The organism is Pseudomonas sp. EA_65y_Pfl2_P78 (assembly GCF_963970495.1).
Classification (GTDB): Bacteria; Pseudomonadota; Gammaproteobacteria; order Pseudomonadales; family Pseudomonadaceae; genus Aquipseudomonas; species Aquipseudomonas baetica_A.
The window spans coordinates 1-111,776 of sequence record NZ_CAXAON010000014.1 but is presented as its reverse complement, the minus strand read 5'-3'; the positions used below and the strand labels follow the sequence as shown (position 1 = coordinate 111,776).

Annotated in this window: 113 protein-coding genes and 1 rRNA gene; 61 read left to right on the top strand and 53 right to left on the bottom strand. The window is 59.5% G+C overall.

Going from position 1 to position 111,776, the window contains the following annotated elements; genetic code table 11:
• The first annotated feature begins 318 nt into the window (after positions 1–318).
• From AACY02_RS13770 to AACY02_RS13745, 6 genes are all read left to right on the top strand, one after another.
• Positions 319–534: a DUF1127 domain-containing protein gene (locus tag AACY02_RS13770; RefSeq protein ID WP_339432418.1), complete on the top strand. Its 216-nt coding sequence runs from the start codon at positions 319–321 to the stop codon at positions 532–534.
• Between the two features lie 258 nt (positions 535–792).
• Positions 793–1,002 carry a DUF1127 domain-containing protein gene (locus AACY02_RS13765; protein ID WP_339432417.1) on the top strand — a complete coding sequence of 70 codons (210 nt, stop codon included), beginning with the start codon at positions 793–795 and terminating at the stop codon, positions 1,000–1,002.
• Between the two features lie 134 nt (positions 1,003–1,136).
• Complete coding sequence (locus AACY02_RS13760; protein ID WP_221732322.1) at positions 1,137–1,454, top strand: DUF2388 domain-containing protein; 318 nt, start codon at positions 1,137–1,139, stop codon at positions 1,452–1,454.
• A gap of 108 nt (positions 1,455–1,562) precedes the next feature.
• Entirely contained in the window at positions 1,563–1,871 is a 309-nt protein-coding gene (locus tag AACY02_RS13755) for a DUF2388 domain-containing protein (protein WP_339432416.1), read from the top strand.
• 27 nt (positions 1,872–1,898) lie between these two features.
• Positions 1,899–2,219, top strand: a complete 321-nt coding sequence (locus tag AACY02_RS13750; RefSeq protein ID WP_221732320.1) for a DUF2388 domain-containing protein — start codon at positions 1,899–1,901, stop codon at positions 2,217–2,219.
• Positions 2,216–4,177, top strand: a complete 1,962-nt coding sequence (locus AACY02_RS13745) for a DUF7844 domain-containing protein (RefSeq protein ID WP_339432415.1) — start codon at positions 2,216–2,218, stop codon at positions 4,175–4,177. The genes AACY02_RS13750 and AACY02_RS13745 overlap by 4 nt, the downstream gene beginning before the upstream one ends.
• A 47-nt stretch (positions 4,178–4,224) precedes the next feature.
• Here the strand turns inward: AACY02_RS13745 and AACY02_RS13740 are convergent, their stop codons facing one another.
• The 3 genes from AACY02_RS13740 to trpB form a co-directional block, all read right to left on the bottom strand.
• The gene (locus tag AACY02_RS13740) at positions 4,225–4,680 is read right to left on the bottom strand and encodes an anti-virulence regulator CigR family protein (protein ID WP_339432414.1); all 456 of its coding nucleotides are present in this window, start codon (positions 4,678–4,680) and stop codon (positions 4,225–4,227) included.
• Between the two features lie 121 nt (positions 4,681–4,801).
• Positions 4,802–5,614: a tryptophan synthase subunit alpha gene (trpA, locus tag AACY02_RS13735; protein ID WP_339432413.1), complete on the bottom strand. Its 813-nt coding sequence runs from the start codon at positions 5,612–5,614 to the stop codon at positions 4,802–4,804.
• Positions 5,614–6,846, bottom strand: coding sequence for a tryptophan synthase subunit beta (trpB, locus tag AACY02_RS13730; protein ID WP_339432412.1), 1,233 nt, complete (start codon positions 6,844–6,846; stop codon positions 5,614–5,616). Before trpB ends, trpA begins: the two co-directional genes overlap by 1 nt.
• A 107-nt stretch (positions 6,847–6,953) precedes the next feature.
• Between trpB and AACY02_RS13725 the strand changes: the two genes are divergently transcribed.
• Positions 6,954–7,871, top strand: a complete 918-nt coding sequence (locus AACY02_RS13725) for a LysR family transcriptional regulator (protein WP_339432411.1) — start codon at positions 6,954–6,956, stop codon at positions 7,869–7,871.
• On the opposite strand, the gene AACY02_RS13720 is transcribed toward AACY02_RS13725, so the two are convergent.
• Positions 7,844–8,170 (bottom strand): DUF883 family protein, encoded by a 327-nt coding sequence (locus tag AACY02_RS13720; RefSeq protein WP_339432410.1) that lies wholly within the window; start codon positions 8,168–8,170, stop codon positions 7,844–7,846. The two genes, AACY02_RS13725 and AACY02_RS13720, sit on opposite strands and share 28 nt — an antisense overlap.
• 156 nt (positions 8,171–8,326) lie before the next feature.
• Here AACY02_RS13720 and AACY02_RS13715 point away from each other — a divergent pair, with 156 nt between their 5' ends.
• Together AACY02_RS13715 and AACY02_RS13710 are read left to right on the top strand one after the other, a co-directional pair.
• On the top strand, positions 8,327–8,542 hold the full coding sequence (locus AACY02_RS13715; RefSeq protein ID WP_339432409.1) for a dodecin: 216 nt from the start codon (positions 8,327–8,329) through the stop codon (positions 8,540–8,542).
• A 128-nt stretch (positions 8,543–8,670) separates the two neighbouring features.
• Complete coding sequence (locus tag AACY02_RS13710) at positions 8,671–8,895, top strand: DUF1161 domain-containing protein (RefSeq protein WP_339432408.1); 225 nt, start codon at positions 8,671–8,673, stop codon at positions 8,893–8,895.
• A 165-nt stretch (positions 8,896–9,060) separates the two neighbouring features.
• Here AACY02_RS13710 and AACY02_RS13705 read toward each other — a convergent pair whose 3' ends face one another.
• On the bottom strand, positions 9,061–10,062 hold the full coding sequence (locus AACY02_RS13705; protein ID WP_339432407.1) for an LLM class flavin-dependent oxidoreductase: 1,002 nt from the start codon (positions 10,060–10,062) through the stop codon (positions 9,061–9,063).
• Between the two features lie 238 nt (positions 10,063–10,300).
• Here AACY02_RS13705 and AACY02_RS13700 point away from each other — a divergent pair, with 238 nt between their 5' ends.
• Positions 10,301–10,732 carry an OsmC family protein gene (locus tag AACY02_RS13700; RefSeq protein ID WP_221732310.1) on the top strand — a complete coding sequence of 144 codons (432 nt, stop codon included), beginning with the start codon at positions 10,301–10,303 and terminating at the stop codon, positions 10,730–10,732.
• Between the two features lie 244 nt (positions 10,733–10,976).
• Positions 10,977–11,216: a DUF1161 domain-containing protein gene (locus AACY02_RS13695; RefSeq protein ID WP_339432406.1), complete on the top strand. Its 240-nt coding sequence runs from the start codon at positions 10,977–10,979 to the stop codon at positions 11,214–11,216.
• Positions 11,217–11,222: 6 nt separating this feature from the next.
• Here the strand turns inward: AACY02_RS13695 and AACY02_RS13690 are convergent, their stop codons facing one another.
• Positions 11,223–11,642 carry a PA0061/PA0062 family lipoprotein gene (locus AACY02_RS13690; RefSeq protein WP_339432405.1) on the bottom strand — a complete coding sequence of 140 codons (420 nt, stop codon included), beginning with the start codon at positions 11,640–11,642 and terminating at the stop codon, positions 11,223–11,225.
• Positions 11,643–11,682: 40 nt separating this feature from the next.
• The gene (locus AACY02_RS13685; RefSeq protein WP_339432404.1) at positions 11,683–12,105 is read right to left on the bottom strand and encodes a PA0061/PA0062 family lipoprotein; all 423 of its coding nucleotides are present in this window, start codon (positions 12,103–12,105) and stop codon (positions 11,683–11,685) included.
• A 58-nt stretch (positions 12,106–12,163) separates the two neighbouring features.
• Between AACY02_RS13685 and AACY02_RS13680 the strand changes: the two genes are divergently transcribed.
• Entirely contained in the window at positions 12,164–13,240 is a 1,077-nt protein-coding gene (locus tag AACY02_RS13680; RefSeq protein WP_339432403.1) for an aminopeptidase, read from the top strand.
• Positions 13,241–13,326: 86 nt separating this feature from the next.
• Here the strand turns inward: AACY02_RS13680 and AACY02_RS13675 are convergent, their stop codons facing one another.
• Both AACY02_RS13675 and AACY02_RS13670 read right to left on the bottom strand, forming a co-directional pair.
• Entirely contained in the window at positions 13,327–13,980 is a 654-nt protein-coding gene (locus tag AACY02_RS13675; protein WP_339432402.1) for an HAD family hydrolase, read from the bottom strand.
• A gap of 28 nt (positions 13,981–14,008) precedes the next feature.
• Positions 14,009–14,554 (bottom strand): gamma carbonic anhydrase family protein, encoded by a 546-nt coding sequence (locus AACY02_RS13670; protein ID WP_339432401.1) that lies wholly within the window; start codon positions 14,552–14,554, stop codon positions 14,009–14,011.
• Positions 14,555–14,643: 89 nt separating this feature from the next.
• On the opposite strand from AACY02_RS13670, the gene prlC reads away from it, so the two are divergent.
• The 3 genes from prlC (at position 14,644) to AACY02_RS13655 (ending at position 19,123) form a co-directional block, all read left to right on the top strand.
• A complete protein-coding gene (gene prlC / locus AACY02_RS13665) occupies positions 14,644–16,695 on the top strand; it encodes an oligopeptidase A (RefSeq protein ID WP_339432400.1) in 2,052 nt (683 codons plus the stop codon).
• Entirely contained in the window at positions 16,692–16,982 is a 291-nt protein-coding gene (locus AACY02_RS13660; protein WP_339432399.1) for a YheV family putative zinc ribbon protein, read from the top strand. The genes prlC and AACY02_RS13660 overlap by 4 nt, the downstream gene beginning before the upstream one ends.
• 110 nt (positions 16,983–17,092) lie before the next feature.
• Positions 17,093–19,123 (top strand): M3 family metallopeptidase, encoded by a 2,031-nt coding sequence (locus tag AACY02_RS13655; protein ID WP_339432398.1) that lies wholly within the window; start codon positions 17,093–17,095, stop codon positions 19,121–19,123.
• A 9-nt stretch (positions 19,124–19,132) separates the two neighbouring features.
• Here AACY02_RS13655 and AACY02_RS13650 read toward each other — a convergent pair whose 3' ends face one another.
• The gene (locus AACY02_RS13650; RefSeq protein WP_339432397.1) at positions 19,133–19,777 is read right to left on the bottom strand and encodes a phosphatase domain-containing protein; all 645 of its coding nucleotides are present in this window, start codon (positions 19,775–19,777) and stop codon (positions 19,133–19,135) included.
• A 292-nt stretch (positions 19,778–20,069) separates the two neighbouring features.
• On the opposite strand from AACY02_RS13650, the gene AACY02_RS13645 reads away from it, so the two are divergent.
• Genes AACY02_RS13645 through AACY02_RS13635 form a run of 3 tightly spaced genes read left to right on the top strand, consistent with a single transcriptional unit; the run spans position 20,070 to position 23,905 of the window.
• Positions 20,070–20,807 (top strand): gluconate 2-dehydrogenase subunit 3 family protein, encoded by a 738-nt coding sequence (locus AACY02_RS13645; RefSeq protein ID WP_339432396.1) that lies wholly within the window; start codon positions 20,070–20,072, stop codon positions 20,805–20,807.
• A gap of 2 nt (positions 20,808–20,809) precedes the next feature.
• Positions 20,810–22,594 carry a GMC family oxidoreductase gene (locus tag AACY02_RS13640; RefSeq protein WP_339432395.1) on the top strand — a complete coding sequence of 595 codons (1,785 nt, stop codon included), beginning with the start codon at positions 20,810–20,812 and terminating at the stop codon, positions 22,592–22,594.
• Positions 22,595–22,606: 12 nt separating this feature from the next.
• A complete protein-coding gene (locus AACY02_RS13635) occupies positions 22,607–23,905 on the top strand; it encodes a c-type cytochrome (RefSeq protein WP_339432394.1) in 1,299 nt (432 codons plus the stop codon).
• A 56-nt stretch (positions 23,906–23,961) separates the two neighbouring features.
• Here the strand turns inward: AACY02_RS13635 and AACY02_RS13630 are convergent, their stop codons facing one another.
• Positions 23,962–24,237: a hypothetical protein gene (locus AACY02_RS13630; RefSeq protein ID WP_221732296.1), complete on the bottom strand. Its 276-nt coding sequence runs from the start codon at positions 24,235–24,237 to the stop codon at positions 23,962–23,964.
• 263 nt (positions 24,238–24,500) lie between these two features.
• Here AACY02_RS13630 and AACY02_RS13625 point away from each other — a divergent pair, with 263 nt between their 5' ends.
• Entirely contained in the window at positions 24,501–25,058 is a 558-nt protein-coding gene (locus tag AACY02_RS13625) for a hypothetical protein (protein ID WP_339432392.1), read from the top strand.
• A 105-nt stretch (positions 25,059–25,163) separates the two neighbouring features.
• On the opposite strand, the gene AACY02_RS13620 is transcribed toward AACY02_RS13625, so the two are convergent.
• Complete coding sequence (locus tag AACY02_RS13620; protein WP_221732294.1) at positions 25,164–25,466, bottom strand: hypothetical protein; 303 nt, start codon at positions 25,464–25,466, stop codon at positions 25,164–25,166.
• A 218-nt stretch (positions 25,467–25,684) separates the two neighbouring features.
• Here AACY02_RS13620 and AACY02_RS13615 point away from each other — a divergent pair, with 218 nt between their 5' ends.
• Positions 25,685–26,743 (top strand): PA0069 family radical SAM protein, encoded by a 1,059-nt coding sequence (locus AACY02_RS13615; protein WP_339432391.1) that lies wholly within the window; start codon positions 25,685–25,687, stop codon positions 26,741–26,743.
• Positions 26,744–26,807: 64 nt separating this feature from the next.
• On the opposite strand, the gene AACY02_RS13610 is transcribed toward AACY02_RS13615, so the two are convergent.
• Entirely contained in the window at positions 26,808–27,185 is a 378-nt protein-coding gene (locus AACY02_RS13610) for a hypothetical protein (protein ID WP_339432390.1), read from the bottom strand.
• Positions 27,186–27,629: 444 nt separating this feature from the next.
• Here AACY02_RS13610 and AACY02_RS13605 point away from each other — a divergent pair, with 444 nt between their 5' ends.
• Together AACY02_RS13605 and AACY02_RS13600 are read left to right on the top strand one after the other, a co-directional pair.
• Complete coding sequence (locus AACY02_RS13605) at positions 27,630–28,358, top strand: carbonic anhydrase (RefSeq protein ID WP_221732291.1); 729 nt, start codon at positions 27,630–27,632, stop codon at positions 28,356–28,358.
• A 90-nt stretch (positions 28,359–28,448) separates the two neighbouring features.
• The gene (locus AACY02_RS13600; protein WP_339432389.1) at positions 28,449–29,975 is read left to right on the top strand and encodes a SulP family inorganic anion transporter; all 1,527 of its coding nucleotides are present in this window, start codon (positions 28,449–28,451) and stop codon (positions 29,973–29,975) included.
• 138 nt (positions 29,976–30,113) lie between these two features.
• Here the strand turns inward: AACY02_RS13600 and AACY02_RS13595 are convergent, their stop codons facing one another.
• Positions 30,114–30,764 (bottom strand): hypothetical protein, encoded by a 651-nt coding sequence (locus AACY02_RS13595; protein WP_339432388.1) that lies wholly within the window; start codon positions 30,762–30,764, stop codon positions 30,114–30,116.
• 370 nt (positions 30,765–31,134) lie between these two features.
• Between AACY02_RS13595 and coxB the strand changes: the two genes are divergently transcribed.
• The 4 genes from coxB to AACY02_RS13575 all read left to right on the top strand — a co-directional run bounded on the left by coxB (position 31,135) and on the right by AACY02_RS13575 (position 35,459).
• The gene (coxB, locus tag AACY02_RS13590; RefSeq protein WP_339432387.1) at positions 31,135–32,262 is read left to right on the top strand and encodes a cytochrome c oxidase subunit II; all 1,128 of its coding nucleotides are present in this window, start codon (positions 31,135–31,137) and stop codon (positions 32,260–32,262) included.
• An 82-nt stretch (positions 32,263–32,344) separates the two neighbouring features.
• Entirely contained in the window at positions 32,345–33,931 is a 1,587-nt protein-coding gene (ctaD, locus tag AACY02_RS13585; protein WP_339432386.1) for a cytochrome c oxidase subunit I, read from the top strand.
• 63 nt (positions 33,932–33,994) lie between these two features.
• On the top strand, positions 33,995–34,546 hold the full coding sequence (locus tag AACY02_RS13580) for a cytochrome c oxidase assembly protein (protein WP_339432385.1): 552 nt from the start codon (positions 33,995–33,997) through the stop codon (positions 34,544–34,546).
• 25 nt (positions 34,547–34,571) lie between these two features.
• On the top strand, positions 34,572–35,459 hold the full coding sequence (locus AACY02_RS13575; RefSeq protein WP_339432384.1) for a cytochrome c oxidase subunit 3: 888 nt from the start codon (positions 34,572–34,574) through the stop codon (positions 35,457–35,459).
• A 9-nt stretch (positions 35,460–35,468) separates the two neighbouring features.
• Here AACY02_RS13575 and AACY02_RS13570 read toward each other — a convergent pair whose 3' ends face one another.
• Positions 35,469–35,672 carry a twin transmembrane helix small protein gene (locus AACY02_RS13570; RefSeq protein ID WP_007911731.1) on the bottom strand — a complete coding sequence of 68 codons (204 nt, stop codon included), beginning with the start codon at positions 35,670–35,672 and terminating at the stop codon, positions 35,469–35,471.
• Between the two features lie 70 nt (positions 35,673–35,742).
• Here AACY02_RS13570 and AACY02_RS13565 point away from each other — a divergent pair, with 70 nt between their 5' ends.
• From AACY02_RS13565 to AACY02_RS13545, 5 genes are read left to right on the top strand one after another with little or no spacing between them, the layout of a single operon-like run.
• Positions 35,743–36,483 carry an SURF1 family protein gene (locus AACY02_RS13565; RefSeq protein ID WP_339432383.1) on the top strand — a complete coding sequence of 247 codons (741 nt, stop codon included), beginning with the start codon at positions 35,743–35,745 and terminating at the stop codon, positions 36,481–36,483.
• Entirely contained in the window at positions 36,449–37,042 is a 594-nt protein-coding gene (locus AACY02_RS13560) for a hypothetical protein (protein ID WP_339432382.1), read from the top strand. Before AACY02_RS13565 ends, AACY02_RS13560 begins: the two co-directional genes overlap by 35 nt.
• Positions 37,043–37,052: 10 nt before the next feature.
• Positions 37,053–38,132, top strand: a complete 1,080-nt coding sequence (locus tag AACY02_RS13555; RefSeq protein WP_339432381.1) for a COX15/CtaA family protein — start codon at positions 37,053–37,055, stop codon at positions 38,130–38,132.
• A complete protein-coding gene (cyoE, locus tag AACY02_RS13550; RefSeq protein WP_339432380.1) occupies positions 38,120–39,019 on the top strand; it encodes a heme o synthase in 900 nt (299 codons plus the stop codon). The genes AACY02_RS13555 and cyoE overlap by 13 nt, the downstream gene beginning before the upstream one ends.
• Entirely contained in the window at positions 39,016–39,651 is a 636-nt protein-coding gene (locus AACY02_RS13545) for an SCO family protein (protein WP_339432379.1), read from the top strand. Before cyoE ends, AACY02_RS13545 begins: the two co-directional genes overlap by 4 nt.
• Before the next feature lie 175 nt (positions 39,652–39,826).
• On the opposite strand, the gene AACY02_RS13540 is transcribed toward AACY02_RS13545, so the two are convergent.
• The 3 genes from AACY02_RS13540 to AACY02_RS13530 form a co-directional block, all read right to left on the bottom strand.
• Positions 39,827–40,600: a MetQ/NlpA family ABC transporter substrate-binding protein gene (locus tag AACY02_RS13540; protein WP_339432378.1), complete on the bottom strand. Its 774-nt coding sequence runs from the start codon at positions 40,598–40,600 to the stop codon at positions 39,827–39,829.
• A gap of 78 nt (positions 40,601–40,678) precedes the next feature.
• Complete coding sequence (locus AACY02_RS13535) at positions 40,679–41,353, bottom strand: methionine ABC transporter permease (protein WP_221732278.1); 675 nt, start codon at positions 41,351–41,353, stop codon at positions 40,679–40,681.
• Entirely contained in the window at positions 41,353–42,360 is a 1,008-nt protein-coding gene (locus AACY02_RS13530) for a methionine ABC transporter ATP-binding protein (RefSeq protein ID WP_339432377.1), read from the bottom strand. Before AACY02_RS13530 ends, AACY02_RS13535 begins: the two co-directional genes overlap by 1 nt.
• Before the next feature lie 262 nt (positions 42,361–42,622).
• Here AACY02_RS13530 and katE point away from each other — a divergent pair, with 262 nt between their 5' ends.
• Positions 42,623–44,764 carry a catalase HPII gene (katE, locus tag AACY02_RS13525; RefSeq protein WP_339432376.1) on the top strand — a complete coding sequence of 714 codons (2,142 nt, stop codon included), beginning with the start codon at positions 42,623–42,625 and terminating at the stop codon, positions 44,762–44,764.
• A 124-nt stretch (positions 44,765–44,888) separates the two neighbouring features.
• On the opposite strand, the gene AACY02_RS13520 is transcribed toward katE, so the two are convergent.
• The 4 genes from AACY02_RS13520 to AACY02_RS13505 are packed head-to-tail and all read right to left on the bottom strand — an operon-like array spanning position 44,889 to position 47,688.
• Positions 44,889–45,602 carry a PA5502 family lipoprotein gene (locus AACY02_RS13520; RefSeq protein WP_339432375.1) on the bottom strand — a complete coding sequence of 238 codons (714 nt, stop codon included), beginning with the start codon at positions 45,600–45,602 and terminating at the stop codon, positions 44,889–44,891.
• A 37-nt stretch (positions 45,603–45,639) separates the two neighbouring features.
• Entirely contained in the window at positions 45,640–46,428 is a 789-nt protein-coding gene (gene znuB / locus AACY02_RS13515) for a zinc ABC transporter permease subunit ZnuB (protein WP_339432374.1), read from the bottom strand.
• Positions 46,421–47,206, bottom strand: a complete 786-nt coding sequence (gene znuC, locus AACY02_RS13510; RefSeq protein WP_339432373.1) for a zinc ABC transporter ATP-binding protein ZnuC — start codon at positions 47,204–47,206, stop codon at positions 46,421–46,423. The genes znuB and znuC overlap by 8 nt, the downstream gene beginning before the upstream one ends.
• Positions 47,206–47,688 carry a Fur family transcriptional regulator gene (locus AACY02_RS13505; RefSeq protein WP_339432372.1) on the bottom strand — a complete coding sequence of 161 codons (483 nt, stop codon included), beginning with the start codon at positions 47,686–47,688 and terminating at the stop codon, positions 47,206–47,208. The genes znuC and AACY02_RS13505 overlap by 1 nt, the downstream gene beginning before the upstream one ends.
• A gap of 66 nt (positions 47,689–47,754) precedes the next feature.
• Between AACY02_RS13505 and znuA the strand changes: the two genes are divergently transcribed.
• Positions 47,755–48,675, top strand: coding sequence for a zinc ABC transporter substrate-binding protein ZnuA (gene znuA / locus AACY02_RS13500; protein ID WP_339432371.1), 921 nt, complete (start codon positions 47,755–47,757; stop codon positions 48,673–48,675).
• A gap of 99 nt (positions 48,676–48,774) precedes the next feature.
• Here the strand turns inward: znuA and AACY02_RS13495 are convergent, their stop codons facing one another.
• On the bottom strand, positions 48,775–49,728 hold the full coding sequence (locus tag AACY02_RS13495) for a homoserine kinase (protein ID WP_339432370.1): 954 nt from the start codon (positions 49,726–49,728) through the stop codon (positions 48,775–48,777).
• 61 nt (positions 49,729–49,789) lie between these two features.
• Positions 49,790–50,086, bottom strand: coding sequence for a DUF2782 domain-containing protein (locus tag AACY02_RS13490; RefSeq protein WP_339432369.1), 297 nt, complete (start codon positions 50,084–50,086; stop codon positions 49,790–49,792).
• A 74-nt stretch (positions 50,087–50,160) separates the two neighbouring features.
• On the opposite strand from AACY02_RS13490, the gene polA reads away from it, so the two are divergent.
• Complete coding sequence (polA, locus tag AACY02_RS13485) at positions 50,161–52,965, top strand: DNA polymerase I (protein WP_339432368.1); 2,805 nt, start codon at positions 50,161–50,163, stop codon at positions 52,963–52,965.
• A 333-nt stretch (positions 52,966–53,298) separates the two neighbouring features.
• On the opposite strand, the gene yihA is transcribed toward polA, so the two are convergent.
• The gene (gene yihA / locus AACY02_RS13480) at positions 53,299–53,943 is read right to left on the bottom strand and encodes a ribosome biogenesis GTP-binding protein YihA/YsxC (protein ID WP_123455004.1); all 645 of its coding nucleotides are present in this window, start codon (positions 53,941–53,943) and stop codon (positions 53,299–53,301) included.
• Between the two features lie 179 nt (positions 53,944–54,122).
• On the opposite strand from yihA, the gene AACY02_RS13475 reads away from it, so the two are divergent.
• From AACY02_RS13475 to AACY02_RS13445, 7 genes are all read left to right on the top strand, one after another.
• A complete protein-coding gene (locus tag AACY02_RS13475; RefSeq protein ID WP_339432366.1) occupies positions 54,123–54,428 on the top strand; it encodes a c-type cytochrome in 306 nt (101 codons plus the stop codon).
• A 32-nt stretch (positions 54,429–54,460) separates the two neighbouring features.
• The gene (locus AACY02_RS13470; RefSeq protein ID WP_339432365.1) at positions 54,461–55,066 is read left to right on the top strand and encodes a c-type cytochrome; all 606 of its coding nucleotides are present in this window, start codon (positions 54,461–54,463) and stop codon (positions 55,064–55,066) included.
• Positions 55,067–55,266: 200 nt separating this feature from the next.
• Positions 55,267–55,908 carry a thiol:disulfide interchange protein DsbA/DsbL gene (locus AACY02_RS13465; RefSeq protein ID WP_339432364.1) on the top strand — a complete coding sequence of 214 codons (642 nt, stop codon included), beginning with the start codon at positions 55,267–55,269 and terminating at the stop codon, positions 55,906–55,908.
• A 14-nt stretch (positions 55,909–55,922) separates the two neighbouring features.
• Positions 55,923–56,801, top strand: coding sequence for an endonuclease/exonuclease/phosphatase family protein (locus AACY02_RS13460; RefSeq protein ID WP_339432363.1), 879 nt, complete (start codon positions 55,923–55,925; stop codon positions 56,799–56,801).
• A complete protein-coding gene (locus tag AACY02_RS13455; protein ID WP_339432362.1) occupies positions 56,798–58,867 on the top strand; it encodes a GGDEF domain-containing protein in 2,070 nt (689 codons plus the stop codon). Before AACY02_RS13460 ends, AACY02_RS13455 begins: the two co-directional genes overlap by 4 nt.
• 101 nt (positions 58,868–58,968) lie before the next feature.
• Positions 58,969–59,751, top strand: a complete 783-nt coding sequence (locus AACY02_RS13450; RefSeq protein ID WP_339432361.1) for an N-acetylmuramoyl-L-alanine amidase — start codon at positions 58,969–58,971, stop codon at positions 59,749–59,751.
• A 76-nt stretch (positions 59,752–59,827) separates the two neighbouring features.
• Positions 59,828–61,441: an EAL domain-containing protein gene (locus tag AACY02_RS13445; RefSeq protein ID WP_339432424.1), complete on the top strand. Its 1,614-nt coding sequence runs from the start codon at positions 59,828–59,830 to the stop codon at positions 61,439–61,441.
• On the opposite strand, the gene AACY02_RS13440 is transcribed toward AACY02_RS13445, so the two are convergent.
• Together AACY02_RS13440 and algB are read right to left on the bottom strand one after the other, a co-directional pair.
• On the bottom strand, positions 61,438–63,228 hold the full coding sequence (locus tag AACY02_RS13440; RefSeq protein ID WP_339432360.1) for a KinB sensor domain-containing domain: 1,791 nt from the start codon (positions 63,226–63,228) through the stop codon (positions 61,438–61,440). The two genes, AACY02_RS13445 and AACY02_RS13440, sit on opposite strands and share 4 nt — an antisense overlap.
• A 10-nt stretch (positions 63,229–63,238) precedes the next feature.
• On the bottom strand, positions 63,239–64,585 hold the full coding sequence (algB, locus tag AACY02_RS13435; RefSeq protein ID WP_047597026.1) for a sigma-54-dependent response regulator transcription factor AlgB: 1,347 nt from the start codon (positions 64,583–64,585) through the stop codon (positions 63,239–63,241).
• A 427-nt stretch (positions 64,586–65,012) separates the two neighbouring features.
• Here algB and AACY02_RS13430 point away from each other — a divergent pair, with 427 nt between their 5' ends.
• The 5 genes from AACY02_RS13430 to AACY02_RS13410 all read left to right on the top strand — a co-directional run bounded on the left by AACY02_RS13430 (position 65,013) and on the right by AACY02_RS13410 (position 69,462).
• A complete protein-coding gene (locus AACY02_RS13430) occupies positions 65,013–65,297 on the top strand; it encodes a hypothetical protein (RefSeq protein WP_339432358.1) in 285 nt (94 codons plus the stop codon).
• A gap of 73 nt (positions 65,298–65,370) precedes the next feature.
• On the top strand, positions 65,371–65,535 hold the full coding sequence (locus AACY02_RS13425) for a DUF1328 domain-containing protein (RefSeq protein ID WP_003177151.1): 165 nt from the start codon (positions 65,371–65,373) through the stop codon (positions 65,533–65,535).
• Positions 65,536–65,537: 2 nt separating this feature from the next.
• Positions 65,538–66,008, top strand: coding sequence for an inhibitor of vertebrate lysozyme family protein (locus tag AACY02_RS13420; RefSeq protein WP_339432357.1), 471 nt, complete (start codon positions 65,538–65,540; stop codon positions 66,006–66,008).
• A 708-nt stretch (positions 66,009–66,716) separates the two neighbouring features.
• The gene (gene gltP, locus AACY02_RS13415; protein WP_339432356.1) at positions 66,717–68,048 is read left to right on the top strand and encodes a glutamate/aspartate:proton symporter GltP; all 1,332 of its coding nucleotides are present in this window, start codon (positions 66,717–66,719) and stop codon (positions 68,046–68,048) included.
• A 184-nt stretch (positions 68,049–68,232) separates the two neighbouring features.
• Positions 68,233–69,462, top strand: a complete 1,230-nt coding sequence (locus AACY02_RS13410) for a nucleoside recognition domain-containing protein (protein ID WP_221732258.1) — start codon at positions 68,233–68,235, stop codon at positions 69,460–69,462.
• Positions 69,463–69,571: 109 nt separating this feature from the next.
• Here the strand turns inward: AACY02_RS13410 and AACY02_RS13405 are convergent, their stop codons facing one another.
• The 10 genes from AACY02_RS13405 to AACY02_RS13360 form a co-directional block, all read right to left on the bottom strand.
• Positions 69,572–70,213: an ABC-type transport auxiliary lipoprotein family protein gene (locus tag AACY02_RS13405; RefSeq protein ID WP_339432354.1), complete on the bottom strand. Its 642-nt coding sequence runs from the start codon at positions 70,211–70,213 to the stop codon at positions 69,572–69,574.
• Positions 70,210–71,148 (bottom strand): MlaD family protein, encoded by a 939-nt coding sequence (locus AACY02_RS13400; RefSeq protein WP_339432353.1) that lies wholly within the window; start codon positions 71,146–71,148, stop codon positions 70,210–70,212. Before AACY02_RS13400 ends, AACY02_RS13405 begins: the two co-directional genes overlap by 4 nt.
• Before the next feature lies 1 nt (position 71,149).
• Entirely contained in the window at positions 71,150–71,953 is an 804-nt protein-coding gene (locus tag AACY02_RS13395) for an ABC transporter ATP-binding protein (protein ID WP_339432352.1), read from the bottom strand.
• Positions 71,950–73,098, bottom strand: a complete 1,149-nt coding sequence (locus AACY02_RS13390; RefSeq protein WP_339432351.1) for an ABC transporter permease — start codon at positions 73,096–73,098, stop codon at positions 71,950–71,952. The genes AACY02_RS13395 and AACY02_RS13390 overlap by 4 nt, the downstream gene beginning before the upstream one ends.
• 54 nt (positions 73,099–73,152) lie before the next feature.
• Positions 73,153–74,181, bottom strand: a complete 1,029-nt coding sequence (locus AACY02_RS13385) for a DUF5924 family protein (protein WP_339432350.1) — start codon at positions 74,179–74,181, stop codon at positions 73,153–73,155.
• 192 nt (positions 74,182–74,373) lie between these two features.
• A complete protein-coding gene (locus AACY02_RS13380) occupies positions 74,374–75,762 on the bottom strand; it encodes a M16 family metallopeptidase (RefSeq protein WP_339432349.1) in 1,389 nt (462 codons plus the stop codon).
• Positions 75,763–75,886: 124 nt separating this feature from the next.
• Positions 75,887–77,545 (bottom strand): Na/Pi cotransporter family protein, encoded by a 1,659-nt coding sequence (locus tag AACY02_RS13375; RefSeq protein WP_339432348.1) that lies wholly within the window; start codon positions 77,543–77,545, stop codon positions 75,887–75,889.
• A 327-nt stretch (positions 77,546–77,872) separates the two neighbouring features.
• The gene (locus AACY02_RS13370) at positions 77,873–78,637 is read right to left on the bottom strand and encodes a TerC family protein (RefSeq protein ID WP_221732250.1); all 765 of its coding nucleotides are present in this window, start codon (positions 78,635–78,637) and stop codon (positions 77,873–77,875) included.
• An 85-nt stretch (positions 78,638–78,722) separates the two neighbouring features.
• The gene (locus AACY02_RS13365) at positions 78,723–80,030 is read right to left on the bottom strand and encodes a CitMHS family transporter (protein WP_339432346.1); all 1,308 of its coding nucleotides are present in this window, start codon (positions 80,028–80,030) and stop codon (positions 78,723–78,725) included.
• A gap of 295 nt (positions 80,031–80,325) precedes the next feature.
• Positions 80,326–80,652, bottom strand: coding sequence for a DOPA 4,5-dioxygenase family protein (locus AACY02_RS13360; RefSeq protein WP_339432345.1), 327 nt, complete (start codon positions 80,650–80,652; stop codon positions 80,326–80,328).
• An 83-nt stretch (positions 80,653–80,735) separates the two neighbouring features.
• Between AACY02_RS13360 and AACY02_RS13355 the strand changes: the two genes are divergently transcribed.
• Positions 80,736–81,398 carry an NAD(P)-dependent oxidoreductase gene (locus tag AACY02_RS13355; protein ID WP_339432344.1) on the top strand — a complete coding sequence of 221 codons (663 nt, stop codon included), beginning with the start codon at positions 80,736–80,738 and terminating at the stop codon, positions 81,396–81,398.
• A 3-nt stretch (positions 81,399–81,401) separates the two neighbouring features.
• Here AACY02_RS13355 and AACY02_RS13350 read toward each other — a convergent pair whose 3' ends face one another.
• Positions 81,402–82,352, bottom strand: a complete 951-nt coding sequence (locus AACY02_RS13350; protein ID WP_339432343.1) for a choline sulfate utilization transcriptional regulator — start codon at positions 82,350–82,352, stop codon at positions 81,402–81,404.
• 114 nt (positions 82,353–82,466) lie between these two features.
• On the opposite strand from AACY02_RS13350, the gene betC reads away from it, so the two are divergent.
• The 3 genes from betC (at position 82,467) to AACY02_RS13335 (ending at position 86,636) form a co-directional block, all read left to right on the top strand.
• Positions 82,467–83,981 carry a choline-sulfatase gene (gene betC / locus AACY02_RS13345; RefSeq protein ID WP_339432342.1) on the top strand — a complete coding sequence of 505 codons (1,515 nt, stop codon included), beginning with the start codon at positions 82,467–82,469 and terminating at the stop codon, positions 83,979–83,981.
• Positions 83,982–83,997: 16 nt separating this feature from the next.
• Complete coding sequence (choX, locus tag AACY02_RS13340) at positions 83,998–84,918, top strand: choline ABC transporter substrate-binding protein (RefSeq protein WP_339432341.1); 921 nt, start codon at positions 83,998–84,000, stop codon at positions 84,916–84,918.
• A 149-nt stretch (positions 84,919–85,067) separates the two neighbouring features.
• Entirely contained in the window at positions 85,068–86,636 is a 1,569-nt protein-coding gene (locus tag AACY02_RS13335) for a SulP family inorganic anion transporter (RefSeq protein ID WP_339432340.1), read from the top strand.
• Between the two features lie 91 nt (positions 86,637–86,727).
• On the opposite strand, the gene aroE is transcribed toward AACY02_RS13335, so the two are convergent.
• Both aroE and hemF read right to left on the bottom strand, forming a co-directional pair.
• Positions 86,728–87,549, bottom strand: coding sequence for a shikimate dehydrogenase (gene aroE / locus AACY02_RS13330; protein ID WP_339432339.1), 822 nt, complete (start codon positions 87,547–87,549; stop codon positions 86,728–86,730).
• 9 nt (positions 87,550–87,558) lie between these two features.
• The gene (hemF, locus tag AACY02_RS13325; RefSeq protein WP_339432338.1) at positions 87,559–88,473 is read right to left on the bottom strand and encodes an oxygen-dependent coproporphyrinogen oxidase; all 915 of its coding nucleotides are present in this window, start codon (positions 88,471–88,473) and stop codon (positions 87,559–87,561) included.
• 162 nt (positions 88,474–88,635) lie between these two features.
• On the opposite strand from hemF, the gene AACY02_RS13320 reads away from it, so the two are divergent.
• Positions 88,636–89,613, top strand: coding sequence for an NADPH:quinone reductase (locus tag AACY02_RS13320; protein WP_339432337.1), 978 nt, complete (start codon positions 88,636–88,638; stop codon positions 89,611–89,613).
• A 23-nt stretch (positions 89,614–89,636) separates the two neighbouring features.
• On the opposite strand, the gene AACY02_RS13315 is transcribed toward AACY02_RS13320, so the two are convergent.
• The 8 genes from AACY02_RS13315 to AACY02_RS13280 all read right to left on the bottom strand — a co-directional run bounded on the left by AACY02_RS13315 (position 89,637) and on the right by AACY02_RS13280 (position 97,789).
• Complete coding sequence (locus AACY02_RS13315; protein ID WP_339432336.1) at positions 89,637–90,929, bottom strand: phenylacetate--CoA ligase family protein; 1,293 nt, start codon at positions 90,927–90,929, stop codon at positions 89,637–89,639.
• Positions 90,919–92,187, bottom strand: a complete 1,269-nt coding sequence (locus AACY02_RS13310; protein ID WP_339432335.1) for an aminotransferase class I/II-fold pyridoxal phosphate-dependent enzyme — start codon at positions 92,185–92,187, stop codon at positions 90,919–90,921. Before AACY02_RS13310 ends, AACY02_RS13315 begins: the two co-directional genes overlap by 11 nt.
• The gene (locus AACY02_RS13305) at positions 92,184–93,275 is read right to left on the bottom strand and encodes a DUF3419 family protein (RefSeq protein WP_339432334.1); all 1,092 of its coding nucleotides are present in this window, start codon (positions 93,273–93,275) and stop codon (positions 92,184–92,186) included. The genes AACY02_RS13310 and AACY02_RS13305 overlap by 4 nt, the downstream gene beginning before the upstream one ends.
• Positions 93,276–93,317: 42 nt before the next feature.
• A complete protein-coding gene (locus AACY02_RS13300; RefSeq protein WP_339432333.1) occupies positions 93,318–94,052 on the bottom strand; it encodes an iron-containing redox enzyme family protein in 735 nt (244 codons plus the stop codon).
• Positions 94,030–94,698: a hypothetical protein gene (locus tag AACY02_RS13295; RefSeq protein ID WP_339432332.1), complete on the bottom strand. Its 669-nt coding sequence runs from the start codon at positions 94,696–94,698 to the stop codon at positions 94,030–94,032. The genes AACY02_RS13300 and AACY02_RS13295 overlap by 23 nt, the downstream gene beginning before the upstream one ends.
• A 272-nt stretch (positions 94,699–94,970) precedes the next feature.
• The gene (locus AACY02_RS13290; RefSeq protein ID WP_339432331.1) at positions 94,971–95,528 is read right to left on the bottom strand and encodes an L-threonylcarbamoyladenylate synthase; all 558 of its coding nucleotides are present in this window, start codon (positions 95,526–95,528) and stop codon (positions 94,971–94,973) included.
• A gap of 54 nt (positions 95,529–95,582) precedes the next feature.
• Complete coding sequence (gene dprA, locus AACY02_RS13285) at positions 95,583–96,683, bottom strand: DNA-processing protein DprA (protein WP_339432330.1); 1,101 nt, start codon at positions 96,681–96,683, stop codon at positions 95,583–95,585.
• A gap of 80 nt (positions 96,684–96,763) precedes the next feature.
• On the bottom strand, positions 96,764–97,789 hold the full coding sequence (locus AACY02_RS13280) for a LysM peptidoglycan-binding domain-containing protein (RefSeq protein WP_339432329.1): 1,026 nt from the start codon (positions 97,787–97,789) through the stop codon (positions 96,764–96,766).
• A 159-nt stretch (positions 97,790–97,948) separates the two neighbouring features.
• On the opposite strand from AACY02_RS13280, the gene def reads away from it, so the two are divergent.
• The 5 genes from def to AACY02_RS13255 all read left to right on the top strand — a co-directional run bounded on the left by def (position 97,949) and on the right by AACY02_RS13255 (position 102,633).
• Entirely contained in the window at positions 97,949–98,455 is a 507-nt protein-coding gene (gene def, locus AACY02_RS13275; RefSeq protein WP_339432328.1) for a peptide deformylase, read from the top strand.
• A gap of 57 nt (positions 98,456–98,512) precedes the next feature.
• Complete coding sequence (gene fmt / locus AACY02_RS13270) at positions 98,513–99,472, top strand: methionyl-tRNA formyltransferase (RefSeq protein WP_339432327.1); 960 nt, start codon at positions 98,513–98,515, stop codon at positions 99,470–99,472.
• Entirely contained in the window at positions 99,469–100,779 is a 1,311-nt protein-coding gene (rsmB, locus tag AACY02_RS13265) for a 16S rRNA (cytosine(967)-C(5))-methyltransferase RsmB (RefSeq protein WP_339432326.1), read from the top strand. The genes fmt and rsmB overlap by 4 nt, the downstream gene beginning before the upstream one ends.
• A gap of 22 nt (positions 100,780–100,801) precedes the next feature.
• Positions 100,802–102,178, top strand: a complete 1,377-nt coding sequence (gene trkA / locus AACY02_RS13260; protein ID WP_221732233.1) for a Trk system potassium transporter TrkA — start codon at positions 100,802–100,804, stop codon at positions 102,176–102,178.
• Positions 102,179–102,318: 140 nt separating this feature from the next.
• Entirely contained in the window at positions 102,319–102,633 is a 315-nt protein-coding gene (locus AACY02_RS13255) for a tetratricopeptide repeat protein (protein WP_339432325.1), read from the top strand.
• A 1-nt stretch (position 102,634) separates the two neighbouring features.
• Here AACY02_RS13255 and AACY02_RS13250 read toward each other — a convergent pair whose 3' ends face one another.
• From AACY02_RS13250 to tag, 3 genes are all read right to left on the bottom strand, one after another.
• On the bottom strand, positions 102,635–102,874 hold the full coding sequence (locus AACY02_RS13250; RefSeq protein ID WP_339432323.1) for a PilZ domain-containing protein: 240 nt from the start codon (positions 102,872–102,874) through the stop codon (positions 102,635–102,637).
• An 84-nt stretch (positions 102,875–102,958) separates the two neighbouring features.
• Positions 102,959–103,846, bottom strand: a complete 888-nt coding sequence (locus tag AACY02_RS13245) for a lysophospholipid acyltransferase (RefSeq protein ID WP_339432322.1) — start codon at positions 103,844–103,846, stop codon at positions 102,959–102,961.
• 40 nt (positions 103,847–103,886) lie between these two features.
• Complete coding sequence (tag, locus tag AACY02_RS13240) at positions 103,887–104,444, bottom strand: DNA-3-methyladenine glycosylase I (protein ID WP_339432321.1); 558 nt, start codon at positions 104,442–104,444, stop codon at positions 103,887–103,889.
• An 81-nt stretch (positions 104,445–104,525) separates the two neighbouring features.
• Between tag and glyQ the strand changes: the two genes are divergently transcribed.
• From glyQ to AACY02_RS13220, 4 genes are all read left to right on the top strand, one after another.
• On the top strand, positions 104,526–105,479 hold the full coding sequence (gene glyQ, locus AACY02_RS13235) for a glycine--tRNA ligase subunit alpha (protein WP_034152298.1): 954 nt from the start codon (positions 104,526–104,528) through the stop codon (positions 105,477–105,479).
• Positions 105,476–107,530, top strand: coding sequence for a glycine--tRNA ligase subunit beta (gene glyS, locus AACY02_RS13230; protein ID WP_339432320.1), 2,055 nt, complete (start codon positions 105,476–105,478; stop codon positions 107,528–107,530). The genes glyQ and glyS overlap by 4 nt, the downstream gene beginning before the upstream one ends.
• A gap of 4 nt (positions 107,531–107,534) precedes the next feature.
• Entirely contained in the window at positions 107,535–108,074 is a 540-nt protein-coding gene (gene gmhB / locus AACY02_RS13225) for a D-glycero-beta-D-manno-heptose 1,7-bisphosphate 7-phosphatase (RefSeq protein WP_339432319.1), read from the top strand.
• A gap of 82 nt (positions 108,075–108,156) precedes the next feature.
• The gene (locus AACY02_RS13220; protein WP_339432318.1) at positions 108,157–108,936 is read left to right on the top strand and encodes a lysophospholipid acyltransferase family protein; all 780 of its coding nucleotides are present in this window, start codon (positions 108,157–108,159) and stop codon (positions 108,934–108,936) included.
• Positions 108,937–109,103: 167 nt separating this feature from the next.
• Here AACY02_RS13220 and AACY02_RS13215 read toward each other — a convergent pair whose 3' ends face one another.
• Complete coding sequence (locus AACY02_RS13215) at positions 109,104–110,636, bottom strand: sensor histidine kinase (protein ID WP_339432317.1); 1,533 nt, start codon at positions 110,634–110,636, stop codon at positions 109,104–109,106.
• Positions 110,637–110,803: 167 nt separating this feature from the next.
• On the opposite strand from AACY02_RS13215, the gene AACY02_RS13210 reads away from it, so the two are divergent.
• A complete protein-coding gene (locus AACY02_RS13210) occupies positions 110,804–111,520 on the top strand; it encodes a response regulator transcription factor (protein ID WP_339432316.1) in 717 nt (238 codons plus the stop codon).
• A 175-nt stretch (positions 111,521–111,695) separates the two neighbouring features.
• Here AACY02_RS13210 and rrf read toward each other — a convergent pair.
• Positions 111,696–111,776, bottom strand: a 5S ribosomal RNA gene (gene rrf, locus AACY02_RS26005); the annotation flags it as partial.

Below are 111,776 nucleotides of genomic sequence, written 5' to 3'. Positions count from 1 at the left end.
GCACAGATAATCCATCGACGCAAACACAGTTTGCGTCGATGGATTTTTTAAAATTGCCTTCCTTGCGAAAACTGTACTTCTGTACTGGTCATTTCCTACAGTATTTACCTACAAATACGCCCGCCTCACCCGAAAACGCACCGAGTTAGTGCAGACAGGTACAGTTTGCTCAATTTTGACCCGTACACCGCCTTTAAACAGTTAACTGGTCACTCACAATACAGTTGAACTGTATCTAGAGAGACTAGGCAAACGAGAGGATCATGGGCACCAGTTAAACCACTACCTAATCCCGCCACAAGCGGAAGGATGTCAACCATGGAACGTACACTCAGTTCCGATCTGTTCTTCGAAGACAAAGCTGCAAAAACCCAGGCTTCCCTGCCTTTGCGCGTTATCGCCAACCTGATGTTGTGGCAGCGCCGCATCTCCAGCCGCCACCAACTGGCTCGTCTGGATTCGCGTCTGCTGGCTGACGCCGGTATCAGCGAAGCACAACGCTACGAAGAGCTGAGCAAGCCGTTCTGGCGCTAAGTAGCGTCGCTGGCTCTGGTCGTTAGACCCACCGCCAGCAACCCGAATTGAACAAACAAAACCCGTCGCGGGAAACCGCGACGGGTTTTGTCGTTTCAGGCGAGGAAAACATGCATTACAGGTGGCAGCTACAAACAACAGTACAGTTATAAGAATACCGAACCTGAACCAGTACAATTTAAAACGGATGTATCTGCCCCCTTGCCTGCAACGGGTTCAACATGACTTTCCGACCTTGCCAGTAAAAAGGAATCTGTCATGAATGGCTTACAGGATGTTTCAGCAGCTTCTTTACAACCCGCCCTTCGCTGCAACCTCGTAAAACGCCTGTTGCGCCGCTTCTGCCAAGGCCTTGAACGAGCCAGGACGCGGCGTCTATTGACGCAACTGGATGGGCGGGATCTCGCGGATCTGGGGCTAAGCCACGCCGATCGGCTGAATGAACTGGAGAAAACCTTCTGGCGCTAGCATTCTGCCCACTGTGCGAACTTCGTCTGCAGGCCTAATATCCACGCAGAACGTGGCGAATGCTGTGCCATTGGCGTCTGACTCCTCAGATACCGAGCCACCTCTCAATACGGTTTATCCACAGGAGATACATCATGTCCCGTCTTCGCCTGCTCAGCGCTGCCGCCCTGCTGGCCGTGGCTGCCAATGCCAGCGCCTCCAGCTTCATCGTGACCACCGACGCCGTTGTTGGTGCGCTCAAGTCTTCTTCCGATGCTACCTCCGACGCCACCTCGTCGTTGCGTGACAACAAAACAGTACTCGCCGCCCGTGACGACGCGGCCAGCTTCGTTGCCAGCGAAGGCCAGATCCGTGGCGTGAAGCTGGAAAGCGCGCTGGATCTTATCCGCCATCAAGCACCACAGTTGAGCGCGACCGATGCACAACTGGCCCAAGCGATTCTTGCGATCTGAATCAACGTGGCATGAAGGGACACGCCGGTCGTGTCCCGATGTTTTTGGCGCTGGCTCTGGCCCGGGCATTGCGCTAGCCTTGAGGCTCGCTAACAGTTACCGAGTCTTATGCACTTTTTTCAAAAACTGCTTATCCCTTCCGTAGTGTTAACCGCCTGCTGGGTGACACCGGCCTATGCTTTCGATGTCTCCACGCAGAACACCGTAGTGAGCCTTTGGGCGACCGGCATGGTGTCTTCCGCGCCGTTCGACCGTAAACTGGTGCTCGCCGCTCACGATGACGCGGCAGCGTTTGTAGCCACTGACGGTGAATTGCGAGGCGCTCGACTGGAATCAGCGCTGCATTACCTGCGCAAAACCCGGCCGAAACTTCATGTAAGCGACCGTGAACTGGCACAGGCAATTCTCGTCCAATAGCTACCCTTGTCCTTCCGGAGTCGTTCCATGCGTAGCCCGCTGATTGCTGCCACCCTTGGCCTGTTTTTGTTGGCCGATGTGGCCCAGGCGCACACCCTGGTAGCCACCAGTAACATCATCGTTCGTGCCTCCCAGCGCAGCATCGATTTCACGTCCGATACCACCACCTCGATTCGCGACTCGAAAATCATCCGCGAAGCCCACGACGATGCCGCCAGTTTTGTCGCCAGCAACGGTGATATTCGCGGCGCACACCTGGAAGCCGCTCTCAATACCTTGCGCACTCGCGTACCGGAAGCTCGCGACGCCAGCGATCAGGTCCTCGCCGAAGCCATCCTCGCACTGTGAAATCACTCGGCGCCTGGCTGCTGGCCGGGGCGTTGTTGCTGCTAGGCAACAGCGCCCACGCCGGCCTGCAATTGCGGCTCAAGACCGACGGTCTGAGCGCCGCGCAACAACAGGCCAGTCAAGCGCTGATCGATGAAGCCATGCAGGCCTTGCCGCCCAGCTTCATCGAGCGGCTGGACCGGCACATCGACGTTGGCTGGACCGACGACATGCCCGGCAATGCCTACGGCCAGGCCACGCTGGTTGCCGAGCTCGATCTAAACCGCAAACTGCTCGACAGCCTCACCGACGGCAGCGCGGCCAAAGAAAAAACCAATCGCCCCCACGGTACTGTGCGCCAGGAACTGCTCGCCACGGTGCTGCACGAAGTCACCCATATTTATGATCGCGCGCGCCTGTGGCCGAGTGCCGAGCGCACGCTGATCCAGCGCTGCACTCGACGTTTCAACAGCGCCGGGCTGATCGGTATTCCCGATGAGTGCCGTGGCCAGAACGGCCGCCGCTTCACCCTCAGTGATGACCCACGCCTGCTCGATCTCGCCGGTTGGCAGCAATACGTCGGTCGTCGTGGCGAGCGCGAACAACACAACCGCCAGATTGCCCGCAGCCCGGATCTGTACGAAATCTCCAGTCCGAAAGAGTTCGTCGCGGTCAACATGGAGTATTTCCTCCTCGACCCGAGCTACGCCTGCCGCCGCCCGGCGCTGTACCGCTATTACAAGGAACACTTTGGCTGGGCGCCGCCCGCCAAGGACACTTGCAGCAAGAGTTTCGCGTTTCTCAATGCGGGCAACGACTTCGCCAAGCAGCCGTTGGGACAAGTCGATCCGGAGCGGGTGTACGCCGTCGACTACCTGCTCGCCGAGGCCAACCAGAACTGGGTCAGCCGTTGGGGCCACAGCATGTTGCGCCTGGTGATTTGCGCACCGGGTCGGCCACGTGGCCCGGATTGCCGGCTCGATCTGGACCAGCATCTGGTGCTGTCCTACCGCGCCTTCGTGGGCGATGTACAACTGTCGAGTTGGGACGGCTTGGTCGGCAAATACCCTTCGCGGCTGTTCGTCTTGCCACTGGCGCAGGTCATCGATGAATACACCAAAACCGAGCTGCGCAGCCTTGCATCGGTGCCGCTGAACCTGTCACGCAGCGAGATTGAAGGCGTGGTCGAACACGCCGCCGAGATGCACTGGAGCTACGACGGCAACTACTTCTTCCTGTCCAACAATTGCGCAGTGGAAGGCCTGAAGCTGTTGCGCAGCGGCAGCAACAACGCTCAGCTCGTCGGCCTGGACAGCATCATGCCCAATGGTTTGCTGGAAGTGCTTAAAGGACGCGGCCTCGCCGACACCAGCGTGCTGGACGATCCGAAGGAGGCTCTGCGCCTGGGGTATCGCTTCGACTCGTTCCGCGATCGCTATCAAGCGATGTTCGCTGTACTGAAGAAACAATTACCGATCAAACAGAACAGCGTCGAGGAGTGGCTATCGTTGTCGGCCGAGGAACGCCGTCCGTGGTTTGATCGCGCCGACCTGCGCACCAGCGCCGCACTGCTGCTGTTGGAGCAGGCCAGTTTTCGCCGACAACTGCTGCTGGCTCAGGACGAGGTCAAGCAGCGCTACCTCGGTGAACGCGAACTGGATAACGGCGGGATGGACAAGGCCAACGCGACTTTGCAGCAAATCCTCGCCAACAGCGGTTTCCTCAGTCGTCCGGCAGAGTTGCTCGATTCCAAGGGTTACGGTTTGCCGCAACCGAGCGAGTTCAGCCGACTGCAAGCGGAAAGCAGCCAGCGGCAGAAAAAGCTCCTGGCGCTTTCCGGCGATCTGGACACGGAGGTGCGCAAGCTGCTTGAACCCAAGCGCGCGGCCGAGATTGCCGCGAGTGAAGCCAATGTGAAACACATTGGCGAGCATTTGCGCAAACTGCACAAAGCCTCGGGCGGGCTGGAGTTGCCCTGACGCGAAAGATCGCCGCCTGGGCTGCGATCTTTTTTATTGCCTGTAAATCAGTACAAAACCCCATCCAGAATTTCATACACGATCCCGGTACCCACCGCGATCAGCACGATATCGCGCCCGGCCCGGCGCCATTCGTAACCCGGATAGACCGGCAAACGACCTAACGCACGACCCTCCAGGCGCTCACCGTAATATCCGTGGGGCAGCGGCCGGCCTCGTACCAGATGGATGCCCGGTGGCGGCGGTGCGCCGCGCACGAAGTAGCCGTGGTTGTCGCGAATGGTCTGGCGCACCGGGCCGAAGTCGCGCGGCGGCGGGCCACCTCGGTGGTTGTTCTGTGGGCCATGGTGATCGTTGCCGCGATTGTCCCCGCGGTTATCGTAGTGGCCCTGCTGCGGGCCGCCGCGGTCGTGATCATCGCGCTGATCAGCGCTGGCCAGCAGCGGTGTCGCGCTGATCATCAGCACGCCCAGACTGGCAATCAGACGTTTCGGCATTTTCATGGGGGGTTCCTCATTGCACTAACAGCAAAAAGGGATTCAGAACGTGGTTCTGAATCCCTCGGTCTTGCTTGGTTAGGCTGTGCCGCGAGGTGCTAATTCCTCTGTATCAGGAACTTTACCTTCAACTGACCCGGGCCTTACGCACGCCTTCGGCCAGCGCCGAGCACAGGCTCAGCACGCCGTCGATCGCCTGATCGGGCGTCGTGGCATTAGCAATGTGATCGATCAGCGCCGACCCCACCACAACACCGTCTGCCAGACGCGCAATGGCCGCCGCTTGTTCCGGCGTACGAATGCCAAAACCGATGCTGATCGGCAGATCCGTGTGGCGGCGCAGGCGAGTGACCGCCTCTTCGACGTGTTCCAGCGTCGCTGCACCGGCACCGGTGACACCGGCCACCGAGACGTAGTAAACAAATCCGGAACTGCCGTTAAGCACCTTCGGCAGACGCGCGTCATCCGTGGTCGGAGTCGTCAGACGGATGAAGTCCAGACCGGCAGCCTGGGCCGGGTCGCACAGCTCTTCGTTGTGCTCCGGTGGCATGTCGACCACGATCAGGCCATCGACGCCCGCGTCTTTGGCTTCAGCAATGAAACGCTCAACGCCAAACTTGTGGATCGGGTTGAAGTAGCCCATCAGCACCAACGGCGTGTCGCTGTTGCCTTCACGGAATTCGCGAACCATTTGCAGGGTTTTCGCCAGATTCTGCCTGGCACCCAGCGCACGGATGTTGGCCAGTTGGATGGCCGGGCCGTCCGCCATCGGATCGGTGAACGGCATGCCCAACTCGATCACATCGGCACCGGCTTTCGGCAGGCCTTTGAGGATCGCCAGCGAGGTGTCGTAGTCCGGGTCACCGGCGGTGACGAAGGTCACCAGCGCGGCGCGATTGTGTTCCTTGAGTTCAGCAAAACGGGTTTGCAGGCGGCTCATCAGTGTTTCTCCTGCTGCGACTGTTCCATATGGTGCATCACGGTCTGCATGTCTTTGTCACCACGACCGGACAGGTTGACCACCATCAGGTGATCCTTGGGCAGCTTCGGTGCGCGTTTGAACACTTCAGCCAGGGCATGAGCGCTTTCCAGGGCAGGAATGATCCCTTCCAGGCGGCAGCATTTGTGGAACGCGGCGAGGGCTTCATCGTCGGTCACCGAGGTGTACTGCACGCGGCCGATGTCATGCAACCAGGCATGTTCCGGACCGATGCCCGGATAGTCGAGACCGGCGGAAATCGAGTGCGCGTCAATGATCTGGCCGTCGTCGTCCTGCAGCAGGAAGGTACGGTTGCCGTGCAATACACCCGGTACGCCGCCGTTGAGGCTGGCCGCATGCTTGCCGGTTTCGATGCCGTAACCGGCCGCTTCAACACCGATGATTTCAACGCTTTTGTCGTCGAGGAACGGGTGAAACAGGCCCATGGCATTGGAGCCACCGCCGATGCAGGCCACCAGGCTGTCCGGCAGGCGACCTTCCTGGGCTTGCAGTTGGTCGCGGGTTTCCTTGCCGATCACGGCCTGGAAGTCGCGAACCATCGCGGGATACGGGTGCGGCCCGGCCACGGTGCCGATCAGGTAGAAAGTGCTGTCGACATTGGTCACCCAGTCACGCAGGGCTTCGTTCATCGCGTCCTTCAGGGTGCCGGTGCCGGCGACCACCGGGATCACTTCGGCCCCCAGCAACTTCATGCGGAACACGTTGGCCTGCTGACGCTCGATGTCGGTAGTGCCCATGTAGATCACGCAGTCCAGACCGAAGCGTGCAGCCACGGTGGCAGTTGCCACGCCGTGCATGCCAGCGCCGGTCTCGGCGATGATGCGTTTCTTGCCCATGCGCCGCGCCAGCAGGATCTGGCCGATGCAGTTGTTGATCTTGTGCGCGCCAGTGTGGTTCAGCTCTTCGCGCTTGAGGTAGATCTTGGCGCCACCGCAGAACTCGGTCAGACGTTCGGCGAAATACAACGGACTGGGACGTCCGACGTAGTCGCGCTGGAAGTAGGCCAGTTCTTCTTTGAAGGCAGGATCTTCTTTGGCCGCTTCGTACTCGCGGGCCAGATCGAGGATCAACGGCATCAGGGTTTCCGCCACGTAGCGGCCACCGAACGAGCCGAACAGGCCGTTGGCGTCAGGGCCGTTACGCAGATCGGCGTTGTGCGAAGTCTGGGTCATGGTTTGCTCCAGGGGGTCAAAAGACAATGACGACCACTCTACCCCTGACCTTCTATGCTGAAAACCGATAAGATCGCCGCAACCTGTCAGGAAAACTCACAGATACCATGAGCCATGACCTTCCCCCGCTGAACGCTTTGCGCGCCTTCGAAGCCACCGCACGCCTGAACAGCGTCAGTCAGGCGGCCGAACAACTGCACGTCACCCATGGCGCGGTCAGTCGTCAGCTCAAGGTGCTGGAAGAGCACCTAGGTCTCAGCCTGTTCATCAAGGATGGACGCGGCTTGAAACTCACAGATGCAGGCGTGCGTCTACGCGACGCCAGCGCTGAAGCCTTTGATCGGTTGCGCAGTGTTTGCACCGAATTAACCCAAAGCACTGCCGACGCGCCATTTGTGCTCGGTTGTTCCGGAAGCCTGCTGGCGCGTTGGTTCATTCCACGCTTGGGACGGCTGAATGCCGATCTGCCGGATTTGCGCCTGCATCTGTCGGCCGGTGAGGGCGATCTTGACCCTCGACGTCCCGGGCTCGATGCTTTGCTGTTGTTCGCCGAGCCGCCATGGCCGGCGGACATGCAGGTGTATGAATTAGCTGCCGAGCGCATCGGCCCGGTGATGAGCCCACTATTCAGCGGCTATCAACGCCTGCAAAGGGCATCTGCCGAGGCTTTGCTCGATGAGCCATTGCTGCACACCACATCGCGCCCGCAAGCCTGGCCCAGTTGGGCACAGCAAAACCGCCTCGACGCCAAAACGTTGAAGCTCGGGCAAGGTTTCGAGCATTTGTATTACTTGCTGGAGGCCGCAGTGGCGGGACTGGGGGTGGCAATCGCGCCGGAGCCGCTGGTGACTGAAGACTTGAAGGCTGGTCGCCTGGTTGCGCCGTGGGGCTTCTGTGAAACCCCCGCGCAACTGGCGCTGTGGCTACCCAAACGCGCCGCAGACGGGCGCGCCCGGCAACTGGCGCAATGGCTCAAGAACGAGCTGCGCCAGCCGGATCATTCGCCGCGCTTGAACAGCAAGTAGGCCGCGAGCAGGCCCAGTGCACCGACCGCCACACCGGCCGTTGTCCAAGGATGTTCCTGAGCGTAATCACGGGTGGCGAGCCCGGTCTCGCGGGTTTTCACTTTGACTTCTTCATAGGCATCGCTGAGCAGGTGGCGCGAGTGTTTCAGCGCACTCTCGGCGTTGCTTTTGAGCGCCTTGAGGGTCTTGCGCGACTCGTCCGAAGCGTCGTCTTTGAGGCTTTCCAACGATTTGAGCAGACTCTCGATCTCGGCTTCCATGCTTTGCAACGAGGCTTTACGTAAAGAGGTGTTGGCCATGGTGGCTCTCCTGCATTGGTGATGAGTGGCGTGTGTTGATTGGGACTTCAGCGGTTTGAGAAAGTGCAGAAAATCTGAACTTCGCTTGCGTGTAGCCACCGAAATCAACAGTGCAATTCACTGCTAGTCTCAAATCCACACGCCTAGGAGATCGTCATGAGTGACCATCACACGTACAAGAAAGTCGAGCTGGTCGGTTCTTCCACCAACAGCATCGAGGACGCCATCAACAACGCGCTGGCCGAAGCCAACAAAAGCATCAAGCATCTGGAATGGTTCGAAGTGATCGACACCCGTGGTCACATCAAGGACGGCAAGGCCGCGCACTTTCAAGTGACGCTCAAAGTCGGCTTCCGGATCGCCAGTAGCTGAGTTGGGTCTACACTTCTGAACTTGCGCGCTGGCCGAGTGCCATAGGAATGGCAAAGCGCTACAGGGTGAGCGCATCGGGCCAATGCTCCGATGCCCGCCTCTATTAATCCGACCAGGGAGTGCGACCGATGAAGAAGTTCATATTGGCAGTAGGTTTGTTGAGCCTTGCGGGTGGCGCGTTTGCTGCTGGCAAGCCTTGTGACGAGCTCAAGAGCGAGATTGCGGCGAAGCTGGATGCCAAGGGGGTTGCCGGGTATTCGCTGGAGATCGTCGATAAGGGTGCAGCGACTGACGGCAAGGTGGTCGGCAGTTGTGAAGGCGGCACCAAGGAAATCGTCTACAAGCGCGGTTGATCGCGCCTGAAATGCAAAAGCCGACACTCATGCGTCGGCTTTTTTGTGGGCAACACGTTTCCAATGTGGGGCTTGCTCGCGAAAGGGGGCGTATCAGTCAACATCATGCGCGCCTGGCACTCCGCCTTCGCGAGCAAGCCCGCCCACAGGGGACGGTGCACCGTCTCAGCCCTTCATCACCTGCGCCAGCAACTCATAGGAATGCAGGCGATCAGCATGTTCATACAGATCGCAGGTGAAAATCAGCTCATCGGCCTGGGTCTGTTCAACCAGCATTTCCAGTTTGGCGCGGATTTTCTGCGGGCTGCCGACCATCGCCAGACCGAGGAAATCGCCGACCGCTTCACGCTCGTGAGGCCGCCACAGGCCGTCCATGGTTTTCACGGGAGGGCGTTGCACCAGGCTTTGTCCACGCATCAACGCGAGAATGCGCTGGTACACCGAAGTCGCCAGGTAATCCGCCTGCTCATCGGTATCTGCTGCAACCAGCGGCACACCGAGCATCACATACGGTTTGTCGAGCACTGCCGACGGTTTGAAGTGATTGCGGTAGACGCGGATCGCCTCATGCATCAAGCGCGGTGCGAAATGTGAGGCGAAGGCGTAGGGCAAACCGCGCTCGCCGGCCAGTTGTGCACTGAACAGGCTGGAACCAAGGAGCCAGATCGGCACATGGGTGCCGGTGCCGGGCATCGCGATGACTCGTTGCTCCGGGGTGCGCGGGCCGAGGAAGCGCGCCAGTTCGGCGACGTCTTCCGGGAAATCATCGGCACTGCCGGAACGCTCGCGGCGCAGGGCACGGGCGGTCATTTGATCGGAGCCGGGCGCGCGGCCCAGTCCCAAGTCGATCCGCCCCGGATACAGGCTTTCCAGCGTGCCGAACTGCTCGGCAATCACCAGTGGCGCATGGTTGGGCAGCATGACGCCGCCGGAGCCGACGCGGATGGTTGACGTACCCCCGGCCAGATAACCGAGCAGCACCGAGGTAGCGGAACTGGCGATGCCGTCCATGTTGTGATGTTCAGCCACCCAGAACCGCGTATAGCCGAGTTTCTCGACATGCTGCGCCAGGTTCAGCGAGTTGCGCAGCGATTGCGCCGGGCTGCCGTTCTCGCGCACTGGCACCAGGTCGAGGGTGGAAAATTTTACGTCGGACAGTTGCTTCATAAACCTGCGTCTCCGAGTGAGGAGGCAGGTTTTTCTTGCAAACGAAAACCTGCCGAATCATAAGCGTGTTTTGTGCAATGAGGGCATATACCCGAGTTTCAATAGCAGAACGAAAAATCCTACTAAAAAAGTCAACGATTCAGACGAGCTGAACTTTGTCCCGACGTCTATCCTCAGAACCCTTGCAAGCAAAATTCACAACGGCGCGGCGTTCCGCGTCTGATCTTGAGGAGGCAGCATGGCTATCGTTAAGAAAGCATCCGCACATTGGGCAGGTGATCTGAAAACCGGTATCGGCTCGATTTCTACTGAAACCGGCGTCCTCAGAGAAGCACCCTACGGTTTCAAGGCCCGTTTCGAAGGCGGTAAGGGCACCAACCCGGAAGAACTGATCGGCGCCGCACATGCCGGTTGTTTCTCCATGGCGTTCTCGATGATTCTCGGCGATGCAGGCCTGAAGGCCGACAGCATCGACACCGACGCTGAAGTCACCCTCGACCAGGTCGATGGCGGTTTTGCGATCACGGCGGTGAAGCTGATTCTCAAGGCGAAGATCCCGGGAGCCAGTCAGGCGCAGTTTGAAGAACTGAGCAACAAGGCCAAGGAAGGGTGCCCGGTGTCCAAGGTACTCAATGCGAAGATTACCCTTGAGGCATCGCTGGTCGCTTAAGCAGGCGTTGGCTGGGCCGACGTCTTCGCGAGCAAGCCCGCGCCCACAAAGGATCTTTGGTGTTTCACAAGATCTGTTGTGGGAGCGGGCTTGCTTGCGAAAGCGACCTGAAAATCCCCACGAAGCCTGAAGCGATAAACAAGACCTGTGAGCGAAGTCAGAACTCGCCGAGTAAAAGTATGGTCGAATAAATGACAGCAGCTTCAGCGCACACCCGTGCGCGCTGCCTCAAGGAGCTTCTCTCATGAAACGTATTGGCTTGGCGATTTTTTGCAGTGCACTGGCCACCTCGGTTCTTGCCGCCCCCAAAGACTGTGAAGAATTGAAGAACGAGATCGAAATCAAAATCCAGGCGAATGCCGTGCCCTCCTACACGCTGGAAATCGTCAGCAAGGAAGAGGCTGAAAAGCACGAAATCGCCATGGTCGTAGGGACATGCGAAAACGGCACCAAAGCGATCATCTATCAGAAGAACGACAATTGAGGTCGATCACGGCACGCAGTTGACCTGCCGTTCTTCGGCAACGATCTGACCTTGGCGATTGATCAACCGGGCGCTCGGCGTAAAGGCCAGTGACCTGGCTTCAAGACGATAACGTTGCCCGGCCTCGAAATGATCGTAACGCACGGTCAGGTAACACAGCCGCTCCTGCGGATCGGTGTTCATGCTCATGCCACCGCCGAACACCTCGAAATCAAAGCGAACCGTCAACTCGTGACTGCCCGGCGTGACCTGGAAAAACCGTCCGTCCGGCATTCTCTGTTTGTCCAGCCGTTCCGCCATCAGCACTTTGCCGCCAGGGGTGGGCATGGCGAAGTCGACCCAGGCCTTGCCGGGGTCAGCCGCTGGCATCGGGCTCTGGCAACCGGCAACCACACTTGCAGCAAGCAACAACGTCAACCTGCGCATGATCAATGTCCTTTGGATGGGAGATTGAGCATAGCGCCGATCAGGTCTTCTGACATCCAGCCGGAGTGCCCTGTCCCACGACCTTGCGCTGTTCGTCATAGAGCTTGGCCCAAGGTCGGAAACCGATACTGCCGGCCTGCAATTGATATCGCTGGCCGGCGTTGAAATCATTGAATTTCACGTTCAACTGGCAATCGCGCCAGAGCGGCTCGGCGTCAGGACCGATATTGGTGGCCTCCACCGGAAACTGATAACGCACCGTCAGCTCATGACTGCCGGGCTGCACCTCGAAATAGCGTTTGTCGATGGCAGCCTTGCGGTCGACTTGCAGTGCTTGCAGTGCCGTGTCCTGCTGCCGGGCATTCAGATCGATCCAGGCCTGCGAGGGGTCAGGATCAGGCACTCCAAATCCGGCACATCCGGCCAGCGTCAGCAGGCCTCCTGTCAGCATCAACATACGCATAGCGCAGCTCCAATGGGCGGGATAGTCTTGCGGGCAGACTTTCCAGGGGTTTCTTATTTTGATCAGGCCGCTTCCAAGCCATCGGTTACTTGATCGCGTTTTTCGGATTTTGTTTCCGGGTGTGATGCTTTTGTTGCTCAACGGTTGCGCCAGCGTCAGCTACTACGGCCAGTTGGCCAGCGGTCAATGGCAATTGCTGCGGGCCCGCGAGCCGGTGGCCGAGGTGATTGCCGACCCAAGCCGCGACGTAAAGTTACGCGCACACTTGGCGCAGTCACAAAAGGCCCGCACCTTCGCCAGCCAGCACTTGCACCTTCCGGATAACCAGAGCTATCGCCTGTACGCCGACATTGGAAGGCCGTTTGTGGTGTGGAATGTGTTCGCCACCCAAGAGTTTTCGCTGACCCCGCAAAACCACTGTTTCCCGATTGCCGGATGCGTGGCCTATCGCGGCTACTACAGCCAGAGCACGGCCCGGGGCGAAGCCGCGATCCAACGCCTGCAGGGCATGGACGTGTCGATCGGCGGCGTCGAGGCGTACTCCACGCTGGGCTGGTTCAACGACCCAATACTCAATTCGATGATGGGTTGGGGCGACGAGCGGTTGGCCACACTGATTTTTCATGAGTTGGCCCATCAGCGCTTCTATGTGAAGGACGACACCGAGTTCAACGAGTCCTTCGCCACGTTCGTCGAGCAGGAAGGCACCCGGCAATGGCGGGCGTTTCGTGGATTGCCAGCGGACAACGACTCAAAACTCAAACAACGTGACCAGTTCATTGCACTGGTGCTCGATACCCGTTCACGTCTGGAAAAGCTCTACGCCCAGTCATTGCCGGCCGAGCAGATGCGTGAGCGCAAAGCGGCGCAGTTCGAACAGTTTCGCCGGGATTACCGGGTGATGCGGGATAGTCAGTGGGCCGGGGACAAGCGCTATGACGCGTGGGTCAATGCGCCGCTGAACAATGCGCGGCTGTTGCCGTTTGGACTGTACGACCAGTGGGTGCCGGCGTTTTCTGCGCTGTTCAGGCAGGTGGGAGGTGATTGGGTGAGGTTTTATTCAGCGGTGGAGAGGCTGGGGAATTTGCCGGTGCTCGAGCGTAAGGCAGCGTTGAAAACGCTGGCAGATTCATGATGGCTGACTGAACGGGCCTGTTCGCGAGCAAGCCGGCTCCCACACTGGACTTGCACACGACATACAGGCCCTGTGGGAGCGCAATTTCATCGGTTCTGCAAAAACGCCTGATGCAACTCCTCCAGCGTTTCAAAGTGATAAGCCGGCGCTTCAGCGTTCAACTCTTCAAAACTGCCAAACCCATAGCCCACCGCCGCCGCATCCAGGCCATTGCTGCGTGCACCGATCAGGTCATGTTTACGATCGCCGATCATCAGCGTATCCGCCGGATTCAGCCCTTGCTCGGCAATCAGGTGGGCAATCAACTCGACCTTGTTGGTCCGCGTGCCATCCAGCTCGCTGCCGTAGATCACCTTGAAGTGTCGTGCAAAGTCGAAGTGCCGGGCGATCTCGCGGGCGTACACCCATGGCTTGGACGTCGCGATATACAGCTGCCGCCCTTGGCCACTCAGGGTTTCCAGCAACGGCGTGACACCGTCGAACACGCGGTTCTCGTACAGTCCCGTCACCTTGAAACGCTCGCGGTAGAAATTCACCGCCTCCCAGGCCTTGGCCTCGTCGAAATCGTAGAACTGCATGAACGCCTGCAACAGCGGCGGGCCGATGAAATGCTCAAGCTTTGTCAGGTCCGGCTCGTCGATGCCGAGTTTGCTCAAGGCGAACTGAATGGAACGAGTGATGCCCTCACGCGGGTCGGTCAGGGTGCCATCGAGGTCGAACAGTACGGTCTGGTAATGCATGAGAAATCCTGAGCAGGTGTAAGTCGATTCAGAGCTGGTCGTAGCCTTCAGCCAGGTGCAGATCCTTGAGCTTCACGTAATTCGCCGCGCTGTAGGTGAAGAAGGCGTTTTCCTTATCGGTCAGCGCACGGACCTGTTTCACCGGACTGCCCACATACAGAAAGCCGCTTTCCAGACGTTTGCCCGGCGGCACCAGGCTGCCAGCGCCGATGATCACATCGTCCTCGACCACCGCGCCGTCCATGACAATGCTGCCCATGCCGATCAACACGCGGCTGCCAACCGTGCAGCCGTGGAGCATGACTTTGTGGGCAATGGTCACGTCGTCGCCAATCAGCAGCGCGAAGCCGTCCGGGTTGAACGGGCCGGCGTGGGTAATGTGCAACACGCAACCGTCCTGCACGCTGGTGCGCGCACCGATGCGGATGCGGTGCATGTCGCCACGAATAACCGTCAGCGGCCAGACGGAGCTGTCTTCGCCGATTTCGACGTCGCCGATCACCACCGCCGAGCCGTCGACAAATGCGCCTTTGCTCAACTGCGGGGTGTGATTCTGGTATTTGCGAAGGGACACGATTAGTTCTCTCTCTGTCGCCGATAGCTGCGGTGAGTGTCGATTGTAATTAAGATGGGCGCATGTTTCTTCCAGCCAAGGTGCCAACCGTGAGCGTGAACAACCCTCTTCTGCAGTCCTACGACCTGCCGCCGTTCTCCACGATCCGTGCCGAACACGTCCTGCCGGCCATTGAAACCATCCTGGCCGACAACCGCGCCGCCATCGCCGACATCCTCAAGACCCAAGGCCAGAACCCGACATGGGCCGGCCTGGTACTGGCGATGGACGAACTCAATGACCGCCTCGGTGCGGCATGGAGCCCGGTCAGCCACCTCAACGCCGTGTGCAACAGTGCCGAACTGCGTGATGCCTACGAGTCGTGCCTGCCAGCCCTGAGCGCCTACTCCACCGAGATGGGCCAGAACCGCGAATTGTTCCAGGCCTATGAAGCCCTGGCCAACAGCCCGCAAGCTGCCGGTTTCGACGTGGCGCAAAAAACCATTCTGGAACACGCCCTGCGCGATTTCCGTCTGTCGGGTATCGACCTTCCGGAAGCCGAACAGAAGCGCTACGCCGAAGTGCAGAGCAAACTGTCCGAGCTGGGCAGCCGCTTCTCCAACCAACTGCTCGACGCCACTCAGGCCTGGACCAAGCACGTCACCGACGAAGCCGCCCTCGCCGGCCTGACCGATTCGGCCAAGGCGCAAATGGCTGCCGCCGCACAGGCTAAAGGTCTGGACGGCTGGCTGATCACCCTGGAATTCCCGAGCTACTACGCGGTGATGACCTATGCCCAGGACCGCGCGCTGCGCGAAGAAGTCTACGCCGCCTACTGCACCCGCGCCTCGGATCAAGGCCCCAATGCTGGCCAGAACGACAACGGCCCGGTGATGGAAGAGATTCTGGATCTGCGGCAGGAACTGGCCCAACTGTTGGGCTTCGCCAGTTTCTCCGAGTTGAGTCTGGCGACGAAAATGGCCGAGTCCAGCGATCAGGTGCTGAGCTTCCTGCGCGACCTGGCCAAGCGCAGCAAACCGTTTGCCGCGCAGGATCTGCAACAATTGCGCGCCTACGCCGCCGAACAGGGCTGCGCCGATCTGCAAAGCTGGGACAGCGGTTTCTACGGCGAAAAACTCCGTGAACAACGCTACAGCGTCGCCCAGGAAACCCTGCGCGCGTACTTCCCGATCGACAAGGTGCTGGGCGGCCTGTTCGCCATCGTTCAACGCCTGTACGGCATCGAGATTGCCGAGCTCAAAGGCTTCGACACCTGGCACCCGGACGTGCGCCTGTTCGAAATCAAGGAAAACGGCCAGCACGTCGGCCGCTTCTTCTTCGACCTGTATGCCCGTGCCAACAAGCGCGGCGGTGCCTGGATGGACGGCGCTCGTGATCGTCGTCGCACTGTCGACGGCGTGCTGCAAAGCCCAGTGGCCAATCTGGTGTGCAACTTCACCCCGGCCGACAGCGGCAAACCTGCGCTGTTGACCCACGATGAAGTGACCACCCTGTTCCACGAATTCGGTCATGGCCTGCATCACCTGCTGACCCGCGTCGAACATGCCGGCGTGTCCGGGATCAACGGCGTGGCGTGGGACGCCGTCGAGCTGCCAAGCCAGTTCATGGAAAACTGGTGCTGGGAGCCGGAAGGCCTGGCGCTGATTTCCGGTCACTACGAAACCGGCGAGCCGCTGCCCCAGGATCTGCTGGAAAAAATGCTCGCGGCGAAGAACTTCCAGTCTGGCCTGATGATGGTGCGTCAGTTGGAGTTCTCGCTTTTCGACTTCGAACTGCACGCCACCCACGGTGACGGGCGCAGCGCCGCGCAGGTGCTCGAAGGCGTACGCGACGAGGTGTCGGTGATGCGTCCACCGGCCTACAACCGCTTCCCCAACAGCTTTGCGCACATCTTTGCCGGCGGTTACGCGGCGGGTTACTACAGCTACAAGTGGGCCGAAGTGCTGTCGGCGGATGCTTTCTCCAAATTCGAAGAAGACGGCGTGCTCAACGCTGAAACCGGCCGCGCTTTCCGCGAAGCGATTCTGGCGCGTGGCGGTTCGCAGGCGCCGATGGTGCTGTTCGTCGACTTCCGTGGTCGCGAGCCGTCGATTGACGCACTCTTGCGCCACAGCGGCCTGAGTGAGGACGCGGCAGCATGAGTGAGGGGCCTGTGATTACCAAGAAGCGCTTTATCGCCGGGGCGGTTTGCCCGGCGTGCAGCGAGCCGGACAAGTTGATGATGTGGAACGAGGACAGCGTGCCACACCGCGAATGCGTGGCCTGCGGTTACGCCGACACGCTCAACGAGCAAGGGCTGTCGGTGCCCAAAGAACTGGGCACGCGGGTCAATACCAGCGCGCTCAAACCGCCAGCAGACAAGAACGTCCAGGCGGTGCAGTTCTTCCCGAATCCAAAATTGAAGAAAAAACCCGACGAACAACACTGAGTCAGTGCCACCTTCCACCGATTGCGGTGGAAGGTGGTAACTATGTACCACCCTTCTGCCGCGCTTCCTGCTTAGGCTGGCACTTTCAGCCATCGCTCAAGGAAGACGCCATGCTCCACACCAACCCTCTTTTACAACACTGGACCCTGCCTCCGTGGTCGGCGATACGCGCCGAACATCTGCTGCCAGCCATCAACGCGATCGTGACCGATAACCGCCAGGTCATTGCCAGGGTGATCACCAGCCAGGCTGAGCATCCGGGCTGGGACGATCTGGTCGTGGCCATCGACGAAACCGATGCACGTCTGGTTGAGGCCATGGCCGTTATCGACACGCTTTCGACGGTCAAATCCAACGATATGGACTGGCTCAGGGAAAGCGCGTTGTGCAGCGTCGTTGCCGCTCAGTACAGAGCCGACAAGACCGCTGACCTGGCGCTGTACCGCAGTTATCAACGGCTGGCGAAGAGTTCGGTCGCCACCGGTTTCGACGATCAACGCAAAGCGTCGCTGGCGAAAATTCTGCGCAAATTCCGGTTGTCCGGCATCGAACTGCCGCTCGCACAACAGCGCAAACTTGCCCGCTTGAATGGCGAGATCCGGCTAACGGAGCAACGTTTTCGAAGTCATCTGGAGCTGGCCAACGCCGCGTGGAGCCAACGCATAGACGATGTCACTCAGCTCGAAGGCTTGTCTGCGGCAGTGAAGGCGCGCCTGGCGCTCAACGCCAAAGAGGCAGGACACGAGGGCTGGCGGCTGACGCTGGAGCAAAACACCTACCGGCAAATCATGACCCATGCGCAAAACCGGGCGCTGCGTGAGGCCTATTTCACAGCCTGGATCAACCGGGCGTCGGATCTAGGCCCACAGGCGAAAAAACTCGATAACGATCCGGTACTCAAGGTGCTGATCGCATTGCGTCACGAGAAAGCCCAATTGTTGGGCTTCGAGAATTTCGTCCAGATGCGTCTCGAAAACCGCATGGCCACCTCTGCTGCACAGGTTGAAGCTTTTTTGCGCCAGCAACTGGCGTTGAATACGCCGGCCCTGCTGCGCGATGCCCAAGCCCTGAAAGCGTTTGCGCACACCCAAGGGATTGTGGATATCCAGGCGTGGGATGAAGACTTCCTCGCCGAGCAGTTACGCCTCCAGCAGTTGAACGGTGCGTTGAAAGGCTTGCGTGAGTACTTCCCGCTGGAGGGCACGTTGCGCCGACTTTGTCTGTTCAGCGAGCGCATGTTCGGGATCAGCATCGTCGAACAGACGACCGCCAGCCACTGGCATCAAAGCGTACGGCTACTGGAGGTCAGTGAACATGGGCAGGTGATCGGGCATATCTATGTTGACCCCTATCACCGCGAAGACGCGGCCGACTTCGCCTTCACCTCCGTCTTGCGCACCCGTCGAATCAATGCCGAGGGACGGCCGTCACTGCCGATTGCTTGCCTCTACTGCAATTTCAGCCCTGCCACCGACGAGCACCCGTGCCTGCTCTCCCATGAAAACCTGCGGGTGCTGTTCCACGAATTCGGCCATTGCCTGCAGCATGTGCTGACGCGCTCGCCCCATCGCAACTTGTCGGGGATTTCCCAACTGGCGCGTGATACCGCCGAATTTGCCGGGCAGTTGTTTGAACACTGGTGCCTGTCACCCGAGTTTCTGGTGTGGCTGGCGGCGCATTACCAGAGCGGCGAACGCCTGACAGAAGCGCGGGTCAACACCGCGCTGGCCGCCATTGGCGCCCACACCAGTCGGACCACCGCGATGTTACTGATGACGGCGCTGTTTGATCTGGAGTTGCACCACACTCATGGCGATGGCCGAAGCATCGAACAAGTGTTCGAGGATGTGCAACGCGAAATGCCTCATCTAGGAATGTCGGGTTATCACCGCTTCGCCTATGGCTTTGACTATTTAGTGACCGGTTACGAGGCGTCAGTCTATGCCTACAAATGGTCTGGCGTGCTGGCAACCGAAGTGTTCAAGCGGTTTCAGCGAGACTGGGTGTTCGACGCACAAACGGGTCGGGATTTTCGCGAGGCGTTCTTTTCCCCCGGCGACTCGCGCTCGTTGCTGAGCGCGGCGCAGGCGTTTCTCGGCGAGCCGGTCAACACGCAATTTTTTGCGGCCGCACCTCAATGAATTCTCTGGTCACTTGAGATTGACGGTCTGAAACCAGCTCTTCATCGAGCAGGTGGCGAACGCGCTGGTGCTGCAATCACCATTGGCCAGCGCAGTGCGCAGCTTGTCGACATCGGCCTGCATCATGTAGCGAATGCCATCCTTGAAATGGCCGCTTTCGCCGAAACCACCTTGGGTCATCTCGTTCAAGGCATCCTCTTTGCTCCAGCCTTGCACCACCACGCGGTACATCGCTGCCATCAGGCCGGTGCGGTCAGAACCGTGTTTGCAATGCATCAACACCGGGCCCTTGGCTTCGGCGCTCTGGATAGCGCGCAAAGTCTTGAGCACATCGCTGTCATCAACGTGATTGGTGCGATAGGACAACTGCACTTGATTGATGCCTGGCTCGGACAGCCAGCGACTGTCGGCCTCCGGTAAGAAGTTGATCACCGTTGCCACTTTGAGATTTTTCAACAGCGGCACCGCGCCGCTATCGGGCAATGCACTGCGATAGAGGGTCGGCGACATCTGGAACAGGTTGTATTGCACCTCGACCGGCTGCGCCCACTCCTCGGGACGGGAAGGCACGGTATCAGCCGCCTGGGCCGGGATCAGGTGCAGCATGGCGACAAGCGACAAACACAAAGCGGGGAAAAAACGCACTCGAGACATGCTGGGTAGACCGTGTCGGGTTTTTGAAGAATTGAAGCTTCAAGGTTTGCCGGTCAAAGCCCCGTGAGCCGTCTGTCAAAGAAATGTGAATCGGCATCAATCCGCTGAAAAGCGGGTCAGCCATTTCGGCTTTTTTCGACTGAAACGATTCATCTCAATGCTTAGGCTGCTACCATTTGTCACATCATGTTGCAGCTCTCCGGATCATCCCGGCCACGTCGCGACGAAAAATCCTCAAGCCGTTCGCAGAAACGGCTGACCACCCTTAATGCCTGATGAGGTGCCCCCCCCCATGTCTGATGAAGATCGAGACAACCCGCGGCGTGAGTTTTTGCGCAAATCCCTGACCCTGATTCCCGTTGTCACCCTGGCCGGTACCGGTCTGGGCAGCAGCGTGCTGCAAGCCGCGCCTGAACCTGCGCCCGCAACGCAACCGGTTCGCGCTGACGCCGACGATTATCAGCCAAGCTATTTCACCGCCCAAGAATGGGCCTTCATCCATGCCGCCGTGGCGCAACTGATCCCCAACGACGATCAAGGCCCGGGAGCGCTGGAAGCTGGCGTGCCGCAATACATCGATCGTCAGATGAACACCCCGTATGCCGCTGGCGCCCTTTGGTACATGCAAGGCCCCTTCAACGCCGACGCGGCGCCGGAGATGGGCTGGCAGAGCAAACTCGTGCCAAAAGAGATCTATCGCCTCGGCATCGCCGCCACGGATCAGTGGGCAAAATCCATCAACGGTAAAGTATTTGCTGACCAAGACAGCGCTACCCGAGACGATTTACTCAAACAACTCGAAGCCGGAAAACCGCAATTCGATACCGTCCCCGCGAAGATTTTCTTCAACCTGTTGCTGCAAAACACCAAGGAAGGATTCTTCTGCGACCCGATCCACGGCGGCAATAGAGGCATGGTCGGCTGGACCATGATCGGCTTCCCCGGCGCCCGCGCCGATTTCATGGATTGGGTGGAACGCAACGAGCAATACCCCTTCCCGGCAGTTTCGATTCGCGGCGAGAGGGCGTGAGCATGGCAACGGTAATGAAGAAGGTCGACGCCGTGATCGTCGGTTTCGGCTGGACGGGCGCGATCATGGCCAAAGAGCTGACCGAGGCCGGGCTCAACGTGCTGGCGCTGGAGCGCGGGCCGATGCAGGACACCTACCCCGACGGCAACTATCCACAGGTGATTGACGAACTGACCTACAGCGTGCGGAAAAAACTCTTCCAGGACATTTCCAAAGAGACCGTGACCATTCGTCATAGCGTCAACGACATTGCCTTGCCCAACCGCCAATTGGGCGCGTTCCTCCCGGGCAATGGCGTCGGCGGCGCCGGGCTGCACTGGTCGGGTGTGCACTTTCGTGTCGACCCGATCGAGTTGCGCATGCGCAGCCATTACGAAGAGCGTTACGGCAAAAGCTTCATCCCCAAAGACATGACCATCCAGGACTTCGGCGTCAGCTATGAAGAGCTGGAGCCGTTCTTCGATTTCGCCGAAAAGGTTTTCGGCACGTCGGGCCAGGCCTGGACCGTGAAAGGTCAATTGGTCGGTCAGGGCAAAGGGGGCAACCCTTACGCACCGGATCGCTCCAACCCGTTCCCGCTGCAGGCACAGAAAAACACCGTGTCCGCACAGCTGTTCGGCAAAGCGGCCACGGAGGTCGGTTACAAACCCTACAACCTGCCTTCGGCCAACACCTCGGGCCCGTACACCAATCCCTACGGCGCGCAGATGGGCCCGTGCAATTTCTGCGGGTTCTGCAGCGGTTACGTTTGCTACATGTATTCCAAGGCCTCGCCGAACGTGAACATTCTGCCGGCGCTCAAGCCGCTGCCGAATTTCGAATTGCGACCCAATGCCCATGTGCTGCGGATCAACCTCGACAGCAGCAAAACCAAAGCCACCGGCGTCACTTACGTCGACAGCCAGGGCCGCGAGATCGAGCAACCGGCGGACCTGGTGATCCTCGGCGCTTTCCAGTTGCACAACGTGCGTCTGATGCTGCTTTCCGGGATTGGCAAACCTTACGACCCCATCAGCGGCGAAGGTGTGGTGGGGCGTAACTTCGCCTACCAGAACATGGCGACCATCAAGGCGTTCTTCGACAAGGACACCCACACCAACAACTTCATCGGCGCCGGCGGTAACGGCGTGGCGCTGGATGACTTCAACGCCGACAACTTCGACCACGGCCCGCACGGCTTCGTCGGCGGTTCGCCAATGTGGGTCAACCAGGCGGGCAGCCGACCGATTGCCGGCACCTCCAACCCACCGGGCACTCCGGCCTGGGGCAGTGCCTGGAAACGCGCGACCGCCGATTACTACACCCACCAGGTGTCGATGGACGCTCACGGCGCGCATCAATCCTACAGAGGCAACTACCTCGATCTCGACCCGGTGTACCGCGATGCCTACGGCTTGCCCCTGCTGCGGATGACGTTCGACTGGCAGGAAAACGACATCAAAATGAACCGCTTCATGGTCGAGAAAATGGGCAAAGTCGCCGAGGCGATGGGCCCGAAAGCCATTGCGGTGATTGGCAAGAACGTTGGCGATCACTTCAACACCGCGGCCTACCAGACCACGCACCTCAACGGTGGCGCGATCATGGGCACCGATCCGAAGACCAGCGCGCTGAACCGCTACTTGCAGAGCTGGGACGTGCATAACGTCTTCGTGCCGGGCGCTTCAGCGTTCCCGCAGGGCCTGGGTTACAACCCGACCGGGCTGGTGGCTGCGTTGACCTACTGGTCGGCAAAAGCGATCCGCGAGCAATACCTGAAAAACCCCGGTCCGCTGGTTCAGGCGTAAGGAGCGATGACCATGAAAAATCTTGTTATCGCGACCTTGGCCCTGCTCGGCAGCGCCTCTTTGCAGGCGGCCGAAGTGGATCAATCCTTGATCAAAAAGGGCGAATACCTCGCCCGTGCCGGCGACTGTGTGGCTTGCCACACTGCAAAAAACGGTAAGCCGTTCGCTGGTGGCCTGCCGATGGAAACCCCGATCGGCACGATCTATTCGACCAACATCACTCCGGATAAAACCGGCATCGGTGATTACAGCTTCGAGGACTTTGATCAGGCCGTACGTCATGGTGTCGCTAAAAACGGTAGTACGTTGTACCCGGCGATGCCGTATCCGTCCTACGCCCGTGTCAGCCAAACCGACATGAAAGCGCTATACGCGTATTTCATGCAGGGCGTAGAACCGGTGGCGCAACAGAACAAGGCCAGCGACATTCCATGGCCGTTGAGCATGCGCTGGCCGCTGATGGGCTGGCGCTGGATGTTTGCGCCGAAGGTCGAGGGCTATAAAGCGACATCGGATGATCCGGTGATCAGCCGTGGGGCGTACCTGGTGGAAGGCCTGGGCCATTGCGGCGCCTGCCACACGCCGCGTGCCCTGACCCTGCAGGAAAAATCCCTGAGCGCGGCCGATGGCAGCACGTTCCTGGCCGGCAGCGCGCCACTGGAAGGCTGGATCGCCAAGAGCCTGCGCGGCGATCACAAGGACGGCCTCGGCAGTTGGAGCGAAGAGCAACTGGTGCAGTTCCTCAAGACCGGCCGCAGTGACCGCAGCGCAGTGTTCGGCGGCATGAGCGATGTGGTCACCCACAGCATGCAATACATGACCGACGCCGACCTGACTGCAATTGCTCGCTACCTGAAGTCGTTGCCAGCGACTGATCCGAACGATCAACCGCACTCGTACGATGAAAAAGCCGCCAAGGCCCTATGGAACGGTGACGACAGCCAGCGCGGCGCGTCGGTTTACATCGACAACTGCGCGGCATGCCACCGCACCGACGGCCACGGCTATACGCGGGTATTCCCGGCGCTGGCAGGTAATCCAGTGCTGCAATCGGAAGATCCAACCTCATTGATCCACATCGTGCTCAAGGGCGGGACATTGCCGGCAACGCACACCGCGCCTTCGACCTTCACCATGCCCGGCTTCGCCTGGCGGTTGTCGGATCAGGAAGTGGCGGATGTGGTGAGCTTCATTCGCGGCAGTTGGGGCAACAAGGGCGCGCCGGTGAACGCTGCCGATGTCGCGAGCCTGCGCAAGAACGATACGCAGACCACTTCCGGGGATGACCTGGGGCAAGTTACTGCGCAGTAACGAGGCTTGAATACCGCTGACATGGCATGGGTGTTTTTGCTGTGTCAGCGGGCAATTCAACGCGTGGACTGAAAGCCCTTGAATTGCGCAAAGGCATCGGCTAACTGCAGGTAAAGTTTTTTGTCGTATTTATCGACGTCACCATCGCCATCGGCGTCAACGGCGTCTTCGGAAATCAGGTCATAACGACCATTGCCTTCCGATGAAGAGGCGAAGAGCGAGTAGTCGTAGTCCATCATTTCGGTCGCGTCTTCATCATAGTGATAAAACGCGACCTCAGGATTTCCGTCTCGGTCCATATCCGCAATTTCCAGCAATATCCTGATAGCCATTGATCAAGTCCTTTCAGTTGATTTCGCCCGTACAACCGACAATCGTGCCTAGGCTTCTGGACATTAAAGTTGGGGAGAAATCGGGTCTACTGTCAGACTTGACAGGATGTATACCCATACAGTCGTCTGGCCTGAACAATAACCACTGTAAATACTGACACCTGTCAACTCTGACAGTAGACACTCTTCTTTACGTTACTTAGGGTGCAAAGGGAAGCAGACGCAATTGTCCTTAATATCGCCCTGGTATGGAGCACAAAGACATGAGCTATTCATTGCTATATGAGTTCAAAGACACGGATGGGGACGGAAAGGCAGAAGCGGTAATTTCCCGGTACAACAATGGAGATGCAGTTAATTCAATGCCCGACGTTGTGGTCACGGCGTACGCCAATACCGCCAACGGAAAATTTGACACGGTCACCGGAGTCGACGACGTCGAGGGCGACGGTGACGGTGACGGTGACATTGATGAGGATGACGAATCCTATTATGCCCTGGCAAGCGACCTCGCCTCTGCTTTGGTCGGTTTGAGTACCGTCGGTGCGGGTCGTCTTTACCGATGCATACTTATCTCATTTGGAGACAACGCCTCAGGGAGCAAACTTGGCGACGTCAACATTGGTTTGTTTAATGTCGCGAACTCCGATTTGACTCGCCCGGATTCAGTCGTGACCGTCACAGGTTATGACAAGGGTATGTATAAGAAAGTGTCAGGATCGACGGACGCAGACGGTGATGGCGATATTGATCTGGACGATGAGTTTATTTTCAGAAAAATCGCGGTCTCCTTTGCGTCAATGAGAGATTTTAAAATTTGAAATAAGCGCTGACATGGTTGCTACGGTGTCGACGAAACACTGTCCGACAAAAAACCCTGCATGCGTGAATCATGCAGGGTTTTCTTGCATTTATCGCCGTGCGCCTTACGGATTAACGATACTTGCATAAGCCTTGGCCAGCGCCATCAACTTGGCTTTGTCATCGCCATCAATGTCACCGTCGCCGTCGACATCTTTCTTGTCCGTGCGGATGGTGAAGGACTTGCCGCGATCAGCGGATACCGCCACCACGTAGATGGAATCGACCAACGCCTCGGTCGATAGTTGCTCCTCGGCATTCCAGCCCAGTTCCTTGCGGGCAAGTTGCATGGAAACAATGGTATTGGGTTCCGATGGACCCGGCAGCATCATTTGTAGAAAAACACCACGTTGATTGAGGTACGACATACATAAAGTCCTTTTAGTTTAAAAATCAGGCATCAGTACCTGAAAGTTGAACAAGACTATATTTGATAATTTTCATATACAACGGAACATATGTATCGCCGGCTTTCCATAGTTATGGCTATTTAAGAAACCTATCAGCAAGCTGCATGGCTGAACGGTACTGGATCACGATGGGCATTACCGGATACTGTATGCATATACAGACCCGAGATTCTTCAATGATCAGCCATCTCCCTCCCCGCGGTCGCGGCACCGCCACCAACCCGCACAACCGTTTCGCGCCGAACCGTTCGGTGGTCGAGGACGACGGCTGGTATCAGGAAGTGCCCGAGACGCAGGGCACCGAGGTGATGATCGAAACCGCGAAGACCATCATCACTCGTAACACGTCGCCGGATTTGCCCTTTGATCGTTCGATCAATCCCTATCGTGGCTGCGAGCACGGCTGCATCTATTGCTACGCGCGACCCAGCCACGCCTATTGGGATATGTCGCCGGGTCTGGATTTTGAAACGAAGCTGATCGCCAAGACCAATGCCGCACAGGTACTGGAAGAACAACTCGGGAAAAAAGGCTATCAATGCGCGCCGATCAATCTCGGTTCCAACACCGATCCGTATCAGCCAATCGAACGCGAATACAAGATCACTCGTCAGATCCTCGAAGTGCTTTTGCGCTATCGACACCCGGTGACCATCGTCACCAAAGGCTCGCTGATCCTGCGTGATCTCGATCTACTGACCGAACTGGCGCAGCAACGGCTGGTGGCGGTGATGATCAGCCTCACGACGCTGGACGATGAGCTCAAGCGCATCCTCGAACCCCGCGCCGCAGCGCCCAAGGCACGGCTGAGGGCAATCCGGGTGATGCGCGAAGCAGGAATTCCGGTGGGCGTGCTGTGTTCGCCAATGATTGCGATGATCAACGACAGCGAGATCGAGAGCCTGCTCACCGAGGCTCACGCCGCCGGCGCGCAAAGTGCTGCGTACATGATGCTGCGCCTGCCGCTGGAAGTGGCGCCGCTGTTCGAAGAATGGCTGAACGCGCATTACCCGCAAAGGGCGGCGCATGTGCTGAGCCTGATTCGCCAGAGCCGTGGCGGCGAGCTCTACGACAGCCGTTTCGGCGCACGGATGCGGGGCGAAGGGCCGTTTGCCGATCTGCTCGCGCAACGTTTCGCCAAAGCCATCAAGCGTCTTGGACTCAATCACCGCGAGGGCTACAACCTCGATTGCACAGCCTTCTGTCCGCCAGGACGGCAGATGTCATTGATTTAGCAAACGGGCCAATGCATGGATATAACGAGGCCTGTATGAGAACTCATACAGGCCTTGTCTTTATTTACGCAATGACGATGCCACTGTAAGCCTTCGCCAACGCGATCAACTTCGCCCGGTCATGACGGTCAATATCACCGTCACCGTCCATATCGCCGTATGGCCCGACCTCAAAATTTTTGCCGTTATCGCGCGATATTGCAGCAATCTGTTTAATGTCAACCAACTTTTCGGTTATAAGTTTTGTTTCTGGATCCTGTTGTTTTTGTTTAGTTGCAAAGTTCATGATCACCATGATCTCTTTGCGAGGCAGCGAAATTTCCATCTTTTCTAGAAAAATACCTTTGATACTATTTGGACGCAAAACAGATGTCATAAAAAATCCCTTTTTTAATTTATTTGCCTTATTGAACGTCTCGGCACTTCGGATCATACGGGCCATCATCTTCAACGCCATTCAACATCTGTTTCATCAGGTTTCGTATGGTTAACCCAGGGACTGGCTCGGGCCACTGCTCTGCCCTCAATTGCTGAGCGCCAGCGACGCCGCCACGACTTGTCACGGCAAGGGAGGACTCACCCACCTCAAGGCCCGATAAAAATTGCACAGCCCTCTGTCCGCCGGGTCGCCAGATTTCCTAGATTTAGCGACAATTGACCTATGGTTGAGCGGTTGGAACCCTTCCGTCGAACTGCCTCAGTCACGTTTTTTGTGACCTGGAACACACGTTCTAGAGCGTTTGATTCAGTTTGAATTAAGTTTCGACGGCTACCTTGTTCATCGAGTGACTGACGGGTCGGGATAACCCGGATGTTTTAAACAGCCACTGGCTTCACACCGGAATACACGGGAATGACTCCCAGAATCCGCCAAAGAGGATGAATCATGAGTGACAAGGATAAACAGCCGTTGGCTGCGTCGGCGCAAGCCCCTGAGGCGCAATCCGCCGATGCAGCGCTGCGACAGATCGTTGACGGCTTTTTGCATTTTCATCATGAGGTCTTCCCGCAGCAGGAAGAACTCTTCAAGAAACTCGCCACGGCCCAATCGCCACGGGCGATGTTCATTACCTGCGCCGATTCGCGCATCGTCCCCGAGCTGATCACTCAGAGTTCACCCGGCGATCTGTTCGTGACGCGTAACGTCGGCAACGTTGTTCCACCTTATGGCCAGATGAACGGCGGCGTTTCCACCGCCATCGAATACGCGGTGCTGGCGCTGGGCGTGCAGCACATCATCATCTGCGGGCACTCCGATTGTGGCGCCATGCGTGCGGTGCTCAACCCGGACAGCCTGGAAAAAATGCCGACGGTCAAAGCCTGGCTGCGCCACGCTGAAGTCGCGAAAACCATGGTGCACGACAACTGTCACTGCGCCGACGAAAAAGAAAGCATGCCGATCCTCACCGAGGAAAACGTCATCGCCCAATTGCAACACTTGCGTACCCATCCTTCGGTAGCCTCACGCATGGCGAACGGTCATCTGTTCATCCATGGCTGGGTCTACAACATCGAAACCAGCGAAATCAAAGCTTACGACGCGGATCAGAGTCGATTCCTGCCGCTCGACGGCAGCCATCCGATTCCGGTGGCGACGCCCAAAGCGCGCTTCTAAATCTTCCTAAAAATCTGTGTGGTTTGACGCCGGCCGCTGTTTCAGCGGTTCGGCGAAGCCATGCCTGAAGAAAACTTCGGGAGAATCGCCATGCGTGCGGCTCAATTGAAAGCGGTATTGCCACGGGAGTTGCTCGCTTCAGTGGTTGTGTTTCTGGTCGCCCTGCCGCTGTGCATGGGTATTGCGATTGCGTCGGGATTGCCACCGGCCAAAGGGCTGATCACCGGGATCATCGGTGGTCTGGTGGTGGGTTGGCTGGCCGGTTCCCCTCTGCAGGTCAGCGGACCGGCGGCGGGTTTGGCGGTGCTGGTATTCGAACTGGTACGACAGCACGGCATCGAGATGCTCGGGCCGATTCTGTTGCTGGCAGGTTTCCTGCAATGGGTGGCCGGGCGCTTGAAGCTCGGTTGCTGGTTTCGCGTCACGGCGCCAGCGGTGGTGTACGGCATGCTCGCCGGGATCGGCGTATTGATCGTGCTCTCACAAATCCATGTGATGCTCGACGCCTCACCAAAGCCCTCCGGGCTGGATAACCTCACGGCCTTCCCCGGCGCAGTGGCGCAAGCCTTGCCGTCATTCGGCTGGCAGGCCGGACTGCTCGGGCTGTCGACCATTGCCGTGATGTGGCTGTGGGAGAAATTGCGCCCGCATTCGCTGCGCTTCATTCCCGGCGCATTGCTGGGGGTCGGTCTGGCCACGGGTGCCAGCCTGATGCTCGCCTTGCAGGTGAAACGGGTTGAAGTGCCGGCGAACCTGGCGCAAGCCATCGACTGGCTGAAACCTGCGGATCTGCTCAGTCTGGCGGATCCGACGCTGCTGATCGCTGCGCTTGCCGTAGCGTTTATCGCCAGCGCCGAAACCCTGTTGTCGGCGGCCGCGGTCGATCGGATGCACAGCGGCGTACGCTCGGACTTCGACCGAGAACTGTCGGCGCAGGGTGTGGGCAACATGCTCTGCGGTCTGGTCGGTGCGCTGCCGATGACCGGGGTGATCGTGCGCAGTTCGGCCAACGTTCAGGCCGGTGCGACCACGCGTTACTCAACGATTTTCCATGGCCTGTGGTTGCTGGCGTTCGTGCTGTTGTTATCGAGCGTGCTGCAAAGCATTCCGGTGGCGAGTCTGGCGGGTGTGCTGGTGTATACCGGTTTCAAACTGGTGGACCTGAAAGTCTTCCGTGGTCTGAGCCGTTATGGCCGGATGCCGATGTTCACCTACGCCGCGACGGCGCTGGCGATCATCTTCACGGATCTGCTGACCGGCGTACTGATCGGTTTCGGTCTGACCTTGCTGAAACTGGCGTTCAAGGCTTCACGACTGAAAATCAGCCTGATCGATCTGCCGCAACAAGGCGAGATGGAGTTGCGCCTGCTCGGCGCGGCGACGTTCCTCAAGGTGCCGGCGCTGACGCAGGTGCTGAACACGATTCCAACGGGCACGACGGTGCATGTGCCGCTCAATAACCTGAGCTACATCGACCATTCGTGTCTGGAGTTGCTGGAGGAGTGGGGTCGGGCGAATGCGGCGAAGGGGTCGAAACTGTTGATTGAGTCGCGTGGGTTGAAGCGCAGGCTAGAGGGGCGGATTCGTACTACCACCGGGATCGGCACGGCCGGCTAAATCTTCCCGCCTGAACACAAACCCTGTGGGAGGGGGCTTGCTCCCGAAAGCGGTGAATCAGTCGACATTGTTAGTGACTGACACACCGCCTTCGGGAGCAAGCCCCCTCCCACATTGGCATTTGCGCACGCCTTTAAATCAGGCAGCCGGTTGATCCAGCTCCAGGCCCACGCCCAGTCGGCGGCCCATGCACGGCCAGCGTTTCCACGCGGCGCCGGTGTCCGGGCTGCTGAGTTTTTCGCGGTAGGCCTCTACCGACTCCAGCGCAAAACTCTCTTCGTCGAGCATCTCGTCGATGGCGTGATGCACAGCTTCGTCCAGTTGGTTGGCAAATTCCTCACCGATCAATTGGTGAGCAATCAGGTTGGCGACCGTCATGTCCAGGGGGATCAGTGGCTGGCCGAAATGCTTGATGTAGAGGTCGTTGACCTCTTCGACAAAACGGTGCGCCAGATAGGCTTCGTCCAGCAGGCTGTCCAGGCCAACGTGCCCGGCCATGATGGCCGGCGGCTGGAGGAAATACTGCTCGGCGATTTTCAGCACCGGTTTGATCTGCGATTCGATTCCCGCTTCCCTGGCGACTTCATTGGCTGCATCCAGCAGGTCTGGCACTTCTTCGATGTAGGCGGCGACAAAACGCGTCAGTACGCCTTGGGCGTCGGCTTCCGGCAATTGGATCGCCGGATGTAAATGAGGCAGCTTGCTTTCCAGCTGACGAGTCAGCAGGCCGGTGTCTTTCTCATGTTGTTGGGCTGTTTGGATCTGCTCGCGCAATGCGGCGGTGTTCATGAAAACTCCAGGAAACAAGGCAATGAAATAGGGAAGACATAAGTTAGCTGGCTTACGAAAAATGCTAAGACGCATTTGTCATAATTATTTCATCCTTGATGCACCCGCGTTATATCCGTTTGCCACCACTCGTCTGCATCCTTCTCCATTCGTGCCCTCGAACGCAAGTCCCGGCTGTTTCAGTTCATTTACGTCCTCACATTGCAATTTCCAGTCGCTGTCTATACTCGCCATTGAATGGAGTTAGCTGATGACGCCCGACTGCCCACGCAGCAAGGCCCGGCGATTCAAGTTCGTAGTCTGATGCAGCCGCTCCCTTGCCGCAGGCGTTGCGCCTACGGGATAACAAGAACGATAAGGGGAACCCGCAATGATGCGACATCCACACGTCTGGATGGGCCTCCTGTTGTGGTCGATTTTCAGCCAGGCTAATGCGGCCTGGACTGTGAATATGGCGCCTGGAGCGACTGAGATCAGTCACGCAGTATTCGACCTGCACATGACCATCTTCTGGATCTGTGTGGTGATCGGGGTCATCGTCTTCGGCGCCATGTTCTGGTCGATGATGGTGCACCGCCGTTCTACCGGGCAGGTCGCCGCAAAATTCCACGAAAGCACCACCGTCGAGATTCTCTGGACCATCGTGCCGTTCCTGATTCTGGTGGCGATGGCCGTGCCGGCGACCGCCACCCTGATCAAGATGTACGACACCAGTGAGCCGGATATCGATATCCAGATCACCGGGTATCAGTGGAAGTGGCACTACAAATACCTGGGCCAGGACGTTGAGTTCTTCAGCAACCTGGCCACCCCCGCCGAGCAGATCCACAACAAGGAAGCCAAGGGCGAGCACTACCTGCTTGAGGTCGACAAGCCGTTGGTGCTGCCAACCGGGGCCAAGGTGCGCTTCCTCGTAACCTCAGCCGACGTCATCCACTCATGGTGGGTGCCGGCCTTCGCAGTCAAGCGCGATGCAATCCCTGGGTTCGTCAACGAAGCCTGGACGCGCATCGACAAGCCCGGCATTTACCGTGGCCAGTGCGCCGAATTGTGCGGCAAGGATCACGGCTTCATGCCGATCGTGGTCGAGGTCAAAGAGAAGGCCGACTACGACAAGTGGCTCGCCGAGCGCAAAGCCGAGGCTGCGCAGCTCAAAGAACTGACAAGCAAGGAATGGACCCTCGACGAGCTCAAGGAGCGCGGCGACAAGGTCTATCACACCGCTTGCGTCGCCTGTCACCAGGCCGAAGGCCAGGGCCTGCCGCCGATGTTCCCGGCGCTCAAAGGCTCGAAAATCGCCACCGGCCCGATCAAGGATCACCTGAGCATCGTCTTCCACGGCAAACCCGGCACCGCCATGGCGGCGTTCGGCAAGCAGTTGTCGGAAGTCGATATCGCCGCCGTTGTGACCTACGAACGTAACGCGTGGGGCAACAACAAGGGCGACATGGTGACGCCAAAAGAAGTGCTGGAGCTGAAACAGGCGCAAAGCAAATGAGCCGGTCTATTGCGTACTTCGTGAATCGGTCGGGGCTCCTCGCCCCGGCCCGCCCCGTCCAATCGCTTGAAGGAGACCGGCCATGAGCGCTGTCATCGATGACCACGGTCACGCCGATCACGCCCACGGCCCGGCCAAAGGCCTGATGCGCTGGGTGCTGACCACCAACCACAAGGACATCGGCACGCTGTACCTGTGGTTCGCGTTTTCCATGTTCTTGCTGGGCGGCTCGTTCGCCATGGTGATCCGCGCCGAGCTGTTCCAGCCCGGATTGCAGATCGTCGAACCGGCGTTCTTCAACCAGATGACCACCATGCACGGTCTGGTGATGGTTTTCGGGGCGGTGATGCCGGCGTTCGTCGGCCTCGCCAACTGGATGATCCCGTTGATGATCGGCGCGCCGGACATGGCCCTGCCACGGATGAACAACTTCAGTTTCTGGCTGCTGCCGGCAGCGTTCCTGATCCTGGTGTCGACCCTGTTCACCCCCGGTGGCGGGCCGAACTTTGGCTGGACGTTCTATGCGCCGCTGTCGACCACCTACGCGCCGGAAAGCGTGACGTTTTTCATCTTCGCCATCCATTTGATGGGGATCAGTTCGATCATGGGCGCGATCAACGTGATCGCGACCATCCTCAACCTGCGCGCCCCCGGCATGACGTTGATGAAAATGCCGCTGTTCGTCTGGACCTGGCTGATCACCGCGTTCCTGCTGATCGCGGTGATGCCGGTGCTGGCCGGGTGCGTGACGATGATGCTGATGGACATTCACTTCGGCACCAGTTTCTTCAGCGCCGCCGGTGGCGGTGACCCGGTCTTGTTCCAGCATGTGTTCTGGTTCTTCGGCCACCCCGAGGTGTACATCATGATCCTGCCTGCCTTCGGTGCCGTCAGCTCGATCATCCCGACCTTCTCGCGCAAACCGCTGTTCGGCTACACCTCGATGGTCTACGCGACGGCGAGCATCGCGTTCCTGTCGTTCATTGTCTGGGCGCACCACATGTTCGTGGTCGGCATTCCGCTGGTCGGCGAGCTGTTCTTCATGTACGCCACACTACTGATCGCCGTGCCGACCGGGGTCAAGGTGTTCAACTGGGCGAGCACCATGTGGCAAGGCTCGCTGACCTTCGAGACGCCGATGCTGTTTGCCGTGGCGTTCGTGATCCTGTTCTCGATCGGCGGGTTCTCCGGGCTGATGCTGGCCATCGCCCCGGCGGACTTCCAGTATCAGGACACCTACTTCGTGGTGGCGCATTTCCACTACGTGCTGGTGCCGGGTGCGATTTTCGGGATCTTCGCCTCCACGTACTACTGGCTGCCGAAATGGACCGGCCACATGTACGACGAAACCCTCGGCAAGCTGCACTTCTGGCTGTCATTCGTCGGCATGAACCTGACCTTCTTCCCGATGCACTTTGTCGGCCTTGCGGGAATGCCGCGGCGGATTCCGGACTACAACCTGCAGTTCGCCGACTTCAACATGGTCTCCTCGATCGGCGCGTTCATGTTCGGCGCCACGCAGATCTTCTTCCTGTTCATCGTGATCAAGACCATTCGCGGCGGGCCGCCGGCACCGGCCAAACCATGGGATGGCGCCGAAGGCCTGGAGTGGAGCGTGCCATCACCGGCGCCGTATCACACCTTTACTACGCCGCCGGAAGTGAAATGAAACGCCTTGCCTTTGTGGGAGGGGGCTTACTCCCACAGGGGTTCTCGGTTGAGGGCTGAAACCATGGCTGACTCGATTTCGTTGAAGAAACTGGTCACCCGCCTGCTCGGCGTGGTGGTGGCGATGTTTGTTTTCGGTTTCGCCCTGGTGCCGATCTACGACGTGATGTGCAAAGCCTTGGGTATCAATGGCAAGACCGCCGGGCAGTATGAGGGCGAGCAGGTCGTCGACACTTCGCGGCAGGTGCGCGTGCAGTTTTTGTCGACCAACAACGTCGACATGCCGTGGGACTTCTACCCCAAGCACGACGAGCTGACGGCCAACCCCGGGGCGGTCAACGAGATGATCTTTATCGCGCGCAACCCCACCGACAAACCAATGAGTGCGCAAGCCGTGCCGAGCATCGCGCCGAGCAACGCGGCGGCGTATTTCCACAAGACCGAGTGCTTTTGTTTTACCCAGCAGGTGCTGCAGCCCGGTGAACAGATCGAGATGCCGGTGCGTTTCATTGTTGACCGCGACATGCCCAAGGATGTGAAGCACCTGACGCTGTCCTACACGCTGTTCGATATCACCGCCCGACATCCACCGGTGGCTGTACACACTGGCGGTTAAGCGTGCCCGATAAGGAGAACAATAAATGGCAACTCATGAGCACTATTACGTCCCGGCCCAGAGCAAATGGCCGATCATCGCCACGTTCGGCATGGCCATCACCATGTATGGCCTGGCCACCTGGTTTAACGATCTGAAGGCTGCACGCCCGGAATCCCACGGGCCGTACATCTTTTTCGTCGGCGGACTGTTACTGGCGTACATGCTGTTCGGCTGGTTCGGGGTGGTGATCAAGGAAAGCCGTGCGGGGCTCTACAGCTCGCAACTCGATCGCTCGTTCCGCTGGGGCATGAGTTGGTTCATTTTCTCCGAGGTGATGTTCTTCGCCGCCTTCTTTGGTGCGCTGTTTTACGTGCGTCACATCTCCGGCCCGGCGCTCGGCGGTGAAGGCCCCAAAGGCATTGCCCATATGCTGTGGCCGAACTTCCAGTTCACCTGGCCGCTGCTGCACACCCCGGATCCGAAACTGTTCCCGCCACCCAAGGAAGTCATCAGCCCGTGGGGCCTGCCGCTGATCAACACGATTCTGCTGGTCAGCTCCAGCGTGACCATCACCATCGCCCACCACGCCTTGAAGAAGGGCCATCGCGGCGCGCTGAAAATCTGGCTGGCGATCACCGTGCTGCTGGGCTGCGCGTTCCTCGGCTTCCAGGCTGAGGAATACATGCACGCCTACCACGAACTGGGCCTGACACTGGGTTCGGGCATTTATGGCGCGACGTTCTTCATGCTCACCGGTTTTCACGGCGCCCACGTGACCATCGGCACGATCATTCTGTTTGTGATGCTGATGCGGATCATGAAGGGCCACTTCGACAACGAGCACCAGTTCGGCTTCGAAGCGGCGAGCTGGTATTGGCACTTCGTCGACGTGGTGTGGATCGGCTTGTTCGTTTTCGTTTACGTGCTCTGAGAATCAGCACTACCAAGGCGCATGCGACACCAGTTGGCCGCTGTAAAAGCCCCAGGCGATCAAGCCGACGGTGGCAGCGGCCAACGCCACCCGAACACTCAAGGCGATGACCAGGCGATTGGAACTGCTGTCGTCCTTGACCAGGAAAAACAGGCCGCTGAACAGGCTGATCACCGTGGCAATCAGCATCAGGACGATGGCTGTTTTGAGCATGGGAAGACTCCGGGGGACAGGCGATGTGTTTGAGTATAGCGATCACGACGACTGACTTTGTGGCGCGGCCATGATGCGCTTCCGTCCGGGCGTCATACCGACGGTGGTGGTGGCGTTGTTGCTGCCGTTGCTGGTGTCGCTGGGCTTCTGGCAACTGGGCCGTGGCGCAGCGAAAACCGCCCTGCTCGCCAGTTATGCCGAACGTCGTGCCGCTGATCCTATGGCCAGCGGCGAATTGCTGCACAGCGCCGACCCGGCCTATCGCCGCGTACACCTTTATGGCCAGTTCGATACCGCCCACAGCCTGCTGCTCGACAACCGCCAGCGCAACGGCAAGGTCGGCGTCGAGTTGCTGCAACCGTTTCAGGATCAGCGCACGGGATTGTGGCTGCTGGTCAATCGCGGCTGGCTGCCGTGGCCGGACCGACGCGTACCGCCGCAATTCACCACGCCTACCCAGGCGCTGAACATCGACGCCTGGGTCTACGTCGCCCCCGGCGCAACCTTCCAGCTGCACGCCGACCCGGTCAGCAATACCTGGCCGCAAACCATCACCGCCGTCGAGCCGGCCAGGCTGTGGAAAACCCTCGAGCGCGACGGCTTCGCTTATGAATTACGCGCCGAGCCCGGCCCGGCCAGCTATCAGGCCGATTGGCCGGTGGTTGCCATGGGCCCGGAAAAACACCTCGGTTACGCCGTGCAGTGGTTCGCCATGGCCACCGCCCTGCTCGGTCTCTATGTCTACCTCGGCTGGCACAACGCAAAGGAGAAACACCATGGGAACGGCCATGAATCCACCCAGCATGTCTGAAACCAAACCTGCCGCCAGCCGTCGTCGCGGACGCCTTCAACTGCTGCTGATTGTGCTCGGCGTGGTCGGCCCGATGATCCTCGCCACCGGCATGTACAAATTGCAGTTCTGGGTGCCGGAAGGTCGCAGCTATCACGGCGAACTGATCGGCAACGGCCAGACCCGCGCCGACCTTGGCGTGCAGGCCGATGAAGAGCGCTGGCAGATGCTGGTGACCGCGCCGAAAGATTGCGCGGTGGATTGCCAGCAACTGGTGTACCTGGCGCGACAAATCCAGATCGGCCTGGGCCGCGATGCCGGCCGTGCCAGCCACGCCCTCGCCGCCGCGCAACCGCTGAGCACCGACTATCAAGCCAAACTCAGCCGCGAATACCCGCAATTGCAGCGCTATCGGCTGGACGCCGCCGTGTTCAGCAAAACGACGGGCGACAAGGTCACGCCGCAACTGTGGATCATCGACCCCCACGGCAACCTTGTGCTGCGTTACGACCCGAAGATGAAGGGCAAGGACCTGCTCAACGACCTGCGCCACCTGCTGAAACTGTCGAACATCGGATAAGGGCATCGTCATGGCCAAACCTGGATTTCGCCTCGCGCTGTTTGCCACCCTGCTGGCACTGATTGTCGTGCTGCTTGGCGCCTACACCCGCCTGACCCACGCCGGCCTCGGCTGTCCGGACTGGCCGGGCTGCTACGGGTTTATCAGCGTGCCGAAAAGCGAAGCCCAACTGGCCCATGCCGAACTGCATTACCCCGACTCGCCAGTGGAGGCGCACAAGGGCTGGAACGAGATGATCCACCGCTACTTCGCCGGCACCCTTGGCCTGCTCATTTCGATTCTGGCCGGGCGTGCGTGGGTCAACCGTCGTCATCCGGGACAACCGTTGAAGCTGCCACTGTTTCTCCTGGCGGTGGTGTTCGCGCAAGCGGCGTTCGGCATGTGGACGGTGACGCTCAAGCTCTGGCCGCAAGTGGTCACCGGGCATTTGCTCGGCGGCTTTGCGACGTTGAGCCTGTTGTTTTTGCTGACCCTGAGATTGTCCGGCGTGCTACCGGCGCTGACCGTGCCCAAACGTCTGCAATATTGGGCGACTGCCGGATTGTTGCTGGTGATCGGCCAGATCGCCCTCGGTGGCTGGGTCAGCTCCAACTATGCGGCGGTGGCTTGCATCGACTTCCCGACCTGCCACGGCCAATGGCTGCCGCCCGCCGACTTCGCCAACGGTTTTCACCTGACTCAACACATCGGCCCCAATTACCTGGGCGGACAACTCGACAGCGATGCGCGCACGGCGATTCACCTGACTCATCGCATCGGCGCGCTGCTGGTGACGCTGGTGCTGCTCGGCCTGGCCTGGCAACTGAAAGTGGTCGGCATGACGCGGCTGGCCGGGCTGGTGCTGATCGCCCTCGGCGCACAAATCACGCTTGGCATCAGCAACGTGATGTTCCATCTGCCACTGCCGGTGGCCGTGGCGCACAACGCCGGCGGCGCAGCGCTGTTGCTGACTTTGGTGCTGGTCAATTATCACGCGCGCACCAGTCTGGTCCGGGTCAAGCAGCCGGTGCTTGCGCGCTGGCGCCTGAGCCCACGTAAACACTGCGCTGCGCCCATCACCCTAAAAGGAGAAACGCCATGGCGATTCTGATTGGCGAACGTCCCACTCAGGCGATCTGGCGAGATTATCTGGAACTGACCAAACCAAAAGTCGTGGTGTTGATGCTGATCACCTCGCTGGTCGGGATGTTCCTCGCGACCCGCGCCGGGGTGCCGTGGACGGTGCTGGTGTTTGGCAATCTGGGTATTGCGCTGTGTGCCGGTGGCGCGGCGGCGGTCAATCATGTGGTGGATCGGCGTATCGATGCAGTGATGGCGCGCACGCACAAACGGCCATTGGCTGAAGGTCGCGTCTCGCCAGTAGCGGCGTTGACCTTTGCACTGGTGCTGGCCTTACTTGGTCAGGCGATGCTCCTGACCTTTACCAATGCGCTGACGGCGTGGCTGACGCTGGCCTCGTTGCTCGGTTACGCGGTGATCTACACCGGTTTTCTCAAACGCGCGACGCCGCAGAACATCGTCATCGGCGGCCTCGCCGGCGCCGCGCCACCGCTGCTCGGCTGGACCGCTGCCACCGGCCATGTCAGCGCCGAACCGTTACTGCTGGTGCTGATCATCTTCGCCTGGACCCCGCCGCACTTCTGGGCACTGGCGATCCACCGCAAAGAGGAATACGCCAAGGCCGATATACCGATGCTGCCGGTCACCCACGGCGAGCACTACACCAAGGTGCACATTCTGCTGTACACCTTCGCCCTGCTCGCGGTGAGCCTGCTGCCGTATGTGATCCACATGAGCGGCGTGTTGTACCTGATCTGCGCCCTCGGCCTGGGTGCAAGGTTTCTGCAATGGGCCGTGGTGCTGTACCGTGGCACTCGGCCGCACGCGGCGATCAACACCTTCAAGTACTCTATTTATTACTTGTTCCTGTTGTTCATCGCCCTGCTCGTAGACCACTACTTACTGTTGAACCTATGACTCGAACCCAGAAAACCGTCTTCATCCTCGTCGCCGTGATCGCGCTGATCCTGGGACTTACCGTTAACAAAGTGCTGAGCGGCAAGGGCCAGGGCGACCCCACCGCGCTGATCGACGCCGGCATCATCCTGCTGCCGCAGAGCCGCACCCTGCCGGACGTGACGATGACCGATCAGGACGGCAAACCGGTCGCGATCAATGAGCTCAAAGGCAAGTGGAGCCTGTTGTTCTTCGGCTACACCTTCTGCCCGGACATCTGCCCGACCACCCTCGCCCAACTGCGGCAGATCAAGAGCGAGTTGCCCAAAGAGGCTGTGGATAAGTTGCAGATCGTGCTGGTCAGCGTCGACCCGAATCGCGATAACCCGAAGCAGTTGAAGCAGTACCTGGGCTACTTCGATCCACAGTTCATCGGCCTGACGCCGAACTCGATCGAGGAGCTGCAGAAAGTCGCCAACGCGGTGAGCATTCCGTTTATCCCGGCCGATACCAGCAAGCCCAATTACACGGTTGATCACAGCGGCAACCTGGCGGTGATCGGGCCGGACGGGACACAGCGCGGGTTTATTCGGGCACCGTTGAACAACGCCAAGCTTGTCGCGCAGTTGCCAGTGATGCTTAACCGCAAGTAAAGACACCACGGTTCCCTGGTGGGAGCGGGCGTGCTCGCGAAGGCGTCAGTCCAGCCAAGCTCTCTACTGACTGACACACCGCTTTCGCGAGCAAGCCCGCTTCCACAGGGGCCATATTCCAGGCAAAAAAAGGGGCGCATCGAATGCGCCCCTTTTTTCATTGCCGCGTTCTGAATCAGAACGCCGGCAATACCGCGCCTTTGTACTTCTCGGTGATGAATTGCTTCACTTCTGGGCTGTGCAACGCCGCAGCCAGTTTCTTCATCGCGTCGCTGTCCTTGTTGTCCTCGCGGGACACCAGGATGTTCACGTAAGGCGAGTCATTGCCTTCGATCACCAGCGCGTCCTTGGATGGATCAAGCTTGGCTTCCAGCGCGTAGTTGGTGTTGATCAGCGCCAGGTCGACCTGAGTCAGCACGCGCGGAATGGTCGCGGCTTCCAGTTCACGGATCTTCAGGTCTTTCGGGTTTTCGACGATGTCTTTGACGGTCGACAGGATGTTGTTCGAATCCTTCAACTTGATCACGCCAGCCTTGGCCAGCAGCAACAGCGCACGGCCGCCGTTGGTGGCGTCGTTCGGGATCACCACATTGGCGCCGCTTGGCAGGTCTTTGAGATCCTTGATCTTGCTGGAGTAAGCGCCCAGCGGCTCCAGGTGCACGCCGGTCACAGCCACCAGGTGGGTGCCCTTGGCCTTGTTGAACTCATCGAGGTACGGCTGGTGCTGGAAGAAGTTGGCGTCCAGACGCTTTTCCGCGACCTGCACGTTCGGCTGAACATAGTCGGTGAAGACTTTGACCTTCAGGTCCACGCCTTCTTTGGCCAGCGCCGGCTTCACGAACTCGAGGATTTCAGCGTGCGGCACCGGAGTGGCGGCTACGGTCAGGGTTTCTTCTGCCTGGGCCGAAAAAGCCGCCACGGCGGCGAGGGCAACGATCAGTTTTTTCATTCAGCTAACTCCATTTGAGGCACCCGCTTGCGGCGCCTGCCAGCGAATGGCCGGCTCATTTATTAATGACGAAACCGGTTACTTGCGCGAGAAATGCACGACCAGTCTGTCACCTACCATTTGCAACACTTGCACCAGGATCAACAGCAAGACCACGGTGACGATCATCACGTCAGTCTGGAAACGCTGATAGCCGAAGCGGATCGCCAGGTCACCCAGACCACCCGCGCCCACGACACCGGCCATGGCCGTGTAGGACACCAGAGTAATCGCCGTCACCGTAATCGCCGCGAAGATCCCCGGACGAGCCTCAGGCAGCAAAGCGTTGACGATGATCTGCCGGGTCGTCGCGCCCATCGACTGGGTCGCTTCGATGATGCCGCGATCGACTTCACGCAGGGCGGTTTCCACCAGACGCGCGAAGAACGGCGTGGCACCCACCACCAACGGCGGAATCGCACCGGCCACGCCCAGCGACGTGCCGGTGATCAGCACCGTGAACGGGATCATCACGATCAACAGGATAATGAACGGCAGCGAACGCAGAATGTTCACCGCCAGCGACAACATGGCGTAGACGCCTTTGGCTTCGAGTAACTGACGCGGGCTGCACAAGAACAGCAACACGCCCAGCGGCAAACCGAGCAGCACGGTGAACAGCAGCGAACCGCCGAGCATCAGCAGGGTGTCGCCCGTCGCCAGCCAGATTTCAAACCAGTCGATGTTTTCGAAGAAAGTCTTGAGCAGTTCCATTAACGCAGCACCTCCATGTGAACGTCAGCGGCGGTGAAGCGGGCGAACGCCGCTTCCATGTCGCCACCGGTGACGGCGAGGGTCAATTGCCCGTACGGAATGTCTTTGATGCGGTCGATGCGACCGGCGAGGATGCTGTAGTCGACCCCGGTTTCCCGGGCGACGGTACCGAGCAACGGCGCGTAGGTCGCTTCGCCCTGGAAAGTCAGACGCACGATGCGACCCGGCACATGCGCGAAGTCATCGCGCTGTTCGTTGTCGTCGATCTGCTCGCTTTCCTGCACGAAACGCTTGGTGGTCGGGTGCTGCGGATGCAGGAACACATCAGCCACCGAACCTTGCTCGACGATCACGCCGGCATCCATCACGCCAACCTGATCGCACACGCGACGGATCACATCCATCTCGTGGGTGATCAGGACGATGGTCAGTTTCAGCTCGCGATTGATCTCGGCCAGCAGTTGCAGGACCGACGCGGTGGTCTGCGGGTCAAGGGCGCTGGTGGCTTCGTCGCAGAGCAGAATCTTGGGTTTGGTCGCCAGGGCGCGGGCAATGCCGACGCGCTGCTTCTGGCCGCCGGACAATTGCGCCGGGTACTTCCTGGCGTGATCGGACAGACCGACCCGCGCCAGCAACTCGGCCACGCGCTTGTCGATTTCACTGCTCGACAGCTCGCCCGCCAGGGTCAGCGGCAGCGCCACGTTGTCGGCCACCGTCTTGGATGCCAGCAAGTTGAAGTGCTGGAAGATCATCCCGACTTGCTGACGGAAACGACGCAGGCCGTTGGCGTCCAGCGCGGTGACTTCTTCGCCGTCGACGAAGATCTTGCCGCCGCTGGAATCTTCCAGGCGATTGATCAGACGCAGCAGGGTACTTTTGCCCGCACCGGAATGACCGATCAGGCCGAAGACCTGACCATTCTCGATCGAGAGGCTGGTCGGGTGCAGGGCGGGAATGTCCTTACCGGCGACGCGGTAAGTCTTGTGGACGTTTTGAAACTCGATCACGTAGCGAACCTTGTGGGGCGCGTTAGAAAAGGATCAGCGTTTAGCCGGGCGCGCATTTTAGCCTGTCCGTATAGAGGTTCTTAGCATTTATTTCTCAATTAACCTTCGATTTGGCAATAACAAGATCAAAGGTCATAAAAAAGGAACGCTCAAAATCCTCGTCAGTCACTAGGTAAGCGACTTGAAAACCCTGGGTGCCGTGCCCGGGAACCACTCAAGAGCCCCCGGCAAGCCTCGGGGTCAAACGAGGAGTTTACGTCTGATGAGCAGTAAGAAGCCCACCGCTGACAAAAGCCAACTGGCCGGAACCGATACCAAGGATCGCGCCAACACCAACGCCAAACTCGACAGCCTGGAGAAGTTTCGCTCCGACGCCACCGGCCAGGCCCTGCGCACCAATCAGGGCGTAAAAATTGCCGACAACCAGAACACCCTGACGGCCGGCGCCCGCGGGCCGTCGCTGCTCGAAGATTTCATCATGCGTGAAAAGATCACGCACTTTGACCACGAGCGGATACCAGAACGCATCGTCCACGCCCGCGGCACCGGGGCTCACGGCTTCTTTCAGGCCTACGAGAATCACGCCACGCTGACCAAGGCTGGCTTCCTACAGGATCCGGGGAAGAAAACTCCGGTGTTCGTGCGCTTTTCCACGGTGCAGGGGCCACGCGGCTCTGGCGATACCGTACGTGACGTACGCGGTTTCGCGGTGAAGTTCTACACAGATGAGGGCAACTTCGATCTGGTCGGCAACAACATGCCGGTGTTTTTCATTCAGGATGCGATCAAGTTTCCCGACTTCGTCCATGCAGTGAAACCCGAGCCCCACAACGAAATCCCTACCGGCGGTTCGGCCCATGACACTTTCTGGGATTTCGTCTCGCTGGTCCCGGAATCGGCGCACATGGTCATTTGGGCGATGTCCGACCGGGCGATCCCCAAAAGCCTGCGCAGCATGCAGGGCTTTGGCATCCACACCTTCCGTTTGATCAACGCCGAAGGCAAATCGCGCTTCGTCAAATTCCACTGGCGCCCTACCGCCGGCACTTGCTCGCTGGTGTGGGATGAGGCGCAGAAACTCGCCGGCAAGGACACGGACTATCACCGTCGCGACCTTTGGGAATCGATCGAGATGGGCGACTACCCGGAATGGGAATTGGGCGTGCAGGTCATCGAGGAGGAAAACGAGCACGACTTCGATTTCGACATCCTCGACCCGACCAAGTTGATCCCCGAAGAAATCGTGCCGATCACGCCGCTGGGCAAAATGACCCTCAACCGCAATCCGGACAATTACTTTGCCGAGACTGAACAGGTTGCGTTCTGTCCGGGCCACATCGTCCCGGGAATCGACTTTTCCAATGATCCATTGCTACAAGGTCGGCTGTTTTCCTACACCGATACGCAAATCAGCCGACTCGGCGGGCCGAACTTTCATGAACTGCCGATCAATCGCCCGGTGGCGCCGTTCCACAACGGTCAGCGCGATGCTCAGCACCGCACGGTGATCGACAAGGGCCGTGCGTCCTACGAGCCGAACTCGATTGATGGCGGCTGGCCGAAAGAAACTCCGCCGGGCGCGCAGGACGGTGGTTTCGAGAGCTATCCGGAACGCATTGACGCCAACAAGATCCGCCAGCGCAGCGAGTCGTTCAGCGATCACTTCTCTCAAGCACGGTTGTTCTTTCACAGCATGAGCAAGCATGAGCAGGAACACATCATTTCTGCTTACAGCTTTGAGTTGGGCAAGGTCGAGCGCGAATTCATCCGTGCGCGTCAGGTGAACGAAATTCTGGCCAACATCGATCTGGAACTGGCCAAGCGAGTGGCCGAGAACCTCGGTTTGCCGGCGCCAGCCAAAGGCACGATTGAGGTGCGCAAAACGTCACCGGACCGATCCCCTGCACTGAGTCAGGCAAATCTGTTGCCGGAGAACATCAAGACGCGAAAAGTAGCCATTCTTGCGGCCAACGGCGTCGATGGTGCGGCGATTGATGCCATGAAGAAAGCGCTTGAAGCTGAGGGGGCACACGCCAAACTGCTCGGGCCGACGTCGGCACCCGTCAAAACCGCTGATGGCAAAAGCCTGCCGGTGGATGCCTCGATGGAAGGTATGCCGTCGGTGATCTTTGATGCGGTGTTCGTGCCGGGTGGCGCGGCATCGATCAAGGCGTTGAGCGGCGACGGCGTGGCGTTGCACTACCTGCTGGAGGCGTACAAGCATTTGAAGGCGATTGCGTTGCAGGGTGACGCCAAGCAGTTGCTGGATGTGCTGAAGCTGGAGGCGGATGCCGGGCTGCTAGAGGGCAAGGATGTTGGCGCGCTGACCAAACCGTTCTTTGCCGCGATCGGGCAGCATCGGGTTTGGGCGCGCGAGCCCAAGGCGAAAGCCATTGCGGCCTAAAAGTCATTCACTGACTGAAGGGACGCCTTCGCGAGCAAGCCCGCTCCCACTCTGGATCTGCGTCGAACACAAAATTTGTGGGCACAGAAGATCAAGGGTGGGAGCGGGCTTGCTTGCGAAGCTTTTAGGGCTTTTTCGGACTTAGAACCATCTGCGCCGGCACCGTGCGCAAAATCTGTTTCTCGATTTTCAGATCGAAATCCGGATTCAATTTCTTCACCCGCTTGGTCAGCAACGTCGCCAACCAAGGGTAATCATTGGTGCGGGGCGCCTGAATGCTCACTGCACATTCGTAATTCACCACATCGGCGGCGATCGCATCGAGTTGCCGACGAAGTTTGCGGCTATCGGTGATGTTCAGCGCAACCGTAGTGCTCTCGGCGGTCGGATCAATCACCTTGGCTTTCGGCTTGGCTTCGGCTGCCAACAACGCTGCTTCGGCCTTTTCCAGTTCGGCCTTGCGCGCTTGGGTGATGGCACCGTTGACGCCACCGGTCAGCGCTGGCGCTTTCGGCATCAACGCACGCGCACGGCTCAACGCGGTAGCGGCAGCATTCACGTCACCCTTCTGCAGCACGATCTGGCTACGACGCAGATACGCCTCGGCCAATTGCCGCTGATAGTGCTCAAGGGATTGATCGTTGGGGGTTTCGGCCTGCATGGCGGCCAACTGGTCTTCGGCAGTGGCCAATTCGCTACTGGCCAGGCTTTGCTCCAGCTGTGCGATGGCCGTAGCTCGCGCATCGGCGACTTCAGCCACCGGTGGCGTGCTTTGGCAGGCGCCCAGCAGCAGTGAAAATGCGACAAGGAGCAGATAACGGGAGGCGAACGGCTTCATTCCTGCGACTCTCTATTTGCGCAAAAAGCGAGCAAGTCTACACCCCTCGACGGGGCAGAACAAAACTCAGCAGAAACAGTGCGGCCGCCGTCACAACGATTGACGGGCCGGCCGGGGTGTCCTTGAACCACGACAGCGCCAGGCCGCCACACACAGCGAGCATGCCCAGCAGGCTTGCGCCCACGGCCATTTGCTCCGGTGAACGGGCATGACGCTGTGCCGCAGCCGCCGGGATGATCAACAGCGAAGTAATCAGCAACACCCCGACGATTTTCATCGCCACCGCGATCACCACCGCAATCAACAGCATCAGCGCCATGCGCAGACCGGCCACCGGCAGGCCTTCGACCTTGGCCAACTCTTCATGCACGGTGATCGCCAGCAATGGGCGCCACAGTGTCACCAGCAACACCAGCACCGCCGCACTGCCGCCGAGGATCCACGCCAGATCGGTCGGGCTGATCGCCAGCAGGTCGCCGAACAGATAGGCCATCAGGTCGATCCGCACTTCATGCATGAAGCTTAGTACCACCAGCCCGAGAGAGAGCGTGCTCGGTGCGAGAATTCCCAAAAGCGTGTCGGACGCCAGTGGCTGGCGCTGTTGCAACGTCACCAGCAGCACCGCCAGCAGCAGGCAACCGACCGTTACGGCAACCGTCGGGCTGACATCCAGCACAAAGCCCAAGGCCACCCCCAACAGGGCCGCATGCGACAACGTATCGCCGAAATAGGCCATGCGCCGCCAGACCACGAAAGACCCCAACGGCCCGGCAACCAGCGCCAGCGCCAGACCTGCAAGCAGGGCATACAACAGAAAATCAGCCATGCTTGCAGTTGTCTCCATGAACGTGGGGTTGGCCCGAAACCGGGCCCTTGACCACTGAACCGTGCAGGTCGTGGGCGTGGTCATGATGGTGGTGATAGATCGCCAGGCTCTGCGCGTTCTTGCCGAACAGCTCGACGAACGCCGGATCGCCGCTGACTTGCTCGGGGTGCCCGGAGCAGCAGACGTGACGGTTGAGGCAGACCACCTGATCGGTGGTGCTCATCACCAGATGCAAATCGTGAGAAACCATCAGTACACCGCAGCCATGGCGGTCGCGCAGCCGGGTGATCAGGCTGTACAACTCGGCCTGACCGGCAACGTCGACGCCTTGCACCGGTTCGTCGAGCACTAACAGCTCCGGTTCGCGCAGCAGCGCCCGGGCCAGCAGCACGCGCTGCATTTCACCGCCGGAAACGCTTTGTACCGGGCTGTCGATGACGTGTTCGGCGCCCACTTCCTTCAACGCCGCCAGTGCACGCGGGCGATCGACGCCCGGCACCAGGCGCAGAAAACGCAGCACCGAGAGCGGCAGGGTCGGGTCGACATGAAGTTTTTGCGGCATATAGCCGACGCGCAGCTTCGGCTTGCGCCAGACGCTGCCGCTGTCCGGCTTCAACAACCCGAGCACGGCGCGCACCAACGTGGTTTTGCCGGCGCCGTTGGGGCCGATCAGAGTGACGATCTGTCCCGGCTCGACGCTCAAATCGATGTTGTCCAGCACGGTCTGCCCGGCAAACGTGACGGCGACCTGCTCCAGACGGATCAGCGCGTTGCTCATCAAGCCCCCTGGCAACCGGAGCACAGGCCGACGACTTCGACGGTCTGGGCTTCGACGATGAAACCGACATCCCTGGCGCTGTTGATGATCGCGTCGCTGATGGATTTTTGTTCAAGTTCGATCGCGGCGTGGCAGTCGCGGCAGATCAGGAACTGGCCCTGATGCGCGTGCTCCGGCTGCACGCAGCCGACGAAGGCATTGAGCGAGGAAATGCGATGCACCAGGCCGTTTTCCAGAAGGAAATCCAGTGCGCGATAGACGGTCGGCGGCGCGGCGCGGCGGCCGTCCTGCTCGCTGAGTACCGCGAGGATGTCATAAGCGCCCAGCGGCTTGTGGCTCTGCCACACCAGCTCCAGCACCCGGCGGCGCAACGCGGTCAGGCGCAGGCCTTTCTGGGCGCACAAGGCATCGGCCTCGGACAAAGCACTGTGCACGCAATGAGAGTGGTCGTGGGGACGGCTGGCAATCGGTGTAATAGGCATGGGCGGCGACGAGTTTTGATAGAGACGTTATTATGTTACCCGTTCTCGCCTCCTTGAGTGGTCATCGTGTCCCGACTTTTTTCTGTTTTTGCGGCATTTGTCGCCAGTTTCCTGCTGATCGGTTCGGCTCAGGCCGAGGTCAAAGTCCTCACCAGCATCAAACCGTTGCAACTGATTGCAGCGGCGGTGCAGGACGGCGTGGCGACTCCCGAAGTGCTGCTGCCGCCGGGCGCCTCGCCACATAACTATGCCCTGCGCCCATCCGACGTACGGAAAGTGCAATCGGTGGACCTGCTCTACTGGATCGGCCCGGACATGGAAGGGTTCCTGCCGCGCGTGCTGAGCGGTCGGAAGCTGCCGAGCGTGGCGGTGCAGGATTTGCCGGGATTGAAATTGCGTCATTTCGCGCAAGACAGCCATTCCCACGCCGAAGACGCCGATGAGCATGATCACGATCACCGTCCGGGCACGCTGGACGCGCATTTGTGGCTATCGCCGGTGAACGCGCGCGTTATTGCCGACAAAATGGCAACGGATCTAAGCGCCGCCGACCCGGCCAATGCCGAGCGCTATCAGCACAACGCCAAGGCGTTCGATGAACGACTGGATGCCTTGGATCAGCGGCTCAAGAAGCGTCTGGCCAGCATTGAAGGCAAACCGTACTTCGTTTTTCACGAAGCATTTGATTACTTCGAAGACGCTTACGGCTTGAAGCACACCGGCGTGTTCAGCGTAGCGGCGGAAGTGCAGCCAGGTGCGCAACACGTGGCGGCAATGCGCAAACGCTTGCAGGAAATAGGCAAGACGTGTGTATTCAGCGAGCCGCCACTGCGCCCGCGTCTGGCGGAAACACTGGTGGCCGGTCTGCCGGTAAAACTGGCCGAGCTCGATGCGCTGGGCGGGTACACCCCGGCGACTGCTCAGGGGTATGAGCAGGTGCTGGAAAAATTGGGCAATGATCTGGCCGGCTGCCTGGAGTCTCTCTAAACCCGGCCATCTGTGTCGGCCCATTCGCGTGCGAGCCCGCTCCCACCTTGGATGTGTGCATGACACAGAACCAAGGTGGCGGGCTTGCTCGCGAAGCTTTTAAAGGGCAAACGGTAGAGGGGTGAGAACCTGCTGGCGTTGCGCCAAACGCTGCTCAAACTCCTTCGGATCGTGAATCAACACGTCCTGCCCGGCAAACTGTTCGGCCGCGATCAACCGCGACAGCCAGAACCGCACACACGCCACGCGCAGCATCGTCGGCCACAACTCAGCCTCCGCCGCCGTGAACGGCCGCAGCGCCGCATAGGCACCGAGGAAAGCCCGGGCACGCGGGCCGTCGATCAAGCCGTCATCGTCCGAACACCAGTCGTTCAAGGCAATCGCCACGTCATACAGCATCGGCCCCGAGCAGGCGTTGTAGAAGTCGATCAGACCGGTCAGGTGCGTGCCTTCGAACATCGCATTGTCGCGGAACAGGTCGGCGTGGATGTTGGCCCGTGGCAGCGCGAGAATTTTTTCTTTCTGCGCAGTGATCTCATCCAGCGCTTTGTGCAGCAGCGCACGCGGCTCGTCGGCCAGGTGCGAGAGAAACTCGGTGCCCTCTTCCAGCATCCAGTCGAGGCCACGATCGGTCGTGCGCTTGATCATGCGCTCGCCCTGGGTCGCCAGGTGCAGATGCGCCTGCAACTCGCCGACCTGCGCGCAATGCTGAGCATTGGCGACCTTGATGTGCTTGCCGGCCAGGCGCGGTTGCAGCAGCGCCGGTTTGCCCTTGAGCTCCCGCAACGCCTGGCCTTCGGTGGTGCGCAGTGCGTAAGGCACCGGCAAATCGGCTTCGTGCAGCACGTCGAGCAGGTCGATGAAGAACGGCATCTCCTGCACCGGGCCGCGCTCGACCAAGGTCAGGACAAACTCGCCCTGCTCCAGGCTGATAAAGAAATTGGTGTTTTCGCTGCCGGCGGCGATCCCCTGGAAATCAAGCAGACGGCCAAGCCCGTAAGGGGCGAGAAAGGTTTCCAGCTCGGGCCGAGCCAGGGGAGTGAACACAGACATGGTTAAAAACTGCTCAGTTCAGGCGTCGCGGTCAGGCGACGCCGATTAAAAGTCGGGAAACTTACTTCCAGGTAAAGATTTCCCACGACGGAATCAGCATATCCGGCTGGTCGGAGCGAATGTAGTTCGCGTCCGTACCATCGGCGCGCACCAGGAAATACGGTTTGCCACCCTTCGGCGTGACCTTGATCGCATAGACGAAACCACTGCGACTGTATTCCTGGATAACCTTGTCGCCTTCCGTGTGCGTGTTAATGGTAACTTCCGGCTCCTTTGACGGCGCATCATCCGCCGCCATCGCGGCCAACGGTGAGGCAGCAATCAAACTGACCAGCAGCAAGCGATTTAACGTACGCATGATAACCTTGTCCCTTTGTCGTCAACGGTCCCGCTATTCTAGCGCCGGGCCCGCCGAAAAGGTTGATTCTGCTCATGAGCCAAGCCCCCCTCGTCCTGGTGGACGGTTCGTCTTACCTGTACCGCGCTTTCCACGCCCTGCCCCCGTTGACCACCTCCAAAGGCCTGCCGACCGGTGCGGTCAAGGGTGTGCTGAACATGCTCAAGAGTCTGCGCAAGCAGTACCCGGACAGCCCGTTCGCCGTGGTTTTCGACGCCAAGGGCGGGACCTTTCGCGATGAGATGTACGCCGAATACAAGGCCAATCGCCCCAGCATGCCCGACGACATGCGCGTGCAAATCGAGCCGCTGCACCAGAGCGTGATCGCTCTCGGCTTCCCGCTGCTGTGCGTGGAAGGCGTCGAGGCTGACGACGTGATCGGCACCCTGGCGCGCAGCAGCGCGGCGGCGGATCGCCCGGTGGTCATCTCCACCGGCGACAAGGACATGGCGCAACTGGTCGATGGCCACATTACCTTGGTCAATACGATGTCCGGTAGTTCGATGGACGTGGAGGGCGTGAAGGAGAAATTCGGCGTCGCTCCGGAGCAGATCATCGATTATCTGGCGCTGATGGGCGATTCGTCCGACAACATTCCGGGCGTTCCCGGCATCGGCCCAAAAACCGCGTCCGGCCTGCTGGTCGGCGTGAATGGCGGTCTCACCGAGCTGTACGCCAATCTCGACATCGTGCCGACCCTGCCGATTCGCGGCGCCAAAACCCTGCCGGCCAAGCTCGAAGAGCACAAGGAGATGGCGTTCCTCTCCTATCAACTGGCGACCATCAAGATCGACGTGCCGCTGGACGTCGAACTCGACGATTTGCAGATGCGCGCCGAAGATCCGGCCAAGCTCTACGAGCTTTACACGCTCCTGGAGTTCAAGAGCTGGATCAACGATCTCGATCGAGACGCCAAACGACTGGAATTGAGCAGCGCTGCGGCGCCTGAGCCGGCGGGCGATCTGTTCAGCACGCCAGAGGCCGAGACCCCGGCCGCTCCGGCCCAAGCCGCCTATGAGACCATCCTCGATCAGGCGCGTTTCGACGTCTGGCTGGAAAAACTCAAGAGCGCCAAGCTGTTCGCCTTCGACACCGAAACCACCGGCATCGACGCGCAGCAGGCGCAACTGGTCGGTCTGTCGTTCGCCGTGCAGGCCAACGAAGCGGCGTACATCCCGTTGACCCACTCCTACATCGGCGTGCCTGAGCAACTGGATCGTGACACCGTGCTGCGCGCGCTCAAGCCCATTCTGGAAGACCCGAACAAGCTCAAGGTCGGCCAGCACGCCAAGTTCGACATGAATATCCTGGCCAACTGCGCCATCGGCGGTGATCAGAACGAAGGCATCACCGTGCGCGGCATCGCCTTCGACACGATGCTCGAGTCCTACGTGCTCAACTCCACCGCCACCCGTCACGACATGGACAGCCTGGCGCAGAAGTACCTGGACCACACCACCGTGAGTTTCCAGGACATCGCTGGCAAAGGCGCCAAACAGCTGACGTTCGACCAGATTGCGCTGGAGCAGGCCGGGCCGTATGCCGCCGAAGACGCCGACATCACCCTGCGTCTGCACCAGACGTTGTTCGAAAAACTCAGCGCGATCCCAAGCCTGGCCAGCGTGCTGACCGACATCGAAATCCCGCTGGTACCGGTGTTGGCGCGCATCGAGCGCCAAGGGGCGTTCGTCGATGCCGAACTGCTCGGCATCCAGAGTATTGAACTGGGTAACAAAATGGTCGCACTGGAGCGCGAAGCGTTCGAGATCGCGGGGGAAGAATTCAACCTTGGCTCGCCCAAGCAACTGGGCGTGATTCTCTACGAGAAGCTCGGCCTGCCGGTACTCAAGAAAACCGCCAAGGGCCAGCCATCCACCGCTGAAGAAGTGCTGGCGAAACTGGCCGAGGACGATCACCGCTTGCCGAAAGTGCTGATGGAACACCGTTCCATGAGCAAGCTGAAAAGCACTTACACCGATCGCCTGCCGGAGCAGGTCAACCCGCGTACCGGGCGCATCCATACGTCGTACCATCAGGCGGTGGCCTCGACCGGTCGTTTGTCCTCCAGCGATCCGAACCTGCAGAACATTCCGGTACGCACCGCTGAAGGCCGGCGCATCCGTCAGGCGTTCGTGGCGCCAAAAGGCTACAAACTGCTGGCGGCTGACTATTCGCAGATCGAACTGCGGATCATGGCGCACCTGTCCAAGGACGAAGGTTTGATGAACGCCTTCCGCAACAATCTGGACGTGCATACCGCAACCGCTGCCGAAGTGTTCAAGGTGGAGCTCAACGAAGTCACTTCCGACCAGCGCCGCGGCGCCAAAGCGATCAACTTCGGTCTGATCTACGGCATGGGCGCACAGAAACTCGGCAAGGACATCGGCGTCGACACCAAGACCGCCAAGGCTTACATCGATACCTACTTCGCCCGTTATCCAGGTGTTCGCGAATACATGGATCGCACCCGCGCCCAAGCGGCGGATCAAGGTTATGTCGAGACCTTCTTTGGTCGCCGCCTGTACCTGCCGGAGATCAACTCCAACAAGCCACAGGAACGCGCCGCCGCCGAACGCACGGCGATCAACGCGCCGATGCAGGGCACCGCAGCGGACATCATCAAGAAAGCCATGGTGGCGGTGGATAACTGGTTGGCGACGTCCGGACTGGACGCCAAAGTCATCCTGCAGGTGCACGATGAACTGGTGCTGGAGGTTCGCGAGGATCTGGTCGAGCAGGTCAGCGCCGAGATTCGCGTGCACATGAGCGAAGCGGCGAAACTGGATGTGCCGTTGCTGGTGGAAGTCGGCGTGGGCAACAACTGGGATGAGGCTCACTGAGCCATTTGAAACCGGCTCTGCTGCGGCATGACGTCGCGGCAGAGCCCGGAAAATGCGCTTAGTCCGAAAAGCTCTTGGGGTTATTCCAAAGCTTTTTGAAAAAAATCTGAACTAATCTGGAAGAACACGACTCAGAGTTACTGAATGGCTGGTGAAGCCCTTCGATGCTCCTATGTTGTGTTAAGTGTTGGCAGATATCTGAACCCCGCCCTAGCGGTTCGGAACTTGAACCCCGGAATTTCTCCCTCCCCAAATGAAATCCGGGGCTTTTTTTGCCCAAAAATTGCCTGCGACGCCCTTGCCAGAATGCGCCACTGACAATTTTGCAATCACTTACTCAGCCGCTGCTTCAGCGCCCTTGTCAGCCAGTTCCATCCAGCCTGCCAACACAGTGTAGGCCTCTTCCAGGCCCATGCGTTTTGGCGCCGAGAACAGCTGGATAGTGACCAGATCACCCCAACCCTTGCGAATTTCCGACTGCACTTTGAGCAGCGTGTTCTTGGCCGCGCCGTAAGTCAGCTTGTCGGCCTTGGTCAGCAGAATGTGCATCGGCATGCCGGCCGCAACGGCCCAGTCGAGCATCAACAGGTCGAAGTCGGTCATTGGATGACGGATGTCCATCATCAGAATCAACCCCTTCAAACTCTCGCGGCCACCGAGGTAAGCCTCAAGGTGACGCTGCCAGTGCTGCTTGAGCGGGATCGGCACTTTTGCATAACCGTAGCCCGGAAGGTCGACCAGACGCCGATCATCGTCTAGCTTGAAGAAGTTCAACAGTTGCGTGCGCCCCGGGGTTTTCGAGGTGCGCGCCAGGCTGGCGTGAGTCAGGGTGTTCAGGGCGCTGGATTTGCCGGCGTTGGAACGACCGGCGAAAGCCACTTCAAAGCCTTCGTCGTCGGGGCATTGATCGACTTTGGCGGCACTGAGCATGAACGTGGACTGTTGGCACAGGCCGAGGATGGGATTCTTGAGTTGCATGAGATTTCCGATGTGGGCGGCGCCGGAACGCGGTGTCGCTTCCGTTTCAGTGACGCCAGTATATAATGCCGCAGATTTTGTGTGTGCTTTGTCCCAGCGTAGGATGAAGCTCAGGAGAGCGACAGACCTTGATTGCGCATTAGAACGCAGAACGCTCTCAACCCTGAAAAGGTCGTTTTATGACGAAATGGCTGCTGGCTGCCGGAGTCCTGATACCGCTTTACAGCGCACAGGCTACACAGGAACCGGAAGCCGTGTACAACCGTGTTTGTGGTGCCTGTCATTCCGGCCAACTCCCCATGGCGCCCAAAAGAGGCGATCAGAAGGCTTGGACGCCGAGGTTGGCGAAAGGTATGGAGACGCTGGTGCAACACGTGACCCAGGGTTTCAAGGCGATGCCGCCGCGTGGTTTGTGCATGGACTGCAGTGCCGAGGATTACCAGGCCATCATCCTTTGGATGAGCGAGAGTAAGCCCGGCCCATAACTCTTAACCCTTAGCCGTAGTTGGATTAGCTGATGAACAAATTGATCGTGAGTCTGCTGTTGACCGTGGGAATCTCAGGCTTTGCCCATGCTGCCGGTGATGCCGCCGCCGGCCAGGCAAAAGCCGCCGTTTGCGGCGCCTGCCATGGCCCGGACGGGAACAGCATGGCGCCAAACTTTCCGAAACTGGCGGGTCAAGGTGAACGCTACCTGACCAAGCAACTGCACGACATCAAGTCGGGCAAGCGCACGGTTCTGGAAATGACCGGCCTGTTGACCAACCTGAGCGATCAGGATCTGGCCGACCTCGCCGCCTACTTCGCCAGCCAGAAAGGCAGCGTCGGTGCAGCGGATCCCAAGCTCGTCGCGCGCGGTGAAGCGCTGTTCCGTGGCGGCAAGCTCGATCAAGGCATGCCATCGTGCATCGGCTGCCACTCGCCCAATGGCGCTGGCAACGCAGCTGCCGGCTTCCCGCATCTGGGTGGCCAACACGCTCAGTACATCGCCAAGCAGTTGACCGATTTCCGTGAGGGTGATCGCACCAACGATGGCGACACCATGATCATGCGCAGCATCGCTGCCAAGCTCAGCAACAAGGACATCGAGGCAGTCTCCAGCTACATTCAAGGCCTGCACTGATCGCCTTGATTCGAGCGTTGCGGGTGATGCACATCGCCTGCAACGTTAACGCTCGATTAATCCTTCCCAGCAAGTATAAAAAGGGTGGCTTTGGCCGCCCTTTTTTGTGGCCGCTGCCGTTACACTACAGAACTCATGCCCGCCAGGACCTGTCAGAAAACAGGTCGCGCGAGGCGACCCAAATTGTCCAGGAGTAAAGCATGCGTAATCTGATCATCAGCGCCGCCCTCGTCGCTGCCAGCCTGTTCGGCGTGACCGCCCAGGCCGCTGAAGCCCCTGCCGCACCTTATGTTGAACTGGCTAATCCGGTGCCAGTGGCAGAGCCTGGCAAGATCGAAGTGGTCGAGCTGTTCTGGTATGGCTGCCCGCATTGCTATGCCTTTGAGCCCGTGATCAACCCATGGGTTGAAAAGCTGCCTAAAGATGTGAATTTCGTGCGCATTCCTGCCATGTTCGGCGGCCCATGGGACGCTCACGGTCAGATGTTCCTGACCCTGGAAGCCATGGGCGTCGAACACAAGGTTCACGCCGCGGTATTCAACGCCATCCAGAAAGAACACAAGAAGCTGACCGACAAGAACGACATGGCTGACTTCCTCGCCACCCAGGGCGTGGACAAAGACAAGTTCCTGGCAACCTTCGACTCGTTCGCCATCAAAGGTCAGATCCGCAAAGCCAAAGAACTGGCCAAGAAGTATGAAATCTCCGGTGTTCCAACCATGATCGTCAACGGTAAGTACCGCTTCGACATCGGCTCCGCCGGTGGTGCCGAGCAGGCTCTGCAACTGGCTGATCAACTGGTCGCCAAAGAGCGAGCGGCTAACAAGGCTGCTGCCAACTAAGCGCGGCAACCGTCATGCGCCGCTGGAAAACCGAACGCATCGTTGGCCTGCATGATCCGCAGGTCAACGAGCATCACCTGGCGTCTACGGGTCTGCCAGCAGACCAGCGTCTGCGCTTGCTCAGTTTCAACATTCAGGTTGGCATCAGCACCGAGCGTTATCGCCATTACCTGACCCGAAGCTGGCAGCATTTTCTGCCGCACACCGGGCGCTCAGGCAATCTGCAAAAGATCGGCGACCTGCTCGGCGATTTCGATCTGGTCGCCCTGCAGGAAGCCGATGGCGGCAGCCTGCGCTCAGGCTACGTCAATCAGGTCGAACATCTGGCCCACCTCGGCGCCTTCCCTTACTGGTATCAACAACTCAATCGCAACCTCGGCCGACTGGCTCAGCACAGCAATGGCGTGCTCAGTCGTCTGCGCCCATGGGCGATTGAAGATCACCCGCTGCCCGGCCCGAAAGGTCGCGGCGCGATCCTGCTGCGCTTCGGCGAAGGGCCGGAAGCGCTGGTGGTGGTGATGATGCACCTGGCCCTCGGCGCGCGCGTGCGCAGCCTGCAACTGGCCTACATTCGCGAGCTGATCGGTGGTTACAAGCACCAGGTGTTGATGGGCGACATGAACACCCATGCCAGCGATTTGCTGCAACACTCGCCGTTACGCGATCTCGGCTTGCTGGCCCCGCAGGTGGAAGCGACATTCCCCAGCTGGCGACCTCAGCGCTGCCTTGATCATATTTTGCTCAGCCCGACCCTGACCCTGGAAAAGGTCGAAGTGCTGGCCCAACCGATTTCCGATCACCTGCCGGTCGCGGTGGAGATTCGTTTGCCGGGTTCGCTCACGGCCGATGCATTCCCCGCGTTGAGTCCTGCCCCTCGCGGAACCCCTGAATGAGCGACGACGCCCAGCGCTGGAAAGAGAAGTACCTCAAAAGCATCGAACAACAGGACAAACTTGAGCGCCGCTGGGCCGCCCGGCTCGACTTGCTGCGTCGTGGGCTGGTGCGCAGCACGCTGGCGGCCGAAGGCACCGACCGCGTCGTTGATCAATGCATGAAAGAGATGCGCGACGTGGTGCGCACCGACGACATGGATGCCGGCCTCGCCGCCCTGTTGCCACGCCTGGAAAAAGCCGTGCTCGATTCCGAGCAGCGTCGCGAAACCCGGATTGAACAGGTCAGCACCGCGCTGACCGCGCTGGTCGCTCAGTTGCAATCCTTGCCGTTGCCAAGGGACGTCGCTCAACCGCTGAAAAAATTCGCCAAACAATTGGACGGCCGGGTGGGTCAGGCCCGCGAAATGCCGCTGCTGCTGAGTGAGCTGAGCGGTTTGCAAGGCAAAGCCTTGAGCCAGTTGGAGACGCAGGCAGAACCGGGGCGCCCGGGATTGTTCCAACGCTTGTTTGGCAGTCGTGACACTGAGGAGACGCCAGCGTCAGCCCCAGAAGCGCCTGCGCAGGAAACACCCAAAGAGCCGTCGCTCGCCGCCGCGGCGCCCGAGTCCGAGCCCATAGCGGTCGCTCCCACCGACATCAGCGAACCACTCCCTGCGGCTCCTGTGCTTGAGCAAGCAGCGCCAGCCGTAGCGATCGAAACACCCGCGCCAACGACCCCGATTCAGGCCGAACCGCAAGTACTCGCCTTTGTGCCGCCCAAGGTCGCCGTTGAAGTGGTCAGCGCCCCGACCGAAGCAGAAATAATCGAGCCTGAGCCTGAAGTCATTGCCGCGCCAGCTCCGCCCCCGGTCATCCCCGCAAACCTGAACCCCGACGAGTTGATCCACCCCGGTGATCCAACGCCGATGATCCTCGACAGCCTGCCCTTGCCCGAGCCAATCGCTCAGGCCTTGGCAGCCATCGACCCGGAGCAATCCGAGGACGATATCCTGTTCGCTCTGCCTGACTCCCCAGAGCCGTCCTACAGCTCGGTGGCCAAGCACATCGAAGACACGCTGATCGGCCTGCTCGACGACCTGACCCTGCCCGAACGTCACCGCCCGCAAGCCGAAGCCATGCGCGACCGGCTCAAGCACGGCCTGAACTGGTACGAATTGATCCCGATCCTCGACGATCTCGCGACGTTGATGCTGGCCATCACCGACAGTGGCCAGCACGAATTCGAAGTGTATCTGCAGCAACTCAACGAACGCCTCGAAGCATTCCAGAGCAACCTGCAAGCCGCCAGCGATGGCCATGCCGACAACAGCTCGGCGGCGCGGGCCATGGACACGCAGATCCGTGAGCAAGTCGACGGCTTGCAGACCAGCGTGCAGGAAGCGGCTGATCTGGATGACCTCAAGCAAGTGCTGGAAAACCATCTAGAAGGTTTGCTCGGCACCATGGATCAGCACCAGAAGCAGCGCGATGCCCGCGAGCAGGAAGTGGCGGCGCGACTCAAAGGTCTGTCCGAACGTGTGGCCCATATGGAGCAAGAGGCTCAGGGCTTTCGCGAGCACCTTGAAGAACAACGCCAAAAGGCCTTGATCGACCCGCTCACCGGCCTGCCCAACCGCGCCGCGTGGAGCGAACGCCTCGAACATGAAATCAAGCAATGGCAGCAACACGGCAACACCTTGAGCCTGGCGATGCTCGACCTTGATCACTTCAAACGGATCAACGACAACTATGGCCACCTGGCCGGCGACAAGGTGCTGAAGATCATCGCCACCGTGCTGCGCAAGCGTCTGCGCGGCTCTGACTTCATCGCTCGTTTCGGCGGCGAAGAGTTCGTTCTGCTGCTACCGGCCACCCCGCCAGCGGTCGGCGCAAAATTGCTGGAAACCCTGCGGGCAGCCGTCGAGGCGTGTCCGTTCCACTTCAAGGGCGAACGGGTCACGATCACCCTTTCGATGGGACTCGCCTCGTTCAGAGCGGGAGAACACAGCGATCTCGTCATCAAAAGAGCCGATCAGGCGCTTTATCGCGCGAAAGATGCCGGGCGCAACCGGATCGAACTGGGCTGAGCAAATTGTTCCATTTTGTTTAAATCCACCCGCTGATCATCTAGACGCAAGTCAGTACGTTACACTGTTGCATTACTGACTTGCGTGTATTGCCCTCTGCCATGAAATTCTTTGCCCTCCTCGCGTCACTGCTCGTTCTTGCCGGTTGTGCCAGCGGCCCGCGTTACGACACCAGCCATCCTTCAGCCAATCACGACAGCCGCATCCAGTTCGTAGTCGTGCATTACACCTCCGCTTCGCTTGAGCGCTCGCTGCAATTGCTGACCCACGGCGAAGTCAGCAGCCATTACCTGATTGGTGATGATAAAAACGCGACGGTCTACAAATTGATGGATGAACGTCAGCGCGCCTGGCACGCCGGCGAAAGCCAATGGCAGGGCCGCACCTGGCTCAACTCAAGCTCCATCGGTATCGAAATCGTCAATCCGGGTTTCAAGGACACCCCGACCGGACGCCTGTGGTATCCCTACAGCGAAGCGCAGATTCAAGCCTTGATCGTTCTGCTCAAGGACATCAGCAAGCGTAATGGCATCAGCCCACGCCACATCATCGGTCACAGCGACATTGCGCCCTTGCGCAAGCTCGATCCGGGGCCGTTGTTCCCCTGGAAGCGACTCGCCGAACAAGGCCTTGGCGTGTGGCCCAATGAACAAGCCGTGGCCCGTCAGCAGGCACTGTTCAACAGCCGCGAACTGCCGAGCATCAGCTGGTTCCAGGAGCAACTGGCCCATTTGGGTTACGACACTCCGCAGACCGGCGAACTGGACGTTGCGACGCGTCATGTAATCGCTGCGTTCCAGATGCATTTCCGCCCCGCGCGTTTCGACGGCACACCGGACGCGCAAACGGCAGCACTGTTGCTGGTACTCAACCAGACAAAATAATGACGCCCGCCCGACGGTCAGGGCAAATGCGCAATCAGCAGCTATAACTCATTGGTAACTCTTCGGATATTCCATGATGGTTGCTACCCGAGAGACACTGCGTAGCTGGTTTTATCGCCCTTGGTTTTTGGCGATGATCGCGGCTGTCCTCAGCACCTGCCTGTTGATCGCTGGCACAATGTTCATCGCCACGCGCTATGTCGAGCAAAGTGAAAGCCAGGAAATGAACGCTCAGGGCGAACGTTTTCTCGCACGCCTCGAGCAACTGTTCGGCCAGTTGCGCGAAAGTCTCGACGATCTGGAAGCCCAGCCGTTGCGCCGTTGCGATGACGAAATGATCGCCACGCTGCAGCAAGTCACCTTCAACTACCGCTTCGTCTACGAGGCCGCTTACAAAGACGCCACGCGCACCTGCTCCAACCGTCCACGGCAGGAAGGCCTGTCGGTCGCGCGCCCTCCCGACATCAAAGGCCCGACCTACAGCTATTGGCTGAACACCACCACCGAACCCGATGAAAACCGTGCCGCGCTGATGCTCGGGCGTGGCAATTTTCGTGTGGCGACCTCGCGCGGACATTTGACGGACATGGTTGACCTGTCGCCCGGCAGCAGCTTGCTCGTGGTGCTGGATCATGGCACCCGAGCGATCCCGGTTCTGGGGACGGCTCAGGCCTGGCCCCCCGCAGAAACCTGGCCGAAAAAAAGCCGCGATGTTTTGCAAATCACCCAGAACCGGTTGATCTACCGGATGCCCACTGACAATCCGCAATACCAACTGGTGCTGATCACGCCGAGGAGCGCCTTGCACATCCCTGCCATCTGGTGGTGGATGATTCCAGCCTGTGCGCTACTGGGTGCGTTCTTGGGTTTTTTTGTGTTTTTACTGGTGCGCCAGCGCCAGTCGCTGGACGCCGAACTGCACGGGGCCATCCGCCGGGGCGAGTTGCAGGTGCTCTATCAACCGATCTTCGACCTTGACAGCCGCAACTGCGTTGGCGCCGAAGCCCTGCTGCGCTGGCGGCGCCCTGACGGCACGTTAACCAGCCCTGATCTGTTTATCCCCATGGCGGAAAATACCGGGCAGATCCGCCAGATGACCGACTTCGTCCTCCAGCGCTTGCTCGAACAACTGGGGCCGGTGTTGCGCGCCAACCCGCAGTTGTACATCTCAGTGAATCTCGCGGCCTGCGACGTGATGGTGCCGCGCATCGGTCAGGTCATGGCGCGGCTGTTGACGCTGCACCGGGTCGCTGCGCGGCAGATTGCCTTCGAAGTCACCGAACGCGGTTTGATCGATGTGGTGGTGGCGCGGGAAAACCTGCAAGCGTTGCGCAATGTTGGCCATCAAGTGTTGATCGATGATTTCGGCACCGGCTATTGCAGCCTCGCGTACCTGCAAACCCTGCCGGTGGACTGCCTGAAGATCGACAAGGCCTTCATCGATGCACTCGGCCATGACGCTGCCAGCAGTGGTGTTGCGCCGCACATCATTCACATGGCCCAGGCACTGGATTTGAAGGTAATTGCCGAAGGGATCGAGCTTGAGTCACAAGCCGAACTGCTCAGCAGCGAAGGTGTGAAGTTCGGTCAGGGCTGGCTGTTCGCCCATGCGCTGAGCGCGGTGCAGTTCATTGAACTGATCACCCGTGGGCGACGCCTTGCAGGACGCCGAATGGATGACGAGGCCTAAACCGCCAGCGCCATATAGAACTGCGTGCCCTGCCCCGGCCGCGAATAAACCCCCATCCGCCCGCCATGCAACTGAACGATTTCCTTGCACAGCGCCAATCCGAGCCCGGCGCCGCCCTTCTTGCGCCCGACCTGCACGAACGGTTCGAAGATCCGCCCCTGTTGACCGTAGGCAATGCCTTCGCCATTGTCTTCAACGCTGATAATCACACGCTCGCCATGACGGCGCGCCTGCAAGCGAATCTGGCCATCGCGAGCAGTGTGACGCAGGGCATTGTCGATCAGATTGTCGAGCACCCGATCCAGTTGCGCCTGATCGGCCTGCAGATGCGGCAATACCCCTTGCACCTCCACCTCCAATGAGACGCCTTTTTCCGCTGCCGTTTCGGCAAACCGCAACTGCGCCTGCCTCAGCAAATCCTCAATGGAACAGGGCGCCAGCGTCAGCTTCTGCAAACCGTTCTGGTAACGCGAGAAGTTCAGCAAGTCATTGATCAACTGCATCAGGCGCTGCATTTCTTCGTTGACGGTGTCGAGCAGGTCGGCTTCGCGAGACTCTGCTGGAAACTTCGCCCGCTCACGGAACAGACCAAACGCCATGTGCATACCGGTGACCGGGGTGCGCAACTCATGGGAGGCACGCAGCACAAACTCGCTGCGCACCCGTTCGAAGGCCCGTTGCTCGGTGACGTCGTGCAACACCATCACTGCGCCGAGGATATGGCCCTGGGTGTGGCTGACCGGCGTCAGGCTATACGTCAGCAAGCGGGATTCGCCGTCGACCTCGATGCTCAAATCCTCCGGCGCTCGCTCCAGGGTGCCACCACGCAACACCAGTTGCAGTTGTGCATCCAGTTCCGGCCGCTCAAGAGCGCTGGCCAAGCCTTGGCCCAGACGGTCATCGTCCCAGCCCAATTGACGCTGGGCGACCGGATTGAGGTGCTCTAGATGCCCGTCACGATCAATCATCAGCAATCCGTCATCGATGCAGTCGAGTACGGCCTGCAACCGTTGCTGGCCGGCCAACAGTTCGTCGACGTTGGTGGCCTGATGCTCGCGCAGCGCTTGCGCCATCAGGCCAAAACGACGGGACAGCAGATTCACTTCCATCGCTGTCGATGTCGGCAGGGTCACTTCAAAATTGCCCTGACCTATATTGTCAGCCGCTTTGGCCAATGCCTCGATGGGCGCACCAATGCGCCGGGCAATTGCGTGCGCAGTCACGAAACCGATGATCAACACCGCCAGCCCCACCAGCCCGAGCAGGCCAGCGATCAAAAGTGCCCGGTCACGGGCCTCGTGCTGCACCGCGTTGACGTTATCCAGCGCGTGCTTGTGCTCGGTGATCAATCCGTTGCGCAACGTGTTGAAGCGCTCTCTAAGATCACGATTGTTACTGAGCACGTTGGTCGGGTCGCGGGACAGATCGAATGCCTTGAGAAAACTCAGATAGTCCGACTTGGCCTGTTTGAAGCCGTACTCTCTGGCCTCCCCTCCTACTTCTTGCGCAATACCTTCATCCAGTAATTGCAGGTAACGCTGCCTGGACGCCTCGAACGCCGCAGGGTCGGGCTTCTCCGCAAGCATAAGCACCAACTGGTCGCCGAGGGTCTGGCGCAGTTTGAGTCCCAGATCCAGGGTCAAGAAGTTGCTGCTAATCGTCGCTTCCTGAGTCCTGGCCATTTGCATCACGCTGACCAGCCCGAGCAGCAGCCCGAGCAAGGCCACAGTAATCAACGCGGAAATACTGAGGAACAGACGCGTGCGCAACTTCACCGCCGGTTTCATCGTCGCGCACTCACAGGTTGTACTGCTTGCGCTTGCGATACAGGGTAGAGGCGTCGATGCCCAGGGTTTTCGCCGCTTGATCCAGCGTGCCGGCAGTGGCCAGCACCGCGCCAATGTGGGCTTTTTCCAACTCGTCCAGGCTCAGCGCCGCGCCGACCCTTGGCGCATTGTTCGCGGGTTGTTCGGCCATACCCAAGTGAGTGATTTCAACACGCTCCTGCGGGCAGATGATGCTCGCCCGCTCGACCACGTTGCGCAGTTCACGAATGTTGCCCGGCCAGCGATAGCCGAGCAGCGCCTCACGGGCCTCATCGCTGAACCCCCGTGCGGGGCGCGCATACTCTTTGACGAAGCGTGCAAGGAAACGGTCGGCCAGGGTCAGGATGTCTTCGGCACGCTCGCGCAGTGGCGGCAGATGCAGAGTAATGACGTTGAGGCGATACAACAGGTCTTCACGGAAGCGGCCATCGCGCACCATGTCTTCAAGATTGAGGTTGGTCGCCGCCAAAATCCGCACATCGGCGCGTCGGGTCACCGGATCGCCTACCCGTTCGTATTCCTTGTCCTGAATGAAACGCAGCAACTTGGGTTGTAACGTCAGGGGAAAATCGCCGATTTCGTCGAGAAACAACGTACCGCCGTCGGCTTGGTTCACGCGACCCAAGGTACTTTCGCTGGCCCCGGTAAAGGCTCCACGGCTGTGACCGAACAGCTCGCTTTCCATCAATTCCGCCGTCAGCGACGGGCAGTTGATGGTCACGCAGGATTTCTTCTCGCGCTTGCTCCAGCCATGGATCGCCCGGGCCAGTTCACCCTTACCGGTGCCGGACTCACCCAGAATAAGAATGTTGGCGTCGGTGCCCGCCACCTGACGGGCGGTCTCCAGTACGACTTTCATCGCCGGGCTGTGGGAGTCGAGACCATCCTTGGGTTTGCGAATCTCGCCCTCGAGCGCTTCCAGACGTGCCGAGAGTTGGCGCACTTCCAGTTGCTTGGCAGTGGCCAGACGCAACTGGTCAGGGCTGCATGGTTTCACCAGATAATCGGCGGCACCGGCCTGAATCGCATCAACGGCGGTATCGACAGCGGAATGCGCGGTAACGATGACCACACGCATCCAAGGTGCCTGAACGCGCATTTGCGCCAGCACGTCGAGGCCATTGTCCTCGCCCAGACGCAAATCAAGGAAACACAGGTCGAACACCTGGCGCTGCAGCAATGCATCGGCCTGAGCCGCGCTGTTGGCGGTGGCCACTGTATAGCCTTCGTCTTCGAGGCAATAACGGAAGGTGCGCAGGATGGCGGACTCATCGTCCACCAGCAGAATGCGGCCTTGATGCTCAGTGGCAGATTCCATTTTTCCTACGCTCCATAGTGATTGGTCTTGAGTTAGTCCCGAAAAAATCGGGCAAGTTGCATGGTTGATTCTGAACGATGCCAGCCATAGGAGGGTAGCTCTCTCATGCCTTTACGGCTAATCCACTGATTTTGTTGAATTTTTAAACAATCACCGATTTGCAGGGCGTTCCCTGCGTCCTTTTCTGACATCCACGACCTGCTCTCAATTCAATAAGAATGAAAACTCCTACGAAATAATCGTGCAATCCGCACGACCACAGATGACCCATCGTGCAGGATGCGTCTCCAATTATTTTCAGACTACATTTAAGTTATTGATTTTATTGTATTTTTTTCATTCAAAAAACTGGCATGCAGGCTGCAATACCTCACTCATCCCGGGCAGATCAGAACTGCCCCAACCGAACAAGCGTGAGGAACCCAGGATGACTCGCCAACGTGCCGCCCAAGTGCGTATCTCGCCACTGCATCTCCAGCAAGGCCTGTTTGGCGTACTTGCGCTGTTGATCACGTTGATCGTGTGCCAGCAATACCTGCGCTGGGAAAACAGCCAGAAGCCTGAGCCGCTGATCTCGATCCAGCACAGCACGCAGAAACACTTCAGCGCCGTCAGCAGCAGCCAGGCCGAGAGCGCCTCGATGCGCATGATGGACGTCGATCAAGCGCAGCCACTCAATGAGTTGCCACGCGAAGAACGTTGGGTTTTCTGACGGATTAAACAGATTCGGGCGCAACGCGCCGGAACACGCAACATCCCTAAATAGAGAAGTAAGGAGAATCACCATGTTGAGTTGGGCAATTACGTTCTTGATCATTGCCATCATCGCCGCCGTATTGGGCTTCGGTGGTATCGCGGGCACCGCCACGGGTATCGCCAAGATCCTCTTTGTCGTGTTCCTGGTGATGTTCATCGCTTCCTTCTTCTTTGGCCGTCGCGGCCGAGGTTAACGATGAGTGCGCTTGCGTTTAAGACACTGGCAGCCGCCCTGCTTCTGGGCGGTAGTGCCATGGCGATGGCGGCCAATGATGGCCAGACAAGGGCCAACGAGTTGTTGAGCTCCGATGCGCAATACAGGGAAACCTGGGTAGGCGTGGTGAAGAAGGAAGAGCGCCTGCCGGAGTGGGTGATGAACCTCTCTGGCACGCCTGACCAACAGATGACTGCCGTGACGGAAGATGGCGACAAGTATCTGGTCGGGCCTCTCTGCGAATCCGCAGACAAATGCCTGAACCACCGCTTGATCGTCGCGTTCAGTTTCGACAAGAAAGACGCTTACGCCATGCTCGTCGATGTGCCCGAAGGACTGCCGGCCGACAAGTCGCCAACGCGACATGCCACCTACCGCTTCCTCGGCAATCCCGACGAGGGCATGCAGGATCTGCTGATGGAAACCCTGAAGAAAGATCCGAACTGGTATTAGGTTTCGAACATAAGGGCAGCACCCCCCGCTGCTCTTTATTGCACCTGCCCGAGGAGGGCCGGCGCATGACCAAGGGGCCGGGACGCTCTGACTGTTACAGGGTCGCAGTGACCTACGGGTACAAGGAGTGCCTGCGAGAGGGCCGGGTCAGGGGAAAAAAGCTGCGCCGCAAGTTCGCCAGCCCTCTTTGGCTTGACGGACTTGCGCTGAGCTTTCAAACCATCAAAACGTTGATCCAGAGCGCCCAGCTCATCTTGTCCATCGCTCACACTGCGCGCGAAAACATTACGCGGTGTTTCCGGGCGACCGTATATCGAGAAAGATACCGTTTAAACAGTAGGACTATTGGTCTTGTAACGTAGGCCTTTTCCGAAATTTTACGTCGAAATTCCTCGTTCAAAAAACAACCCACCTTACGCCGAAATGGCCGGTTCACGGCACTTTTGCTGGCTTAAATGGCGTAATCGAACCGATTGGGACGCGAGTTTCAATTAAAAAATCTCATGCCGATTCAGCATAGGGTAGGCGTTTACGGCATTAGACGGCGCAACCTTGCATCGGAATAGTTGCGCCTTTTTTCGCCTGCCGAAGAGCCGTAAATACGCGCTTCGGGGCACCTTATACGGAGGCAGATGCATAGACTTTTCCGCTAAAGAGCGTTCCAGTTCCTGCATGTGCCTGAGTCAAACGCAAGTAAGGGTAAAGATAATGAAGAAGGCAAAAATCAGCCTCGCCTGGCAGATCCTCATCGGTCTGGTTCTGGGTATTGCAATTGGTGCGTTGCTCAACCACTTCAGTGCCGAAAAGGCCTGGTGGATCAGTAACGTCCTGCAACCGGCAGGCGATATCTTTATCCGTCTGATCAAGATGATCGTGATCCCGATCGTCATCTCCTCCCTGATCGTCGGCATCGCCGGCGTGGGCGACGCCAAGAAGCTTGGGCGTATCGGCCTGAAGACAATCGTCTACTTCGAAATCGTCACCACCATCGCCATCGTCGTCGGCCTGCTGCTGGCCAACGTGTTCCATCCGGGCACCGGCATCGACATGAGTACCCTGGGCACGGTCGACATCTCGAAGTACCAGGCGACCGCCGCCGAAGTACAACATGAACATGCGTTCATCGAGACCATCCTCAACCTGATCCCGTCGAATATCTTCGCGGCCATGGCCCGCGGCGAAATGCTGCCGATCATCTTCTTCTCCGTGTTGTTCGGTCTCGGTCTGTCGAGCCTGCAGTCGGACCTGCGTGAACCGCTGGTGAAGATGTTCCAGGGCGTGTCGGAAAGCATGTTCAAAGTCACCCACATGATCATGAACTACGCGCCGATCGGCGTATTCGCACTGATCGCGGTGACCGTCGCCAACTTCGGTTTCGCCTCCCTGCTGCCGCTGGCCAAACTGGTGATCCTGGTTTACGTCGCCATCGCCTTCTTTGCCTTCGTGGTACTGGGCCTGATCGCCAGGCTGTTCGGCTTCTCGGTGCTCAAGCTGATGCGCATCTTCAAGGATGAGCTGGTGCTGGCCTACTCCACCGCCTCCTCGGAAACCGTGCTGCCACGCGTGATCGAGAAAATGGAAGCCTACGGCGCGCCGAAAGCCATCTGCAGCTTCGTGGTGCCGACCGGTTACTCGTTCAACCTCGACGGTTCGACCCTGTACCAGTCCATCGCGGCGATCTTCATTGCCCAGTTGTACGGCATCGATCTGTCGATCAGCCAGCAACTGCTGCTGGTCCTGACCCTGATGGTCACCTCCAAAGGCATCGCCGGCGTACCGGGCGTGTCCTTCGTGGTGCTGCTGGCGACGCTGGGCAGCGTGGGTATTCCGCTGGAAGGCTTGGCGTTTATCGCCGGTGTCGACCGCATCATGGACATGGCCCGTACTGCACTGAACGTGATCGGCAACGCCCTGGCGGTGTTGGTCATCTCGCGCTGGGAAGGCATGTACGACGATGCCAAGGGCGAGCGCTACTGGAACTCCCTGCCGCACTGGCGCAGCAAGGAAAAACTGCCCGCGGGCGAGATCTCCAAGAACTGATTGCTGAACCCTGTGGGGATTGGCTGCTTGTGCCAGTGGGCTTGCTCACACAGGGGATTTGAGTCAGAGCCAAGCATTCATTGCCCCCGCCAGTGATGCACAGACAAACCCCGGACAAAATCCGGGGTTTGTCGTTTCTGGCCACCCCGCTATTATTCGCCGCATCTTCCGAGGGATTTGACTGATGCTTAATGGCCTGTGGCTTGGCTTCTTCGTCGTGGCAGCCGTGTCGGCGCTGGCGCAGTGGCTGATTGGCGGTAATGCCGGGATTTTCGCGGCGATGGTGGAAAGCATTTTTGCCATGGCCAAGCTGTCGGTCGAAGTCATGGTGCTGCTGTTCGGCACCCTCACCCTGTGGCTGGGTTTTCTGCGCATCGCCGAGAAGGCCGGCATTGTTGAATGGCTGGCCAAGGTATTGGGCCCGCTGTTCCTGCGACTGATGCCGGAAGTCCCGCCCGGTCACCCCGCCCTTGGCCTGATCACCCTGAACTTCGCCGCCAATGGCTTGGGCCTGGACAACGCCGCCACGCCCATCGGCCTGAAAGCCATGAAGGCACTGCAGGAACTCAACCCCAGCGCCACCGTCGCCAGCAACGCGCAGATCCTGTTCCTGGTGCTCAACGCCTCCTCCCTGACCCTGCTGCCGGTGACGATCTTCATGTACCGCGCCCAGCAAGGCGCGCCTGACCCGACGCTGGTGTTCCTGCCGATTTTGCTGGCGACCAGTTGCTCGACGATTGTCGGCTTTCTGTCGGTGGCGTTCATGCAGCGTTTGCGGATCTGGGATCCGGTGGTGCTGGCCTATCTGATTCCCGGCGCGTTGATGCTCGGCGCCTTCATGGCATTGCTGGGGACAATGTCGGCCACCGCTTTGGCGGGATTGTCGTCGATCCTCGGCAATCTCACGCTGTTTGGTCTGATCATGCTGTTTCTGGTGATGGGTGCTCTACGTAAGGTGAAGGTCTACGAAGCATTCGTTGAAGGCGCGAAGGAAGGCTTCGATGTAGCGAAGAACCTGCTGCCGTATCTGGTGGCCATGCTCTGCGCCGTCGGCGTGCTCCGTGCGTCCGGAGCGCTGGATTTTGGCCTCGACGGGATCCGTCATCTGGTCGAATGGGCCGGAGGGGACACACGCTTTGTCGATGCGCTGCCCACGGCGATGGTCAAGCCATTCTCCGGCAGCGCGGCGCGGGCGATGCTGATCGAAACCATGCAGACTTCCGGTGTCGACAGCTTCCCGGCGCTGGTGGCGGCGACGCTTCAGGGCAGTACCGAGACGACGTTCTATGTGCTGGCGGTGTATTTCGGCGCGGTGGGGATTCAGCGGGCGCGGCATGCGGTAGGTTGCGCGCTGTTGGCCGAACTGGCCGGGGTACTCGGCGCCATTGGCGTCTGCTACTGGTTCTTCGGTTAGCCACAAGTCCCCCTGTGGGTGCGCGAAGAGGGCGTGTCAGGCGACGTATGCATTGCCTGACACACCGCCTTCGCGAGCGAGCCCGCGCCTACAGGGATTATGGATAAGGTTAAAGTCTGGGTGAGGGCGCGAACTGCTGGCCTTGCTCGACCGCCCACGCCACAACCTTCGCGGTCAGGCGATCACTGGCCAGACCAAACCCGGCGACCACCGCCGGCACCTGCACATCACTCAGGGGCTGGCGCTCTTCAAACCGGCGGCTGGCCAGAATGCGCTGGTCATAGCCACGCACCAGCAACGCATCGACCCGCACGACAACGCTGGCCTTATCGCCCTGATATTCAGTCTGAAACGCCTGCAAATTCCCACCCAGTTCCAGATCCGCCTGGAAGTAGCTGTCATCGGTGCTCAGCAACGTCACCCGGCCATCACGCGTAAAGCCTTCGAGCAGCCGATTGCGCAACAGCACCGGTGCGGGGTCGCTCCAGCGTGACGCCTTGTAGCTGCTGATCATGTTGCCCTGTGGAATCACGGCGATGTTCGGCCGGTTCAGCGCTTCACTGGCCTGCCATTTGTTGAGCCGCAGCGACCAGTGCTGAGTGGCCGCTGAACCGGCCGGCGCAGGCACCTGCGTGGCTGGCAGACGATAAACGTCCGATGGCTGCGACTGGGGCAGGATCGAGCACGACGCGATCAGCGTGCCGATCAAGGTAAAACCGGCGGCGAAGAGGGCGAGTCGAGTCAGCTTCATGGCGTGAACTCCTTGTTCTTGTCACTGCCCAGCAGGTAACCGCTGGGGTTGGCCTCAAGACGTTGCGAGATGGCGCGCAGCGAGGTCAGCGTCTCTCGCAATTCACGGATGGCCGGCGCCAGACCATTGAGGCCCTGCAGGCCGTTGTCGAGGGCATTCTGGTTCTTGCTCAGCAGGCCGTTGATCGTGGCGCTGCTTTGCTCCAGCGACTTCATCGCCTGCTCGGCACTGCCCAGCGCCTGCTTGCCCTGGTCGTTGAGCAAACCGTTGGCGTTGCGCATCAGCAGCGAAGTCTGTTCGAGCATGCTGCCGGCCTGTTTGCCGACCGTCGCCAGTTGCTGCATGGCTTGGCGCAGGTCGCCACGCTGATCGTTGATCGAGCCGGTGGTCTGTTCCAGGTGGGCGAGGGTTTTGCTCACGCGCTCGACGTTTTCGGCGGAGAACATCTGGTTGGCGTTTTGCAGCAGTGCGGTGACGCCGCTCATCAAGTCGTTGCTGTCATTGAGCAACCGCGAGATGGGCGAGGGCGACGCGACAATGATCGGTAATTTGCCGTCATGGCCCCGTAGGCTCGGACTGTTTGGCGTGCCGCCGCTGAGCTGGATGATCGAGGTGCCGGTAATCCCGGTCAGGGCCAGTTTGGCCAGGGTGTCTTCCTTGATCGGAGTGTCACCGCCCAGACGAATCCGCGCCAACACCCGGCGGGGATCCTTGGGGTCAAGACGCAGGCTGACCACGTCACCGACCTTGATCCCGCTGTATTGCACCGCGCTGCCCTTGGACAGGCCGCTGACCGCCTCGTTGAACACGACTTCGTAATCCTTGAACTCGCTATCGATACTGGACTTGGCCAGCCACAGGCCGAACAGCAGGGCGCCCGCCACGACAATCACTGCGAACAGGCCGATCAACACATGATGGGCTCGGGTTTCCATATCAGACCTCGTTGAGCAGTTTGGCGGCGTCCAGCGCCGAGCGGCCGCGCGGGCCGTGGAAATATTCGTGAATCCACGCGTCATCGGTTTCCGATACGACGTCAATCGGACCGGCGACCAGCACCTTCTTCTGCGCCAGCACTGCCACGCGGTCGGTGATGGTGTAGAGCGTGTCGAGGTCGTGGGTGACCAGAAACACACTCAGGCCCAACGCATCGCGCAGGGTCAGGATCAGTTGATCGAACGCCGCCGCACCGATCGGATCGAGACCGGCGGTGGGCTCGTCGAGAAACAGGATGTCCGGATCCAGCGCCAATGCACGGGCCAATGCCGCGCGCTTGATCATGCCGCCGGACAGCGACGCGGGGTATTTGTCCGCCGCCGACAACGGCAGCCCGGCCAGCGCCAGTTTCACCGCCGCCAGATGCTCGGCGTCGTTGCGGCTTAACCCTGCATGCTCGATCAGGGGCAAAGCGACGTTCTCGGTCACCGTCAACGAGGAGAACAGTGCGCCTTTTTGAAACAGCACGCCGAAGCGTCGTTCGATCAGCGAGCGCTCATGTCCGGACAGGCTCGGCAGGTTCTGGCCGAATACGTTCACCCGGCCTTCGCTGGGCCGGCGCAGGCCGATGATACTGCGCAGCAGTACCGATTTGCCGCTGCCAGAGCCGCCGACCATGGCGAGGATTTCGCCTTTGTACAAATCCATGTCGAGGCCTTCGTGCACGCTCTGCTTGCCAAAGCGGTTGCACAGGCCACGGACTTCGATCACCGCCTCCGAGGGCGCGCAGGGTGGACGACTCACCAGCCCATCTCCATGAAGAACAGCGCGGCCACCGCATCGAGGACGATCACCACGAAAATCGATTGCACCACGGCGGACGTGGTGTGGGCGCCGACCGATTCGGCGCTGCCGCTGACCTTGAAGCCTTCGAGACAGCCAATCGCGGCGATCAGGAAGGCGAAGACCGGTGCTTTCACCAACCCCACCAGAAAGTGCTGAACACCGATGTCCGATTGCAGCAGCGAGAGGAACATCGCCGGTGAAATTCCCAGCGACAACGCGCAGACCACGCCACCGCCGACGATCCCGCAGAGCATCGCCAGAAACGTCAGCATCGGCAGCGCGATCAGCAGCGCCAGTACCCGTGGGACCACCAGCAGTTCCATCGGGTCAAGGCCAAGTGTGCGGATTGCATCGATCTCTTCGTTGGCCTTCATCGAACCGATTTGCGCGGTGAAGGCGCTGGCGGTGCGCCCGGCCATCAGAATCGCGGTGAGCAAGACGCCGAATTCACGCAGAAATGAAAACGCCACCAGATCGACGGTGAACACACTGGCCCCAAAACTGGCCAGCACCGTCGCGCCAAGAAAAGCCACCACGGCGCCCACCAGAAAGGTCAGCAACGCCACGATCGGCGCAGCGTCGAGGCCGGTCTGTTCGATGTGCGCGACGATTGGCGTAATGCGCCAACGCTTGGGGCGGAACACGCTGCGAGCGATGGTTTCCAGAATCAGACCGATGAAGCCCAGCACTTGCAGGGTGTCCTGCCAGACCGTTTCCACGGCGCGACCGATGCGCGTCAGCAGTTGCACGCTGACGCTGACTTCCGGCTCCTTGATCGGCACGCAGAAATCGGTCAGCGAGCGATACACCGTCTGCAGCAACGCGCGGTCAGCCGGGGAAATCGTACAGTCGGGATGTTCAGCGGATTTGCCCAGGCGCTCGGAACCGAGCAGTTCGACCAGCAAGGATGCGCCAGCGGTATCGAGGGCGCCCAGGTCATTCAGGTCGATGGACGTATGGGCGTCGTATTGGCCGTGGAGCTTTTCGCTCAGTTGCTTGAGGTCAGCGTAATGGGCAAGCGTCCAGTCCCCGCTGACTCGCAGGTGAGCAGGGGTGGTCGATGTGTCGAGTTGGGCACTGCCCGTCGTCGAGCTGCTGGTCATAAACTCCGTGCTTTTCGGCTGATGAGGCTGGCATACGTAATAGCACGAACCCGACTACTTTTCTTTGATCGCTGTGCTGTCGGTGACTTCAAAGCGCAGCACGCCGATCACCTGGCCGTCCTCGGTCAGCACCCGTACCTGCCACTTGCCCGCCGGGTTGCCGGGGAAATTCTGCTTGTGCGTCCACGCCCGGTAGCCTTCTTTACGCCCGCCATGGATGTCGAGAGCAATGCGGTCGACCTCTTTGCCGTTGAACTGCCAGACGTGATAAATCCGCTCATCGAGCCCGCGTGGCGCGTTGATCGCGGTATAGGCGTAGAGGCCACCGCCACGGATCTGCTCGGCGCTGACTTGCTTGAGGCTCGCGCCGGGGGTCCGATCCTGCAACTGCGTGCTGATCGCCACGTCAGTCATCCACAGCGTTGCCGGCGGCACCCACGAGCGCAGCGCCCAACCCACACCGCCGATACCCACGGTGATGCACAGGATCGCCAGCGCATTGCGCACGGTGCGGATCGGGAAGATCGACGCCAGGCTCGGGAACGACAGCAGCACGGCAATGCCCAGCGCCCATTTGAAGCTCTGCGAGGTGGTCAGGTGCATGATCACCGGCAGTGCGGTCAGGAGGGCCGCGAACAGGGTCAGGGTGTGTAGCGCCAGAAACGCCCAGCGCCGGGGCGCCAGCCATTTGTAGTAGAGCGGATCGATGACGGAGATCAGCGCGGCGATGCTCAGCAGCCCGGTGAAGATCAATTGGCTGCTGTTCCACGTCGTGGTGATGAAGAAGAATGGCAGAACGAAAAACAGGCTTTCCTGGTGAATCATCTGCGTGGCGTAACGCAGCAGCGGCTGGGGGATTTCCCGTTTGAAAATCCGCGTAAAAAGGCCAGTGAGGGTGTTTTCCAGCATCAGCCAGATCCAGCTCAGCAGCATGATGATGGTGATCCAGCTCGCCAGCCCTTGCTGGCGGTCGACCAGAATGAAACTGCCGACCCCGGAGATGAAACCACCCAACGCAATGACCCCGGGATAGCGCTTCATCAGTTCGAGAATGCGCTGGATCAGAAGGGTCAGTTTTGGCATGAGGGCGGTTCGCAACAGTCGTGGGAAAAAACCTCGACAGAGTACCGCTCGCACAGCGGTGTGGCGAGGCTGCCGGTCAGCAAAATCACCACAGTCCCCTGTGGGAGCGGGATTGCTCGCGAAGGCGTCGTATCCGTCACTGCATTTGTTGCATGACCCACCGCGTTCGCGAGCAAGCCCGCTCCCACCGGTTCAGTGTTCGGCGGATTTGCGGCGGTGCAAGCGCCATACGATCAGGATCAGCAGCAACACACCCAGTCCACCCGCCGCCAGCCACAACACCTGATCATCACTGATCAAAGGCTTCTCGATACGCAGATACCCCGGTTGCAGCAACAACTCGCGCATGGCCTTGTTCGCCGTTTCCAGCGTCACGCCTTGCAGTTCGCGGGCGGGATTGGCGAAGCGGCCGTCCTCGTAGTCGCCCAGCGCACTCCAGTAGTAATCGGCCATCGCGCTGTTGCCTTGCACCGCCCAGGCCTGATGGGCGATGGCCGCCTGTTTGATGCGGGCGAAGGTGGCCGGATCGAGACCGTTTTTCAGCAGGTCGGCCTTGATGTCTTCCAGCACCTCAATGGCTTCATCGACGTTATCGCGATCAAGGTCAGCATTGAGGCTCATGAACCCGACGCCCCCAAACACTTCGCGCTCGGCCCACGGCCCATAAGACAAACCATGGTTGAGACGAATCTGTCGGTACAGCGCCCAGTCGAGGTAGTCCTTGAGGATGTTGAACGTCTCGTCGTACTGACCGTCCAGCACCGGCTCCGGCACCAACCAGTGCAACTTGGCGCTGTCGCCGATAAAACCGCGCGTGAGGGTGCGCTCATGGGCGGCGCTGGTGCGGATATCCGGCAACGGCCGGTGCTCACTGGGCTCGACCGCATCAAGCGCGCCCCACGTCCGCTCCAGATAGGCCGGCAGCAGTTTGTCGAGCTCGCCGACGACAATCAGGGTCATGTTGTTCGGCGCGTACCAGGCTTTGCGCACCTTCTCCAGTTGCGCCTGGGTCAGATGTGCGACTTCGGCGCGCTGCGGGCATTTAAGGCCCAGCTCCACCGCCAATTGATTGCTCGCGCTGTGCCCCAGATCCTGGCGGTCGAGAAAGCGGCGCAGGCGCGTGTAGTGGCCGCCGTCCTCACGCTCGACCACACGTTTGGCGGCGTTGATCGCGTTGTCGTCGATGCGGGTCTGTGTCAGCAGCGCCAGCAGCAGGTCGAGTACCTTGCGCTGGTTTTTCGCCGGAGCTTCGATGACGAAGGTGGTATCGGCATTGCTGGTGAAGGCGTTCCAGTCACCGCCCAGGGCCTGCATGCGCTCTTCGAGGCCACCTTCGCCGGTGGCGTCAATGCCACTGAACAGCAAGTGTTCAAGCAGGTGCGGCAGCTCTTTTTCATCGCAGTCAAAATCATCAAGACCGACGCCGACCACCAGCCGGATCGCGACATGCCCGCGCTCGGTGCCGGGTTTGAGCAACAACTGCAAACCGTTGGGCAGCGCATAACCTTCGACCTGAAAACGATCCAGGGCCAAGGAAGGGAGTGAACCGAGCAACAGACAGGCGAACAACAGGCAACGCATAACAGGCTTCCGTACGGCTGATTTGGAGATCCGTGTCGTCAGGCAGATGGCCTTTGCGAGCAAGCTCGCGAAGGCGTCCCTGAGGCTGAACGCTGAGTTACTGACTGACCTTAGCCGCAGACGTTCAAGGCGAATGCGTAATGTCGGCCATTTCATCCGCCGCCAGCGCCCCGATGTCCGCCGTTTCCAGCACTACATAAGCGCTGCTGCAAAACAGCGAATTGAGCCGTTTCATGTCGGCAATCAGCTCCAGGTGCAACGAACTGGTTTCAATACTCTGCACGATCTTGCGTTGCAAACGACTGACGTGGGCATGGGCCAAACGGCGTTCCTGTGCGCGGAAGCGCCGTTTCTCGCGCAGCAACTGGCGAGCGCTTTCCTTGTCGCCGCTGAGAAACACCGACAACCCCAACCGCAAGTTGGCGATCAGTTGCTGTTGAAGCCCGGCCAGGTCCTCCAGCCCTTCCTCGGAAAACGAACGGCGTTGCGAGGTCTTCTGCTGCTGGACCTTGCGCAGCATGCGCTCGATCAAGTCACAGGCCAGTTTGAGGTTGATCGCCAGTTCAATGATCTCCGCCCAGCGCCGACTGTCCTGCTCGCCAAGATCCTCGCGGGGCATTTGCGCCAGGTACAGCTTGATCGCGCTGTACAGCGACTCTACGTCATCGGTCATCCGACGCATGTCCTGGGTGATCGCCGTTTGCTTGCCGCGCAACACATCGAGGGTCGCGTCGAGCATGTTGTCGAGCAGATCGCCCATGCGCAGGGTTTCGCGCACGGCGTTGGCCAAGGCCAGGCTTGGCGTGACCAGCGCGGTCGGGTCAAGGTGACGTGGTTTGGCGGTGCCGTTGACCTCAGGCCGTTCCGGCAGCAGCCAGGCGCACAAACGCGCCATCGGCCCGACACTCGGCAGCAGGATCAGACAGCGTGCGGTGTTGTAGAGCAGGTGGAAGCCGATGACCATTTCCTGCGGGCTGAAATCCAGACTGTCGATCCAATGCACAAGCGGGTCGAGCACCGGGATGATCAGCAGCAGGCCGATCAGTTTGTACAACAGGCTGCCCAGCGCCACTTGCCGGCCAGCGGCGTTCTGCATGCTGGTGCTCATGAACGCCAGCACGCCGCTGCCGATGTTGGCACCGATCACCAGGCCAATCGCCACCGGCAGACTGATCACGGCGGCGCCGGCCAAGGTAGCGGTCAGAAGCACAGCGGCGAGGCTGGAGTAGGAAATCATCGCAAACAGCGCGCCGACCAGGGCGTCGAGGAGGATGTCGCCGGTCAGCGAAGCGAAAATCACCTTCACCCCTTGGGCGTGGGTGATCGGTGCAGCAGCCTCGACGATCAGTTGCAGCGCGAGAATGATCAGCCCCAAACCGATGCTGACCCGGCCCATTTGCCCGAGCCGCGTCTGTTTGCGCGACAGAAAGAAAATCACCCCAAGAAAAATCAGCAATGGCGACAGCCAAGACAAGTCGAACGTCAGCACCCGCGCCATCAGCGCGGTACCGACATCGGCGCCGAGCATGGTCGCCAGCGCCGGCGTCAGCGCCATCAGCCCTTGGCCGACGAAAGAGGTGACGAGCATCGCCGTGGCGTTGCTGCTTTGCACCATCGCCGTGACGACGATGCCCGCAACAAAGGCCAGCCAGCGCTTGGCCATGTTCTGACCGATCACATGGCGCAACTGGGTGCCATACACCCGCAGGATGCCGGTTCGGACGATGTGCGTGCCCCAGATCAGCAGGGCGACGGCGGAAAGCAGATTGAGCAGGGTGAGCATGCAGACCCCCTGTAATGGCAGCGCCCCAGAGAGGCAAATTGACGGTACCGCGCGGTTTCTACGTTTTTGATACTTAAGCTGTAGTTGGCTAACGGTCTGGGCGCCAGCATTGCACAGCTAAAACCATGATTGAAACACAAGTGTCATGAACAGCACTTCACCGGCACCTCCCTGCTGGAGTGAGTGTTAGCCAACGTACAAAACAACTGTGGGAGCGGGTTTGCTCGCGAAGGCGGCGTATCAGTCGACAATAATGTTGGCTGATCGACTGCATTCGCGAGCAAGCCCGCTCCCATAAGGGGTGTTGCGTGTTGCTGGACTAGCGGGTTACTGCCCCGGAATGTCCTTGCGCAGTTTCACCGGATCTTGCTGCTTCTTTTTGGCCATCGCGCCGCGCAGTTTGATGTTGATCGCTTCCACCGCCAGCGAGAACGCCATGGCGAAGTAGACGTAACCTTTGGGTACGTGCACGTCGAACGATTCAGCGATCAGTACCGTACCGACCACCAACAGGAACGACAGCGCGAGCATCTTCAGCGACGGATGTTTGTCGATGAATTCGCTGATCTTGCCCGACGCCGCCATCATCACCAGCACCGCGACGATGATCGCCGCCACCATCACTGGCACATGGGACACCATGCCGACCGCGGTGATCACCGAGTCCAGCGAGAAGACGATGTCGATGATCGCGATCTGAATAATGGTGTAGAGAAAGTTACCGCCCTTGCCCGAAGGCTCGTCGCCGCTTTCGTCTTCACCTTCCAGCGCGTGGTACATCTCCTGCGAGCTTTTCCACAGCAGGAACAGCCCGCCGAAGAACAGGATCAGGTCACGCCCGGAGATGCCCTGGCCGAACACTTCGAACAGGTCGGCGGTGAGGCGCATGACCCAAGTGATCGACAGCAGCAACAGGATCCGCGTGATCATGGCCAAGCCAAGACCGAAGATCCGGGTGCGCGGCTGCATGTGTTTGGGCATGCGGCTGACCAGGATCGAAATCATGATGATGTTATCGATACCCAGGACAATTTCCAGGGCGGTCAGGGTAAAGAAGGCAACCCAGATTTCGGGGTTGGTCAGCCAATCCATGTGTATTCCTTTGAGCGTGTGTTAAACCGAAAAAGGTCCTGGCTTCAAACCACGAAGCCAGGACCGCAAACGGTGAGTCTTGGGCTTATAGAGTGCTGAACACCGGGAAAGTCCCGAGCAGCAGTGCAGCAATCAGAATGCAGATACAAACCAGGATCGCCCATTTGAGGGTGAACCGCTGGTGGTCGCCAAAATCAATCCCGGCCAGGGCCACCAACAGATAGGTCGATGGCACCAGCGGGCTGAGCAAGTGAACGGGCTGACCGACGATCGAGGCCCGGGCCATTTCCACGGCGGTGATGCCGTAGTGACTGGCGGCTTCGGCCATCACCGGCAACACGCCATAGTAGAACGCGTCGTTGGACATGAAGAACGTGAACGGCATGCTCACCAGTGCCGTGATCACCGCCAGGTAAGGACCGAGGAAATCCGGGATCACCGCCAGCAGGCTCTTGGACATCGCATCAACCATGCCGGTGCCCGACAGGATACCGGTGAAGATACCCGCCGCAAAGATCAGCCCGACCACTGCCAGCACACTGCCGGCGTGAGCCGCGACGCGGTCCTTCTGCATTTGCAGGCAAGGATAGTTGACGATCATGGCAATACTGAACGCCACCATGAACAACACCGGCAGCGGCAACAGGCCAGCGATCAGGGTGCACATCAGGCCGAAGGTCAGGGCGCCGTTGAACCAGATCAGCTTCGGACGACGGGCGTCCGGGAACTGTGAAACGCTGATTTCGCGGTGATCGATCTCATCGTCGATCAGGTGCAACTCACCCAGACGCGCTCGCTCACGTTTGCCGTAGAAATAGGCAATGAGCAGAATCGCCACCACACCGGCCGCCATGGCCGGAATCATCGGCACGAAGATGTCCGAAGGGTCGACGTGCAACGCACTGGCAGCACGGGCGGTCGGGCCGCCCCATGGCGTCATGTTCATCACGCCACCGGCCAGGATGATCAGGCCGGCCATGATTCGCGGGCTCATGCCGATGCGGCTGTACAGCGGCAGCATGGCGGCCACGCAGATCATGTAAGTGGTCGCGCCGTCACCGTCGAGGGAAACGACGAGCGCCAGTACGGCGGTGCCGACCGAAACTTTCAGCGGGTCACCCTTGACCAGTTTGAGGATCTTGCGCACGGCCGGGTCGAACAGACCGGAGTCGATCATCAGGGCGAAATAGAGAATGGCGAACATCAGCATCACGCCGGTCGGCGCAAGCTTGGTGATGCCTTCGAGCATCATCGGACCGATCTTCGGCGCAAAACCACCGAACAGGGCAAACAGGATCGGGATGATGATCAGCGCAATCAGCGCGGACAGGCGCTTGGTCATGATCAGGAACATGAACGTGATGACCATGGCAAAGCCAAGGAAAGTCAGCATGGGAATACTCCGGGCGTAGCGCGGCTAATGGAATGAGCGGATCGGGCGGGATCAGCGCAGAGCGGGCAGCACGAGAGGTACGGACGGAGTGACAGCGCGGAGGCGGGCTACAGAGGACATCAGAATCACCATTGTTGTTGTTAATTGGGCCGTTCGTGCGGGTATCACACGGATTGGCCAACCGGTCTGTTGCCGGCAGTGGGGGCGATCCTAATGGGGGAAGCTTTCAGCCAGCTTTCGTGGGTGAAAGCTTTGAGTGAACGGTCAACCGGCCCGCCGAATGCGGCGGGCGTCATCAAAAAACAGCCAGATTCAGCGGCCTCATGGCGCCCATCCAGATCGCATGCTCGGTGTGATCAAGCAAATCATCGCCCGTGTCCGGGTGCAAAAACACCACCAAGCCTTTGCGATTGAGCGCCAGCCAGGGCAGTACTTCACCGATCAGCTCCGGGCCGAAGGCCAACTGGCAACTCCAGTCGGGGTGCGGGCCGACCGGGCGTTCGTGGACGCGGCCCATTTTCAATGGAAACAACGTAGCGGCTTGCTCGCATAACGCGCGTGCCTGGTCGATGGAGGCGGCGTCGAAATAGACGTGGGCGTGGTAGCCCTTGATCGGTTGCATCTGAAGCCCTCGCAAATCGGTTCGAACCCTCGGCGTTGCCCGTATGTCACACGCCATAGAAGGGACAAGAAAAGGGATCAGCCATGAAAAATGCCGAAACCCCAGCGGTTAAAGTGGTGCTCTATGGTGCCATGGCCAGCCTGGGCGGTGCGTTGATGGCTGAGTTGCTGCGTCGTCAGCATGAAGTCATCGCCATTCTCGACGATTTGACGGCGCTCGCGCCGCGTCCGGGGTTGCGTACAAAAAGTGGCGATCTGTTCGATGCCGAGCGGGTCAATCAAAGCGTTGCGGGAAGCTCAGCGGTGATTTGCCTGCTGGATGCGCCGGGCCTGCCGTTGAGCAGCGATCACGTCGAAAGGTCCATCGTGCTTGGGCCGGTGGAACAGGTGCTCGCGGTCGACGCGCTGGTCGATGGCCTGCAATTGGCCAATGTTTCGCGGCTGTTTCTGGTGGGCGATTTCGCCGTGCTCGACGAACCGGACCTCGACGATCGCCTGCAACGCCACGCCGCTGAAGAAATCCGTGAGGCCCTGCAAAGCAGTCCGTTGCAATGGACATTGGTCAATGCGCCCCATGGCGTCGCGGGGCTGACCGTTGAGCATTTCAGCCAGGTTGGAGGCCATCTGGAGCCGGGGCTAACCGAACCGCTGGAGCGTTTGAACCGGGTCGCGGTGGGGATTGCCGATGAGCTGCGCTTGAATCTGCATGTCGGGCAGCATGTGAATTTTGTGGCGACCGGCCAATAGGTTCTAGATGGCAATGGACGGCAGTGCGAGTCCATTGAGCGATTCTGCACTGCTGGCCTGTTCCTCCATCAACCAGTCAACAAACAGTTGAATCAGCGCCCCCCGCCGTTTGCGTTGCGGCAGAACGACGTAATAGCCCAGCCGTGACAGCGTCGTTTCGGCAATCGGGCGACAGAGCAAACCCTGAGTCAGCAAGTTATCCACAAGGTGCCGCCAGCCAATCGCCACGCCTTGCCCGCCAATCGCCGCTTGAATCAACAGCGTGTAATTGTCGAAACGCAGCTGCCCCGGTGCCGGCGGCGTGGTGATGCCCAATTGGCGAAACAAACCACTCCAGTCAAACCAGTTGCTGCTGTTTTCACCGCGCAAGTGCAGCAGGGGCAATTCCAGCAACGCCTGAGCAGGCAAGGGCGCCGGGCGATCCTTGAGCAATAATGGACTGCACACCGGGAACACTTCTTCGCTGAACAGCCAATGGCTCTCGCCCTGTTTAAAGCGGCCGTCGCCAAACAGGATCGCCACGTCGATGTCGGTGCGCAGCATGTTGTGGTTACGTTCGCTGGTGACCAGGCTGACATCGACGTGGGGATTGGCTTCGTGGAAGCGGTGCAGACGCGGCATCAGCCAATAGGCGGCGAAGGCGAAATCGGTGGCGACCTGCAGCACCTCGTGTTGCTGCTGTGTGCTGATCGCGCTCAATCCTGCGTCGATATTCTGCAAACCAAGGCTAACTTGCTCGAACAGGATCATGCCGACCTCAGTCAGTTCGATGCCCCGGTAGATGCGATCAAACAGGCGCGTACCGAGCTGCTCCTCCAGTCGTTTGATCTGTTGGCTGATGGCCGGTTGCGTGGTGCCCAACTCAACCGCTGCCGCAGTAAAGCTGCGATGGCGCGCGGCGGCATCGAAGGCACGCAACAGGTCGAGAGACAGATCGCCTAACGCTTCATACATAAGCAGAGCTTATCCCAGTCATTGCCCGGCATGGGCTTTACCCGATAGAGCATGGACTCCAAGCTTGATCGCAGCAATGTCGCATAAATATTCACTATGGAATGCCGCGATCACATGAAGCGCAAGAATATTCTTTTCATCATGGCCGATCAGATGGCCGCGCCAATGTTGCCGTTCTACGGCCCTTCGCCAATCAAACTGCCGAATCTTTCGCGCCTCGCCGCCCAAGGCGTGGTGTTCGACGCCGCTTACTGCAACAGCCCATTGTGCGCGCCGTCGCGTTTCACTCTGGTCAGCGGTCAATTGCCGAGCAAAATCGGTGCTTACGATAACGCCGCCGATTTCCCCGCCGACATTCCGACCTACGCCCACTACCTTCGCCGTCTCGGCTACCGCACCGCGCTGTCGGGCAAGATGCATTTCTGTGGCCCCGATCAGTTGCACGGCTACGAAGAACGCCTGACCAGTGATATTTATCCGGCCGATTACGGTTGGTCGGTGAACTGGGATGAGCCTGACGTGCGGCCGACCTGGTATCACAACATGTCTTCGGTGCTGCAAGCCGGGCCCTGCGTGCGCACCAACCAACTCGATTTTGACGAAGAAGTGGTGTTCAAGGCCCAGCAATATCTTTTCGATCACATTCGCGAGGACGGCGATCAGCCGTTTTGCCTGACGGTGTCGATGACTCACCCACACGATCCGTACACGATTCCCAAGGCCTTCTGGGATTTGTACGACGATGGCGATATCCCGCTTCCGACAACGCCGGATCAACATTCACTCGACCCGCACTCGCAGCGCCTGCTCAAGGTTTACGACCTGTGGGACAAGCCGCTGCCTGTGGATAAGATTCGCGATGCTCGGCGTGCCTACTTCGGCGCTTGCAGTTATATCGACGCCAACGTCGGCAAACTCCTGCAAACCCTTGAAGACACAGGGCTGATGGACGAAACGATCATCGTCTTCTCCGGCGACCACGGCGACATGCTGGGCGAGAAAGGCCTCTGGTACAAAATGCACTGGTACGAAATGGCCGCCCGCGTGCCCCTGTTGATCAGTGCGCCTGGCCAGTTCGAGGCCGGGCGCATCAGCGCTGCCGTATCGACCGCAGACCTGTTGCCAACCTTCGTCGAACTGGCCGGCGGCACCCTGGAGCCGGGCCTGCCGCTGGATGGCCGCTCGCTGGTGCCACACCTGCAAGGGCAGGGCGGCCATGACGAGGTATTTGGCGAATACATGGCCGAAGGCACCATCAGTCCGCTGATGATGATCCGCCGTGGCGCCTGGAAATTTATCTACAGTGAAAGCGACCCTTGCCTACTCTTCGACGTAGGCAACGATCCGCGCGAGTTGGAAGAACTCAGCCAATCGCCACAGCATCGTCAGCTATTCGACGATTTTCTCGCCGAGGCACGGGCCAAGTGGGACATCCCCGCCATTCACCGGGCTGTCCTCGCGAGCCAGCGTCGCCGCCGTTTTGTCGCCGATGCATTGACCGTCGGCAAACTGAAGAGCTGGGATCACCAGCCGCTGGTGGATGCCAGTCAGCAGTACATGCGCAACCATATCGACCTCGATGATCTGGAACGCAAAGCACGTTATCCACAACCCTGCCAAAACCAATAACGTTAAGGGGAAGTCCATGCGCAAGTTATCCACAGTACTGACGGTCAGCCTGCTGGCTCTGGGCAGCGCCTCGGCATTTGCCGAGCAAAATTGCGAGACGGTGAAAATGGCCGATCCTGGCTGGAGCGACATCGCCGCGACCAACGCCATCACCGGTTTTCTGCTGGACGGCATGGGCTACAAGGCCAAGGTCGACACCCTCGCGGTACCGATTACTTTCGGCGGCCTGAAGGATGGCCAGGTGGATGTGTTCATGGGCAACTGGATGCCGGCGCAGCAGGGCTTCTACGACAAGTTCATCGCCACCGGTGACGTGACACAACTGGCGAAGAACCTCGACGGCACCGAATTCACCCTCGCCGTGCCGGATTACGTCTGGGACGCGGGTGTGCATAACTTCGCGGATCTGAATACATTCGCCGACAAGTTCGGCAAGAAAATCTACGGCATCGGTTCGGGCGCACCCGCGAACATCTCGCTGCAGGAAATCATCAAGAAAAATGACTTCGACCTGGGCCAGTGGAAGCTCATCGAGTCCAGCGAACAGGCAATGCTCGCCGAAGTGTCGCGGGCGGTGAAGAAACAGAAGTTCGTCACCTTCCTCGGCTGGACCCCGCACCCGATGAACGTGCAGTTGAAAATGCATTACCTCAAGGGTGGCGAAAAGTACTTTGGCGACACCGGCAGCGTGTTTACGTTGACGCGCAAGGGCTACGCCGAGGCGTGTCCGAATGTGGGTAAATTGCTGACCAATCTTTCGTTCACTCAGGAGATGGAGAACAGCATCATGGCTGAGGTGACCAACAAGAAGGTCAGCAATGCTGAGGCGGTGAAGGCCTGGATCAAGGCGAATCCGGCGGTGCTGGACAAGTGGCTGGACGGCGTGAAGACGCTGGATGGGAAGGCTGCCTTGCCGGCGGTAAAAGCCAGGCTCTGATTCACTAGAGGCAGTCGTCTCACCCCGTGGGAGCGGGCTTGCTCGCGATTGCGGTGTCTTTGTCGAATGACCCACCGCATTCACCAGAGGGCACGCTCCCGCACGTTTTACCCTGTTACTCTTGCGCAAACCCCAAACCGCGAGGACCCATGGCCTTCCCCACTCGCCGCTCACTTTTGCCCTTCCTCACCTGGCTGCCCCGGCAAACCCGCGCCAGCGTCGGACGGGACCTGATCGTCGGCCTCAGCGGTGCAATTCTCGCGTTACCCCAGTCGATTGCCTACGCGCTGATCGCCGGACTCCCACCCGAATACGGTCTCTACGCGGCGATCATCCCGGTGTTGATCGCCTGCATGTGGGGTTCGTCGTGGCATCTGATCTGCGGGCCAACGGCGGCGATTTCGATTGTGCTGTTTGCCAGCGTCAGTCCATTGGCCGTGCCAGCGTCACAGGACTACATCACCCTGATTCTGCTGCTGACCTTTCTGGCCGGGGTTTTCCAATGGCTGATCGGTTTGCTGCGCTTTGGCGCACTGGTGAACTTCGTCTCGCATTCGGTAGTACTCGGTTTCACCCTGGGGGCGGCGGTGGTGATTGCCATCGGTCAGTTGCCCAATTTTCTAGGGTTGGACCTGCCAGCCAAAGCCACGGCGCTGGCCAGTTTGATGGATCTGCTGCAACACCTCAGGGCTGTGGATAATCCTTCGCTGGTGCTTGGCGTGGCCACGGTCGCGGTCGGCGTGGTGTTGAAACAATTGCTGCCACGCTGGCCGACGCTGTTGATCACGCTGGTACTGGCCAGCTTGCTGGTTTGGCTGTGGCCGGCAATGTTCGGGCATGTGCACCGGGTCAGCGCTTTTATCGGGCGTCTGCCGCCGTTCAGTGGCTTGCCGCTGGATCTGGACCTGATCCTGCGCCTGCTGCCGAGCGCTGTCGCGGTGGGCATGCTCGGGCTGGTCACCAGCCTGTCGATTGCCCGCTCGATTGCCGCGCGCTCGCAACAACTGCTCGACGCCAATCAAGAGGTTCGGGCGCAGGGTTTATCCAATATCGTCGGGGCGTTCTTTTCCGGCTCGCTGTCGGCCGGGTCGTTTACCCGCTCGGGCCTCAGTTACGAGGCGGGCGCCTGCTCGCCGCTGGCCGGAGTGTTTTCGGCGATCTGGGTGGCGCTGTTTGCGATTTTCGGGGCAGGGCTGATCGCGCAGATTCCCATTCCAGCCATGGCCGGCAGCATTTTGTTGATCGCCTGGGGACTGGTGGATCATCGCGGTATTCGGTCATTGCTGCGGGTCAGCCGCGCCGAGTTCGTGGTCATGGCCCTGACCTGTCTCGCCACGTTGTTGCTGGAATTGCAGACGGCGATTTACGCCGGGGTGCTGGCGTCGCTGTTCTTCTATCTCAAGCGCACTTCACAACCACGGGTGCAGCATTTTCGCGATGGTGAGGACGATGTGCTGCGGGTTGGCGGCTCCATTTTTTTCGGCGCCAGCCATTACCTGCAAGTGCGATTGCAACGCATGCACGGCACGCGGGTGGTGATTGAGGCGCAGCAGATCAACTTCATCGATTATTCAGGGGTGGAGATGCTGCATCAGGAGGCGCGGCGTTTATTGCGGCACAATCGCAGCCTGACGTTGCGCGGTGCGCGGCCGCAGGTGGTGGAGGAGCTGCGCAAGCTCGAAGGGCCGCAGCAGTGTCCGATCCGGTTTGAGGATTGATCCAGGATCGGCGGTGCGGCCATTCGCGAGCAAGCCCGCTCTCACATTTGAAATGCATTCCAACGTGGGAGCGGGCTTGCTCGCGAAGCTTTTAAAGGCCGAGTTGACGACGCAACTCTTGGAGTACTGGCGCCGTGTCGGGCCGCACTGCGCGCCACAAAAAGAACGCCTCGCCAGCTTGCTCGGCCAGCATGCCCAAACCATCCATCGACACCGCCGCGCCGTGTTCACTGGCCCAGCGGCAGAACGCGGTCGGCTCCTTGCCGTACATCATGTCGTAGCACAGGGTCTTGCCCGACTCGATCAGGCTCGGCGCAATAGGCGGCACGTCACCGGTGAGGCTGGCGGAGGTGGCGTTGATGATCACGTCCACCGGCTCCTGCAACCAGTCGAAACCGCTGGCCGATACCGGCCCCAGATCACAGAACAATTCGGCCAGCCATTCGGCCTTCTCCACCGTGCGGTTGGCGATGATCACCGACGCCGGTTTTTCCGCCAGCAACGGCTCCAGCGCCCCACGCACAGCGCCACCGGCGCCTAGCAGCAGGATGCGTTTACCGGTCAGGCTGAATCCGGCGTTCACCGTCAGATCCCGCACCAGCCCGGCACCGTCGGTGTTGTCGCCCAACAGCGAGCCGTCAGCCAGTTTGCTCAAGGTGTTCACCGCGCCAGCACGCTGTGCACGAGCGGTCAGGCTGTTGGCCAGGCGATAGGCGTCTTCCTTGAACGGCACGGTGACGTTGGCGCCACGACCTTCCTGGAAGAACGCCGTGGCACAGCCTGAAAAGTCGTCGAGTGGCGCCAGCAGGGTGCTGTAATCGAGGCTTTGCCCGGTCTGCTCGGCGAACAGCTTGTGAATCATCGGCGATTTGCTGTGGCCGATCGGGTTACCGAAAACGACGTAACGATCCATCAGATGTCCTCAGGCTTGAGCCAGCCAGTCGCGATCTTGCAGGAAGTACTCGGTCAGGCGCGCTTCTTCGCTGCCGGGCTCGGCTTTCCAATCGTAGCCCCAGCGCACTTGTGGCGGCAGCGACATGAGGATCGACTCGGTACGCCCGCCCGATTGCAGGCCGAACAGCGTGCCACGGTCGTAAACCAGGTTGAATTCAACGTAGCGGCCACGGCGGAATTCCTGGAACTCACGCTGTTTTGCAGTGAACGCATCGTTCTTGCGTCGCTGCACGATGGGCAGGTACGCATCGATGTAGGCATCACCGATAGCGCGCATGAAGGCGAAACTGGTGTCGAAGTCCCACTCGTTCAGGTCATCGAAGAACAGGCCGCCGATGCCGCGCGGTTCGTGGCGATGCTTGATGTGAAAGTAGGTGTCGCACCAAGCCTTGTAACGCGGATAGACGTCCGCCCCGAACGGCGCGCAGGCCTGCTCGGCGACGCGGTGCCAATGGATGCAGTCTTCTTCGTTGCCGTAATACGGGGTCAGGTCAAAGCCGCCGCCGAACCACCAGACCGGTTCCTCGCCTTCCTTCTCGGCGATGAAAAAGCGCACGTTGGCGTGCGACGTCGGCACATGCGGGTTGTGCGGATGAATCACCAGCGATACGCCGAGGGCTTCAAAGCCGCGTCCCGCCAGTTCCGGCCGATGGGCGCTGGCCGACGGCGGCAGACCGCTGCCAAAGACATGGGAAAAGTTGACGCCGCCCTTTTCGATCAGCGTGCCGTTTTCGATCACGCGGGTGCGACCGCCACCGCCAGCAGGTCGGGCCCAGGCGTCTTCGACGAAGCGCGTGCCGCCGTCCTCGATTTCCAGCGCGGCGCAGATACGGTCTTGCAGGTCGAGCAGATAGGCCTTTACGGCGTCGGTGCGGGTCGTCATGGCTTCACCTTGAATCGGGCATCACTACGCGGCGCCCCGCAGGCGGGGGGCGACGCAAATGGGCGCGTAGCATACCACCGCAAACCGGCGCACCGCAGTTGACGAAGATCAAGCATGGGAGTTGGATAGGGACCTCACAAAAGCCCCAAGGAGAGCAGGCAGATGGCAAAGCGTATCCAGTTCCGCGCCCACGGCGGTCCCGAAGTCCTCGACTATATTGACTACCAGCCTGCGGAGCCTGGCCCGCAGCAGGTTCGCGTAAGCAACAAGGCCATCGGCCTGAACTTCATCGACACCTACTTCCGCAGCGGTCTTTACGCACCGCCGGCCTTGCCGTCCGGTCTGGGTGCCGAAGGTGCGGGCATCGTCGATGCGGTGGGCAGCGAGGTCACCCGGTTCAAGGTCGGTGACCGCGTGGCGTATGGCAGCGGCCCGTTGGGTGCCTACAGCGAACTGCACGTTCTGCCCGAAGCCAATCTGGTGCACCTGCCAGACGCCATCAGTTTCGAAACCGCTGCTGGGGTCATGCTCAAGGGCCTGACCGTGCAGTACCTCCTGCGCCAGACTTATGAGCTCAAGGGTGGAGAAACCATTCTGTTCCACGCCGCTGCTGGCGGTGTCGGTTCGCTGGCATGCCAATGGGCGAAGGCGTTGGACGTCAAGCTGATCGGCACCGTCAGCTCCAAAGAAAAAGCTGAGCTGGCCAAAGCCAACGGCGCTTGGGCGACCATCGACTACAGCCACGAAAACGTCGCGCAGCGCGTGCTGGAGCTGACCGACGGCAAGAAAGTCCCGGTGGTGTATGACGGCGTCGGCAAGGACACCTGGCTGACCTCGCTCGACAGCGTGTCGCCGCGAGGGCTGGTGGTCAGCTTCGGCAACGCGTCCGGTGCAGTCGACGGTGTCAATCTGGGAATTCTCTCGGCGAAAGGTTCGCTGTACGTGACCCGGCCGACCCTGGCGACCTACGCCAACAATGCCGAGAACCTGCAACGCATGGCCGATGAGCTGTTCGAGATGATCATCAGCGGCAAGCTCAACGTGGCTATCAGTCAACGCTATCCACTGGCTGATGCAGCGAAGGCGCAGACCGAGTTGTCGGCACGGCGCACCACCGGCTCCACGATCCTGCTGCCCTGACAGCACGCGCTCCCGATGAATCGTCATCGCTTCCTCGTGGCGTCGTCCAACTCAACAAAAAATGGCGTCTTGCCGGCGGCGTTTGTTTGGAAGCCGCTGCGGGCAAGAGCCAGCACCTGCAAGCCCTGTACGCCGGGCAGCCTGAGCAATGCACTCACCTGCACTTCATTGTGCAGCGCCTGTTCGATAGCCGCTTGTGCGCCGTCGTATAGTTTGTCCTCAGCGATGACCACGCACAGGCTCGCACCGCTAGCTCGCCGATGGATCTGTACCTGGACATCGGTGGGGCCCAGTTTGGCCAGCGCTTGCCCAAGTAGGTCCAATACCTGTCGTTGAGTGATGATCGCGCCGCCTAGCTTGATCGTTGTCTCAACCCGTCCCTGGAGTTCCAGCACGGGAAAGCTGCTGCCGCAGGCGCAACTCGATACGTTGCGCAGGATTCGCCCGCGATCACCCATTCGATAACGCAACAGCGGCACATGATCGGGCAGCAGCGGCGTCAGCAGAAACTCACCGCTGTTACCATCAGCCACCGCTTGTAAAGTCAGGGGATCAACCACTTCGATCAGCATCGCGTCGGCGTGCAAATGATAAAAGCCGTGCTCAAGATGAGCACACTGAAAGCCAATGGGGCCGGTTTCCGTCGAGCTGTAGCCCAGCGACCGGATCTTCAGCGCCGGCCAGTCCCGGGCCAGTTGCTCGCGCAGCGGTTGACTGCAGGGTTCCCCGATATAGTAGAGCCATCTCAGACTGGCCAACTGTGCCGCATCAATATCGTTGTGGTTGAACAGCGCCGCTGCCAGGGAAGGGGTACAAATCAGCGCGTCGGCCGCTTGTGACTCGATCAGCTCGGCAATCCGCTGGACGCCCATCAGTGATCCGGCTGGCAACAGGCGCGCACCGATATGCTGGACAAGGGCCGCCGCATATTGAAAGGCACCCTGCATTTCGCCGGCGGTCAGACCGTTGATGACCACGCCTGGACGTTCATCTTCCCCCCCAAACATCCGCGCTCCAAGCGGCACGATACCGGCGTTGAACGCCCAGGAATGCGTGATGTGTTTACGGTTGCCGGTGCTGCCTCCTGACGTCAGGGTCAGCCCGCCGCCCGGCGTACGGTGAGAAGCCTCGCCAAGTACGGAGAACAGCACACCGCCAGATTCATCCTCCACCGCTTGAATCGGCAGAAGATGAAGGTCCTCCAGGGTCTGCACTTGCAGGATCTGCGGACACAACGCACAGAACCACGGCAGAGAGCGCGCGTAAGCCAGTTTGCGTGCAAAGGCTTGGTCAGTAACTAGCCGATCATCGCTCATCGTCACGCCCTCCCTGACGAATGCCTAACTCATCGAACCCGCTCCTGACCGCATTGGCCAGACATTCCAACTGCCCCTCACTGTGATTCGCGCTGATGGCCAGACGTAAAATAGCCTCGCCCTTGGCCACCACCGGAAATAACGCGGTTGTGACAGCGATGCCCTGCCGACGCAGGTGCAATGCCAGACTGATTGCATCGCGCTCGGCCCCCACACGGACGAAACGAATGGGTGATGCGATTTCATGGTTGCCCAGCACCGAACCGAGCAGAGTGTCGATCCGGGCAACGTTTCTCCACAGGGCAGCCTGTAACTGACCGAGTTCCGGCGAAAGGTGAATTTTCCCGGAGGCAACCGCCGCGCCGACACCGCCCATCGACAGTGGCCCACCGAAGGTATAGGTCGACGCATGGCGCCGAATCATCTCGGCATCGCCGGCCGTGAGCAGGGTAATCGCCCCGCCGGTCGCACCAAATGCCTTGGACAGCGATGACAGAAGGATCAAACGATCGCGCAGTCGCTTATCGGCAGCGACCAATGCATAACCACCACCTGCCACCCCATGGATCGAGGTGCCATGAGCATCATCGGCATAAAGGTAGCCTTCAAAACGCTCGGCCAACTGCAACAGTCGTTTGATCGGATACAGGCCGCGCATCGAGCCAATACTGTCGGTCAGGATGATCGGTGTATTGCCAGCCGCCACCGCCGTTGAACATGCCTGCTCGACCTGCTCCACATCGCTGCAATCACAACGCCGTACAGGGCCGAACTGCCACAGAATCCCTTGTAGCACTTGCATTGAGGCATGGGCCGCCCGGTCGACTATCCAGCAGGGACCACGACGCAACGGATAAGACGGCAACTCGCCGGACCCGAGCAATGGCAGGCAGCCCAAATGCGCGCTGCCCACCGAGTTGAAGGTGACCGTATGGCCCTGAAATATCTGGTCCAACTGCTTATCCAGTTGACGCATCGGCGGCAGCAGCGCCCGGGTTCTTGCGGCCGCAAACTGCACACCGAAAGATTCGACGGCGTCCACCGCGCCTTGAATAAGGCGGGGGTCGCACTCAAGCCCCAGGTAGGAGCATGAAAGGAACTCGGTGAGTCGTTCGCCGCTGCTCAATTCGATGTCCTTGCCCTCGCGCCTCATCAGTTTCAGGCCGTTGAGCCCTGCCTGGAACAACTGCTGCTGGTCGTCACGCGCCTGGCGGACACGGTTTTTGACCCAATTGACGGTCGGTTGTTGAGTATTCATCGGGATACCTGCGAAAGGGTCCGGCGATAGACCTGTACACGCCAGAGCTGGGTTTTTTCTTGTGCGATCGCTTTCTGGAACTCGGCAGTGACATCGCTGAAACCTGAACAATCGGGTTGAACCACATGCAAATGGCCACGCATGACCGTCAAAGCCTCATCGGCCAGAGACGGGCGCAATCGCTGCAAAACACGGGTGCCAGCGGCTTCGGGCAAGAACGAGGGCACGTCGGAGAGCGAGACGAAATCAACATCCGCGTGCATGGCAACACAGTCGAGCATGTCGGCCTGTACTACGTGCAACTCGCACTGCTGAAGTGCCTCACGGGCACGCTTGAAAATCTTCGGATCGCACTCAAGCGGAAAACCTTGCCGATAGCGCAGTTCACCGAAAAACAGCATTTGCAGGAAAAAGCTCTCGCGCACGACCTGAGTGGTGAACATCGCGTGGAAAATCTTCAGATACGCCGCACGGGAACTGATGCCCAGGTTGTTGGGTGGAAACGAGCCTTTGTAGAGAAGGGAATTGAGCACGGCTGCATTGCCCAGTAGGGCGATCACAGCCTTCCAGCGCTTGAGTGGAAAGCGGGTTAGGTAATATTGCGTTTGCTCGCCAAGATCGTTGTGTTCAAAGATGCCTCGACCCGCTTTGCCGGTAAAAAGTCGATTGACCATCGCCAACCGCTGCAGGGCCTGCTCGAAGGCGCCCATGTAGATCGGCGCTTGCCATTGACGGGACTGGAACAACTCTGACAGCCAGCGGCGATCGGTCCGGGGCAAATCCAGATGCTGAAACAGGGACTGGCGTTGTTTGGCCAAAACGTCTGTCCGGTAACCCATGAATGCCATGAACGACTCATGATCGGTCTGTTGCAGCAGGGCAAACCGCAACCGCGTGAACGCCAGTTGGGGCGCACTGATATCGGTACAGGTCATCCGCACCGGCCTGCGGGCCAGCAGCGGTAGAAGACGTCCGCCACTCCCGGCGACACCCACCACATGCCTGGCACGTTGGGGCAGGATCGCGTATTCAAGCGCGGTGTCTTCATCCCCCAGTGCATAGTTCAGACGATCGAAATAGTCAGCCATGCGGGTTTCCCTCCGCCAGCCCTGAAAATCGAAGTGCGGACTTCATGATTTATCCAACGCGTGAAGGAAGTCATAACGCGGTGCGCGGCCGTTTTGCCAGGCTTCATACTGGTCATGGACGGCTTCAAGCATGTTGCCGGTCAAGCGCAAACTGGTCTCCATGACAGTCGCAATGGCATCCCAGTCGGACTGAGATTTACACGTGCGCTGCAGGATGAGTTTTATTTCATGGAAGTGTTCGACATCAATATCGGAGTGCGCCATGAAGAACGTCAACTGAGCCGGCTTTAGCGAGAGTGTCTCGCGCAGGCTATTAATCAGCGGATTTATGAAATGATAGGCATTTTCTGCCCAATAACTGTATCCCAGCCGTTGTAGCGAATTGCCGGTAAAGGAAATCCAGTATAAATAAGCAATCAGCACTTCAGTTTCCGGAGCTGCCGGTGGAATCTTAAAATCTTCACTCTTTAGACCAAGACTCATGACATCATGCAACGCCATTTTTTCATGGCCGACTTCTTGCGCCGCATGTTCAAAACAGAACTTTGCATAAACCGGATTATCGGCATGTCGCACCCCCACCAGACCTTGGTTTCGTGCGTTATGTGCGGTGTAGTGAAAAGTTTCGATCATGTAGATTGCATATAACGCTTTGGAAACACTGCCCTCGCGTATAGCTTTTACCAGCCGTGAATTATTCAGGATTGCCGCCCACGAACTTTCGATTCGTTCATCAAGCAGGCTCAACTGTTGTTCAAAATTGACGGGCGTGATCATCGTGGCTCTCCAGGTGCAGGGTGGTTGTATGGGCAGGTTGTTGCACGGCGGCGAAAACTTGCTTCCATTGCGCTGACAGCAGCCAGTAATCGCCGCGGGCGCGTTGTTCGATATGAAGGGCCTCAGAGGTAATCGGTGTCAGACCGAACCGTTGGAACAATCGCCGTTGTGGCGATCGGCAAAGTGCGACGACACCCTCATGACCGCGCGTGATGGCCCACTCTGTGGCGGCCGCCAGCAGACAGTTGATCGGAACCGGCAGATGGTTTTGCGAGAGAGTGATCAACCGGCTGAACTCGACATAGCGCGATAGCACCATGGTGGGAGCAACATGTTGCTGCGTCAGTGACGCCCATTCGAACGGCGATGGAGTCACTCTTAATACCGCCACCAGTTGCTCATGTTGATACAGTAAAAAATGAGTACTGCGCGACACTATCGCCAGCTTCTTTTCAAGCAAAACAGCCCTTGATGTCAGCATGTAATGCTGTAATCGAAGCCGAAATTGACGACCAATAAATCGTTCGAACTCTCGTGTGTCTGATCCCGCTTCAAGAATAACGACACGACAATTTTCATGGCGATTATTCAATTCCGCCTGAAGTGACTGAAGATAATCCGTTAATTGTAAATCCGTAGTATCCATTCCTTCTCCGCAGACGTTAACTTATCGAAGTTCTCTGAGCGCATTGAAATAATGGATGCTTTTGGAAATATCGCCACCGCGCGATTTCTGATAATGACGTGGGAAAAGTTACCTGTTTTTAATACTTGGCGACAAGTCTGACGTAAGCGGGAAAAATATAAACAACAAACTGTTGAAATTTGTTAGTGACTCGAAAGATAAGTCGTAGGCATATGCAGCCCTCCTCGCCCTATAAAGGCGAGGAGGACTCATACTATCGATTGAGGGGGGCGTCAGTCGGGACGAATGACGTTGCCGGTGGCCAGATCACGGATGACGCTGGGGTTCTTGCGTCCACCCAGTTCCCCGCCCAGCACCAGATCGATCTGCCCACGGAAATACTGTTCGACCCGCAACCTCGTGCGCGCCGCCGGACGCCCTTGTGGGTTGGCCGAGGTCGAAATCAGCGGCCCGACCATCGAGCACAAGTCGCGCACCTGCGGATGATCGCTGACCCGCAACGCCACGGTGTCGTGTACACCCGTAACCCACTCAGGCAGCAGGTTCTGGTGCGGCACCAGCCAGGTGTTCGGCCCTGGCCAGGTGCTGGCCATGCGGTCGATCCACTCCTGCGGGAAGTCTTCGAACAGAAAGTCGAACTGGCGGATGTTGTCGGCGACCAGAATCAGGCCCTTGTCGACCGAACGATTCTTGATCGCCAGCAACCGATCCACCGCCTCTTCGTTCCACGGGTCGCAACCCAGTCCCCAGACGGCTTCGGTTGGATAGGCAATCACCGCCCCGGCACGAATCTCTCGTGCGGCTTGTTGCACACGCCAACTGTTGACCATGAAAAACTCTCCGCAAACAGGTTTCGCGCAGTTTACCGATCTTCCCTGTAAAACCTAGCGTGTCCTCGCCAACCAGCGACCGTTTTCACACACTGCACGGCCGTCCATTTCCAGTTCGGTCAGTGCCGCCAGCACTTTGGGCAAAGCCCAGCCGCTGCTGGCGACCAAGGCTTCACTGGTGTGTGGCGCCGCGTGGAGCAGGCGCAGCAGTGGGTGATCGGTTTTCGGGGTGTCGGTGGATATCGGTAGACGCTGCCAGCCACGCAGCGCTTCAAGAATATGTTCGATGGTTTCCACCAGCACCGCGCCATCGCGGATCAACTGGTGACAACCCCGCGCACCGGGGTGATGAATGGAGCCAGGAATGGCGTAAACCTCGCGCCCCTGCTCCGCCGCCAGCCGCGCGGTGATCAACGAACCACTGGCGACACTTGCCTCCACCACCAATACACCAAGGGACAAGCCACTTATGATCCGGTTACGTCGCGGGAAGTTGCTCGCGCTCGGTCCGGCGTCCAGCGGGAACTCCGAAAGCACCGCGCTGCCCGAGGCAATCATTGCGTCAGCCAGTCGCCGATTGCGCTGTGGATAAAAATTTTCCAGACCCGTGCCAAGCACGCCGACCGTCTGCCCTCCCACGTCCAGTGCCGCTTGATGCGCGGCGGCATCAATACCCAACGCCAAGCCACTGTTGATGACAAAACCAGCCCCGGCGAGGCTGCGGGAAAACGCCGCCGCTGTGTCCATTCCCGGACGCGAAGCGCGTCGACTGCCCACCATCGCCAGTTGCGGTTTCTCCAGAATAAGCGGATCGCCAGCCACGAACAGCAGCGGTGGCGGATCGGGAATCTGTGCCAACAAGGCCGGGTAATCCGGTTGATCCCACATCAGCAAATGCTGACCTGGGCGCTCTAGCCAGCGCATTGCATGACTGGCGCCCTCGCGCACTTCAAGACAGCGCCGCGCTTCAGCGCATGCCGCTGGCAAACCCAGCGAGCGCCAGGCGCTGGCCGGGGCGCTGATGGCTTTGGAAGCCGAGCCGAAGGCTTCGAGCAATTTGGCAAACCGCTTCGGGCCGATTTCCGGCAAGCGGTGCAGGCGCAGGCGCGCTTCCAGTTCCGCCGGGGAAACGGGCGTACAGACAGACATCATCATGGATCATCCTTGATCGTTATAAGCCCCGAACCATTCGGAACAAGCTGTGGATAACTCTGTTGGTAACTTGTTGGGCACGCTTACGGATTGCGCACCTTGTCGAGCACCGCCAGCGAGCGCGATGCGTTGAGCACGAGGCCGTAGCTGAGCTTTTCGTAGGTGCGGAACACCATCAGCAATCCGGCGCGTTCGTCGGGAATTTTCAAGGGTTGGCCGGTGATGCGGTCACGCACGGTTTCCCCGGTTTTCATCACCACCAGCACATTGCCTTCGGCCAAACCATCGCGTTTGCCCTTGTTCAGGGTGACCACGTCCATCACACCGATCTGGGTGACGCCGCGGGGCACGTCGATGATCACCCCGTTGATGTTGCTGGCCGGGGCGCTGGGCATGAAGGTCGAATTGATCGAACGCTCTTCGCCGCTGAACAAACGGTCGCCGAGGCGCACTTCCTGAGTGGTGCGTTGCAGGGCGAGGGTGGCGACGTCGCCTTCGGTGGCAACGATTTCACCACCACCGATGTCGTCGGCGTTGATCCCCAGAAACTCCTTGGTCTGCGGATCGGTGTAGACCTTGCCCTGGCGGAAAATCCCGTAAACCGGCTGGTTCGGGTCGAAATGGCCGCGAGCGAAGATGCGGTCTCCGGTGCCGCTGAGCACCCGTTCGGCATCACCGGCAACGATGTACGGCGCCTTGTCGAAGTCCTCGACCTTGTCGACGATGCGGTTGCTCAGCAGAAAACTGTTGATCGATTTCAGTGGGATGCTCGGAATCGCCTCGGCCACCGGGCTGGTGCGAATTCGTGGCGACAGCTTGATCGTGCCCCGTGACTCGCCACGGTTGAGGGTCAGTTGCGGCTGGCCGTTGACGTAATTGAGCGTCAGCGTGTCGCCGGGGTAGATCAGGTTGGGGTTTTCAATTTGCGGATTGGCCCGCCACAACAGTGGCCATTGCCAGGGCTCACGCAGGTATTTGCCGGAGATATCCCAGAGGGTATCCCCCGAAACCACCGTGTATTGCTGTGGAAAACCATCCCTGAGTTGCACTTGCCCTTGCGCCACGCCGGCCGAAGCCAGAAGCAGCAGGGCGAGTAGTGTTTTCCTCATGCAGCGAATCCCTTTATCATGTGCGTTCGCGTGAACCGTCAGAGCCCCCGTGGCTCGCTACTGCAAACTGCATTAGCTACGCTTCACAACGGTAGCCTGCATCTTCGGACCTGCCAGGCCATCGACCCGACTTTACTCAATACGTGCAGCAATCAGCCTATGGCCATTTTAAACATCCTCGAATTTCCGGACCCGCGTCTGCGTACTATCGCCAAGCCTGTGGCCGTAGTGGACGACGAAGTGCGTCAGTTGGTCGATGACATGTTTGAAACAATGTATGAAGCGCCGGGCATCGGCCTCGCCGCGACCCAGGTCAATGTGCACCAACGTATCGTTGTGATGGACCTTTCCGAAGACCGCACCGAACCACGGGTATTCATCAACCCCGAGTTCGAATCGCTGACCGAAGAAATGGATCAGTATCAGGAAGGCTGCCTCTCGGTGCCGGGTTTCTACGAAAACGTCGACCGCCCGCAGAAGGTCAGGATCAAGGCGCTGGACCGCGACGGCAAGCCCTATGAGCTGATCGCCGAAGGCCTGCTCGCCGTGTGCATCCAGCACGAATGCGACCACCTCAACGGCAAATTGTTCGTCGATTACCTGTCCACGCTCAAACGCGACCGGATCAAGAAGAAACTGGAAAAGCTGCATCGCCAGAACGCTTGATGCCCCTCTTCAAAGGCTTGCTGCGGCAAGCCTTTTTCTTTTTATGAGACGCCTTCCATGACTGAGCCACTGCGCATCGTTTTTGCCGGTACCCCTGAATTCGCCGCTGAACACCTCAAGGCCTTGCTGAGCAGCCCTTACGAGATCGTTGCGGTCTACACCCAACCGGATCGTCCGGCCGGTCGCGGGCAAAAACTGATGCCGAGCCCGGTTAAACAGCTAGCGCTGGAAAATAATATCCAGGTGTTGCAACCGCCGACTTTGCGCAACGCTGACGCTCAGGCTGAACTCGCCGCGCTGAAGCCGGACTTGATGGTGGTGGTCGCCTACGGCCTGATCCTGCCGCAAGTGGTGCTGGATATTCCGCGCCTGGGCTGCATCAACAGCCACGCCTCCTTATTGCCACGCTGGCGCGGTGCAGCGCCAATTCAGCGAGCCGTGGAAGCGGGCGATGCCGAAAGTGGCGTGACCGTGATGCGCATGGAGGCGGGCCTCGACACCGGGCCGATGCTGCTCAAGGTCGTCACACCGATCAGCGCCGAAGACACCGGCGGCAGTCTCCACGACCGTCTCGCCGAGCTGGGCCCACCGGCCGTGGTGCAGGCGATTGCCGGTCTCGCTGCCGGAACGCTGGAAGGCGAAGTGCAGAACGATGACCTCGCCACCTACGCGCACAAACTCAACAAGGACGAAGCGCGCATCGACTGGAGCCGCCCGGCCGTTGAGCTGGAGCGTCTGGTCCGCGCCTTCAATCCATGGCCGATCACCCACAGCACCCTCAACGGTGAAGCGTTGAAAGTGCTGGCGGCGACGCTCGCCGAAGGCAACGGCGCACCGGGCACCATCCTCAGCGCCAGCAAGGACGGCTTGATCGTCGCGTGCGGCGCACAGGCACTGTGCCTGACCCGTCTGCAATTGCCCGGCGGCAAGGCGCTGAACTTCAGCGACCTGTTCAACAGCCGTCGTGAGAAATTCGCTGTCGGCACCGTGCTGGGCGCTGCGGTGGCCGCGCAATGAACCCGCGTCTGGCCGCCGCCAAGGCACTCGCCGCGGTACTGAGTGGCAAAGCCTCGCTGAACAGTTCCCTGCCGACACAACTGGACAAGGTCGAGGATCGCGATCGCGGCTTCACTCAGGATCTGGCGTTCGGCACAGCGCGCTGGCAGCCACGCTTGTCGGCGCTGGCGGAAAAACTGCTGCAGAAACCCTTCAAGGCCGCCGACGCCGATGTCGAGGCGCTGCTGCTGGTCGGGCTCTACCAACTGCTCTACACCCGTGTGCCGGCCCACGCCGCCATCGGTGAAACGGTAGGGTGCGCCGACAAGCTGAAAAAGCCTTGGGCCAAGGGTTTGCTCAACGCCGTGCTGCGTAACGCGCAACGCGAGAGCGAAACGATTTTCGCCGAACTGGAGCGTGATCCGGTGGTGCGTACCGCCCACCCCCGCTGGCTGCAAAAATCCCTGAAAGCTTTCTGGCCCGAGCAGTGGGAAGCGATCTGCGAAGCCAACAACGCGCATCCGCCGATGATTCTGCGGGTCAATCGCCGTCATCACAGTCGCGACGCCTACCTGGGGTTGCTGACTGACGCCGGTATCGCGGCGACACCGTGCATTTACAGCCGCGACGGCATCGTCCTCGAAGCCGCCGCCGACGTGCGCAGCCTGCCGGGTTTTGCCGATGGCTGGATCAGCGTGCAGGACGAAGCGGCGCAACTGGCCGCCGACTTGCTTGACCTCGCTCCGGGCCAGCGGGTGCTCGATGCCTGCTGCGCCCCGGGAGGCAAGACCTGCCACATCCTTGAGGCAGAACCTGCGCTGGCTGGCGTGGTAGCGGTGGATCTGGAAGCCAAGCGTCTGGTGCGAGTCAGAGAGAACCTTGAACGGTTGGGGCTGAGCGCCGAACTGATCGCCGCCGACGGTCGCGAAACGGCAGTATGGTGGGACGGCAAACCGTTCCAGCGCATCCTGCTCGACGCACCGTGTTCGGCCACTGGCGTCATCCGCCGCCATCCGGACATCAAACTGACCCGCCAGGCCGACGACATCGCGGCTCTGGCGCAACTGCAAGGCGAGTTGCTCGACGCAATGTGGAAAACCCTCGAAGTCGGCGGCATTGTGCTCTACGCCACTTGCTCGACTTTGCCGACCGAGAACACCGAAGTGATTGCCGCGTTCCTCGAACGCACGGCGGGCGCACGGGAACTCGATCTGGCAACGACGGCCGGGATCAAGCAGCCCCATGGTCGCCAATTGCTGGCCCAGCAGGGTGGCCATGACGGTTTCTACTACGCCAAGCTGATCAAGATCGCTGCCTCTCGCGGCTAAACGGATTCAACGGAGTGACTGGATGAAAATCATCATCCTCGGTGCAGGACAGGTCGGCGGTTCGCTGGCTGAACATTTGGCCAGCGAGGCCAACGACATCACGGTGGTCGACACGGACGGCGAGCGCCTGCGCGACCTCGGCGACCGCCTCGACATCCGCACCATTCAGGGCCGTGGCTCGCTGCCGTCGGTGCTGCGTCAGGCCGGCGCGGACGACGCCGACATGCTGGTTGCGGTGACCAACAGCGACGAAACCAACATGGTTGCCTGCCAGGTCGCCCACACGCTGTTCCACACCCCGACCAAAATCGCCCGGGTGCGCGAAGCGTCTTACCTGGCCCGCGAGGAACAACTGTTCCAGAACGAAGCGATTCCGGTCGACGTGCTGATCAGCCCCGAGCAAGTGGTCACCAATTACATCAAGCGCCTGATCCAGCATCCCGGCGCCTTGCAGGTGATCGACTTCGCCGAGGGCAAGGCGCAACTGGTGGCCGTGCGTGCGTATTACGGCGGGCCGCTGGTGGGTCAGCAACTGCGCCAGTTGCGTGAACACATGCCGAATGTCGAGACCCGTGTGGCAGCGATTTTCCGCCGCGACCGGCCGATCCTGCCTCAGGGCGACACGGTGATCGAAGCCGATGACGAAGTCTTCTTCATCGCTGCGCGTGAGGATATTCGCGCTGTGATGAGTGAAATGCGCCGTCTCGACGAAACCTACAAACGCATCGTCATCGCCGGTGGCGGGCAGATCGGCGAACGCTTGGCCGAGGCCATCGAAAGCCGTTATCAGGTGAAGATCATCGAGATGAGCCCGGCACGTTGCCGCTATCTCTCCGACACCCTCGACAGCACCGTGGTGCTGCAGGGCAGCGCGTCGGACCGCGACTTGCTGCTGGAAGAGAACATCGCCGACGCCGATATCTTCCTCGCCCTGACCAACGATGACGAAGCCAACATCATGTCGTCGCTGCTGGCCAAACGGCTGGGGGCTAAGAAAGTGATGACGATCATCAACAACCCGGCTTATGTCGACCTGATCCAGGGCGGCGACATCGACATCGCCATCAGCCCGCAACTGGCGACCATCGGTACCTTGCTGGCCCACGTGCGCCGTGGCGATATCGTCAGCGTTCACTCATTGCGTCGCGGTGCGGCGGAGGCCATCGAGGCGATTGCCCACGGTGACGCCAAATCAAGCAAGGTGATCGGCAAGCCCATCGATAAAATCGGCCTGCCACCGGGTACCACCATCGGCGCCGTCATCCGCAATGAACAAGTGATCATCGCCCACGACGACACCGTGATCGAAGCGGGTGACCATGTAATTCTGTTCCTTGTGGATAAAAAGCATATCCGGGATGTGGAGAAGTTGTTCCACGTCGGATTGAGCTTCTTCTGAGTGTGGCGGTAACAGCACAGGCCTCTTCGCGGGCAAGCCCGCTCCCACAGGGGAATGCATTCCAATGGTGGGGCTTGCTGGCGAAGGCGGCCTCACTAACCCCCAGCAACACCTGACACTCCACAGAAAGGAATCCACAAATGCTCCAATCCCTGGAAAAAATGCTCGCCAAGGGTGTGGATAACGCCCTGCTGCGCTTTGGCCTGGGTAAGGGATACTTGGACCTGGGAGAGAACGCCAAGGCTGCCGAGCACTTTGAGCGCTGTGTCGGTTTCGATCCGAAATATTCGGCGGCGTGGAAACTGTTGGGCAAGGCGCAACTGGCGCTCGGCGATAGCGCCGCCGCACGCCACGCCTGGGAGCAAGGTCTGGAAGCGGCCCGCGCCCATGGCGACAAGCAGGCCGAGAAGGAAATGACGGTGTTTCTGAAGAAGCTCGATCGTCAGGCGCAATGATCTACAGATAGCGCAAGCCGATCCCGTCGGCATCCACCGTCACCACTTCCATCCGCACTCGTGGCGCGCCTGTGGGTAAATCCTGCACCTGCCCGTAAACCACCGCGCCCTTGGGCAATGACGCCAAACGCGAATGCTGGACATACACCCCGGTAGGCGACAGGTTGCGCGTTTGCCCAAGGCATTCGCCAAAGCTGTCGTGACTGATCTTGATACGCAATGATTTGCGGTGTTCGGACATCTGCTGCGCCCTTGAATGAACGGTTGTGGATAACCCTGGAGGTGAAGTTATCCACAGATCATGCCAATCATGATCTCCAACGCCTCAGTACCAGCGCTCCTCGCCCGGTGGACGTTTCTTGAAACGCTTCATGCTCCACATGTACTGGCTCGGATACGCCGCCACATAACGCTCGACCACTTGGCTCATGGCCGCGCAGGACGTCTCGGTATCGGTGCTGTACATGGCGTCGGGCGCGGCTTCGAGGATCACTTTGTAGCCGGAACCATCGGGCAGACGCAATGCATGCAGGAACACGCCAACCGCTTTGCCGCCAGCGAGCATGTTCGGTACGAATTTGCTGGTCAGCGCCTGAGTGGCGAAGAACGGCACGAAGATCCCGGCGGATTCGGCCGGTTCCGGGTCGGCCGGAATGCCCACCGCACCACCTTTGCGCACTTCCTTGATGACGCTGAGGATGCCTTCTTTGGTGGAAGCGGCGACTTTGTTGCCCAACTGCACGCGCTGTTTGCGCAGCAATTGATCCACAGCCTTGAGCTTGGGCGGACGGTAGAAAATGATCGGTTTGCACTGGCTGCAATAGAAGTGGTTGAGCACTTCCCAGTTTCCCAGGTGGCTGGTGATACCGACCACGCCTTTACCCGAGGCCAGTGCATCCTTGAGGATGTCGAGGCCTTCGACTTCGCGCACCAGATCAATGGAACGCTGGGCTGGCCAGATCCAGGCGCAGGCGCTTTCGGTCAGGGACTTGCCAATGTCTTTCAGGCTCTGGCCGACCAGACGTTCACGCTCAGCCGGGTCCATCTGAGGAAAACACTTGGCGAGGTTGATCCGCACCACGTCGCGTGAACGGTTGGGGGTTTTCCACATGATCCAGCCGATCGCCGAACCCACGGCCTGCACCGCCCGCCATGGCAGCAGGGCAAACAGCCGCAGAGCGCCTACCAGCAAGGCGCCTTTAAACTTTTCCACAGGTCACTCCTGATCTTGTGCTGTGCGCGAGGCGGCCATTCTAACCGCCGTTGACGAGTTGCGCGTAGCGGTCGCAGTCCTGCGTGTGATCCATGACCATGCCCGAGGCCTGCATCAGCGCGTAGCAAATGGTCGGGCCGACGAACGTGAACCCGGCCTTTTTCAGGGCTTTGCTCATCTCCAGCGCTTCGGGGGTGATGGCCGGGACTTCGCTGCGATCCTTGAAGTGATTGACGATCGATTGGTCGCCAACGAACGACCAGAGAAACTCCACCGGGTTCTCCAGCGCCAGCCACGCCTGGGCATTGCGCCGGGCAGCATTGAGTTTGAGGCGGTTGCGGATGATCCCCGGATCGCGCATCAATTCGTCGATTTCGGCGTCAGTCATCTGCGCGACGCGCTGCACGTCGAAGCCGAACAACACCTGGCGATAACGCTCGCGTTTGCGCAGTACGGTGATCCAGGAAAGCCCGGCCTGGAACCCTTCGAGCAAAAGCAACTCGAACAAACCCTGCGCATCGCGTAGCGGCGTGCCCCACTCCTGATCGTGATAAGCCATGTACAGCGGATCTTCGGTACACCAAAAGCAGCGTGGCATAAGGCTCCAGGGGGCGTGCGCAGCAACGAATCGGGTATACTCCCGCTCTTTAAATCGCAGCCCAAGAAACAGGTGAATTTCGTGAGCCAGCCTACGCCAGCCGTGCGTACCTTCCAAGACTTGATCCTCGCGCTCCAGCAATACTGGGCCGAGCAAGGTTGTGTGGTACTTCAGCCCTACGATATGGAAGTAGGCGCCGGCACTTTCCACACCGCGACCTTCCTGCGCGCCATCGGCCCGGAAACCTGGAACGCCGCCTACGTGCAGCCAAGCCGCCGTCCAACTGACGGCCGCTACGGCGAAAACCCGAACCGTCTGCAGCACTACTATCAGTTTCAGGTAGTCCTGAAACCGAACCCGGACAACTTCCAGGAGCTGTACCTGGGCTCCCTCAAGCATGTCGGCCTGGACCCGCTGGTCCACGACATTCGCTTCGTCGAAGACAACTGGGAATCGCCGACCCTCGGCGCCTGGGGTCTGGGCTGGGAAGTCTGGCTCAACGGGATGGAAGTCACTCAGTTCACCTACTTCCAGCAAGCGGGCGGCATCGAGTGCTACCCGGTGACCGGCGAGATCACCTACGGTCTGGAACGTCTGGCCATGTACCTGCAAGGCGTGGACTCGGTCTACGACCTGGTCTGGGCTGACGGCCCGATGGGCAAAGTGACCTATGGCGACGTGTTCCACCAGAACGAAGTGGAGCAATCCACTTACAACTTCGAACACGCCAACGTCGACAAACTGTTCGAATTGTTCGACTTCTATGAAGGCGAAGCCAAGCGCCTGATCGAACTCGACCAGCCGCTGCCGTTGCCGAGCTACGAAATGGTGTTGAAGGCCTCGCACACCTTCAACCTGCTGGACGCGCGCCGGGCCATCTCGGTGACCGCGCGTCAGCAATACATTCTGCGCGTGCGCACCCTGGCGCGTTCCGTTGCGCAAGCCTACCTGCTGGCTCGCGCCAAGCTGGGCTTCCCGATGGCGACCCCGGACCTGCGTGACGAAGTACTGGCCAAGCTGGAGGCTGCACAATGAGTGCGCAAGATTTTCTGGTTGAACTGGGCACCGAAGAACTGCCACCCAAAGCCCTGAACACTTTGGCCGACGCGTTCCTCGCCGGTATCGACAAGGGCCTGCAAGCCGCCGGCCTGAGCTACGAGACGAAAACCGTCTACGCCGCGCCGCGTCGTCTGGCTGTATTGATCACCGCGCTGGCCACCCAGCAGCCGGATCGCAGCATCAACCTGGACGGCCCGCCACGTCAGGCGGCGTTCGACGCTGAAGGCAATCCAACGCAAGCAGCCTTGGGCTTTGCCAAGAAGTGCGGCGTCGATCTGAGCGAAATCGACCAGAGCGGCCCAAAACTGCGCTACAGCCAGAACATCGCCGGCAAGCCGACCGTGAGCCTGCTGCCGACCATCGTCGAAGATTCGCTGAACGACCTGCCGATCCCGAAACGCATGCGTTGGGGTGCGCGCAAGGAAGAGTTCGTGCGTCCGACCCAATGGCTGGTGATGCTGCTCGGCGACCAAGTCATCGACTGCACCATCCTCGCGCAGAAGGCTGGCCGTGATTCCCGTGGCCACCGTTTCCACCACCCGCAAAGCGTTCGCATCGGTTCGCCGTCGAGCTACCTGGCCGACCTGCGCGCCGCTTATGTGTTGGCCGATGCCAACGAGCGTCGCGAGATCATCAGCAAGCGCACCGAAGAACTGGCCACCCGCCAGGAAGGCACCGCAATCGTTCCGCCGGCGCTGCTCGACGAAGTGACCGCACTGGTTGAATGGCCGGTGCCGCTGGTGTGCTCGTTCGAGGAACGCTTCCTCGACGTGCCGCAGGAAGCACTGATCACCACCATGCAGGACAACCAGAAGTATTTCTGCCTGCTGGATGCCGACGGCAAGTTGCTGCCACGCTTCATCACCGTCGCCAACATTGAAAGCAAAGACCCACAGCAGATCATCGCCGGTAACGAGAAAGTGGTTCGCCCACGCCTGACCGACGCCGAGTTCTTCTTCAAGCAAGACAAGAAGCAGAAACTCGAAGTTTTCAACGATCGCCTGAAGAACGTGGTGTTCCAGGAAAAACTCGGCAGCGTCTACGACAAGGCCGAGCGCGTTTCGAAACTGGCGGCTTATATCGCCGCACGCATCGGCGGCAACGCGTCGTGGGCTGCCCGCGCTGGCCTGCTGTCGAAGTGCGACCTGGCCACCGAAATGGTCGGCGAGTTCCCGGAGATGCAAGGTGTCGCCGGCTACTACTACGCCCTCAATGACGGCGAGCCGGAAGATGTCGCGCTGGCACTGAACGAGCAGTACATGCCACGCGGCGCCGGTGCTGAACTGCCGGCGACCCTGACCGGTGCAGCCGTCGCGATCGCTGACAAACTGGACACGCTGGTCGGCATCTTTGGCATCGGCATGCTGCCAACCGGCAGCAAAGACCCGTACGCCCTGCGCCGTGCGGCTCTCGGCGTGCTGCGCATCCTGATCGAGAAACAACTGGATCTGGACCTGAACGACGCCGTGGCCTTCGCCGTGAATGCGTTCGGTGCCAAGGTCAAGGCTGCCGGCCTCAACGACTCCGTGCTGGAATTCATCTTCGACCGTCTGCGTGCGCGTTACGAAGACGAAGGCGTGGACGTGGCGACCTACCTGTCCGTACGTGCCCTGAAGCCAGGTTCGGCGCTGGACTTCGACCAGCGTGTACAAGCGGTTCAGGCCTTCCGCAAACTGCCGGAGGCGGCAGCGCTGGCGGCGGTCAACAAGCGTGTTTCCAACTTGCTGAGCAAGCTTGAAGGCGCTGTACCGACTGAGGTGCAGGCCAAGTACTTCGACAATGCCAACGAGTTCTCGCTGTATTCGGCGATCCAGCAAGCGGATCAGGCTGTACAGCCAATGGCCGCCGCGCGTCAGTACAACGAATCGCTGGCACGCCTGGCGGCATTGCGTGAACCGGTGGATGCGTTCTTTGACGCCGTGATGGTCAATGCCGAAGACGCCAATGTGCGGGCCAACCGTTACGCGCTGCTGGCGCGACTGCGTGGCCTGTTCCTGGGCGTGGCCGACATTTCGCTGCTGGGTTGAGGGATTGCTGTTGAAACTGCTGATTCTCGATCGTGACGGAGTGATCAATTACGACTCCGACGCTTACATCAAGTCGGTGGAGGAGTGGATTCCTTTGCCCGGCTCGATCGAGGCGATTGCGCAGTTGAGCAAGGCCGGCTGGACGGTGGCGGTCGCCACCAACCAGTCGGGCATTGCTCGCGGCTACTACGACCTCGCCACCCTCGACGCCATGCACACGCGCTTGCGCGAACTGGTGGCGGAGCAGGGTGGCGAGGTCGGTTTGATCGTGTATTGCCCGCATGGGCCGGACGAGGGGTGCGATTGCCGCAAACCTAAACCGGGGATGTTGAAAACCATCGCGGCGCATTACAACATCGAACTGACCCATGTCTGGTTCGTCGGTGACAGCCTTGGTGACCTGGAGGCCGCCAAAGCCGTCGATTCACAACCCGTTTTGGTAAAGACCGGGAAAGGCGAAAAGACTCAGGGCAAAACCCTGCCGGTTGGCACTCTGATTTTTGACGATCTAGCGGCGATTGCCGCAGAACTTATCCACAACTAGAGTACTTCTGAAATTCCTGACCAGGGATTGATCGGGAGTGCGCTTGAACAGTCGGGCATTGCCCGTAACGGTAAACGTCGCCATGTCGATACTGCGGGCCATCAGAATCTTCCTCTTTTACCTGCTGCTGGGCACCACCTCCTTGCTGTGGTGCAGCCTGAGCTTTTTCATCGCGCCCTTTCTGCCATTCAAGGCGCGTTATCGTTTTATCAACGTGTACTGGTGCCGTTGCGCCTTGTGGTTAACCAAGGTGTTTCTGGGTATCCGTTACGAAATCAAAGGCGCGCAAAACGTGCCTGACCAGCCCTGCGTGATTCAATCGAACCACCAGAGCACTTGGGAGACGTTCTTTCTCTCCGCGTATTTCTCGCCGCTGAGCCAGGTGCTCAAGCGCGAACTGCTTTACGTGCCGTTCTTCGGCTGGGCCATGGCGATGCTGCGGCCGATCGCAATCGATCGCGACAACCCGAAAGCCGCGCTTAAACAAGTCGCGGCCAAAGGTGATGAACTGCTCAAGGACAACGTTTGGGTGCTGATCTTCCCTGAAGGTACACGCGTTCCTTTTGGCACTGTCGGCAAGTTCTCCCGCAGTGGCAGCGCTTTGGCGGTAAATGCTGCACTTCCGGTGCTGCCGATTGCACACAATGCCGGCAAATTCTGGCCGAAAATCGGCTGGGGGAAAAAATCCGGTGTGATCACGGTGGTCATCGGCGAGCCGATGTATGCCGAAGGTACTGGCCCCCGCGCCATCGCCGAACTCAATGACCGTGTGCAAGCGTGGAACGAGAAGACCCAGCGCGACATGGGTTCACTGCCACCGGCCCCACAAGCCCCCGCCGCCAGCGATCAAATGGCTGTCTGAGATTTTGTGGATAACCTGTGTACGGTTTTGTTGAAAAAGCTTGAATATTCAATATAAGAGATTGATTTACTTATATATTTCCCAAGCTCATAAAACGCCGTAAATGGTGCATAAGTTTTTTTCGGATGTAAAAAAACCGGCTGATATAGCCGGTTTTTTGTATCTGTTTACTCAGGGATCAGCGGCAACTCAAGGACAAACGTGGTGCCCTGATCAACCACGCTGCGGCACTCGATGCGGCCACCATGGTGATCGACCACAGCCTTGACCATCGACAGGCCCAGGCCTACACCATCAATGCCTTGGGCGGATGAAAAACGCCGGTACTGACTGAACAAATCCGGCAGTTCCTGCGCGGCAATGCCCTTGCCCTGATCGGTCAACTCACACTGCAGCCATTCGCCGCCACAACTGACACGCAGCGCGATCCGGCTATCCGCCGGGCTGTATTTGATCGCGTTTTCCAGCAAGTTGAACAAGGCACGGGTCAGCAACCCCTGGTCGGCCTGTATCAGCCGCTCCTGAGATTGCTCATCCATGTCGTGAAACACATCGATGCGTTTTTGCTGGGCAATGGGTAAGACCTGATCCAGCACGTCGAGCACCAACATCGCGAACAACGTTGGCTGAAACTGATAGGCCTCAGATTCGGCGCGCGCCAGCAGCACGAAGCCATCGGTCAGATCCAGAGCGCGACGGACCTGACGCTCAATCTGTTCAAACAACGGCGAGTCAGCACCAGCCTGATGACCGTGGACGTCGAGCAACGCGAGAATCGCCGAGTGCGGAGCACGCAGATCATGGGAGAGAAAGCGCAGCAACACACCGCGCTGTTCTTCCGCCGCGCGTTCAGCACTCAGATCTGTCAGGCTCAACAGCCAGCCGATGGGCGTGTCACCGTCTACCGGCAGCAGTGCCGCACGTTCCAGGCGCAGACTGCGTTCCTTGTGATCTCTGAACTCCAACAGTGGCAGCGCGGACAACAGTGGGTGTGGCTCGGTAGACAACTCTGGATAACCGAGGCGCGCCAGTTGAACGAGGATATCGTCGCCCACCAGTTGATTTTCGAAGAGATGGCGAGCCTTTCGATTGCCCAGCAGGATTTGCCCCTTTGGATCGCTGATCAGTGTCGCGACCGGCAGGTATTCCAGGCCGTCAGCGATGAAACGCCGGGTATCACGGGTGCGGCTCATGGCTTGCTCAAGCGCCATGATCTGGCCCTGCAATCGATCGGCGCCGGTGAGTTGTGTGCGGCGTCGTTCGGGAAAGACTTTCGGCTCGCTGTCCAACCGCGCCAACTCCCAACCGAAGTAGGTCAACACCACACTCAGACGTCGCCAGTTCCAAATCAAATAGCCGAACAACATGCCCAGTACCGCAGGTGTCGGCGACCACCAACGTCGCATTTCAGCGAGCCCGGCACTGGCCGTCAGCGCACACGCCATGCCTGTCAGCGTTATCCAGAGCGCCCAGCGCGGACGCCAAAGCAGCAAACCCAACACAAACGCCACCATGCCCACCGACAGCATCGCTCCCCCCCCGGGACCCGCAGCGTGCAGGTTGATCTGCGCGCGATAGGACAGCAATGCAGTCAGCGGCAACAGCACTAGACTTATCCACAACCACTCGCGTACCAACTGTCGAAACAGTCGCTGCACTTGGCTGGGTTCACGACTTTCGTACCGACGCCGATCATTCATGGGAAAAACGGCAGGGGTAGGTGAATGGTTTCATAGGCCACAGGTCTGAAGACGTAGAACGGAGAATCATAGCGGACGTCGACCAATGGCGGCCGCATACTTTCATAGCGATGGGCGAGCCGGTATTGTCGACACCCCACCGCCCCAGCAACAGGGAAGAACCGCGTATGCGCGTTGCAATACTGGACGACGAGCCCGCCGAACTGCGCCGGGTCGAGCAAACCCTGCAACAAATGGCTGAAGTCGGAGACCAGCCATGGTCACTACACAGCTTCGAACGTGGCGAAGACCTGCTGCGACAGTTACGCCGGGAAACCTTCGACCTGCTAATCCTCGACTGGCAACTCCCCGACCTCTCCGGCCTGGCCCTTTTGCGCTGGACCCGCGAACACATGGAAGCACCACCGGCCGCGATCATGCTTACCAGTCGCGACGGAGAAAGCGATATCGTCCAGGCGTTGAATGCGGGAGCTGATGACTATGTCAGCAAACCGTTTCGCCCCAACGAACTGAAGGCTCGAGTTGCTGCGGTACTGCGCCGACACAGTCTGCAACGTACAGCCGCTACTGAAGTCCGCTGCTTCAATGATTTGACCTTCGATGACGCCGAACTGAGCGTCACCCGCGAAGGCAAGGCGATCGTCATGACGGAGCGCGAATATCGGTTGGCGCGCTGTCTGTTCAGCAATCTCGGTCGGCCGTTATCACGCGACTATCTTTACGAGCGCTTCTGGCCCCATGAAGAAGTGGCTTCCTCGAGACCTCTGGATACCCACATATATCGCCTGCGCAACAAGCTAGGACTCACAGCGGATAGGGGTTGGCAACTGCTGACAATTTACGGTTATGGATATCGGTTAGAAAGTGTGTCGATAGCGAAGTAAGCGTCCGAACGCTACCCTACCTCCAAGATAGTGCGCACTAAAAAATGGTGTCTACTATCCTGGCTAATTTGGAGAACGATCAGGAGTGGGTGACCGGACAGTTACTCTTAGGAAGCTTTTTCGAGCCAAAAAACAAAACCCCAACTGCTTTCGCAATTGGGGTTTCGGAATTTAATCTTGACGATGACCTACTCTCACATGGGGAAACCCCACACTACCATCGGCGATGCATCGTTTCACTGCTGAGTTCGGGATG

Excerpts from the sequence above, each read along its gene's own strand:
- znuB (WP_339432374.1), bottom strand. The coding sequence starts at position 46,428 with ATGGCTGATTTTCTGTTGTATGCCCTGCTTGCAGGTCTGGCGCTGGCG.
- AACY02_RS13660 (WP_339432399.1), top strand. The coding sequence starts at position 16,692 with ATGAGTGAGGGGCCTGTGATTACCAAGAAGCGCTTTATCGCCGGGGCG.
- AACY02_RS13450 (WP_339432361.1), top strand. The coding sequence starts at position 58,969 with ATGAAATTCTTTGCCCTCCTCGCGTCACTGCTCGTTCTTGCCGGTTGT.
- AACY02_RS13425 (WP_003177151.1), top strand. The coding sequence starts at position 65,371 with ATGTTGAGTTGGGCAATTACGTTCTTGATCATTGCCATCATCGCCGCC.
- trpB (WP_339432412.1), bottom strand. The coding sequence starts at position 6,846 with ATGACCCAGACTTCGCACAACGCCGATCTGCGTAACGGCCCTGACGCC.
- AACY02_RS13470 (WP_339432365.1), top strand. The coding sequence starts at position 54,461 with ATGAACAAATTGATCGTGAGTCTGCTGTTGACCGTGGGAATCTCAGGC.
- gltP (WP_339432356.1), top strand. The coding sequence starts at position 66,717 with ATGAAGAAGGCAAAAATCAGCCTCGCCTGGCAGATCCTCATCGGTCTG.
- aroE (WP_339432339.1), bottom strand. The coding sequence starts at position 87,549 with ATGGATCGTTACGTCGTTTTCGGTAACCCGATCGGCCACAGCAAATCG.
- AACY02_RS13690 (WP_339432405.1), bottom strand. The coding sequence starts at position 11,642 with ATGCGCAGGTTGACGTTGTTGCTTGCTGCAAGTGTGGTTGCCGGTTGC.
- AACY02_RS13375 (WP_339432348.1), bottom strand. The coding sequence starts at position 77,545 with ATGCTCACCCTGCTCAATCTGCTTTCCGCCGTCGCCCTGCTGATCTGG.
- AACY02_RS13760 (WP_221732322.1), top strand. The coding sequence starts at position 1,137 with ATGTCCCGTCTTCGCCTGCTCAGCGCTGCCGCCCTGCTGGCCGTGGCT.
- AACY02_RS13695 (WP_339432406.1), top strand. The coding sequence starts at position 10,977 with ATGAAACGTATTGGCTTGGCGATTTTTTGCAGTGCACTGGCCACCTCG.
- AACY02_RS13310 (WP_339432335.1), bottom strand. The coding sequence starts at position 92,187 with ATGAATACTCAACAACCGACCGTCAATTGGGTCAAAAACCGTGTCCGC.
- AACY02_RS13565 (WP_339432383.1), top strand. The coding sequence starts at position 35,743 with ATGATGCGCTTCCGTCCGGGCGTCATACCGACGGTGGTGGTGGCGTTG.
- AACY02_RS13555 (WP_339432381.1), top strand. The coding sequence starts at position 37,053 with ATGGCCAAACCTGGATTTCGCCTCGCGCTGTTTGCCACCCTGCTGGCA.
- dprA (WP_339432330.1), bottom strand. The coding sequence starts at position 96,683 with ATGATGATGTCTGTCTGTACGCCCGTTTCCCCGGCGGAACTGGAAGCG.
- katE (WP_339432376.1), top strand. The coding sequence starts at position 42,623 with ATGAGCAGTAAGAAGCCCACCGCTGACAAAAGCCAACTGGCCGGAACC.
- AACY02_RS13430 (WP_339432358.1), top strand. The coding sequence starts at position 65,013 with ATGACTCGCCAACGTGCCGCCCAAGTGCGTATCTCGCCACTGCATCTC.
- AACY02_RS13250 (WP_339432323.1), bottom strand. The coding sequence starts at position 102,874 with ATGTCCGAACACCGCAAATCATTGCGTATCAAGATCAGTCACGACAGC.
- AACY02_RS13215 (WP_339432317.1), bottom strand. The coding sequence starts at position 110,636 with ATGAATGATCGGCGTCGGTACGAAAGTCGTGAACCCAGCCAAGTGCAG.
- AACY02_RS13610 (WP_339432390.1), bottom strand. The coding sequence starts at position 27,185 with ATGGCCCGTATGATCCGAAGTGCCGAGACGTTCAATAAGGCAAATAAA.
- AACY02_RS13465 (WP_339432364.1), top strand. The coding sequence starts at position 55,267 with ATGCGTAATCTGATCATCAGCGCCGCCCTCGTCGCTGCCAGCCTGTTC.
- AACY02_RS13460 (WP_339432363.1), top strand. The coding sequence starts at position 55,923 with ATGCGCCGCTGGAAAACCGAACGCATCGTTGGCCTGCATGATCCGCAG.
- AACY02_RS13605 (WP_221732291.1), top strand. The coding sequence starts at position 27,630 with ATGAGTGACAAGGATAAACAGCCGTTGGCTGCGTCGGCGCAAGCCCCT.
- choX (WP_339432341.1), top strand. The coding sequence starts at position 83,998 with ATGCGCAAGTTATCCACAGTACTGACGGTCAGCCTGCTGGCTCTGGGC.
- glyS (WP_339432320.1), top strand. The coding sequence starts at position 105,476 with ATGAGTGCGCAAGATTTTCTGGTTGAACTGGGCACCGAAGAACTGCCA.
- AACY02_RS13560 (WP_339432382.1), top strand. The coding sequence starts at position 36,449 with ATGGGAACGGCCATGAATCCACCCAGCATGTCTGAAACCAAACCTGCC.
- AACY02_RS13720 (WP_339432410.1), bottom strand. The coding sequence starts at position 8,170 with ATGGCCAACACCTCTTTACGTAAAGCCTCGTTGCAAAGCATGGAAGCC.
- AACY02_RS13315 (WP_339432336.1), bottom strand. The coding sequence starts at position 90,929 with ATGAGCGATGATCGGCTAGTTACTGACCAAGCCTTTGCACGCAAACTG.
- AACY02_RS13520 (WP_339432375.1), bottom strand. The coding sequence starts at position 45,602 with ATGAAGCCGTTCGCCTCCCGTTATCTGCTCCTTGTCGCATTTTCACTG.
- AACY02_RS13580 (WP_339432385.1), top strand. The coding sequence starts at position 33,995 with ATGGCTGACTCGATTTCGTTGAAGAAACTGGTCACCCGCCTGCTCGGC.
- AACY02_RS13255 (WP_339432325.1), top strand. The coding sequence starts at position 102,319 with ATGCTCCAATCCCTGGAAAAAATGCTCGCCAAGGGTGTGGATAACGCC.
- AACY02_RS13380 (WP_339432349.1), bottom strand. The coding sequence starts at position 75,762 with ATGCGTTGCCTGTTGTTCGCCTGTCTGTTGCTCGGTTCACTCCCTTCC.
- AACY02_RS13405 (WP_339432354.1), bottom strand. The coding sequence starts at position 70,213 with ATGAAGCTGACTCGACTCGCCCTCTTCGCCGCCGGTTTTACCTTGATC.
- znuC (WP_339432373.1), bottom strand. The coding sequence starts at position 47,206 with ATGAGCAACGCGCTGATCCGTCTGGAGCAGGTCGCCGTCACGTTTGCC.
- AACY02_RS13280 (WP_339432329.1), bottom strand. The coding sequence starts at position 97,789 with ATGAGGAAAACACTACTCGCCCTGCTGCTTCTGGCTTCGGCCGGCGTG.
- AACY02_RS13370 (WP_221732250.1), bottom strand. The coding sequence starts at position 78,637 with ATGGATTGGCTGACCAACCCCGAAATCTGGGTTGCCTTCTTTACCCTG.
- AACY02_RS13570 (WP_007911731.1), bottom strand. The coding sequence starts at position 35,672 with ATGCTCAAAACAGCCATCGTCCTGATGCTGATTGCCACGGTGATCAGC.
- betC (WP_339432342.1), top strand. The coding sequence starts at position 82,467 with ATGAAGCGCAAGAATATTCTTTTCATCATGGCCGATCAGATGGCCGCG.
- trpA (WP_339432413.1), bottom strand. The coding sequence starts at position 5,614 with ATGAGCCGCCTGCAAACCCGTTTTGCTGAACTCAAGGAACACAATCGC.
- AACY02_RS13685 (WP_339432404.1), bottom strand. The coding sequence starts at position 12,105 with ATGCGTATGTTGATGCTGACAGGAGGCCTGCTGACGCTGGCCGGATGT.
- AACY02_RS13615 (WP_339432391.1), top strand. The coding sequence starts at position 25,685 with ATGATCAGCCATCTCCCTCCCCGCGGTCGCGGCACCGCCACCAACCCG.
- AACY02_RS13625 (WP_339432392.1), top strand. The coding sequence starts at position 24,501 with ATGAGCTATTCATTGCTATATGAGTTCAAAGACACGGATGGGGACGGA.
- AACY02_RS13410 (WP_221732258.1), top strand. The coding sequence starts at position 68,233 with ATGCTTAATGGCCTGTGGCTTGGCTTCTTCGTCGTGGCAGCCGTGTCG.
- fmt (WP_339432327.1), top strand. The coding sequence starts at position 98,513 with ATGACTGAGCCACTGCGCATCGTTTTTGCCGGTACCCCTGAATTCGCC.
- trkA (WP_221732233.1), top strand. The coding sequence starts at position 100,802 with ATGAAAATCATCATCCTCGGTGCAGGACAGGTCGGCGGTTCGCTGGCT.
- AACY02_RS13420 (WP_339432357.1), top strand. The coding sequence starts at position 65,538 with ATGAGTGCGCTTGCGTTTAAGACACTGGCAGCCGCCCTGCTTCTGGGC.
- hemF (WP_339432338.1), bottom strand. The coding sequence starts at position 88,473 with ATGACGACCCGCACCGACGCCGTAAAGGCCTATCTGCTCGACCTGCAA.
- AACY02_RS13655 (WP_339432398.1), top strand. The coding sequence starts at position 17,093 with ATGCTCCACACCAACCCTCTTTTACAACACTGGACCCTGCCTCCGTGG.
- AACY02_RS13750 (WP_221732320.1), top strand. The coding sequence starts at position 1,899 with ATGCGTAGCCCGCTGATTGCTGCCACCCTTGGCCTGTTTTTGTTGGCC.
- AACY02_RS13505 (WP_339432372.1), bottom strand. The coding sequence starts at position 47,688 with ATGCCTATTACACCGATTGCCAGCCGTCCCCACGACCACTCTCATTGC.
- AACY02_RS13595 (WP_339432388.1), bottom strand. The coding sequence starts at position 30,764 with ATGAACACCGCCGCATTGCGCGAGCAGATCCAAACAGCCCAACAACAT.
- AACY02_RS13600 (WP_339432389.1), top strand. The coding sequence starts at position 28,449 with ATGCGTGCGGCTCAATTGAAAGCGGTATTGCCACGGGAGTTGCTCGCT.
- AACY02_RS13365 (WP_339432346.1), bottom strand. The coding sequence starts at position 80,030 with ATGCTGACTTTCCTTGGCTTTGCCATGGTCATCACGTTCATGTTCCTG.
- rsmB (WP_339432326.1), top strand. The coding sequence starts at position 99,469 with ATGAACCCGCGTCTGGCCGCCGCCAAGGCACTCGCCGCGGTACTGAGT.
- AACY02_RS13645 (WP_339432396.1), top strand. The coding sequence starts at position 20,070 with ATGTCTGATGAAGATCGAGACAACCCGCGGCGTGAGTTTTTGCGCAAA.
- AACY02_RS13335 (WP_339432340.1), top strand. The coding sequence starts at position 85,068 with ATGGCCTTCCCCACTCGCCGCTCACTTTTGCCCTTCCTCACCTGGCTG.
- AACY02_RS13320 (WP_339432337.1), top strand. The coding sequence starts at position 88,636 with ATGGCAAAGCGTATCCAGTTCCGCGCCCACGGCGGTCCCGAAGTCCTC.
- AACY02_RS13455 (WP_339432362.1), top strand. The coding sequence starts at position 56,798 with ATGAGCGACGACGCCCAGCGCTGGAAAGAGAAGTACCTCAAAAGCATC.
- AACY02_RS13765 (WP_339432417.1), top strand. The coding sequence starts at position 793 with ATGAATGGCTTACAGGATGTTTCAGCAGCTTCTTTACAACCCGCCCTT.
- AACY02_RS13490 (WP_339432369.1), bottom strand. The coding sequence starts at position 50,086 with ATGCGTACGTTAAATCGCTTGCTGCTGGTCAGTTTGATTGCTGCCTCA.
- AACY02_RS13710 (WP_339432408.1), top strand. The coding sequence starts at position 8,671 with ATGAAGAAGTTCATATTGGCAGTAGGTTTGTTGAGCCTTGCGGGTGGC.
- AACY02_RS13400 (WP_339432353.1), bottom strand. The coding sequence starts at position 71,148 with ATGGAAACCCGAGCCCATCATGTGTTGATCGGCCTGTTCGCAGTGATT.
- AACY02_RS13640 (WP_339432395.1), top strand. The coding sequence starts at position 20,810 with ATGGCAACGGTAATGAAGAAGGTCGACGCCGTGATCGTCGGTTTCGGC.
- AACY02_RS13445 (WP_339432424.1), top strand. The coding sequence starts at position 59,828 with ATGGTTGCTACCCGAGAGACACTGCGTAGCTGGTTTTATCGCCCTTGG.
- AACY02_RS13220 (WP_339432318.1), top strand. The coding sequence starts at position 108,157 with ATGTCGATACTGCGGGCCATCAGAATCTTCCTCTTTTACCTGCTGCTG.
- tag (WP_339432321.1), bottom strand. The coding sequence starts at position 104,444 with ATGCCACGCTGCTTTTGGTGTACCGAAGATCCGCTGTACATGGCTTAT.
- AACY02_RS13620 (WP_221732294.1), bottom strand. The coding sequence starts at position 25,466 with ATGTCGTACCTCAATCAACGTGGTGTTTTTCTACAAATGATGCTGCCG.
- AACY02_RS13700 (WP_221732310.1), top strand. The coding sequence starts at position 10,301 with ATGGCTATCGTTAAGAAAGCATCCGCACATTGGGCAGGTGATCTGAAA.
- AACY02_RS13715 (WP_339432409.1), top strand. The coding sequence starts at position 8,327 with ATGAGTGACCATCACACGTACAAGAAAGTCGAGCTGGTCGGTTCTTCC.
- AACY02_RS13650 (WP_339432397.1), bottom strand. The coding sequence starts at position 19,777 with ATGTCTCGAGTGCGTTTTTTCCCCGCTTTGTGTTTGTCGCTTGTCGCC.
- AACY02_RS13290 (WP_339432331.1), bottom strand. The coding sequence starts at position 95,528 with ATGGTCAACAGTTGGCGTGTGCAACAAGCCGCACGAGAGATTCGTGCC.
- AACY02_RS13545 (WP_339432379.1), top strand. The coding sequence starts at position 39,016 with ATGACTCGAACCCAGAAAACCGTCTTCATCCTCGTCGCCGTGATCGCG.
- AACY02_RS13675 (WP_339432402.1), bottom strand. The coding sequence starts at position 13,980 with ATGCATTACCAGACCGTACTGTTCGACCTCGATGGCACCCTGACCGAC.
- AACY02_RS13705 (WP_339432407.1), bottom strand. The coding sequence starts at position 10,062 with ATGAAGCAACTGTCCGACGTAAAATTTTCCACCCTCGACCTGGTGCCA.
- cyoE (WP_339432380.1), top strand. The coding sequence starts at position 38,120 with ATGGCGATTCTGATTGGCGAACGTCCCACTCAGGCGATCTGGCGAGAT.
- AACY02_RS13535 (WP_221732278.1), bottom strand. The coding sequence starts at position 41,353 with ATGGAACTGCTCAAGACTTTCTTCGAAAACATCGACTGGTTTGAAATC.
- AACY02_RS13770 (WP_339432418.1), top strand. The coding sequence starts at position 319 with ATGGAACGTACACTCAGTTCCGATCTGTTCTTCGAAGACAAAGCTGCA.
- yihA (WP_123455004.1), bottom strand. The coding sequence starts at position 53,943 with ATGCAACTCAAGAATCCCATCCTCGGCCTGTGCCAACAGTCCACGTTC.
- AACY02_RS13385 (WP_339432350.1), bottom strand. The coding sequence starts at position 74,181 with ATGCCAAAACTGACCCTTCTGATCCAGCGCATTCTCGAACTGATGAAG.
- polA (WP_339432368.1), top strand. The coding sequence starts at position 50,161 with ATGAGCCAAGCCCCCCTCGTCCTGGTGGACGGTTCGTCTTACCTGTAC.
- ctaD (WP_339432386.1), top strand. The coding sequence starts at position 32,345 with ATGAGCGCTGTCATCGATGACCACGGTCACGCCGATCACGCCCACGGC.
- AACY02_RS13355 (WP_339432344.1), top strand. The coding sequence starts at position 80,736 with ATGAAAAATGCCGAAACCCCAGCGGTTAAAGTGGTGCTCTATGGTGCC.
- AACY02_RS13390 (WP_339432351.1), bottom strand. The coding sequence starts at position 73,098 with ATGACCAGCAGCTCGACGACGGGCAGTGCCCAACTCGACACATCGACC.
- AACY02_RS13210 (WP_339432316.1), top strand. The coding sequence starts at position 110,804 with ATGCGCGTTGCAATACTGGACGACGAGCCCGCCGAACTGCGCCGGGTC.
- AACY02_RS13575 (WP_339432384.1), top strand. The coding sequence starts at position 34,572 with ATGGCAACTCATGAGCACTATTACGTCCCGGCCCAGAGCAAATGGCCG.
- AACY02_RS13360 (WP_339432345.1), bottom strand. The coding sequence starts at position 80,652 with ATGCAACCGATCAAGGGCTACCACGCCCACGTCTATTTCGACGCCGCC.
- AACY02_RS13350 (WP_339432343.1), bottom strand. The coding sequence starts at position 82,352 with ATGTATGAAGCGTTAGGCGATCTGTCTCTCGACCTGTTGCGTGCCTTC.
- AACY02_RS13495 (WP_339432370.1), bottom strand. The coding sequence starts at position 49,728 with ATGTCTGTGTTCACTCCCCTGGCTCGGCCCGAGCTGGAAACCTTTCTC.
- AACY02_RS13475 (WP_339432366.1), top strand. The coding sequence starts at position 54,123 with ATGACGAAATGGCTGCTGGCTGCCGGAGTCCTGATACCGCTTTACAGC.
- AACY02_RS13725 (WP_339432411.1), top strand. The coding sequence starts at position 6,954 with ATGAGCCATGACCTTCCCCCGCTGAACGCTTTGCGCGCCTTCGAAGCC.
- AACY02_RS13635 (WP_339432394.1), top strand. The coding sequence starts at position 22,607 with ATGAAAAATCTTGTTATCGCGACCTTGGCCCTGCTCGGCAGCGCCTCT.
- AACY02_RS13740 (WP_339432414.1), bottom strand. The coding sequence starts at position 4,680 with ATGAAAATGCCGAAACGTCTGATTGCCAGTCTGGGCGTGCTGATGATC.
- AACY02_RS13440 (WP_339432360.1), bottom strand. The coding sequence starts at position 63,228 with ATGAAACCGGCGGTGAAGTTGCGCACGCGTCTGTTCCTCAGTATTTCC.
- AACY02_RS13300 (WP_339432333.1), bottom strand. The coding sequence starts at position 94,052 with ATGATCACGCCCGTCAATTTTGAACAACAGTTGAGCCTGCTTGATGAA.
- AACY02_RS13630 (WP_221732296.1), bottom strand. The coding sequence starts at position 24,237 with ATGGCTATCAGGATATTGCTGGAAATTGCGGATATGGACCGAGACGGA.
- AACY02_RS13540 (WP_339432378.1), bottom strand. The coding sequence starts at position 40,600 with ATGAAAAAACTGATCGTTGCCCTCGCCGCCGTGGCGGCTTTTTCGGCC.
- AACY02_RS13755 (WP_339432416.1), top strand. The coding sequence starts at position 1,563 with ATGCACTTTTTTCAAAAACTGCTTATCCCTTCCGTAGTGTTAACCGCC.
- AACY02_RS13305 (WP_339432334.1), bottom strand. The coding sequence starts at position 93,275 with ATGGCTGACTATTTCGATCGTCTGAACTATGCACTGGGGGATGAAGAC.
- coxB (WP_339432387.1), top strand. The coding sequence starts at position 31,135 with ATGATGCGACATCCACACGTCTGGATGGGCCTCCTGTTGTGGTCGATT.
- AACY02_RS13295 (WP_339432332.1), bottom strand. The coding sequence starts at position 94,698 with ATGGATACTACGGATTTACAATTAACGGATTATCTTCAGTCACTTCAG.
- def (WP_339432328.1), top strand. The coding sequence starts at position 97,949 with ATGGCCATTTTAAACATCCTCGAATTTCCGGACCCGCGTCTGCGTACT.
- algB (WP_047597026.1), bottom strand. The coding sequence starts at position 64,585 with ATGGAATCTGCCACTGAGCATCAAGGCCGCATTCTGCTGGTGGACGAT.